Origin of the sequence: Pseudomonas putida (genome assembly GCF_028682395.1) — a bacterium.
Taxonomy (GTDB): domain Bacteria; phylum Pseudomonadota; class Gammaproteobacteria; order Pseudomonadales; family Pseudomonadaceae; genus Aquipseudomonas; species Aquipseudomonas putida_AB.
This window is the reverse complement of sequence record NZ_JANHLC010000001.1, coordinates 1,017,053-1,131,249: the sequence shown is the minus strand read 5'-3', so window position 1 is coordinate 1,131,249 and position 114,197 is coordinate 1,017,053. Positions and strand designations below refer to the sequence as shown.

General features: G+C 59.6%; 103 protein-coding genes, 1 tRNA gene, 2 pseudogenes and 1 riboswitch (2 of these 107 running past the window's edge). Of the genes and pseudogenes, 66 read left to right on the top strand and 40 right to left on the bottom strand.

Annotated elements, in window-relative coordinates; translation table 11 throughout:
* From rfbF to NPS46_RS05220, 19 genes are all read left to right on the top strand, one after another.
* Window positions 1-716: the 3' portion of a glucose-1-phosphate cytidylyltransferase gene (rfbF, locus tag NPS46_RS05310; protein ID WP_274105359.1), read on the top strand. It extends 55 nt beyond the left edge of the window; only the last 716 of its 771 coding nucleotides appear in the window; the start codon falls outside the window, past its left edge; it ends in the stop codon at window positions 714-716.
* On the top strand, window positions 713-1,792 hold the full coding sequence (gene rfbG, locus NPS46_RS05305) for a CDP-glucose 4,6-dehydratase (RefSeq protein ID WP_274105358.1): 1,080 nt from the start codon (window positions 713-715) through the stop codon (window positions 1,790-1,792). The genes rfbF and rfbG overlap by 4 nt, the downstream gene beginning before the upstream one ends.
* Window positions 1,789-2,340: a dTDP-4-dehydrorhamnose 3,5-epimerase gene (rfbC, locus tag NPS46_RS05300; RefSeq protein ID WP_425312683.1), complete on the top strand. Its 552-nt coding sequence runs from the start codon at window positions 1,789-1,791 to the stop codon at window positions 2,338-2,340. Before rfbG ends, rfbC begins: the two co-directional genes overlap by 4 nt.
* Window positions 2,337-3,566, top strand: a complete 1,230-nt coding sequence (locus NPS46_RS05295) for a class I SAM-dependent methyltransferase (RefSeq protein ID WP_274105357.1) — start codon at window positions 2,337-2,339, stop codon at window positions 3,564-3,566. The genes rfbC and NPS46_RS05295 overlap by 4 nt, the downstream gene beginning before the upstream one ends.
* On the top strand, window positions 3,563-4,411 hold the full coding sequence (locus tag NPS46_RS05290; RefSeq protein ID WP_274105356.1) for an NAD-dependent epimerase/dehydratase family protein: 849 nt from the start codon (window positions 3,563-3,565) through the stop codon (window positions 4,409-4,411). Before NPS46_RS05295 ends, NPS46_RS05290 begins: the two co-directional genes overlap by 4 nt.
* Window positions 4,404-5,069 (top strand): hypothetical protein, encoded by a 666-nt coding sequence (locus NPS46_RS05285; protein WP_274105355.1) that lies wholly within the window; start codon window positions 4,404-4,406, stop codon window positions 5,067-5,069. Before NPS46_RS05290 ends, NPS46_RS05285 begins: the two co-directional genes overlap by 8 nt.
* Window positions 5,070-5,084: 15 nt before the next feature.
* Entirely contained in the window at window positions 5,085-6,587 is a 1,503-nt protein-coding gene (locus tag NPS46_RS05280; RefSeq protein WP_337994232.1) for an oligosaccharide flippase family protein, read from the top strand.
* Window positions 6,588-7,718 (top strand): glycosyltransferase family 2 protein, encoded by a 1,131-nt coding sequence (locus NPS46_RS05275; protein WP_274105353.1) that lies wholly within the window; start codon window positions 6,588-6,590, stop codon window positions 7,716-7,718.
* Window positions 7,719-7,836: 118 nt separating this feature from the next.
* Window positions 7,837-8,781, top strand: coding sequence for an NAD-dependent epimerase/dehydratase family protein (locus tag NPS46_RS05270; protein ID WP_274105352.1), 945 nt, complete (start codon window positions 7,837-7,839; stop codon window positions 8,779-8,781).
* Window positions 8,778-9,935: a glycosyltransferase family 4 protein gene (locus NPS46_RS05265; RefSeq protein ID WP_274105351.1), complete on the top strand. Its 1,158-nt coding sequence runs from the start codon at window positions 8,778-8,780 to the stop codon at window positions 9,933-9,935. The genes NPS46_RS05270 and NPS46_RS05265 overlap by 4 nt, the downstream gene beginning before the upstream one ends.
* A gap of 5 nt (window positions 9,936-9,940) precedes the next feature.
* Window positions 9,941-11,152 carry a glycosyltransferase family 4 protein gene (locus NPS46_RS05260; protein ID WP_274105397.1) on the top strand — a complete coding sequence of 404 codons (1,212 nt, stop codon included), beginning with the start codon at window positions 9,941-9,943 and terminating at the stop codon, window positions 11,150-11,152.
* Between the two features lie 51 nt (window positions 11,153-11,203).
* Entirely contained in the window at window positions 11,204-13,642 is a 2,439-nt protein-coding gene (locus NPS46_RS05255) for a hypothetical protein (protein WP_274105350.1), read from the top strand.
* A 40-nt stretch (window positions 13,643-13,682) separates the two neighbouring features.
* A complete protein-coding gene (locus tag NPS46_RS05250; protein ID WP_274105349.1) occupies window positions 13,683-15,170 on the top strand; it encodes a hypothetical protein in 1,488 nt (495 codons plus the stop codon).
* Between the two features lie 41 nt (window positions 15,171-15,211).
* The gene (locus tag NPS46_RS05245) at window positions 15,212-16,069 is read left to right on the top strand and encodes a dTDP-4-dehydrorhamnose reductase family protein (RefSeq protein WP_274105348.1); all 858 of its coding nucleotides are present in this window, start codon (window positions 15,212-15,214) and stop codon (window positions 16,067-16,069) included.
* Window positions 16,070-16,086: 17 nt separating this feature from the next.
* Entirely contained in the window at window positions 16,087-17,097 is a 1,011-nt protein-coding gene (locus tag NPS46_RS05240; protein WP_274105347.1) for a polysaccharide biosynthesis protein, read from the top strand.
* Window positions 17,090-18,217: a non-hydrolyzing UDP-N-acetylglucosamine 2-epimerase gene (gene wecB / locus NPS46_RS05235; protein WP_274105346.1), complete on the top strand. Its 1,128-nt coding sequence runs from the start codon at window positions 17,090-17,092 to the stop codon at window positions 18,215-18,217. Before NPS46_RS05240 ends, wecB begins: the two co-directional genes overlap by 8 nt.
* 11 nt (window positions 18,218-18,228) lie before the next feature.
* A complete protein-coding gene (locus tag NPS46_RS05230; protein WP_274105396.1) occupies window positions 18,229-19,191 on the top strand; it encodes a UDP-glucose 4-epimerase family protein in 963 nt (320 codons plus the stop codon).
* Window positions 19,188-20,207: an MraY family glycosyltransferase gene (locus NPS46_RS05225; RefSeq protein ID WP_274105345.1), complete on the top strand. Its 1,020-nt coding sequence runs from the start codon at window positions 19,188-19,190 to the stop codon at window positions 20,205-20,207. Before NPS46_RS05230 ends, NPS46_RS05225 begins: the two co-directional genes overlap by 4 nt.
* A 69-nt stretch (window positions 20,208-20,276) precedes the next feature.
* Window positions 20,277-22,268: a polysaccharide biosynthesis protein gene (locus NPS46_RS05220; RefSeq protein WP_274105344.1), complete on the top strand. Its 1,992-nt coding sequence runs from the start codon at window positions 20,277-20,279 to the stop codon at window positions 22,266-22,268.
* 52 nt (window positions 22,269-22,320) lie between these two features.
* Here the strand turns inward: NPS46_RS05220 and NPS46_RS05215 are convergent, their stop codons facing one another.
* The 3 genes from NPS46_RS05215 to NPS46_RS05205 form a co-directional block, all read right to left on the bottom strand.
* The gene (locus NPS46_RS05215; protein ID WP_274105343.1) at window positions 22,321-23,619 is read right to left on the bottom strand and encodes an NAD(P)/FAD-dependent oxidoreductase; all 1,299 of its coding nucleotides are present in this window, start codon (window positions 23,617-23,619) and stop codon (window positions 22,321-22,323) included.
* Between the two features lie 63 nt (window positions 23,620-23,682).
* Window positions 23,683-23,856: a DUF3094 family protein gene (locus NPS46_RS05210; protein WP_274105342.1), complete on the bottom strand. Its 174-nt coding sequence runs from the start codon at window positions 23,854-23,856 to the stop codon at window positions 23,683-23,685.
* 107 nt (window positions 23,857-23,963) lie between these two features.
* Window positions 23,964-24,593: a DUF1780 domain-containing protein gene (locus NPS46_RS05205; RefSeq protein WP_274105341.1), complete on the bottom strand. Its 630-nt coding sequence runs from the start codon at window positions 24,591-24,593 to the stop codon at window positions 23,964-23,966.
* Between the two features lie 174 nt (window positions 24,594-24,767).
* On the opposite strand from NPS46_RS05205, the gene NPS46_RS05200 reads away from it, so the two are divergent.
* The 8 genes from NPS46_RS05200 (at window position 24,768) to NPS46_RS05165 (ending at window position 30,380) form a co-directional block, all read left to right on the top strand.
* Window positions 24,768-25,595, top strand: a complete 828-nt coding sequence (locus NPS46_RS05200; protein ID WP_274105340.1) for an ABC transporter substrate-binding protein — start codon at window positions 24,768-24,770, stop codon at window positions 25,593-25,595.
* 108 nt (window positions 25,596-25,703) lie between these two features.
* On the top strand, window positions 25,704-26,402 hold the full coding sequence (locus NPS46_RS05195) for an amino acid ABC transporter permease (protein WP_274105339.1): 699 nt from the start codon (window positions 25,704-25,706) through the stop codon (window positions 26,400-26,402).
* Window positions 26,399-27,115: an amino acid ABC transporter permease gene (locus NPS46_RS05190; RefSeq protein WP_274105338.1), complete on the top strand. Its 717-nt coding sequence runs from the start codon at window positions 26,399-26,401 to the stop codon at window positions 27,113-27,115. The genes NPS46_RS05195 and NPS46_RS05190 overlap by 4 nt, the downstream gene beginning before the upstream one ends.
* Window positions 27,112-27,855, top strand: coding sequence for an amino acid ABC transporter ATP-binding protein (locus tag NPS46_RS05185; protein WP_274105337.1), 744 nt, complete (start codon window positions 27,112-27,114; stop codon window positions 27,853-27,855). Before NPS46_RS05190 ends, NPS46_RS05185 begins: the two co-directional genes overlap by 4 nt.
* A 13-nt stretch (window positions 27,856-27,868) precedes the next feature.
* The gene (locus NPS46_RS05180; RefSeq protein ID WP_274105336.1) at window positions 27,869-28,888 is read left to right on the top strand and encodes an isopenicillin N synthase family dioxygenase; all 1,020 of its coding nucleotides are present in this window, start codon (window positions 27,869-27,871) and stop codon (window positions 28,886-28,888) included.
* A 64-nt stretch (window positions 28,889-28,952) separates the two neighbouring features.
* Window positions 28,953-29,420, top strand: coding sequence for an FAD/FMN-containing dehydrogenase (locus NPS46_RS05175; RefSeq protein ID WP_274105335.1), 468 nt, complete (start codon window positions 28,953-28,955; stop codon window positions 29,418-29,420).
* Window positions 29,417-30,103: an energy-coupling factor ABC transporter permease gene (locus tag NPS46_RS05170; protein WP_274105334.1), complete on the top strand. Its 687-nt coding sequence runs from the start codon at window positions 29,417-29,419 to the stop codon at window positions 30,101-30,103. Before NPS46_RS05175 ends, NPS46_RS05170 begins: the two co-directional genes overlap by 4 nt.
* A gap of 61 nt (window positions 30,104-30,164) precedes the next feature.
* Window positions 30,165-30,380 (top strand): hypothetical protein, encoded by a 216-nt coding sequence (locus NPS46_RS05165; RefSeq protein ID WP_274105333.1) that lies wholly within the window; start codon window positions 30,165-30,167, stop codon window positions 30,378-30,380.
* A 54-nt stretch (window positions 30,381-30,434) separates the two neighbouring features.
* Here NPS46_RS05165 and yacG read toward each other — a convergent pair whose 3' ends face one another.
* The 5 genes from yacG to pilB are packed head-to-tail and all read right to left on the bottom strand — an operon-like array spanning window position 30,435 to window position 35,062.
* Window positions 30,435-30,638, bottom strand: coding sequence for a DNA gyrase inhibitor YacG (gene yacG / locus NPS46_RS05160; protein WP_274105332.1), 204 nt, complete (start codon window positions 30,636-30,638; stop codon window positions 30,435-30,437).
* Window positions 30,635-31,258 (bottom strand): dephospho-CoA kinase, encoded by a 624-nt coding sequence (gene coaE / locus NPS46_RS05155; RefSeq protein ID WP_274105331.1) that lies wholly within the window; start codon window positions 31,256-31,258, stop codon window positions 30,635-30,637. Before coaE ends, yacG begins: the two co-directional genes overlap by 4 nt.
* Window positions 31,255-32,139 (bottom strand): prepilin peptidase, encoded by an 885-nt coding sequence (locus NPS46_RS05150; RefSeq protein ID WP_274105330.1) that lies wholly within the window; start codon window positions 32,137-32,139, stop codon window positions 31,255-31,257. Before NPS46_RS05150 ends, coaE begins: the two co-directional genes overlap by 4 nt.
* Before the next feature lie 2 nt (window positions 32,140-32,141).
* Window positions 32,142-33,359 (bottom strand): type II secretion system F family protein, encoded by a 1,218-nt coding sequence (locus tag NPS46_RS05145; protein WP_274105329.1) that lies wholly within the window; start codon window positions 33,357-33,359, stop codon window positions 32,142-32,144.
* A 2-nt stretch (window positions 33,360-33,361) separates the two neighbouring features.
* The gene (pilB, locus tag NPS46_RS05140; protein WP_274105328.1) at window positions 33,362-35,062 is read right to left on the bottom strand and encodes a type IV-A pilus assembly ATPase PilB; all 1,701 of its coding nucleotides are present in this window, start codon (window positions 35,060-35,062) and stop codon (window positions 33,362-33,364) included.
* Between the two features lie 224 nt (window positions 35,063-35,286).
* On the opposite strand from pilB, the gene NPS46_RS05135 reads away from it, so the two are divergent.
* The 5 genes from NPS46_RS05135 to NPS46_RS05115 all read left to right on the top strand — a co-directional run bounded on the left by NPS46_RS05135 (window position 35,287) and on the right by NPS46_RS05115 (window position 39,866).
* Window positions 35,287-35,712, top strand: a complete 426-nt coding sequence (locus tag NPS46_RS05135) for a pilin (RefSeq protein ID WP_274105327.1) — start codon at window positions 35,287-35,289, stop codon at window positions 35,710-35,712.
* A 78-nt stretch (window positions 35,713-35,790) separates the two neighbouring features.
* Window positions 35,791-37,209, top strand: coding sequence for an O-antigen ligase family protein (locus NPS46_RS05130; RefSeq protein ID WP_274105326.1), 1,419 nt, complete (start codon window positions 35,791-35,793; stop codon window positions 37,207-37,209).
* Between the two features lie 40 nt (window positions 37,210-37,249).
* Window positions 37,250-37,325 (top strand) — tRNA-Thr (locus NPS46_RS05125).
* 514 nt (window positions 37,326-37,839) lie between these two features.
* The gene (locus NPS46_RS05120) at window positions 37,840-39,339 is read left to right on the top strand and encodes a DNA-3-methyladenine glycosylase 2 (protein WP_274105325.1); all 1,500 of its coding nucleotides are present in this window, start codon (window positions 37,840-37,842) and stop codon (window positions 39,337-39,339) included.
* A complete protein-coding gene (locus NPS46_RS05115; protein WP_274105324.1) occupies window positions 39,336-39,866 on the top strand; it encodes a methylated-DNA--[protein]-cysteine S-methyltransferase in 531 nt (176 codons plus the stop codon). The genes NPS46_RS05120 and NPS46_RS05115 overlap by 4 nt, the downstream gene beginning before the upstream one ends.
* On the opposite strand, the gene nadC is transcribed toward NPS46_RS05115, so the two are convergent.
* Entirely contained in the window at window positions 39,863-40,711 is an 849-nt protein-coding gene (gene nadC, locus NPS46_RS05110; protein WP_274105323.1) for a carboxylating nicotinate-nucleotide diphosphorylase, read from the bottom strand. The genes NPS46_RS05115 and nadC overlap by 4 nt on opposite strands.
* 305 nt (window positions 40,712-41,016) lie before the next feature.
* Between nadC and NPS46_RS05105 the strand changes: the two genes are divergently transcribed.
* The 6 genes and pseudogenes from NPS46_RS05105 (at window position 41,017) to NPS46_RS05085 (ending at window position 47,499) form a co-directional block, all read left to right on the top strand.
* Window positions 41,017-43,212: a DUF1631 domain-containing protein gene (locus NPS46_RS05105; RefSeq protein WP_274105322.1), complete on the top strand. Its 2,196-nt coding sequence runs from the start codon at window positions 41,017-41,019 to the stop codon at window positions 43,210-43,212.
* Between the two features lie 104 nt (window positions 43,213-43,316).
* Window positions 43,317-43,880 carry a 1,6-anhydro-N-acetylmuramyl-L-alanine amidase AmpD gene (gene ampD, locus NPS46_RS05100; protein ID WP_274105321.1) on the top strand — a complete coding sequence of 188 codons (564 nt, stop codon included), beginning with the start codon at window positions 43,317-43,319 and terminating at the stop codon, window positions 43,878-43,880.
* Window positions 43,877-44,713, top strand: a complete 837-nt coding sequence (gene ampE, locus NPS46_RS05095; RefSeq protein ID WP_274105320.1) for a regulatory signaling modulator protein AmpE — start codon at window positions 43,877-43,879, stop codon at window positions 44,711-44,713. Before ampD ends, ampE begins: the two co-directional genes overlap by 4 nt.
* A gap of 217 nt (window positions 44,714-44,930) precedes the next feature.
* Window positions 44,931-46,022 (top strand): annotated as a pseudogene (locus tag NPS46_RS25265) (methyl-accepting chemotaxis protein); the annotation flags it as partial.
* A complete protein-coding gene (locus tag NPS46_RS25260; protein ID WP_425312699.1) occupies window positions 45,999-46,928 on the top strand; it encodes a methyl-accepting chemotaxis protein in 930 nt (309 codons plus the stop codon). The pseudogene NPS46_RS25265 and the gene NPS46_RS25260, both read left to right, overlap by 24 nt.
* 190 nt (window positions 46,929-47,118) lie before the next feature.
* The gene (locus NPS46_RS05085; RefSeq protein ID WP_274105318.1) at window positions 47,119-47,499 is read left to right on the top strand and encodes a hypothetical protein; all 381 of its coding nucleotides are present in this window, start codon (window positions 47,119-47,121) and stop codon (window positions 47,497-47,499) included.
* Here the strand turns inward: NPS46_RS05085 and NPS46_RS05080 are convergent.
* A complete protein-coding gene (locus NPS46_RS05080; RefSeq protein WP_274105395.1) occupies window positions 47,489-48,280 on the bottom strand; it encodes a TatD family hydrolase in 792 nt (263 codons plus the stop codon). The genes NPS46_RS05085 and NPS46_RS05080 overlap by 11 nt on opposite strands.
* Before the next feature lie 2 nt (window positions 48,281-48,282).
* Window positions 48,283-49,278 carry a catabolite repressor/activator gene (gene cra, locus NPS46_RS05075; RefSeq protein WP_274105317.1) on the bottom strand — a complete coding sequence of 332 codons (996 nt, stop codon included), beginning with the start codon at window positions 49,276-49,278 and terminating at the stop codon, window positions 48,283-48,285.
* Between cra and NPS46_RS05070 the strand changes: the two genes are divergently transcribed.
* From NPS46_RS05070 to NPS46_RS05055, 4 genes are read left to right on the top strand one after another with little or no spacing between them, the layout of a single operon-like run.
* Window positions 49,255-49,527 carry a hypothetical protein gene (locus NPS46_RS05070; protein WP_274105316.1) on the top strand — a complete coding sequence of 91 codons (273 nt, stop codon included), beginning with the start codon at window positions 49,255-49,257 and terminating at the stop codon, window positions 49,525-49,527. The genes cra and NPS46_RS05070 overlap by 24 nt on opposite strands.
* Before the next feature lie 56 nt (window positions 49,528-49,583).
* Window positions 49,584-52,445 carry a phosphoenolpyruvate--protein phosphotransferase gene (gene ptsP / locus NPS46_RS05065; protein ID WP_274105315.1) on the top strand — a complete coding sequence of 954 codons (2,862 nt, stop codon included), beginning with the start codon at window positions 49,584-49,586 and terminating at the stop codon, window positions 52,443-52,445.
* Window positions 52,446-53,396 (top strand): 1-phosphofructokinase, encoded by a 951-nt coding sequence (pfkB, locus tag NPS46_RS05060; RefSeq protein WP_274105314.1) that lies wholly within the window; start codon window positions 52,446-52,448, stop codon window positions 53,394-53,396.
* Window positions 53,397-53,398: 2 nt separating this feature from the next.
* Entirely contained in the window at window positions 53,399-55,144 is a 1,746-nt protein-coding gene (locus NPS46_RS05055) for a PTS fructose-like transporter subunit IIB (RefSeq protein WP_274105313.1), read from the top strand.
* A gap of 114 nt (window positions 55,145-55,258) precedes the next feature.
* Here the strand turns inward: NPS46_RS05055 and NPS46_RS05050 are convergent, their stop codons facing one another.
* Together NPS46_RS05050 and NPS46_RS05045 are read right to left on the bottom strand one after the other, a co-directional pair.
* Window positions 55,259-57,787, bottom strand: coding sequence for a sulfite reductase flavoprotein subunit alpha (locus tag NPS46_RS05050; RefSeq protein WP_274105312.1), 2,529 nt, complete (start codon window positions 57,785-57,787; stop codon window positions 55,259-55,261).
* A gap of 132 nt (window positions 57,788-57,919) precedes the next feature.
* A complete protein-coding gene (locus tag NPS46_RS05045; RefSeq protein WP_274105311.1) occupies window positions 57,920-60,244 on the bottom strand; it encodes a TonB-dependent receptor in 2,325 nt (774 codons plus the stop codon).
* Window positions 60,245-60,453: 209 nt separating this feature from the next.
* On the opposite strand from NPS46_RS05045, the gene NPS46_RS05040 reads away from it, so the two are divergent.
* A complete protein-coding gene (locus NPS46_RS05040) occupies window positions 60,454-61,134 on the top strand; it encodes a Fe2+-dependent dioxygenase (protein ID WP_274105310.1) in 681 nt (226 codons plus the stop codon).
* Window positions 61,135-61,136: 2 nt separating this feature from the next.
* On the top strand, window positions 61,137-61,925 hold the full coding sequence (locus tag NPS46_RS05035) for a tetratricopeptide repeat protein (protein WP_274105309.1): 789 nt from the start codon (window positions 61,137-61,139) through the stop codon (window positions 61,923-61,925).
* A 62-nt stretch (window positions 61,926-61,987) separates the two neighbouring features.
* On the opposite strand, the gene NPS46_RS05030 is transcribed toward NPS46_RS05035, so the two are convergent.
* The 5 genes from NPS46_RS05030 to NPS46_RS05010 all read right to left on the bottom strand — a co-directional run bounded on the left by NPS46_RS05030 (window position 61,988) and on the right by NPS46_RS05010 (window position 67,056).
* Window positions 61,988-63,151 (bottom strand): type III PLP-dependent enzyme, encoded by a 1,164-nt coding sequence (locus NPS46_RS05030; protein WP_274105308.1) that lies wholly within the window; start codon window positions 63,149-63,151, stop codon window positions 61,988-61,990.
* 449 nt (window positions 63,152-63,600) lie between these two features.
* Window positions 63,601-64,758 (bottom strand): betaine/proline/choline family ABC transporter ATP-binding protein, encoded by a 1,158-nt coding sequence (locus tag NPS46_RS05025; RefSeq protein WP_274105307.1) that lies wholly within the window; start codon window positions 64,756-64,758, stop codon window positions 63,601-63,603.
* Window positions 64,755-65,408: an ABC transporter permease gene (locus tag NPS46_RS05020; protein ID WP_274105306.1), complete on the bottom strand. Its 654-nt coding sequence runs from the start codon at window positions 65,406-65,408 to the stop codon at window positions 64,755-64,757. Before NPS46_RS05020 ends, NPS46_RS05025 begins: the two co-directional genes overlap by 4 nt.
* A gap of 13 nt (window positions 65,409-65,421) precedes the next feature.
* On the bottom strand, window positions 65,422-66,315 hold the full coding sequence (locus NPS46_RS05015; RefSeq protein ID WP_274105305.1) for a glycine betaine ABC transporter substrate-binding protein: 894 nt from the start codon (window positions 66,313-66,315) through the stop codon (window positions 65,422-65,424).
* Between the two features lie 24 nt (window positions 66,316-66,339).
* Entirely contained in the window at window positions 66,340-67,056 is a 717-nt protein-coding gene (locus NPS46_RS05010; RefSeq protein ID WP_274105304.1) for an ABC transporter permease, read from the bottom strand.
* Window positions 67,057-67,428: 372 nt separating this feature from the next.
* Between NPS46_RS05010 and NPS46_RS05005 the strand changes: the two genes are divergently transcribed.
* A complete protein-coding gene (locus NPS46_RS05005; protein WP_274105303.1) occupies window positions 67,429-69,012 on the top strand; it encodes a peptide chain release factor 3 in 1,584 nt (527 codons plus the stop codon).
* A 73-nt stretch (window positions 69,013-69,085) separates the two neighbouring features.
* Here NPS46_RS05005 and NPS46_RS05000 read toward each other — a convergent pair whose 3' ends face one another.
* The 7 genes from NPS46_RS05000 to NPS46_RS04970 form a co-directional block, all read right to left on the bottom strand.
* Window positions 69,086-70,051 (bottom strand): peptide ABC transporter ATP-binding protein, encoded by a 966-nt coding sequence (locus NPS46_RS05000; protein ID WP_274105302.1) that lies wholly within the window; start codon window positions 70,049-70,051, stop codon window positions 69,086-69,088.
* A complete protein-coding gene (locus NPS46_RS04995; protein WP_274105301.1) occupies window positions 70,048-71,019 on the bottom strand; it encodes an ABC transporter ATP-binding protein in 972 nt (323 codons plus the stop codon). The genes NPS46_RS05000 and NPS46_RS04995 overlap by 4 nt, the downstream gene beginning before the upstream one ends.
* An 11-nt stretch (window positions 71,020-71,030) precedes the next feature.
* Window positions 71,031-71,942, bottom strand: coding sequence for an ABC transporter permease subunit (locus tag NPS46_RS04990; protein WP_274105300.1), 912 nt, complete (start codon window positions 71,940-71,942; stop codon window positions 71,031-71,033).
* Window positions 71,943-71,952: 10 nt separating this feature from the next.
* On the bottom strand, window positions 71,953-72,963 hold the full coding sequence (locus tag NPS46_RS04985) for an ABC transporter permease subunit (RefSeq protein WP_274105299.1): 1,011 nt from the start codon (window positions 72,961-72,963) through the stop codon (window positions 71,953-71,955).
* 214 nt (window positions 72,964-73,177) lie between these two features.
* Complete coding sequence (locus tag NPS46_RS04980) at window positions 73,178-73,339, bottom strand: hypothetical protein (RefSeq protein WP_274105298.1); 162 nt, start codon at window positions 73,337-73,339, stop codon at window positions 73,178-73,180.
* A gap of 98 nt (window positions 73,340-73,437) precedes the next feature.
* Window positions 73,438-75,063 (bottom strand): ABC transporter substrate-binding protein, encoded by a 1,626-nt coding sequence (locus NPS46_RS04975; RefSeq protein WP_274105297.1) that lies wholly within the window; start codon window positions 75,061-75,063, stop codon window positions 73,438-73,440.
* A gap of 233 nt (window positions 75,064-75,296) precedes the next feature.
* Complete coding sequence (locus NPS46_RS04970) at window positions 75,297-76,007, bottom strand: SIMPL domain-containing protein (protein WP_274105296.1); 711 nt, start codon at window positions 76,005-76,007, stop codon at window positions 75,297-75,299.
* 263 nt (window positions 76,008-76,270) lie between these two features.
* On the opposite strand from NPS46_RS04970, the gene NPS46_RS04965 reads away from it, so the two are divergent.
* The 8 genes from NPS46_RS04965 to NPS46_RS04930 all read left to right on the top strand — a co-directional run bounded on the left by NPS46_RS04965 (window position 76,271) and on the right by NPS46_RS04930 (window position 84,364).
* Window positions 76,271-77,533 carry an ATP-binding protein gene (locus NPS46_RS04965; RefSeq protein ID WP_274105295.1) on the top strand — a complete coding sequence of 421 codons (1,263 nt, stop codon included), beginning with the start codon at window positions 76,271-76,273 and terminating at the stop codon, window positions 77,531-77,533.
* Complete coding sequence (locus NPS46_RS04960) at window positions 77,526-78,086, top strand: response regulator transcription factor (RefSeq protein ID WP_274105294.1); 561 nt, start codon at window positions 77,526-77,528, stop codon at window positions 78,084-78,086. Before NPS46_RS04965 ends, NPS46_RS04960 begins: the two co-directional genes overlap by 8 nt.
* A 96-nt stretch (window positions 78,087-78,182) precedes the next feature.
* Complete coding sequence (locus tag NPS46_RS04955; RefSeq protein ID WP_274105293.1) at window positions 78,183-79,907, top strand: ABC transporter ATP-binding protein/permease; 1,725 nt, start codon at window positions 78,183-78,185, stop codon at window positions 79,905-79,907.
* Between the two features lie 70 nt (window positions 79,908-79,977).
* Window positions 79,978-80,721, top strand: coding sequence for a FadR/GntR family transcriptional regulator (locus NPS46_RS04950; protein WP_274105292.1), 744 nt, complete (start codon window positions 79,978-79,980; stop codon window positions 80,719-80,721).
* Window positions 80,722-81,002: 281 nt separating this feature from the next.
* On the top strand, window positions 81,003-81,914 hold the full coding sequence (gene kdgD, locus NPS46_RS04945; protein ID WP_274105291.1) for a 5-dehydro-4-deoxyglucarate dehydratase: 912 nt from the start codon (window positions 81,003-81,005) through the stop codon (window positions 81,912-81,914).
* A 60-nt stretch (window positions 81,915-81,974) separates the two neighbouring features.
* Window positions 81,975-83,420, top strand: a complete 1,446-nt coding sequence (locus NPS46_RS04940; RefSeq protein ID WP_274105290.1) for an aldehyde dehydrogenase family protein — start codon at window positions 81,975-81,977, stop codon at window positions 83,418-83,420.
* A gap of 109 nt (window positions 83,421-83,529) precedes the next feature.
* Complete coding sequence (locus tag NPS46_RS04935; RefSeq protein ID WP_274105289.1) at window positions 83,530-84,024, top strand: hypothetical protein; 495 nt, start codon at window positions 83,530-83,532, stop codon at window positions 84,022-84,024.
* A gap of 52 nt (window positions 84,025-84,076) precedes the next feature.
* Window positions 84,077-84,364 carry a PA4642 family protein gene (locus NPS46_RS04930; protein ID WP_274105288.1) on the top strand — a complete coding sequence of 96 codons (288 nt, stop codon included), beginning with the start codon at window positions 84,077-84,079 and terminating at the stop codon, window positions 84,362-84,364.
* Window positions 84,365-84,463: 99 nt separating this feature from the next.
* Here NPS46_RS04930 and mqo read toward each other — a convergent pair whose 3' ends face one another.
* Window positions 84,464-85,972, bottom strand: coding sequence for a malate dehydrogenase (quinone) (gene mqo / locus NPS46_RS04925; protein ID WP_274105287.1), 1,509 nt, complete (start codon window positions 85,970-85,972; stop codon window positions 84,464-84,466).
* Window positions 85,973-86,844: 872 nt separating this feature from the next.
* Here mqo and NPS46_RS04920 point away from each other — a divergent pair.
* On the top strand, window positions 86,845-87,429 hold the full coding sequence (locus NPS46_RS04920; RefSeq protein ID WP_274105286.1) for a YajG family lipoprotein: 585 nt from the start codon (window positions 86,845-86,847) through the stop codon (window positions 87,427-87,429).
* A 73-nt stretch (window positions 87,430-87,502) separates the two neighbouring features.
* Here NPS46_RS04920 and NPS46_RS04915 read toward each other — a convergent pair whose 3' ends face one another.
* Window positions 87,503-87,709: a hypothetical protein gene (locus NPS46_RS04915; protein WP_274105285.1), complete on the bottom strand. Its 207-nt coding sequence runs from the start codon at window positions 87,707-87,709 to the stop codon at window positions 87,503-87,505.
* A gap of 200 nt (window positions 87,710-87,909) precedes the next feature.
* Between NPS46_RS04915 and NPS46_RS04910 the strand changes: the two genes are divergently transcribed.
* Window positions 87,910-88,197: a hypothetical protein gene (locus NPS46_RS04910; RefSeq protein WP_274105284.1), complete on the top strand. Its 288-nt coding sequence runs from the start codon at window positions 87,910-87,912 to the stop codon at window positions 88,195-88,197.
* Between the two features lie 106 nt (window positions 88,198-88,303).
* On the opposite strand, the gene NPS46_RS04905 is transcribed toward NPS46_RS04910, so the two are convergent.
* The gene (locus NPS46_RS04905; protein WP_274105283.1) at window positions 88,304-89,470 is read right to left on the bottom strand and encodes a 1-acyl-sn-glycerol-3-phosphate acyltransferase; all 1,167 of its coding nucleotides are present in this window, start codon (window positions 89,468-89,470) and stop codon (window positions 88,304-88,306) included.
* A gap of 194 nt (window positions 89,471-89,664) precedes the next feature.
* Here NPS46_RS04905 and NPS46_RS04900 point away from each other — a divergent pair, with 194 nt between their 5' ends.
* The 3 genes from NPS46_RS04900 to NPS46_RS04890 are packed head-to-tail and all read left to right on the top strand — an operon-like array spanning window position 89,665 to window position 90,766.
* Complete coding sequence (locus NPS46_RS04900) at window positions 89,665-89,847, top strand: CPXCG motif-containing cysteine-rich protein (RefSeq protein WP_274105282.1); 183 nt, start codon at window positions 89,665-89,667, stop codon at window positions 89,845-89,847.
* Between the two features lie 12 nt (window positions 89,848-89,859).
* A complete protein-coding gene (locus NPS46_RS04895; protein ID WP_274105281.1) occupies window positions 89,860-90,120 on the top strand; it encodes a putative signal transducing protein in 261 nt (86 codons plus the stop codon).
* 25 nt (window positions 90,121-90,145) lie between these two features.
* Window positions 90,146-90,766, top strand: coding sequence for an SOS response-associated peptidase (locus tag NPS46_RS04890; RefSeq protein WP_274105280.1), 621 nt, complete (start codon window positions 90,146-90,148; stop codon window positions 90,764-90,766).
* 6 nt (window positions 90,767-90,772) lie between these two features.
* Here NPS46_RS04890 and NPS46_RS25255 read toward each other — a convergent pair whose 3' ends face one another.
* Both NPS46_RS25255 and NPS46_RS25250 read right to left on the bottom strand, forming a co-directional pair.
* Entirely contained in the window at window positions 90,773-91,516 is a 744-nt protein-coding gene (locus NPS46_RS25255) for a methyl-accepting chemotaxis protein (protein WP_425312698.1), read from the bottom strand.
* A gap of 111 nt (window positions 91,517-91,627) precedes the next feature.
* Window positions 91,628-91,831: pseudogene (locus tag NPS46_RS25250) on the bottom strand (HAMP domain-containing protein); the annotation flags it as partial.
* A gap of 1,339 nt (window positions 91,832-93,170) precedes the next feature.
* Here NPS46_RS25250 and NPS46_RS04880 point away from each other — a divergent pair.
* The gene (locus NPS46_RS04880) at window positions 93,171-93,986 is read left to right on the top strand and encodes a M48 family metallopeptidase (protein ID WP_274105278.1); all 816 of its coding nucleotides are present in this window, start codon (window positions 93,171-93,173) and stop codon (window positions 93,984-93,986) included.
* Window positions 93,987-94,036: 50 nt separating this feature from the next.
* On the opposite strand, the gene NPS46_RS04875 is transcribed toward NPS46_RS04880, so the two are convergent.
* The 3 genes from NPS46_RS04875 to NPS46_RS04865 all read right to left on the bottom strand — a co-directional run bounded on the left by NPS46_RS04875 (window position 94,037) and on the right by NPS46_RS04865 (window position 96,879).
* The gene (locus NPS46_RS04875) at window positions 94,037-94,621 is read right to left on the bottom strand and encodes a TMEM165/GDT1 family protein (RefSeq protein WP_274105277.1); all 585 of its coding nucleotides are present in this window, start codon (window positions 94,619-94,621) and stop codon (window positions 94,037-94,039) included.
* 88 nt (window positions 94,622-94,709) lie between these two features.
* Window positions 94,710-94,831, bottom strand: a riboswitch (yybP-ykoY riboswitch).
* Between the two features lie 50 nt (window positions 94,832-94,881).
* A complete protein-coding gene (locus tag NPS46_RS04870) occupies window positions 94,882-95,880 on the bottom strand; it encodes a class I SAM-dependent methyltransferase (protein WP_274105276.1) in 999 nt (332 codons plus the stop codon).
* 33 nt (window positions 95,881-95,913) lie between these two features.
* Window positions 95,914-96,879 carry a 2-hydroxyacid dehydrogenase gene (locus NPS46_RS04865; protein ID WP_274105275.1) on the bottom strand — a complete coding sequence of 322 codons (966 nt, stop codon included), beginning with the start codon at window positions 96,877-96,879 and terminating at the stop codon, window positions 95,914-95,916.
* 92 nt (window positions 96,880-96,971) lie between these two features.
* Here NPS46_RS04865 and NPS46_RS04860 point away from each other — a divergent pair, with 92 nt between their 5' ends.
* A complete protein-coding gene (locus NPS46_RS04860) occupies window positions 96,972-97,601 on the top strand; it encodes a LysE family translocator (protein ID WP_274105274.1) in 630 nt (209 codons plus the stop codon).
* Here NPS46_RS04860 and NPS46_RS04855 read toward each other — a convergent pair.
* Complete coding sequence (locus NPS46_RS04855; protein WP_274105273.1) at window positions 97,585-98,358, bottom strand: AraC family transcriptional regulator; 774 nt, start codon at window positions 98,356-98,358, stop codon at window positions 97,585-97,587. The genes NPS46_RS04860 and NPS46_RS04855 overlap by 17 nt on opposite strands.
* An 87-nt stretch (window positions 98,359-98,445) precedes the next feature.
* On the opposite strand from NPS46_RS04855, the gene NPS46_RS04850 reads away from it, so the two are divergent.
* From NPS46_RS04850 to NPS46_RS04830, 5 genes are all read left to right on the top strand, one after another.
* Window positions 98,446-99,630 carry an MFS transporter gene (locus NPS46_RS04850; RefSeq protein ID WP_274105272.1) on the top strand — a complete coding sequence of 395 codons (1,185 nt, stop codon included), beginning with the start codon at window positions 98,446-98,448 and terminating at the stop codon, window positions 99,628-99,630.
* Between the two features lie 136 nt (window positions 99,631-99,766).
* A complete protein-coding gene (locus tag NPS46_RS04845) occupies window positions 99,767-101,449 on the top strand; it encodes a fatty acid--CoA ligase (protein WP_274105271.1) in 1,683 nt (560 codons plus the stop codon).
* A gap of 323 nt (window positions 101,450-101,772) precedes the next feature.
* The gene (locus NPS46_RS04840; RefSeq protein ID WP_274105270.1) at window positions 101,773-103,659 is read left to right on the top strand and encodes a DUF1302 domain-containing protein; all 1,887 of its coding nucleotides are present in this window, start codon (window positions 101,773-101,775) and stop codon (window positions 103,657-103,659) included.
* Between the two features lie 30 nt (window positions 103,660-103,689).
* Window positions 103,690-105,054, top strand: a complete 1,365-nt coding sequence (locus NPS46_RS04835) for a DUF1329 domain-containing protein (RefSeq protein WP_274105269.1) — start codon at window positions 103,690-103,692, stop codon at window positions 105,052-105,054.
* 206 nt (window positions 105,055-105,260) lie between these two features.
* Window positions 105,261-108,002, top strand: coding sequence for a LuxR C-terminal-related transcriptional regulator (locus NPS46_RS04830; protein WP_274105268.1), 2,742 nt, complete (start codon window positions 105,261-105,263; stop codon window positions 108,000-108,002).
* Window positions 108,003-108,040: 38 nt separating this feature from the next.
* Here the strand turns inward: NPS46_RS04830 and NPS46_RS04825 are convergent, their stop codons facing one another.
* From NPS46_RS04825 to NPS46_RS04805, 5 genes are read right to left on the bottom strand one after another with little or no spacing between them, the layout of a single operon-like run.
* Window positions 108,041-109,645, bottom strand: coding sequence for an MBL fold metallo-hydrolase (locus NPS46_RS04825; RefSeq protein ID WP_274105267.1), 1,605 nt, complete (start codon window positions 109,643-109,645; stop codon window positions 108,041-108,043).
* Window positions 109,646-109,689: 44 nt separating this feature from the next.
* Window positions 109,690-110,079, bottom strand: a complete 390-nt coding sequence (locus NPS46_RS04820; protein WP_274105266.1) for a hypothetical protein — start codon at window positions 110,077-110,079, stop codon at window positions 109,690-109,692.
* A gap of 58 nt (window positions 110,080-110,137) precedes the next feature.
* Window positions 110,138-110,830: a hypothetical protein gene (locus tag NPS46_RS04815; RefSeq protein WP_274105265.1), complete on the bottom strand. Its 693-nt coding sequence runs from the start codon at window positions 110,828-110,830 to the stop codon at window positions 110,138-110,140.
* A complete protein-coding gene (locus NPS46_RS04810) occupies window positions 110,820-111,179 on the bottom strand; it encodes a hypothetical protein (RefSeq protein ID WP_274105264.1) in 360 nt (119 codons plus the stop codon). Before NPS46_RS04810 ends, NPS46_RS04815 begins: the two co-directional genes overlap by 11 nt.
* Window positions 111,176-111,682: a hypothetical protein gene (locus NPS46_RS04805; protein WP_274105263.1), complete on the bottom strand. Its 507-nt coding sequence runs from the start codon at window positions 111,680-111,682 to the stop codon at window positions 111,176-111,178. The genes NPS46_RS04810 and NPS46_RS04805 overlap by 4 nt, the downstream gene beginning before the upstream one ends.
* A 198-nt stretch (window positions 111,683-111,880) precedes the next feature.
* Between NPS46_RS04805 and NPS46_RS04800 the strand changes: the two genes are divergently transcribed.
* Entirely contained in the window at window positions 111,881-113,362 is a 1,482-nt protein-coding gene (locus NPS46_RS04800; protein WP_274105262.1) for a DUF2235 domain-containing protein, read from the top strand.
* 19 nt (window positions 113,363-113,381) lie between these two features.
* Here the strand turns inward: NPS46_RS04800 and NPS46_RS04795 are convergent, their stop codons facing one another.
* Window positions 113,382-114,197 carry the 3' portion of an AraC family transcriptional regulator ligand-binding domain-containing protein gene (locus tag NPS46_RS04795; protein ID WP_425312697.1) on the bottom strand. The gene runs 207 nt beyond the window's last position, so only the last 816 of its 1,023 coding nucleotides appear in the window; the start codon falls outside the window, past its right edge; the stop codon is at window positions 113,382-113,384.

Here is a 114,197-nt window from a genome sequence, read left to right as displayed (position 1 = left end):
ACCTGCGGCCCAAGCCAATGATCGAGATCGGCGGTAAGCCAATTCTCTGGCATATCATGAAAATCTACTCCCATTACGGAATCAATGACTTTGTCATTTGCTGTGGCTACAAGGGCTATGTGATCAAGGAGTACTTTGCCAACTACTTCCTACATATGTCTGACGTCACTTTTGATATGTCCAATAACACGATGGAAGTGCATCAGCGCTACGTCGAGCCTTGGCGGGTCACGTTAGTCGACACCGGCGAGGAAACAATGACGGGGGGCCGCCTCAAGCGAGTTCGCGAGCATCTTGGAAACGAGCCATTCTGCTTTACTTACGGTGATGGTGTGGCGGATGTGAATATTCGTGAGTTGATCGAGTTTCACCGCTCTCATGGTAAACCCGCCTCCGTGACAGCCATTCAGCCGCCAGGGCGATACGGCGCGCTTAACATGGATGGCAGCCAGGTCAGCAGCTTTCAGGAGAAGCCTGCAGGTGATGGTGCATGGATCAATGGTGGTTATTTCGTCCTCGACCCTTCGGTGATTGATTACATCGACGATGATCAAACCAGTTGGGAAGCCGAGCCGCTGATGCGGTTGGCGCGCGAGGGGGATCTGATGTCTTACCAGCATCGCGGCTTCTGGCAGGCAATGGATACCTTGCGGGACAAAAATCTGCTTGAGGATCTCTGGGGCAAGGGAACCCCACCCTGGAAGTGCTGGGAATGAAGCCATTTGGTGGTACCTACCAGGGCCGTAGAGTTCTCCTGACTGGCCACACCGGATTCAAAGGCAGCTGGCTGGCGACCTGGCTGGCCGAAATGGGTGCACAAGTGACCGGGCTTGGCCTGGCGCCTAATAGCTCGCCTGCTCACTGGGATTTGCTTGATACCCCAGCAACCGATATTCGGGCTGATATCCGGGAAGCGGCCCTGGTCAGGGAGGTTTTTGAGCAGTCTCAGCCCGAGATTGTTTTTCACCTTGCCGCACAAGCACTGGTTCGTCGTTCTTATCGTGACCCGCTGGAAAGCTGGTCGACTAATGTCATGGGAACAGCCAATGTGCTTGAAGCTTGTCGCCTGACGCCAAGTGTCCGCGCAGTAGTTGTTATCACTACAGATAAGGTCTACGCCAATAACGAATGGCCCTGGGGCTATCGTGAGAATGACCGCCTTGGCGGTCACGACCCCTACAGCGCGTCGAAAGCGGCCAGTGAGTTGGTTGTCGACAGTTATCGTAAGGCATTTTGGGCGGTAGACGGTTCGCCTCTAATGGCCACGGCCCGAGCCGGAAATGTTATCGGTGGTGGTGATTGGTCTGAAGATCGCTTGATCCCCGATCTAGTGCGTGCAGTGCAGGCGGGAGAGCCACTCGAGATACGCTCTCCCCAGTCCACAAGGCCCTGGCAGCATGTGTTGGAATGCTTGTCGGGCTATCTGCTGCTCGGCCAACGTTTGCTTGAAGCCGACGAATCAAAGGCGACTGCCTGGAACTTTGGCCCCGCTCCCGAAGATAACCGCACGGTAGAACAGGTACTCACGGGGCTTAAAACGCATTGGCCCCAACTGTCCTGGCACACGACATCCGCTGAACGCCCTCATGAAGCTAATCTCCTGTACTTGGATTGTGCGCAGGCTAAAACTTCGTTGGGGTGGCGACCGGTCTGGACATTGGAGCAAAGTCTGGAAATGACTGCCGATTGGTATCGTGAGCAGCATGCGACAGGCAATGTGCTGACTCGCAAACAACTGGCACTCTACGTCGATGCCGCTACTCGGGCTGGTTGCGTCTGGATGTCTTTATGAATATTCGTCAAACCCCGATCGCCGGAGTTGTAGTGGTTGAGAATCAACCATTTCAGGATAACCGGGGGGCGTTCGCTCGCTTGTTTTGTGAGCAGTCTCTGGCACAGGTCTTGGGCCAACAGCATATTGTGCAAGTAAACCATTCGCGAACGGCATCTCTTGGTGCTGTTCGTGGCATGCATTTTCAGTACGCACCCCATGCAGAAATGAAAATGGTCCGCTGCCTGAAAGGGCGGGTTTGGGACGTGGTGGTCGATCTGCGGGCTGGCTCTGAAACGTTCCTGCATTGGCATGCAGAAGAGCTGACTCCTGAGTCTGGACGCATGTTTGTCATTCCCCAAGGCTGCGCCCATGGTTTTCAGGTTCTGGAAGCTCAGAGTGAGCTACTTTATCTGCATACCGCGTTCTATGAGCCAAAGGCCGAAGGTGCGTTACGCTACGACGATCCGCGGCTTGATATAGCCTGGCCACTGCCTGTTACAGACCTCTCCGAGCGCGATAAGCAGCACGCTTTGCTCTCCACCGACTTCGCCGGACTTTATGTATGAATTGTCGTCATTGCCTCACACCACTTGAGCACACATTTCTTGATTTAGGTTTCGCTCCGCCTTCTAACGCTTATCTCAGTGAAGCTGAACTGAGTGCGCCTGAAACCTATTTTCCGCTCAAGCTCAAGGTCTGTGACAAGTGTTGGCTGGTGCAGACCGAAGACTATGCGCAGGCAGATCTGTTCTTTTCCAAGGACTACGCCTACTTCTCATCGACCTCCACCAGTTGGTTGGAACATGCTGCTGCATATTCCAGGAAGATGACTGAGCGGCTTGGATTGGGAGCAGATAGTTTTGTGATCGAAGTCGCCTCCAACGATGGCTATCTTCTGAAGAACTTCGTGGCTGCGAATATCCCGTGTCTCGGCATCGAGCCGACAGCGAGCACTGCGGCGGCGGCTGAAGCTCTGGGCGTTCCCGTTTTGCGCGAGTTCTTTGGTGAGTCCCTAGGCCGGCAGCTGGCAGAACAGGGGCGTCAGGCTGACCTTATCGCGGGCAATAACGTCTTTGCCCACGTACCGGATATCAATGATTTCACGCGGGGTCTGAAAGCTGCGTTGAAACCGGGGGGTACCATCACTCTCGAGTTTCCGCATCTGATGCGTCTTATCGAACACACTCAGTTTGATACGGTTTACCACGAGCACTTTTCATATCTGTCTCTTCATACCGTCAAACGGATCTTTGCCTTGGCGGGTCTGCGCGTCGCAGATGTCGAAGAGCTTTCGACCCACGGCGGCAGTCTGCGAGTGTATGGTTGCCATCAAGAAGACCTGCGTAGTGAAAGCCCTAGTGTTGCCAATGTTTTGAACGCTGAGGCGCAGTTTGGACTTCAAAGCTTGGATATTTATAAGGGCTTTCAAGCGCGAGCGGATGAAGTTAAAAATGGGTTGCTTAGTTTTCTTCTCGAGCAAAAACGTACGGGGAAAAAGGTTGTGGCGTATGGCGCTGCCGCGAAAGGCAATACGTTATTAAATTACGCCGGTGTCAAAAGTGATTTGGTAGCTTATGTATGCGATGCCGCTCCTTCTAAGCAGGGTAAGCTTCTTCCAGGTAGTCATATTTCTGTTATGTCGCCAAAGGTACTTGAAGAAACTCAGCCTGATATTGTTGTTATCCTACCTTGGAATATTTCAAAGGAAGTAGCAGCTCAATACGGTGAACTTATCGTCTCGTGGGGAGGGCGGTTTGTTGTGGCTGTTCCTGAAGTGCGATACATAGCATGAAAGTATTAGTGACCGGTGCGACTGGCTTTATCGGGCGGCATGTTGTTTTGAGGTTGCTCGAGAGAGGGCACTCTGTAATAGCCGTTGCGCGGAGGGCCGAAGTCGCCAATTCTTTAGATTGGCCTGATACGGTTACATTCGTGCAGTGTGATCTACATGACCCGGATTTGAATATTGATTTGTTCGAAGGTGCTGATGCGATCGTACACCTGGCGTGGCCAGGGTTGCCCAACTATGATGCCCCTTATCATTTTGAGAAAACACTTCCTGCGGATTATCGATTTCTAAAAAAACTAATAGATGCGAACCACAAACACCTACTCATCTCGGGCACATGCTTTGAATATGGAATGCGAGACGGTTGTTTAACGGAAGCTATGTACCCTCGTCCGGAAAATGCTTATGCATTGGCGAAAGATAGTTTGCATAAATATCTTGATGAATTAAAGAAAACTTCACCGTTTGTGCTGCAATGGGCGCGTCTGTTTTATACCTATGGCGCGGGCCAGAACTCCAAAAGTCTACTAGCCCAGCTTGACGGTGCAATAAGATCGGGCGAAGAGATTTTTAATATGTCTCCGGGCGAGCAATTGCGAGACTACCTGCCTGTAGAAAAGGTGGCAGAACTACTTGTCATGCTCTTAGAGAACCCCGAGTGTGATGGCGCCGTCAATGTATGCAGCGGCGCACCGATATCGATTCGGAGTCTAGTTGAAGATTATATTTTTAATAAAAAGGCCAATATTAGACCTTGTTTTGGTTATTATCCTTATTCAAAATATGAGCCGATGGCGTTCTGGGGCGATAATCAGAAGTTAAAGATGCTGGCAGAAGAATATGAATAAACTTTTGATTGCGCACAACTTAGACAGAGTGTCGCTTGTAAGTTATGTGGTAACTCAGATTTCAAATTTATGCCCGGATGGCAGGGCAACAAGTACCTATGCGCTAATTGACCGATATTTGGATAGTGCTTTAGCGCGGCTTGCGGTATGCATAAATGCAGTAAAGACCTGGACTCCAGGGGTTTTTGATTATCTGCATTCGTCGCAGTACTGTACTTTTCTATATTTCTTGTCTAATACAATATGGCAAGAGTCGAAAGATATTGAAACAGCAACTAAGCTTTTCTTGCTAAATAAGCATTTAAATGGGATTGATTTGTTTTTTGAGATAGCTATGCCGGATATTTTTTTTATTGGGCATTCTACGGGGATCGTTCTTTCTAAAGCAAAGTATTCTAACTATTTCGTGATTTATCAAAATTCTACTGTTGGAAAAAATCATGGAGTAGCGCCTAGTTTGGGTGAAGGGGTCATCATGTACCCCAATTCGGCTATTATTGGCCGATGCGAAGTAGGAAAGGAGGTCGTAATTTCTCAAGGCGTAAGCGTCGTGAATAAATGTGTTCCGGAAAGCAATATCGTATTTTCTGGAGTTGGTAACTCGCTTTGTTTTAAACCTATGAAAAGAAAAATAATTACCGATTTTTTCAGATTTTGATAAGAGATTATTTTAATGAGGGGCGTTAAGCTAAATGTGTTAGCCAATTTGTCAGGCAGTGCTTGGTCTGCGCTGATGGCTATTGCTTTTATTCCCGCTTACATAAAGTTGATGGGCGTCGAAGCGTACGCGCTTGTCGGTGTGTTTATCTCTCTTCAAGCAACATTTGCCATCTTAGATCTGGGGTTGTCTCAAACGCTAAGTCGAGAACTGGCTCGGCTCGGAGGCTCTGTTGAAAGCCGGCAGCGTATGATAGATACTGCTAAAACGTTGGAGTGCTTATATTGGGTAGGCAGTATCGCGATTATTGTGGTCGTGCTTTCATTGTCCTATTACATTTCGCACCACTGGCTCAGTCCTAAATCAATCGATCAGGGAACTATTACACGCGCTCTTATGCTCATGGCGGTTGTAATAGGTCTTCGTTGGCCAGTGACATTATATACAGGTGGGCTTAATGGCCTGCAGCGACAGGTTCTCCTCAATAGTATTGTGATTTTTTTTGCTGCGTTTCAAAATGTTGGTGCATTAATTGCTTTATTATTTATAAAGCCTACTATTGAAGTTTATTTTTATTGGCAGTTGGTTGTAGCGATAACTCAAGTTTTTATTATGAAGCTTGCATTATGGTATTGCCTGCCAAGAGGGAAAGGTAGATTTTCAAACGATGTGCTAAGCGACGTTTGGCGATTTGCTCTCGGTATGACGGGCATTGCAGCGCTATCAACAATACTGACTCAACTGGATAAAATAATTTTAAGCCGAATTCTTGACCTTCAAGAGTTTGGCTACTATGTGTTTGCCTCTACTATCGCAGCTGCAATATTCAAGCTGGTAGGTCCTTTCTTCAACGCATATCTTCCACGTTTCTCACAAGTTATAAGCGCGGGCAAAAGTGAAGAGTTAAGCCGCACCTACAACCAGGGTTGTCAGCTTATTGCTCTTTTTATAATTCCTATCGCATTGATCCTCAGCGTATTTTCAACGCCTATACTTTTATTATGGACAGGCGACTCTAGTCTTGTTGAGAAGTCTGCGCTTGTCTTTAGTCTTTTAGTGATTGGTAATACGGTAAATGGCTTGATGACTATACCGTATGTTTTTCAGATAGCTCACGGCTGGACTAAATTTGCGCTCTACCAAAACCTAGGTGCAGTGCTATTTTTTGTACCTTTTCTTTGGTTTGTTACTAACAAATGGGGTGGCTTAGGGGCCGCGAGTTCGTGGGTTTTCCTAAATGTTATGCTTTTTTTGGTCAATATTCATATGATGTATAAGTGGCTATTGAAGGAGAGTAAAATCCATTGGTACCGTGACGCGGTGATTTTTCCAGTTATGGGCGGTCTTTTCGGTGTCAGTATCGCTTATGGTGTTATGACTTTTTCTGGAGCGTTATTTTTCGATCTTGCCAGGTTATTTGTTTCTTTGTTGATATGCATTTTTTTTGTTGCTTTTGCTCTGCCGTCAATCCGAAGATGGTCGCTTGATAAAATTTCAGAAAAAATCGAGGGGAAGTAGTTGGAGAAATTCACAGTAATTATTCCTACTAGGGATCGAGCTGAAACTCTTGATTTTGCAATTAAATCATGTGTTGAACAGTCATATAAAAATTTCAGAATTATCGTAAGCGACAACTGTAGCAGTGATAACACAGAGGAAGTTGTTGCTAAGTACCTTCATTATGGTGTCGAGTATATAAAACCCGATAAGCGGGTCAGCATGGCCGAAAATTTCGAGTTCTCGCTTTCACATGTTGATGCGGGATTTGTTATGTTTATTGGTGATGACGATGCTCTTATCCCTGGGTGTATCGAATATGTTGCTGAGATTCAAAGAAGATATAAAGTATTGGCAATCTCAGGGCAGAATGCAGAATATTGTTGGCCAAACTTTCCTGATCCAGCAAGGCAAAATTTCTTGAAGTGGGGCTCTTCCTATAAGCATGTGGAACTCAGGAGCTCAGCTCGCTGGATAGAGAGATGCTTGAACTTTAAAGATGTTTATACATTTGATATGCCAAAGCTCTATCATGGATTTGTACATAAGTCTGTTATCGATAAGGCCCGCTCTCACGGAACTTATTTCAACTCTATTACGCCCGATGCGTATTCTGCCTTTGCTACTGCTTTCTGTATTGATTATTACGCTTTTTCCTTGAGACCTTTCACCATCGGCGGTGCTTCTGGAAAGAGTAATGGGGTCTCGGGAATTGATCCTACTGGCAAGTCGGATGAGTCCGATAAGTTTCTTTTAGAAAACACGATTGAATTTCATCGGGATTATATTTGCTGTGGCTCTCTCGAGATTTACATGGCAGAAGCATTCTCTCAGTTTGCAGAGCGATTTCCTGACAAGGTAGTTGATTACTCCGTGAATTTTGAAAATATGCTGCGCTCAGCTCTTTCGAGTGCCAACTCACGTACGATGGAGGGCGTTTGCAAAGCAGTAAATGAGATGTCTAATATTCATGGGCTTAGCGTAGAAAAAAAATCATTCAAGTTCGAGGTTTTCAAGTTTTTTCGGTTAATTGAGCGTGTTCTCAATAGAGCTAAACTATATTTATATGGTGGGATAGTTCGTGATGCCAAAGTTTATGGTGTTCATGATGTATACGCAGCATCTCTGTTTATTAAGAGTCGTTTGAAATGATTAATATAATTCTGGATGAAGCCGTTGTGCGCCAGTTAACTTGATTGGTGTTAGTGCATATGTCATGCGTTATGATATTTAATGTAAGACTATTGAGTGCTACGCAGAGAGCCTGAGTATGAAACATTTACCAATCGTATGCGTAGCCGGTGCGCGAGGGTTTATTGGAAGTAATTTGATTCCTGCACTTTTTGGTCGGTGTAAGAGTGTTCGGGCTCTTAGTAGGAGCCAAGATTTTAATTGTGGTCTTGATATTGAGTTATATGAAGGTGATTTGTTTAATAGGATATCGCTTGATCCGTTTTTGAAAGATGCTGATATTCTTATAAATCTTGTGCATGTTAATGAAGCTGCATCTGACGGAGACTTCACTCTTGCGGTTCACAACCTAGCGCTAGCCGCTCGCGACGCAGGAGTTAAGAGGGTGCTGCATATAAGTACTGCTATGGTTGTAGGTATCACCCGGAGTAAGGTTGTTGACGAGCAATCCGCGCTACACCCTGCGACGCTCTATGAGCATAGAAAGTGCCAGGCAGAACGGATTTTTCAAGAAGTATTCGCGGGTGAGGTAGACTATGGTGTCATCCGCCCAACAGCTGTATTTGGTCATGGAAGTGAAAATTTACGCAAGCTTTGTAGCGTAATCCTTGATAAGCCAGGCTGGTATCGAACTGTACTCAGATTTTTGCATGGCAAACGGAACATGCACTTAGTCAGCATACATAAGGTCGTATCTGCGATCTGCTTTTTAGCGTTTTTAGATAGGAAGTTGGATTCTAACGTCTTCTTTGTTTCGGAGGATGAAGAACCGAGTAATAACTACCAGTCAGTTGAATTTATTCTCGGCAAGGCTATGGGTGTTAACATTCCTAAGGCTAATTTTCAACTGCCGAGCAGGATTTTATCTATTCTATTGTATTTAATTGGCCGGTCTCAGTCTAATCCTGAATTAATATTTGATGAAGCAAAACTTAATGAATGGGGATTCTTTTTTTCAGGAAATTTTGAGGGCGAACTGGAAAAATTTGGTGCAAATTATGTTGCCCGAAGGATAAAAAATTGAAAGTCCTACACGTATCTGACTGTATTGATCCCTCTGTCGGCGGCGGCACTGCAGAAAGAACTTTTCAGCTAGCTATGGCATTACAGCGAGCTGGCGAGGAATGTACAATTTTATGCACGGATTATGGACTTGGTGAGCGTCGTAGAGCCGAGCTGAAGAACATTAATCTGATTGCAGTTCCAACCCTGTTTAAGCGGTTTTTACTCCCGAAACTTTGTCTTAGAGAAATACAATCTTTGGTGAGGGATACGGATTTAGTTCATGTTACGGGCCATTGGAGTGTGTTAGGGGCCGTTGTATGTTTCTTTGCTTTGCGCTTGGGCAAGCCGTATGTCTATTGCTCTGCTGGATCGTTGATTATATTTGGTCGGTCAGCTCTCCTAAAAAAGCTATATAATTTTATTATTGGTGTCCGAATTGTAAAGGGTGCATCACGTTGCATTGCAGTGACGGAGCTTGAGTGTAAGCAATTTGTAGATTATGGCATTGATCGATCCAAAATAGTCCTACTGCCAAATGGAATTCACCCAGATCATAGTCTGGTACCAATGCCGGACAATTTTCGAGCGCGGTATGGATTGGAGTCAAATTGCATTCTGCTATTTTTGGGGCGATTGAGTCCAATTAAAGGGCCTGATTTACTTTTAAGTGCTTTTGCTAAAATTTCTATAATGTTCCCTACTTGCCAGCTTGTTTTCGCAGGCCCAGATTCAGAGCTTGGACCGTCATTGCGCTCAAACACAAAGGCGAACGGTTTGTCGCATCGAGTAATATTTACAGGGTATTTGTCAGGGCAGGATAAAGAGGACGCGTTAGCAGCCGCTGACTTGTTAGTAGTGCCTTCGCGTCAGGAGGCAATGTCTCTTGTTGCTCTTGAGGCAGGCCTACGAGGTACCCCTGTGCTGCTGACCGACCAATGTGGATTTGATGAAGTAGAGCGTGTTGGTGGAGGGCTAGTTGTTAGCGTTAATGATGATGCATTGGCTAGCGGGCTTCAGGCGTTACTTAGCGATCCAGAGTTGCTAGCTCGCAAGGGAAGTAACTTGCGCGAAGTGGTATTGAAAAGTTATACGTGGGATGGGCTTACGCAAAATATATTGCAGTTGTATAAAGAGCTGCAGAGTGATAATAGATCCTTAGATAATAGAATGTGACTCCTTTGAAAATACTTGTACTTTCTCAGTATTTTTTTCCTGAAAGCTTCATCATTAATGACTTAGTGAAGAACCTTGTCGCGCAAGGCCATGAAGTAGTCGTGGCTACAGGTAAGCCAAACTATCCAGATGGTAAGATTTTTCCTGGTTATCGAGTTGGAGGACTTCAGCGCGAGCGTTATCTAGATTGTGTCGACGTCGTGAGGGTCCCTCTATGGCCGCGTGGAAATGGAGGCGCCAAAAACCTTATCCTTAACTACATATCATTTGTCTTGGCTGGGTTGGTTTTTTTTCCGTGGCTTCTGAGAAAGCGAAAGATAGATGCAATACTCGTATTTGCTGTGTCGCCTATAACTCAAGCAATTCCGGCTATTTTGCTAAAATTGTTAAAGCGTGCTTATTTGGCTGTATGGATTCAGGACCTGTGGCCGCAAAGTTTGTTGGCAACAGGGTTTGTGAAGAACCGTTATGCTCTAAAGCTAGTGGGTGGCATGGTTCGAAGTATTTATGCTTGTTCCGATCGTTTACTCGTTCAGTCTAAAGCCTTTATTGATCCTGTTTCGAATTATGCATCGCTAGATAAGATCGTCTATTATCCAAATTCAGTGGACAGTAAGTCATTTCAAGTAAATGAGCCTATACCTGAGGAGCTTTCATCAGTCTTGCAGAGCGGTTTTTGCGTTGTGTTCGCAGGTAATCTTGGAACTGCGCAAGCATTGGATACGATTGTCCAGGCGGCTCTTCATCTTCGAAGTATGAGCGAGATCCGTCTTGTACTGATCGGCAGTGGTAGTCGCTTAAGCTGGTTGCAGGAGCAAAAAAATGCTTTTGGTCTTGAAAACCTTATCTTGCCTGGACGTTTTCCCGTAAATCAGATGGCTGAAATTTTTGCTCGTTCATCTGCGCTCTTGGTCTCACTCAATGATGACCCTATTTTTTCCCAAACCATACCAAGCAAAATTCAGGCATACCTGGCTGCAGGAAGACCTATTATTGCAAGCTTGAATGGTGAGGGCGCGCGTATTGTTCAGGAGTCCGGGGCTGGTCTAACCTGTGATGCAGAGCAGGTATTGCCGTTAGTCAGCGCGATTCTGCAGATGCACAGCCTTGATCAGGAGCAACGAGATGTGATGGGTCAATCTGCTCGGCGCTACTTTGATGAGCATTTTGAAATGAGTACTCAGGCTTACCGCTTGGTTGAATTGCTGAAAGGCTAATCCGCTGTGAGGTGTCTCCAAGAATGTTGGCGTTTTACAGCTAAGGATATTGTGAAGAGCATATTAATTTTCCCAACCGCGTTCATGGCGAATTCGTTTTCATTAACGTTGGTCATGATTGGTTTGAGCCTTTTTGGTAAGCCTGAGCTCGCAGCTGATTTTGGCGTCGTCCATGGTGCTACGGTTGCTCTTTTTTATGCGTTTTCTGGAAACGCTAGGAGCCTCATCCTTAGCGGAAGATCTGAAGGCGATATATTACATTTACTAAGACTCCGTTGTTTTTTGTTAATGCCCCTGTATCTGTTGTCTGTAGGATTAAGTGTTGGCTTGGTTACCTCCAGCATCTGGTTAGTTTTATTGCTAGTAGCTCGCCGTGCAGTAGAGTGGGTTGCAGAAATTTTTTTGAGTGAACAGGAATATAGCCACAGGCCTAGGCCCGCCATTTACTTTTTCCTAAGTCAGGCGGCTAGCAGCTTGCTGCTCTTGCTCTGCTTATGTGTTGAGGGCGAACTTCGTTATAGCTATACAGCGCTTATTATATGGGCCGTATCTCCATTTTTTTGGTGTGTCCGATACGAGAGTTTTTTGGAGGCTTTTAGACTTCCATCTTCGGGAGGGCTGTCCTTGAAATTACTGTTGCCGCATTTCGGCTCTACTGCCGTGATAGGCATTTCAGTCTATGTATCGCGAGTCTTTATTATCCTGCTGGCAGGACGAACTGTAGCAGGAGATTTTTTTTCCGCTTTCGCATTGGGCGGTGTACTGGGGTCAGTATTTGCTCAAGCGTTGGGCCCAACCTTCGTGCACAACGAGAGTAAGGGCGCTCGTGCTGGTAACATTCTTCGCGTGATTCATTGCATGGTACTAGGGGCGCTGTGTATTGGGGCCATAGTTGTCAGTTTCTCTCTATTTTGGCCCGATGTTTTTCTATGGACCGAAAAAAGTACTCTTTTTTGGTTGGCAGTTGGCTGTTCTCTTATTGGGAGTGCAGTTATGGTCGGAGCGCAAAATATCCGGTTGCGGTTGTTACAGAATATCCGGGGGCAGGACGCTTTTGGCTCTGATATGTTGGCTAACATAATTTTAGTCGGTTGTATTCCTTTTATTTATTACGGGCTCGGTGCGGAGGCGCTGTCGGGATTATACTTGTTGGGCTCACTTTTATCGTATGTATTTTACTCGACGGAAAATAATGGATTGATTTCAAAAATATCTGATACTCGTTATGAGTGTTGGGTTTTGTGGTTACTTGTAATTTTAATTTTTTTACCGATTTTTTTTCAGCTGCCCAGCGGTATATATCGCAGCGCCGAAGGCTCTTATTCTGCTGAAGGGCATTTGGCTCTTTTACCAATGCCACTATCAGTATTGGTGTGCTATCTAGGTATTGTTGTTTTGGGTCGTTTCTCTTGTGCTCGTTTATCTTTAACAATCATATTTTTTACATTCGTAATCATGTTGTTTACAAGCTTGGTTATGGCCGGTGATTATGGTTTTGACGCCCGCTCTAAGATGATGTTGATTCTGCAGTATATTCTTCCGATGTTTGCTTTTGTTCTCGGGCAGCAATTTGGTGTTAGGAACGATGCTACGTCGGTTTTAACTGGATCTTTATTTTGGGTTCTCATTACTGTGGTTTGTCTTCAGTTGACATCCACTATAATTAATGGGGCTGGTTTTCAATCCTCATGTTTGTATTTTTTTAGTATTTATCATAGTGGTAGCTATGTACCTGTTGTTTTTGTAGGCGCGTTTCTTATCGTCCTTTTTTCGTCTTCTGAGCTTCCGGCCTATAGGTGGTGGGTGCTATTTTTATCTTTCGCCATGGGGGGATACGCTGCACTATCTTCTTCTTCTATCGCGCTAATACTCTATGGAGTGGGGCTCCTCTGTTTCTTATTTAGAAGCATGGTTCTTCGATATAGGCATATTTTTGCACTAGGTGTTCTTTTGTCGGGGTGTGTTGGCCTCGTACTGGCCTACATGTTTTTGGTGGGCGGTGATTTTTCGAGTATTAATAGAGTTATATTGTCTTATAGTTGGTTTAAAGAACAGTTGCCAATTTTTTTTGAAAGTGACCTAGATTCGCGTTTGGGGTATTGGACGTTTTATTTATCTTCGATGATAGAGAGTGCAAGTTCTTTTTTTGGGGGGCATTCTCACGTACTTGAGCGCCGAGACTTTCCGAGCGCGTATAACTATTATCTCGACTTTTCATATGATTTTGGAGTGTTGGCTATGTTGCCTTTATTGCTGGGCATCGTATACACATTTTATGTCGCCCTTCGTAATTGGTCTAAGCTCTTTAAGTCTGGGGGGCTTTTCGGATTATTTGGAGTTGTAGTTTTTCTCCTGTTGGTGGAAAATTTTTTGCAGGTTGGTATGCGGCAGCCATATTCGGGCATTGTCGTATTTTTTCTTTGGGGGTTTCTGCTTTCTAAACTGATAGGTTTCAACGTAAAAAAACAGAATAAATTAATATCTCTGTAAGAGTGCTTTTGAGTGTTTCATATTTTTGATGGGTGGACATATGCGGTGGAGTGATTTCCCTGGTTGGTTAAAAGTTATAATCCTGTTGGGTGTTTTTTCTTTGTTTGCTTCTGCTCTCTTTAAGTATCCTGGCACTGGCTTGTACTATGTTTGGCTCAGCGTTGTCGCTAATGGGCTCCTGTACTTTGGTTTCAGAGATCAGGCCATTTTTTTTGATACATTCATAGGTGTATTTTTTTGGCTAGGTTTTTGGATGAAATTTTCCTATCGCTTGGTTTTCATGGATGGTGATTTTATCGATAGCGGTCATTTTGATTTTTCTCCTGCTGCATTCGACCAGGCGGTACTTGTCGCGGTATGTGGTTTATCCGGTCTACTTCTTGCCAGCTATTTGAGAGGGAAGTATATTTTTAATTACCCCAAAGAATGCATTGTAGATACGTTGCCAGGGTTGTTCAATTTTTATGTGTCTCATAGAAAGTTTATTCTTTTTATTTTTTTGGCGTTCGTTCTTGTAGTGGGTGTTGCAAATATTTATTTGGGAGTTTATCAGCGAGGTGAGATCACTCGCACGGTATTGCCCTTTGGCTTGAATCGTATAGTTGCATGGCTTCTTTTGTTTGGCTTGGCCTCTTTTGTTGCGGTTTTTTTGAATTTTGAATTTAGATTGAAGCGCAATAGTTATTTTCTGGTTGTTTTATATTCGTTCTTGGAGGGAGCTATATCGAGTATCTCTCTGTTGAGTCGAGGAATGGTGCTTAATACCGGGTCGATGTTATACGGTGTTATTTATCAGTTACGCATCGGGGGAATGAAGGTTCGAGCGGCGGTTGCCGTTTTTGTTCTGGTGGTATTTGCCGCGCTATTTTTCGGGTCCGCTGTAGGGGTAACATATGCGCGGACCTACTCCTATACGGTTAATTTGGAAAAAGTTGATGCTGTTGCTCAGCCGCGGGCTGAAAAGATAGTTAGCTCCCCCGGCGAGGGGCCGAAAGATGTGAAGGTTGAGCATACAACTCCTACCATGGCTCAACATGTGGTGGCGCTGTTTCTGGATCGTTGGGTGGGCATGGACGGGGTTATGGCCGTTTCAAGTTATCCTGGTCTTGGTTGGGAGTTGTGGACGAAAGCCTGGGCAGAAGCTTATAATGAAAATGTACTGAGCTTTTACGATTCTAATATAATAAACTCCGCATATAATAATGAACAATCAGCAAATTTTCATTTCGTTTCGTTGTCCGGAATAGTGGCTTTTTTCTTTTATCCTGGCTCTTATTGTTTCTTGTTTTTTGCCATGTTTTCTCTCGGCGTGGGAGCTGCGTTGGTAGAGATATTTGTTTATAAATTTGGTGGCCGTAACGTGGTGTTGTGTTCGTTATTCGGGCAGATCGTAGCTTATCGATTTATGAGTTTTGGCTATGTGCCGGCGCAAAGCTATTTGCTCTTCGGTTCCATTATGCTTAACGTGCTTCTGATATATTATGTTGACATGATTCTCAGTTTTGGTCGCGCTCGACTAGCTTCCTGAGTCGATGCATATCAAATTTTTTTGAAGTATTGAGAGGTACTATGCGGATTCTAGTCTTAGGTGTAACGGGGATGCTGGGTGGTGCTGTCTTCAGGGCTTTTAATGGTGATCCTACGTATAGTGTATGGGGTACTTTACGAAGCTCGGCAGGCCTCAAGTATTTCTCCGATGTAGAGCTAAGCTCGCTGTTACCAGGGGTAGATGTACTTGATCAGGACGCACTTGTTGCTGTTCTATCCAGCGTACGGCCTGATGTAGTAATCAACTGTGTCGGCTTGATCAAACAGTTGTCCGATGCCAAGGATCCCCTTTCGGCACTCCCGATCAATGCCATGCTGCCGCATCGTCTAGCACGATTATGTGATCTGGCTGGAGCACGCCTGATTCATGTCAGTACCGATTGTGTGTTTTCGGGACTCAAAGGCGGTTATGTGGAGGGCGATCAGTCTGACGCCGAAGATCTGTACGGCAAATCCAAGTACATTGGAGAGCTGCACGACTATCCCAACGCGATTACCCTGCGGACTTCGATTATTGGCCATGAGCTGAGTTCCAGCTATGCCTTGGTCGACTGGTTCCTGGCACAGGAAGGGGCTGTACGTGGCTTTTCAAAAGCAATTTTCTCCGGTTTGCCGACGGTTGAGCTGGCTCGCGTCATGAAAGATTTCGTCTTGCCGCACCCAGAGCTCAATGGTCTGTATCATGTTGCCGCAGAACCGATTGCCAAGCTCGATCTGCTAGAGCTGATTGCCAGTCAGTATGAAAAGACAATCGAAATTCGCCCGGACGCTTCACTGGTCATTGATCGATCGCTCAATAGCGAACGATTTACCCTGGCCACGGGTTACAAGGCACCATCCTGGCCACAGCTTATCGAGCTGATGCACGCCACCCGCTAACAAATCGGAAGGTTTACATGTTCGACGACAAGGTATTGATGATCACCGGTGGTACCGGATCTTTCGGCCATACGGTCCTCAAGCGTTTTCTCAATACCGCCGTGCGCGAGATTCGTATCTTCAGCCGCGACGAGAAGAAGCAGGAAGATATGCGTATCGCCCTGGCCAATGACAAGGTCAAGTTCTACATCGGCGATGTTCGCGACTACGACAGCCTGACCCAGGCGATGGTCGGCGTTGACTACATCTTCCATGCCGCCGCCCTCAAACAGGTGCCTTCCTGCGAGTTCTATCCAATGGAAGCGGTGCGCACCAACGTACTGGGCACCGAGAACGTGCTCAATGCCGCCATTGCCTCCGGTGTGCAGCGCGTCGTGGTGTTGAGCACCGACAAGGCGGTCTATCCGATCAATGCCATGGGCATCTCCAAGGCCATGGCGGAGAAGCTGATGGTCGCCAAGTCGCGGATGATTCCGGCCAAGGGCCCGGTGATTTGCGCGACCCGCTATGGCAACGTTATGGCCTCGCGTGGCTCGGTTATCCCGCTATTTGTCGAGCAATTGCGCACCGGTGAGCCGTTGACAGTCACCGATCCCGAGATGACCCGCTTCCTGATGTCCCTGGAAGACTCGGTCGATCTGGTTCTGCATGCATTCGAGCACGGTCAGCAGGGTGATCTGTTTATCCAGAAGGCCCCGGCCTCCACAGTGGGGGACTTGGCTGAGGCGCTCAAGCAATTGTTCGCCAAGACCAATGACGTCAAGGTGATTGGTACTCGCCACGGCGAGAAGCTTTACGAGTCCCTGGTTTCCCGCGAGGAAATGGCCAAGGCCGAGGATATGGGGCGCTACTACCGTATTCCGGCGGATAACCGCGACCTGAACTACAAGAAGTATTTTGTTGAAGGTGAGCAACGGATTTCCGAGCTGGACGACTACACTTCGCACAATACTGCCCGCCTGGATGTTGCCGGGATCAAGGAGCTGCTGCTCAAACTCGATTACATCAAGGAGCAGCTCAATGCTTAAGGTGATGACCCTGGTGGGCACTCGCCCTGAATTGATCAAGATGAGCCGGGTTATCGCCGAGCTTGATCGTCAGGTTGAGCATGTACTGGTGCACTCTGGGCAGAACTACGATTACGAGTTGAACCAGGTGTTCTTCGATGATCTGGAAATTCGCAAGCCTGATCATTTTCTGGGGGCTGCAGGTGATACCGCTGCTCAGACCATCGCTGAGGTCATTGCCAAGTCCGATGAGATTTTCGAGCTGGAAAAGCCCGATGCTTTGCTGCTCTACGGCGATACCAACACCTGTCTGGCGGTCATTGCGGCCAAGCGTCGCAAAATCCCGGTGTTCCATATGGAAGCGGGCAATCGCTGCTTCGATCAGCGGGTGCCGGAAGAGCTGAACCGTAAAGTGCTGGACCACCTCAGCGATATCAATATGGTGCTGACCGAGCATGCTCGCCGTTACCTGATTGCCGAGGGCATTCGTCCCGAGACCATCATCAAGACCGGCTCGCATATGCAGGAAGTCCTCGACTACTACATGCCGAAGATTGAAGCCTCCGATGTATTGGCGCGCAGTGGTCTGGAGCAGGACAAGTTCTTTATTGTCAGTGCCCACCGTGAAGAGAACGTCGACACCCCGGACAATCTGCGTGATTTGCTCGATACTCTGCGAGCGCTGGCGGACCAGTACGGGTTCCCGCTGATCGTCTCGACGCACCCGCGCACGCGCAAGCGCCTGGAGGCCCTGGGCGAGTCGCTGGATCATCCCCTGATTCGCTTCGTCAAACCGTTCGGTCTGCTGGACTATATCAAGCTGCAGATGTCGGCCTTTTGCGTACTGTCCGATAGCGGAACCATCACCGAAGAAGCTTCGCTGCTCAATCTTCCTGCCGTGACACTGCGCAATGCTCACGAGCGGCCGGAAGGTATGGATGAAGGCACCTTGATAATGAGTGGCCTGAAGCGTGGCTCGGTGATGGATGCGGTACGGGTGGTAACTAGCCAGCATTCGCGTGATGAGCGTCGGGTGCCGTTGGTGCCTGATTATCAGGGCGGCCCGGTATCGTTGCAGGTCGTGCGTGTGGTGTTGAGCTACACGGACTACATCAACCGAACGGTGTGGCATAAAGCCTGAGCGCGCTCATGATGCGAATTCTATTGACCGGGGCCAGCGGTTTCGTGGGCTCCGCCGTTCAGGCACGGCTGTTGGATACACCTGGCGTGGCCCTGCGCTCGGCTTATCGGCAAGTGCCCGCACAACCGCCGGTGAATGTGCAGGTATGCCAGGTCGCAACCCTGGCCCCCGACACGGACTGGCAGGCTGCGCTTGCCGAGATCCAGGTGGTGATTCACTGCGCGGCACGGGTCCATGTGATGGATGAAACAGACGCCGATCCATTGGCCGCCTTTCGGCGCGCCAATGTCCAGGGCACTTTGCAGTTGGCCAGGCAGGCCGCGGCGGCCGGCGTCAGGCGCTTCATTTATCTGAGTTCGATCAAGGTCAATGGCGAGGGTACGCAACCTGGCCAAGCCTACGCAGCAGACGATCAACCCGCGCCGCTGGATCCCTACGGTATTTCCAAGCAAGAAGCCGAACAGGGTTTGCTAGCCCTGGCCGAGCAGACGGGTATGGAGGTCGTGATTATTCGCCCGGTCCTGGTGTATGGCCCGGGCGTGCGTGCCAACTTTCTCAGCATGATGAACTGGCTGAGCAAGCGCGTGCCCTTGCCGCTGGGTTCGATCACGAACAAGCGCAGCCTGGTCGGGCTGGATAACCTGGTGGATCTGATCGTCACTTGCATCGATCACCCTGGGGCGGTCAATCAGGTGTTTTTGGTCAGTGATGACGAGGATCTTTCCAGCAGCGAGCTTTTGCGGCGGATGGGGCGCGCATTGAACCGGCCGGCGCGATTGCTGCCCATGCCCATGTGGCTGTTGGGTGTTGCCGCGACGCTACTTGGGCGCCAGTCTATCCACCAGCGCTTGTGTGGATCGTTGCAGGTGGATATCGAAAAAACCAAGAGGCTGCTCGATTGGACGCCGGTAACGGATGTCGATACGCAGTTGAGAAAGACTGCCGAATATTTTCTGGAGCAGCGCAAGCGATGAGTCTGTGGTGGATCTTGCCCGTGGTCGGGCTGTTGTCATTGGCGCTGACCGGGTTGCTGCGCCGTTATGCACTGTCGCGTAGCCTGATGGATATTCCCAATGCCCGTAGCTCCCACAGTGTGCCCACGCCTCGCGGAGGCGGCGTGGCTATTGTGCTGAGTTTTCTGTTGGCTCTGCCGCTGGCGGCCGCGCTGGGCGCAATTGAGTGGTCCAGTGCGTGGGCGCTTCTGGGCGCAGGGGCGTGGGTCGCGCTGATCGGCTTTCTCGATGATCATGGTCATATCGCTGCGCGTTGGCGCTTGCTTGCCCATTTTATCGGCGCGACTTGGGCGTTGGCATGGCTGGGCGGCTTGGCGCCATTGAGCGTTTTCGCAATGACGTTCGACCTTGGTTGGTTTGGTCATGTGTTGGCCGCTTTCTATCTGGTCTGGCTGCTCAATCTCTATAACTTTATGGATGGTATTGACGGTATCGCCAGTGTCGAAGCGATTTCGGTGTGTGTGGGGGCCGCTTTGCTTTACGCAATGCTGGGCAATATCCAGGCAGCGTTGGTGCCACTGATGCTGGGTGTGGCCTGTTGTGGCTTCCTGTACTGGAACTTTCCACCTGCGAAGATCTTTATGGGCGATGCCGGTAGTGGCTTTCTCGGTATCGCGCTGGGTGTCATGTCGCTGCAGGCCGCCTGGACGGCGCCGCATTTGCTCTGGTGCTGGTTGATTCTGCTTGGGGTATTTATTGTCGACGCCACTTGGACCTTGATCCGTCGCCTGTTGCGCGGGGATAAAGTCTATGAGGCCCATCGCAGCCACGGATACCAGTTTGCCTCGCGACAGGCGGGACGGCATTTGCCGGTCACCCTGGCGGTGGCGCTGATCAACCTGGCTTGGCTGCTGCCGATTGCATTGTGGGTTGCGGCGGGCGGCATCGATGGTGTTACCGGGCTGTTGCTCGCTTACCTACCGCTGGTGGGACTGGCGATTAAGTTCAATGCTGGTCAACTGGAAACACCGGCTTGATCGCGTCAGCAACTCAGAACCGGGATAAAGGAGGCGTTGTGAATCGGATGTTGGGTGAAGGGAAACGCTATGTTTCGTGAGCGTTTACTTAAGTTGCGCCGACGCTATAAACGCATTCTACAAGTGCTGGCGGATATTGTGCTGGTCTGGGTGGCGCTTTGGCTGGCTTTTGTCGTGCGCCTGGGAGTTGACCAGCCGATTGATCCGTTCGGTGACTATGCCTGGCTCTTCGCTATTGCTCCGGTGATCGCGATCCCGATCTTTATCAATCTGGGCATGTACCGCGCGGTGATGCGCTACTTCGGTAATGAAGCGTTGGTGAGCATCTTCAAGGCGGTGTCATTGTCCGCCCTTGGGCTGACGGTCTATGTCTATTTGTATCGTCCCGATGTGTTGGTGCCGCGCTCGTTGATCTTCAACTACTGGTGGCTGAGCCTGTTGATGATCGGTGGTCTGCGTCTGTTTATGCGCCAGTATTTTCTCGGCGACTGGTTTATGGCGGGCCAGCATGTACCTTTTTTACGCCAGGACGATAACCTGCCCAAGGTCGCAGTTTATGGCGGCGGAGCTGCCGGCAATCAGTTGGTTGCGGCGCTGCGCATGGGCAAGGTGATGCGCCCGGTGGCTTTTATCGACGACGACGATGGCATTGCCAACCGGGTGATTGCTGGGCTCAAGGTCTACAAGTCCAAGGATATCGACAAGCTGATCGAGGATACGGGGGCGACAGAGGTACTGCTGGCCATTCCGTCGGCTTCAAGGGCTCGGCGTCGCGAGATATTGAATGCACTGGAAGCCTATCCGGTTCATGTCCGCACCATTCCCGGGTTTATGGACTTGGCCAGTGGTCGCGTCAGCGTCAGCGATTTGCAGGAGGTCGACATTATCGACCTGCTGGGGCGCGATCCGGTCCCGGCCCAGCAAGCGCTGTTCGAGCGCTGCATCCGTGGCCAGGTCGTGATGGTCACAGGCGCAGGCGGCTCCATTGGTTCGGAGTTGTGCCGGCAGATCCTGACCAGTCAGCCGGCGGCGCTGGTGTTGTTCGAACACAGTGAGTTCAACCTCTACAGCATCCAGGGCGAACTGGAAAAGCAAATCCAGAAAGATGGGCGTGTGGTGACACTCATTCCTATCCTCGGCTCGGTTCGCAATAGTGAGCGCCTGCTCGATGTGATGCGCACCTGGAGCGTGCAGACGGTCTATCACGCGGCCGCCTACAAGCACGTACCGATTGTCGAACATAACGTCGCCGAGGGTGTACTCAACAATGTGCTCGGTACTTTGCAGACCGCCCAGGCGGCGGTGCAGGCGGGGGTTGAGCATTTTGTACTGATCTCGACCGACAAGGCCGTGCGCCCGACCAATGTGATGGGGTGCACCAAGCGGCTGGCGGAAATGACGCTGCAGGCATTGAGCCGCGAGTCGATGCCGCTGCTGTTTGGGTCGGACTCCCAGGTTGCGCAAGCCAACCGCACGCGTTTTACCATGGTGCGTTTCGGGAATGTGTTGGGCTCTTCGGGGTCGGTGATTCCGCTGTTTCGTGAGCAGATCAAGCGCGGAGGGCCGATTACCGTGACTCACCCGAACATGACCCGTTATTTCATGACCATCCCGGAGGCCGCTCAGTTGGTGATCCAGGCCGGCTCCATGGGGCAGGGCGGGGATGTCTTTGTGCTGGATATGGGCCAGCCGGTGAAAATCGCCGATATGGCGGAGAAGATGATTCAACTGTCCGGTCTTAGCCTGCGCTCGCCAGCCAATCCCAATGGGGATGTGGCGATCGTGTTTACCGGCCTTCGCCCTGGCGAGAAGCTCTATGAAGAGTTGCTTATCGGAGACAATGTCAGCCCTACCGAGCACCCGATGATCATGCGGGCGGACGAAGAGCACCTGCCATGGGAGTCGTTCAAAGGGGTGATTGGCTCGCTGCTGGACGCGGTGGCGCGCGATGACTATGTGCAGGTACGCGAGTTGTTGCGCGAGACGGTCAATGGCTATGTGCCGGAGTGCGAGATCGTCGACCTGATTCACCAGCAGCGCCTGACCCACCCGGGCCGCTGACGTCAAAAGGCCTGCCTGGCCAAGGGGCCAGGCAGGCCTTTTTCTATCTAGCTCAATGCAGCTTCAAGCGTGGCTCGGTGCCCCGGCCGATCCGGCTGCCCAGCATCAGCATCAAGGTGCGGAAGGTGCCGTACAGCGCCATCTGGTGCATGCGGTACAGGGAGATATAGAACATCCGCGCCAGCCAGCCTTCCAGCATCACACTACCCGTCAGATTGCCCATCAGGTTGCCAACGGCTGAGAAGCTCGACAGCGAGATTAGCGAGCCATAGTCCTTGTACTGATAGTCCGGCAGGTTTTTGCCTTCGATCCGCAATTTCAGCGATTTGGCCAGCAACGACGCCTGTTGGTGAGCGGCTTGGGCCCGTGGTGGCACATTGCGGTCGGTGCCGGGCTGCGGGCAGGCCGCGCAATCGCCAAAGGCGAAGATGTTGCCATCCCGGGTGGTTTGCAGGGTCGGGCGTACGACCAGTTGGTTGATCCGGTTGCTTTCCAGGCCGGCCAGATCCTTCAGGAAACCGGGGGCGCGGATACCTGCGGCCCAGACCTTCAGGCTGGCCGGGATCACCTGGCCGTCGGCGGTGATCAGGCTGTCGGCGGTGACCTCGCTGACGGCTGCGTTGGTCAGCACGGTGACGCCGAGTTTCTCCAGGGTCTTGTGCACGGGGCCACCGATACGCTCCGGCAGCGCGGGCAGCACGCGCGGGCCGGCCTCGATCAGCGTGATATGCATGTTTTCCGGTTTGATCCGGTCCAGGCCGTAGGCCGCCAGTTCGTGGGCGGCATTGTGCAGTTCGGCCGCCAGTTCGACGCCAGTGGCGCCCGCGCCGACAATGGCCACGCTGATCTGTTCGGTCACATCGCTTTGCCCGGCATGGGCACGCAGGTAGTGGTTGAGCAGTTGCTGGTGAAAGCGCTCGGCCTGCTTGCGGGTATCGAGGAACAGGCAGTGCTCGGCGGCGCCCGGCGTGCCGAAGTCGTTGGTGGTGCTGCCGACGGCGATCACCAGGCTGTCGTAGCCGAGCTCGCGGGCCGGCACCAGTTCCCGACCCTGTTCGTCGAGTGTCGCGGCCAGGGCGATTTTCTTCTGCTCGCGGTCAAGCCCGTTCATACGGCCCAGCTGGAACTCGAAATGGTTCCATTTGGCCTGGGCAACATAGTTGAGCTCATCTTCCGAAGAGTTCAGCGAGCCGGCGGCGACTTCATGCAGCAGGGGTTTCCAGATATGCGTGAGGTTGGCATCGACCAGCGTGACACTGGCTGTGCCGCGCTTACCCAGGGTCTTGCCCAGGCGGGTCGCCAACTCCAGGCCGCCGGCACCGCCGCCAACGATCAAAATACGATGGGTCATAGGGATATCTCGCAAGGCTTAAGGAATTCTGTGCCTGGGGTAGCCGGGCGAGCGCAAGGCAGCTCATAGCACCAGGTAACTCAGGAGGCGGCTCAGCAGGCCCATGCCAATGACGACCACCAGCACCACTGCCAGGAGCAGCCACGGCCGGAAAGGGCGGCGCTCGACTCGGTTCTGCGCCAGTTGCAGATAGTCTTCGACATGACGCTGGTCATCGGGGTTCAGGCGGCTGCTCATAAAGGCCTCGTCCGGTAGACGTAACGATAAGAGGGAAGGTTACAGGCGGCGTGTGGCTAACGCTATTGTCCGCAAGGATAGTCGGTGGCGGGCAGTGCTGCCGGGTGTCAGAGGCCGATCCCGACATCGAAGACGATGCTGCGGCCCAGATTGCTGCGCAGAAAGTCCGGCGCGTCCGAGTGGGCGAACAGCACGCGCGCAAAGGTCGGCCCCACCAGTGACAGCGAGCGCCAGCCCTGGCGCAGGTACTCGGTGGGTGGCGGGAAGTGGCTGTTCAGATCGAGCACTTCGCGCTTGAGGCTGGCGAAGGCGATGAGATCCAGCTCGCCAAGATCCAGGCCGCGCTCCGTGTAGTTGTGGGCTTTTTTACGCAGGGTCGGGGCCAGGCGCTTGAGCAGTTCGCTTGCCGGAATCCGCTTGGGGCGCGCTTCGCGACGGACCAGTTGGCTCAGGGAAAAGGCACTGCGCCGTCGTTGCAATTCTTCGCGCCATTCATCGTTGAGGCGCCGGCCTTCGTCGAGCACGAAGAACACTTCGAAACTGGCATCGCGAAACAGCACGTCCGGCGGCTCCTGGCCGGCGGGGTGGAAGTCTTCCGTGCGGTGGGCAATGTTCAGGCCTTGCAGCAGGCGCTGGCAGACCCAACGCTCGCGCTCCCATTTGCGCGCATTGGAGAGGAAGGTGTTGGCTTGTTCGGCCTGAATGGTGAGCAGGCGCAAATAATCGGAGTCATCCATGTCCCAAGCTTAGCGCCCTGTCAGGTGCTTCTGACAGGAAAACTTCTTATGTTATATGGTTATAAAAAAACGGTATTTTATCTTGAATTGTATTGTTACGTAGGCTTAATAGCACAAGGCCTGCAGCTGATGGGCCGGCCGGTTTTCCCTTTTCTCTGCCTACGAGATTCGCCCATGAAGATTCGCCTGCTTAGCGCGGCCGTTGCGGCTGCCATTACCCTGGTCAGTTTTGGCGCGGTCGCCGCCGATTTGGCGGCCATCAAACAAAAGGGTGAGATTGTGATCGGCACATTGGGGACCGATGAGCCCAACAGCTTTATCGATCCCAAGACCCGGCAGATCGTCGGTTATGAAATCGATCTGGGCAATGAAATCGCCAAGGACCTGGGCGTCAAGCCGGTCTTCAAGCAGATCTCCGTGGCCGCGCGGATTCCCGAATTGCAGCAGGGGCGTGTGGATATCCTCGCGGCTTCGCTGACCCACAACAAGGAGCGTGAAGCCCTTGTCGATTTCTCCTATTCGATCCTGATCACCGGGCAAAAAGCCCTGGTCAAGAAAAGCAGCGGGATCACCGCGCTCGATCAGTTGGCCGACAAGAAAGTGCTGACCGTCAAGGGCGGCACCCAGGAGCCGAATATCCGCAAGGCCATCCCGAGCGCTCAGGTGGTGACGTTTGAAACGTCCCAGCAAGCGCTGCTGGCCTTGCAGCAAGGCAAGGGCCAGGCGTTTGTCGACGACGAGTCGGCGCTGGTCAATGACTTCGCCAAGATCGGCTCGGCCGCGGCCGGCTACAGCATCCTTCCGGAAAACCTCAGCAACGAAGCCCTGGCCATTGCTCTGCCCAAGGATAGCGGTGAGCTGAAGGTTGCGGTCGACAAGACGCTGACCCGCCTGGAGAGCTCCGGCGAAGCCGAGAAGCTGTACCTCAAGTGGTACGGCCCGGGCACCAAATCGAACCTGCCGGCGCGTCACTTCAAGATCGATTCCGACCAGGTCGAGTAAGGCGCCGCGCTGTGCCCGGCCTGCCGGCCCCTACCGTTTGAAGGGCGATAAACCCCTGACCGAGCGGTGTGGGCTGGCAGTCTTTCCACCCTTGAGCGTCACTGCGCAATGTTCGAGTTTGATTATTCCCTGCTGCTGAGCGGTCAATACCACGACATGCTGCTCAGCGGTCTGCAGCTCTCCCTCAAACTGGCGAGCGTGACCCTGGTGTTTGCCCTGCCCCTGGCCTTGCTGGTGGCGTTGCTGCGTCTTTCGCCATTGCGCCCGTTGCAGTGGCTGGGGTTCGCCTTTGTCGAATCGATCCGCAATGTGCCCCTGCTGGCCCATATGTTGTTCTGGTACTTTGCCGCGCCGGAGCTCTTGCCCCAAGGCCTGCGTGACTGGCTCTATGCCGGCAATATCGAGGCGACCAGCGCGATTGTCGCCCTGACCCTGTACACCGCCGTCTACATGAGCGAAGACATTCGCAGCGGCATTCGCGCCATCCCTACCGTGCAACTGGAAGCGGCCCGCGCCCTGGGCTTCGGCTACCTGGCGAGCATGCGCCTGATTATCCTGCCCCAGGCCTTGCGAGTGACGATTGCGCCGCTGATTTCCCAGACCCTCAATCTGTGGAAAAACACCAGTATCGCCACCGTGATCGGCGTCGCCGAGCTGATGTACCAGGCTGGCCAGGTCGAGAGCGCGACCTTTCGCAGCGCCGAATCCTTTGCCTTTGCCACGGCGGCTTACCTGAGCGTCTCGCTGCTGATTACCGGCGCCGCAGCCTGGTACCAGCATCGTTATCCACAGGTGCGCACGCGATGACGACATGGGAATTGATCGACACCTATTGGCTGTACTTCCTGGTGGGCCAGTACCCCAACGGGCCCCTGGGCGGGCTGGCGCTGACCCTGGTGCTGGCGTCTCTTGGGCTGATCCTGGCCATGCCCCTGGGCGTGCTGCTGGGGCTGGCGCGCGTGAGCCCCTGGCGCTGGTTGCGCTGGCCGGTGACTGGGCTCGTCTTTGGTATTCGCGGTATTCCGTTGTTGATGGTGGTGTTCTGGGCCTATTTCTTTCTGCCCAGCGTCACCGGGCACAAGACCGACCAGTTCACCACCATGCTGATGGCCCTGGTGCTGTTCGATGCGGTGTACCTGGCGGAGATTGTCCGAGCCGGGATCCAAGGGGTCGACCGAGGCCAGGTCGAGGCCTCCCGCTCCCTCGGGTTCAGCTACCTGCGAACTATGCGCTGGGTGATCCTGCCCCAGGCGCTGCGAACCATGTTGCCGTCGCTGGTCAACCAGTTCGTCTCGACGGTCAAGGAAACGTCCCTGGGCTACATCATCGGCCTGGCGGAAATCTCCTTTATCGCTTCGCAGATCAACAGCCAGGTATTCACCATGCCGACTCAGGTCTATCTGATCCTCGGCCTGACCTACTTCCTGCTGTGCTTCGGCCTGTCGCGCTTCGCCTTCTGGCTGGAGCGCCGCCAGGCACGGCGGGTGTCCATTACCGATAACAGCCGGGTTGCCCCATGATTCGCCTTGAGAACGTCAACAAGTGGTATGGCACCTACCACGCCCTGGTCGATGTCAATGAACAGATCGCCAAGGGTGAAGTGGTGGTGGTCTGCGGGCCTTCCGGGTCCGGCAAGTCGACGCTGATCCGCACGCTGAACCGTCTGGAGCCGATCCAGTCGGGCACGATCACCATCGAGGGCCAGGACATCCATGCCAAGGACCTAGACCTCAACCACTTCCGCTCGAAGATCGGTTTTGTCTTCCAGCAATTCAATCTGTTTCCCCATCTCAACGTCCTGGATAACTGCACGTTGGCGCCGATCCGCCTGCGGGGCCTGAGCCCGGCCAAGGCGAAGGAACAGGCCATGGCGTTGCTGGAGCGCGTGGGCCTGGCGCACAAGGCCACGGCGTTTGCGCAGAACCTGTCCGGTGGCCAGCAGCAGCGCGTGGCGATTGCCCGGGCGCTGGCGATGGAGCCCCCCTTGATGCTGTTCGATGAGCCGACCAGTGCCCTGGACCCGGAGATGGTCGGCGAAGTGCTGCTGGTAATGCGTGATCTGGCGCGCGACGGCATGACCATGCTGGTGGTGACTCACGAGATGGGTTTTGCCCGTGATGTGGCCGACCGCGTGTTGTTCATGGACCAGGGCCAGGTGCTGGAGCGGGCCACGCCCGAAGCGTTCTTCGGCAACCCGCAGCATCCGCGTACGCAAAAATTCCTCGCCGATATCCGAACCCCGTTTTCACCGCCTGTTTAAGAGGCCACGTGCTATGACTGCAGCGAATGCTGGATTGCCGATTATTGATGTCTCCGCCCTGGCCAGCTCTGGTCCTGACCTTGGGCACGGGCGCGCCGAGGTGGCGGCGCAGATCAATCGTGCCTGCCGGGAGCAGGGCTTTTTCTATGTGGTCGGGCATGGCGTCGAGCCGGCACTGGTGCAACGGCTGGAGCAACTCAGCCAGCAATTCTTTGCCCTCGATGAAGCCACCAAGCTGCAATGGCGCATGGAGCTGGGTGGGCGGGCCTGGCGTGGCTATTTCCCCCTCGGTGGCGAGCTAACATCGAGCCGTCCGGACTGGAAGGAAGGCCTCTACCTGGGCACTGAACTGGCGGATGATGCGCCGGCAGTGCTGGCGCGCACGCCGATCCACGGGCGCAATCTGTTCCCTGCGGTCGCGGGGCTGCGTGAGGCGATCCTGGACTATATGGCCGCGGTGACCGCGCTGGGCCATCGCCTGATGGCCGGTATCGCCCTGAGCCTGGGCCTGGACGAGCAGTACTTCGCCGAACGCTACACCGCCGATCCGCTGATCCTGTTCCGGATCTTCAACTACCCCTCGCAACCGGTGCCCGAGGGGCTGGATGTGCAGTGGGGCGTGGGTGAGCACACCGATTATGGCTTGTTGACCCTGTTGCATCAGGATCACATCGGCGGCCTGCAGGTCCGTACGCCCCAGGGCTGGATCGAGGCGCCGCCGGTGGCCGGGGCCTTTGTCTGCAACATCGGCGATATGCTCGACCGGATGACAGGCGGGCTGTATCGCTCTACGCCGCACCGGGTGGTGCGCAACACCTCGGGGCAGGATCGACTGTCCTTCCCACTGTTTTTCGACCCGAACTTCCAGGCCCGCGTCCGGCCGATCGAGGGTTTGCCGGTGGTCGAGCAGCAGGATGACAGTGCCGCGCGCTGGGACCAGGCCAACGTACACGCGTTCCATGGTGAATACGGCGACTACCTGTTGAACAAGGTGTCCAAGGTCTTTCCACACTTACGCCGCGAGGTGCTCTAAGCCGGCGAGCGAGCGGTGTAGACTGGTGGGCCTGTGAACAATCCGGTCAATCGAGGAGCATCGCGTGAAGTTCTGGTCGCTGGTCATACTGAGTTTGATGCCCTTGTGGGCCCAGGCGCTGGAAACGGGTGAGCGCCTGGCGCCCTGGACCCTGCTCGATCAATACGACCAGGCCCTGAGCCTCGACGATCAGGTCGAGATCCTGCTGGTAGCGCGTGGCATGGACGCCGCCAAGCTGCTCGACAGGGCGCTGCTGGAGCGCCCCGAGGGGTATCTGCAGGCACGTCATGCAGTGTTTGTCGCCGATATCCAGCGCATGCCCCGGGTAATCGCCAGCCTGTTTGCGGTACCGGCGATGCGCGCCTACAGCTATCGCGTCATGCTCGATCGTGACGGACGCGTTGCCAGTCGTTATCCGGGCGCCGAAGACAAGGTGCTCTGGCTGCAACTGCGCGCGGGGCGACTGGTCGAGCAGCGTGAGTATGCCAGTGCCAAGGCGCTACGCGAGGCGCTGGAGCAGGCGCAGCCATGATCGGCGCCGAGTTGCTGTCGGACACCAGCCTGGTGCTGGGCTGGCTGCTGTATCTGCCCGTACTGCTCTGGGCGGCCTGGCGCGCGCCTTGGGTCGAGCTGTTTGCCGATAGCCATCGCCAGCATGTGCTGTGCGGTACGGTCTTGGTGCTGTTTCTGCTCTGGCTGGTGCGCCGCGATTTCGATACCGGTGTGTCCTATCACTTTATCGGCATGACAGCGGTCACTCTGTTGCTCGATTGGCCGCTGGCGATTGTCGGCGGGCTCGTCGCCCAATTGGGGCTGGTCCTGCTCGGCCGCCAGGACCTGGCCGCGATGGGGGTCAATGGCAGCCTGTTGATCCTGCTGCCGGTGCTGGTGACCGAGGTGTGTGCCCATTGGGTGGAGCGTGCGCAGCCGCGCAATCCGTTTGTCTATATCTTCTGCTCGGGTTTTTTTGCCGCGGCGCTGGCGGCCTTGCTGTGCCTACTGGCGACCCTGGGCCTGCTGTGGCTGGATGAGCGTTTTGCGATGCCGGAATGGCTGGAGGATTTTGCCGGCTATCTGTGGCTGATCATTTTCCCCGAGGCGTTTATCAACGGGATGCTGGTCAGCGCCTTGGTGGTGTTTTGCCCGCATTGGCTGGAAACCTTCAACCGTACGCGTTACCTGTCGGCGCCGTGGAAGGACGACGAGCCGCGTTGATCCATATCAAATGCTCGTTGCTGGCACGCAGCCATGCTCTGGAAAAAACGGGAGCAGGGTTATGAGTGTCTACGAATGGGCGCGGCAGGAAGTGCGTGCGAGTGTCGATGCGGCGCAGGCGGCGGGCTTCGAGCCGGGCCTGGGGTTACGTGCGCTGCTCAGTGCGGTGGTCCAGCAGAGCAAGGGGTTGCGCAGTGTCGAGGACCTGGCGGACGAGTTGCAGTTTCTCGCCGAGAACCTCGACGATGAACAGGATTACGGCTTTATGCGGCCCTGATCAATACCCGTAGACGCGCGCTCGCGCCTACGGGTTCAAGGCCAATCCTTCGAATCAGTGCGCGCGCGGCGGCAACTCTTCGGAGAACAGGTCGTCTTCGGCATCCGGGCTGACCGGGATCTTGTGTTCTTCCGCGGCCCAGGCACCCAGGTCGATCAGTTTGCAGCGGTCCGAGCAGAACGGGCGGGTGCTGTTCTCGCTCTTCCATTCAACGGGGGCGCCACAGGTCGGGCATTCAACGGTCAGGGTCTGGCTCATGATTGGCCTCCACGCAAAGTAAGATAAAAGTGATGCAGGCGTTCGACTTCGCTGTGTAGCCAGCTCAGGTCACGGTCGTTGACCACCACGTCCTGGGCATGGCGCAGGCGTTCTTCGCGGCTGGCCTGGGCCTTGAGAATGGCCTGGACCTGCGCCTCGCTCGTCTGGTCGCGTAGCAGTGTGCGCTGGACCTGCAATGGTTCGGGCGCGTCGATCACCAGGATCCGTTGGGTCAGGCGCGATTGCCCGGACTCAACCAATAAAGGCGATACCAAAATGGCGTAGGGCGAACGGGCCTGGGCCAGGTTGTTGACGATCTCTTCGCCAATCAGCGGGTGCAGCAGGGCTTCCAGCCAGCGACGTTGCTCGGGGTGCTCGAAAATCAGGGCGCGCAAGGCACTGCGGTCAAGTTGGCCATCGGCCTGGATCACGCCAGGCCCGAAGTGCTCGGCAATTTTGGCCAATGCCGGACGGCCAGGCTCGACCACCCAGCGGGCAGCGTGGTCGGCGTCCACCAGGTGCACGCCCAGGTCGATAAAGTGCTGCGCCGCAGCGCTCTTGCCACTGCCGATCCCGCCCGTCAGGCCAAGGATCCAGGGTTTGAAATCAGGGGTATTCATCGAAAACCGGCAAACTGCAAATAGGAGTCGGTTATTTGACCACCCCAGAGCAAGGCAATCCAGCCGGCCAGCGCCAGATAGGGGCCGAAAGGGATGGGGGTCGAGGTGCTGGCGTCGCGCAGGCGCAACAGAATCAGCCCCAGCACGGCGCCGACCAAGGATGACAGCAAGATCGTCAGTGGCAGAATCTGCCAGCCGCCCCAGGCACCGAGCAGGGCCAGCAACTTGAAGTCGCCATGGCCCATGCCGTCCTTGCCGGTGACCAGTTTGAACAGCCAGAACACCGACCACAGGCTCAAATAGCCGGCCACAGCGCCCCACAGCGCGTCGCTCAGGGAGGTGAACAGCCCGAAGCTGTTGACGATCAGGCCTAGCCAGAGCAACGGTAGCACCAGCACGTCGGGTAGCAGTTGGTGTTCCGCGTCGATCAGGCTCATGGCCAGGAGGCCCCAGCTCAGCAGCAGCATGGCTGCCAGCGGCCAGCCAAGACCGAAGTGCCAAGCCAGGAAGCCCGACAACGCGGCGCAGAGCACTTCGGTGACCGGGTAGCGCGCACTGATGGGGGCCTTGCAACTGGAACATTTGCCCCGCAATAGCAGATAGCTGAGCAGCGGCAGGTTTTCCCAGGGGCGGATTTCATGGGCGCAATGGGGGCACTGGGAGTTGGGCAGCAGCAGGTTGTAGGTGGGCGAAGCCGTCAGCGAGGCCGGTTCGGCGGCAAGCCCGAGGACTTCGCGAGCCTGTTCGCGCCAGTCGCGCTCGAGCATCTTGGGCAGACGCCAGACCACGACATTGAGAAAACTACCGACAATCAGGCCGAGCAGCGCAACGGATAAAACAAAGGCCAGCGCATGGCTGGCCAGAAAGTCGATCAGGGTCATGTCTAAACCACTTGGCCAAGCTTGAAGATGGGGAGGTACATGGCGATCACCAGGCCGCCGACGATGACGCCGAGTACGGCCATGATCAAGGGCTCCATCAGGGTCGTCAGGGTGCTGACCAGGTTGTCGACCTCTTCCTCGTAGTAGGTCGCGACCTTGTCGAGCATATCGTCCAGGGCGCCGGATTCTTCACCGATGGCCGTCATTTGGATTGCCATGGTCGGGAAGACACCGGTGGTGCGCATGGAGAAGTTCAGCTGCATGCCGGTGGAAACATCCTGCTTGACGCGGTTCACGGCATTTCTGAAGACCACGTTGCCCGTGGCACCGGCCACCGAGTCGAGTGCTTCCACCAGCGGTACGCCTGCGGCAAAAGTGGTCGATAGTGTGCGGGCATAGCGCGCCACGGCGGACTTGTACAGCAGGCTGCCAATGATTGGTAGCTTCAGTAAGGTGCGATCGAGCCAGTCACGAAAACGGGCGGATTTCCTGTGCGCCTGCTTGAGGGCGTAGCCCGCGCCCACCATGGCGGCGAGCACGACCCACCACCACTCCTGCAGGATCTGAGACACAGCAATGACCAACAGGGTAAAGCCCGGAAGTTCGGCGCCGAAGTTGGCGAAAATCGCTTCGAACTGCGGGACCACCTTGATCAGAAGGATGGCCGTTACAATGATCGCCACGATGACTACCGCGATGGGATAGGTCATGGCTTTCTTGATCTTGGCCTTGAGCGCTTCGGTTTTTTCCTTGTAGGTCGCGACCCGGGCCAGCAGGCTCTCCAGGGCGCCGGCCTGCTCACCGGCATCCACCAGGTTGCAATACAGTTCGTCGAAATATTGCGGTTTGTTGCGTAAGGCCGAAGCGAAGCTGTTGCCGGCCGCGACCTCCTGTTTTACCTCGTCGACCAGCTTGCGCATATTGGGGTTGTCGAAGCCCTCGGCAATGATGTCAAAGGACTGCAACAGCGGTACGCCGGCCTTCATCATGGTCGCCATCTGCCGGGTGAACAGGGCGATATCCAACGGTTTGATACGTTTGCCGGAGTTGAACAGCGAGAGGCCTTTCTTGCGGACCTTGCCGGGGTTGATCCCCTGCTTGCGCAACTGGGCCTTGACCAGCGCCGGATTGTGGCCGCTCAGTTCGCCGGAAATCTTGGTGCCCTTGCGGTCGGTGCCTTCCCACGTATATGTGCTGATCTTTACCGGTTTGCTCGCCATATTCAGTCCTTGGTTACCCGGTTGACTTCCTCGAGGCTGGTCACACCCTGCATGACCTTGCTTAGCCCGGAGGTGCGCAAGTCATCGAAGCCGTCCTTGCGCATCTGCGTGGCGATGTCGATGGAGTTACCCTCGGCCATGATCAGGCGCTGTAGCTCAGGCGTGTTCTTGACCACCTCGTAAATCCCGATCCGGCCTTTGTAACCGTGGTTGCACAGCTCGCAACCCTGTGGTTCGTAGACGGTGAAAGTGCCGATACGCTGGGCCGGGAAGCCTTCCTTGAGGAGCGCCTCTTCGGGAATGGCGATTGCCTTCTTGCAGTGGTTGCACAGTTTGCGGGCCAGGCGCTGGGCGATGATCAGGTTGATCGAGGTGGCGATATTGAAGCCGGCCACGCCCATGTTGTGCAGGCGCACCAAGGTTTCCGCGGCGCTGTTGGTGTGCAGGGTGGAGAGCACCATATGGCCGGTTTGCGCGGCCTTGATCGCGATCTCGGCGGTTTCCAGGTCACGAATTTCGCCGACCATGATCACATCCGGATCCTGACGCAGGAACGAGCGCAATGCCTGGGCGAAATCCAGCCCCTGCTTTGGGTTGACGTTGACCTGGTTGATGCCTTCCATATTGATTTCCACCGGATCTTCCGCGGTGGAAATATTGATATCGACGGTATTGAGGATATTGATCCCGGTGTAGAGCGAGACGGTTTTCCCCGAGCCGGTCGGACCCGTCACCAGGATCATGCCCTGGGGTTGTTTGAGGGCCGCCAGGTACAGGGCTTTCTGTTCAGGCTCGTAACCCAGTGCATCGATGCCCATCTGTGCGCTGGACGGATCGAGGATCCGCATCACGATCTTCTCGCCCCACAGGGTGGGCAGGGTGTTGACCCGAAAGTCGATGGACTTGGTTTTCGAGATCCGCATCTTGATCCGCCCATCCTGGGGCTTGCGCCGCTCGGAGATATCCAGGCTGGCCATGACCTTGAGGCGAGCGGCAATACGGGGGCCCAGATGGGGCGGCGGCTTGGCGACTTCGCGCAGGATGCCGTCGGTGCGCAGACGGACCCGATAGACTTTTTCGTAGGGCTCGAAGTGCAAGTCGGACGAGCCGCCCTTGATTGCATCGAGCAGCATCTTGTTGACGAAACGCACCACGGGGGCATCGTCGGCATCCTGGCCGGCGATAGGGTCGTTGCGGCGGTCTTCACCGGACTCGATTTCCACGCCATCGAGGTCGACATCGCCCATGTCTTCCAGGCCAGTGGTCGTACTGTCGAAAAACTTGTCGATGGCGTCGCTGAGTTTATCGTCCTCGACCAGGATTGCTTCGGTGGTCAGGCCGGTGCTGAACTGGATGTCCTTGATGGCCTGGTGATTGGATGGATCGCTGATCCCGACAAACAGCTTGTTGCCCCGGCGCCAGAGCGGCAGCACTTGATGCTGGCGCATCAGTTTTTCGCTGATTAGGCCCTTGGGTTGGCTCTCCCTGTCGAGGTTGCTCAGATCGAGAAACGCCACACCAAAGTGTTCGGAAGCGATCTCTGCGACCTGGCGGCTTTTGACCAGTTTGTTCTGAACCAGATAGCTAACCAGGGAGACTCGGTTGCGTTGGGCTTGTTGATACGCCTGCTGAGCGCTTTTTTCAGTGAGCAGTTCGGCGAGCACCAATTGCTTGGCGAGGCCGGAGAGGGCGATATCATTCATTTGAGCACCAGACACAATCAGTTCGAGTCTTATAGCCTAGTCGGGCAGTGGTGCCAAATCGGCAAAAAGCGAGTGACAAAAAATGTCATGTTTTGTTGTTCTAGAGCAGTTGACTGTTGCATCGGCGTTGCTTTCAGGCTTGTGGCATTGAAGGATGAGGGTTGGCACGACCTGTGCTGAGACGGTATCAGGTCATAGGGCCTTCCCCCGTTTGGAGACAATATATGAAAGTTCAAAAAGGTTTTACCTTGATTGAGCTGATGATCGTGGTTGCGATCGTCGGTATTCTGGCTGCAGTGGCATTGCCGGCTTATCAGGACTACACAATCCGTGCGCAGGTTTCTGAAATGATGGCGCTGACGGATGGTGCCAAGGTTGCCGTTACTGAGTACTATCAAACCAAGGGCGCCTTCCCAACCAGTAACACCGATGCGGGCTATGCCGGGGCTGCTGGCAAATACACTGCCAGTGTCGCTATCGGTGGCAGTGGTGTTATTACTGCGACGGCAGGCAACAGTGCCAACACGGCATTGGGCAGCACGACCATCACGCTGACTCCGGCAGCAGATGCAACGACGAAAGTACTAGTGTGGACGTGCGGTGGTACGGTAGATGCCAAGTATCGTCCGAGCAGCTGCCGCGGTAGCTAGTTAGAAGCAGATAGTTGAATACAGCCCCCGCTTTTAGCGGGGGTTTTTCTTTGACTCTTCAACTGGCCAAGGCCACTTATGAAAATACCCGCCATCGCTGAAAGTCGGAGCTATTTCATTGTAAGTTTTTGCCTGCTGATTTTGTCTGTTGTCTCGACGTTTAGTGGGCATGATGCGCAGCGTATCGTTCAGGTTGTTATCGGCGTAATGGCCGTTTTTTATCTGTTGAAACACAGCTTTTCAGGCGCGGCTGCAGCGTATTTTGATACCGGGACGCGCGTTGTTTTTTCTTTGGTTTTTGTGCTTGGACTGTTCTCTTGTCTAGCGGCCAGACAACCAGTGTGGGCAATGGTTGAGCTAGCTCTGGCCGTGACGAGCTGCGCCATTGGGTTGTTTTTTTTCCAGAGTCGAATCCGGGGCGGTGATTCGATGGATAGATTGTTGGTTGTTTTTGTTTGTCTGCTTTGCAGCATTAAAAGTGTGCAGTTTCTGGCCAGCGTTTTGAGTGCCTTTTCAAGCGGTGAGGCGATCGCCGATACGGACCTGTTGCTTGAAGGGTTTTCCAATAAGCGTTTTTATGGCCAGTTTCAGACGCTTACTCTCCCGTTATTAGTCTTTCCGTTACTTATTTTTCCTATAAGGAAGGCCATCAAGATCGGTGCTTTCACCCTGCTTGCTAGTTGGTGGTTTCTTGTCGTCTCTGGTGGTACCCGCGGCAGTTGGCTGGGAATGATGGTCGCGGCGAGCGTACTGTTTTTTCTGGGCGCTTCTGGACGGCGCTGGGTGCGTTGGCAACTGATGACGGCTTTGGTTGGAGTCTTGTCGTTCTGGCTGTTGTTCGGTGTCGTCGCGGATTATCTGGGGTTACGGATTCTGAACTTTGCCGGCGACCGTCTGAACAGTTCCCTATCGTTGCGCGAAATCATCTGGCAGCAGGCCTGGGACATGATCCGCGAGCGCCCCTGGCTGGGCTTCGGGCCGATGCATTTCGCCGATATCGCCAACCCTATTGCCGCCCACCCGCACCAGGCGGTACTGCAATGGGCCAGTGAGTGGGGGGGGCCGTCGGCGCTGTGCGTGGCCTGGCTGGTGCTGCGGGGGCTGTTCGCGACGATACGTCTGATCCGCGAAAAGGCCGACTCCCAAGAGCCGGCCGATTTGCTGCGCCTGTGTCTGTTTGCCAGTCTGGTCGGCGCCCTGACCCAATCCATGGTCGATGGCGTGATCGTGATGCCGTACTCGCAGCTATGGCTGGCGCTGGTGGTGGGCTGGCTGCTGGGGTTGCATCGTTGGAGCTCCGAGCCGGCGGCGGTGGGTTCGGCGTTGCGCTGGAGTGGCCGCTTTGTCAGCGTGGCGGCGGTGGCGCTACTGGTGTGGGTGGTACTCCGCGATGTGCCCCATCTGCAGGAGCGCAATGAACAATACGCCCGGGATTTTGGCGGGCACTTCCAGCCACGCTTCTGGGCCCAGGGCGTTATTGCCCAGAAACACCCCTGACTTGTGACCTCTGGGCACCGATGCTAGCGTTAACGTCGACGCCGGTGTAGCTCAGTCGGTAGAGCAGCGCACTCGTAACGCGAAGGTCGTAGGTTCGATTCCTATCTCCGGCACCAGTCGATCGATTTATGCAGTGCCAAGGTGTGTCATGGGGCCCGAAGAAACCCGCCGGGCACTGTTGTTTGATGCGTTGCCTCCCCGATCGCGGGCAACAAATGTGGCTTGGGGATACGAGCGAGCCGCGGCCTTTGTCGGGGCAAGCCAGAATGGCCTGACTCGAAGCCGCGCTGGCCAGTGTTAGTCTGATCCGGCAATCGTTGAGTCCCCATGCATCGGGAACATCACCCCATCGAGTTAACAGCCAGCGCCGCACAAAGGGCTTCGTCTGAAAGCCGTGGTTGATCGCAATCTCTCGTGGGATGAGTGCCAGAAGCTGTATCAAGCGATCACGGCAGAGTAATGCCATCGTTCTGATCACTCGCAAGCGAAGCGCTTAGGCTGGCCGCCCGGCGTTTCTCGACTTCGAGGGGGGGCGGCACAACTTAGGCCCCCGCTTTCGGGTGTTTAGCGGGCATATTGATGTCCGAAAATGGCGAGTAGTGGTGCCTTGGCCGATGCTAGTCTTGGCCCATGAACAGCCCTGAACCGATTCATTTTCCGGCCATCGATATTTGCGAGAAAGCGCGGCTCAGTCGTGATGCGCGCTTTGACGGGATCTTCTTTACTGCCGTGCTGAGCACCGGTATTTACTGCCGGCCGGTCTGTCCGGCCCGCCCGCCGAAAGCCGCGAATGTCGTGTACTACCCCAGTGCGGCGGCTGCCGAAGGCGCGGGGTTTCGCCCCTGCCTGCGTTGCCGTCCGGAGCTGGCACCGGGCAATCGCATCGGGTGTTCGGGGGGGGAGCAACGGGTCGCGCGCGGCTTGCGGCTGATTGACGAAGGTTTTCTGGCCGAGCATTCATTGCAGGACCTGGCGACACGCCTGGATATCGGTGCCCGGCAGTTGCGTCGTTTGTTTGTCGAGCACTTGGGTGCGCCGCCGATGGCCGTGCATGCCACGCGCCGGTTGCTGTTCGCCAAGCAACTGCTGACCGAGACGGCATTGCCGATTACCGAGGTGGCATTGGCGGCGGGTTTTCAAAGTCTGCGGCGGTTCAATGCGGCGTTTGCCCAGGCCAACCATGCCCCGCCCCGTGAACTTCGTCGTCGACCCCTGAACCATGGCGGCACCGCTTTGGTGCTGCGCCTGGGGTATCGACCGCCCTACGACTTCGAAGGCCTCCTAGGTTTTTTACGTGATCGGGCCTTGCCGGGGGTCGAGTTCGTGGAAAGCCATAGCTATCAGCGGGTCTTCAACCTGGAGGGGACACCGGGCTGGCTGCGGGTCAGCCGTTGGCCGGGCGCGACGGACAGCCTGCGGCTGGAGTTGCAGGGGGTGGCCGCGCAACATCTGTTGGGCCTGGTCGCGCGGGTTCGGCGGATGTTTGACCTCGATGCCCAGCCCCAGGCAATCGCTATTGCCTTGGGAGCTTCGCCGGTGCTTGCACCGCTGGTCGAGCGCTACCCGGGCCTGCGACTGCCGGGCGGCTGGGACGGGTTCGAAATCGCCGTGCGTGCGGTGCTGGGTCAGCAGGTCAGTGTGGCGGCAGCGCGAACCCTGGCCTCGCGGCTGGTGCAGCGCTACGGCCAGGCGCTGCCGGTGCCGTATGGCGACGGCTTGGCGCGACTGTTTCCCAGCCCCGAACACCTGCTGGAGGCCGATCTGATAGCCGTGGGCATCACCCGCGCGCGGGCCGCGACGATTCAGGGCATTGCCCGTGCCTTGCTCGATGGACGCCTCGAACTGGGGGGCGAGCAACGGCTGGAGGCGTTTGTCGAAAGCTGGGTGGCCTTGCCGGGGATCGGTGCCTGGACGGCGCATTACATGGCCATGCGAGTCTTGAACCACCCGGATGCCTTTCCCGCCGCCGATCTGGTGTTGCGGCGTGTGGCCGCGGGTGCGCACGAGCCCCTGACGCCCCGGGCCCTGGAACATTTGGCGGAGCATTGGCGACCCTGGCGCGCTTATGCGGTGATGTACCTTTGGCGCGCCGCCAGCGCGATGGTTACTCAACGGAAAACTCGCACATGAATACTGAGCCGATTTACTACGCACAAATGTCTTCGCCGGTCGGGTTGCTGGTGCTGACCGGTGACCACAATGGCCTGCGCGAGGTGCGCTTCGAGCAGGAACACCGCTCGCGGATGCTGCTGGAGCTGTGCTGTCACGGGCCGCAGCATCTGATTGAGCCCATGCGCCAGTTGGAGGAGTACTTCGCCGGCACGCGGCAGTCTTTTGACCTCAAGCTCAACCTGATCGGGACCGCCTTCCAGCTGGACGTTTGGCATGCCCTCGCCGAAATTCCCTACGGCGTTACCACCAGCTATGCGCGGGTGTCCCAGCGGATCGAGCGCCCACGGGCCAACCGGGCAGTCGGGGCGGCCAACGGGCTCAACCCCATCCCGATCATCCTGCCGTGTCATCGGGTGATTGGTAGCAATGGCAGTTTGACCGGTTTTGGTGGCGGCCTGCCCGCCAAGCAATGGTTGCTGGCCCACGAGGCGCGCCACCAGCGGGGCGGGGCGCGTACCGGGTCTGCGGCTGCGGGCTGGGTTTAGAGGCTCAGGCGCATGGACAGATCGACGGCCTTGACGTCCTTGGTCATGGCGCCGATGGAGATGTAGTCGACGCCGGTTTCGGCAATCGGCAGCAGGGTGTCGGCATTGATCCCGCCGCTGGCTTCGAGCTTGGCGCGTCCGGCGGTGAGGCGCACGGCCTCGCGCATGTCAGCGAGGCTCAGTTCGTCGAGCATGATGATATCGGCGCCGGCCTCCAGGGCTTGGGTCAGTTCGCCGAGGCTTTCCACTTCGACTTCCACCGGCTTGCCTGGGGCAATGCGATGGGCTGCCGCGACTGCCTGGGCGATACCGCCGCAGGCCGCGATATGGTTTTCCTTGATCAGGAAGGCGTCATAAAGGCCGATGCGGTGGTTATGACAGCCGCCGCAGGTGACCGCGTACTTCTGTGCCAGGCGCAGGCCGGGCAGGGTCTTTCGGGTGTCGAGCAGTTTGACCTGGGTGCTGGCCACGTGATCGGCGAAGGACTGGGCCCGGGTCGCGACGCCGGACAGCAATTGCAGGAAGTTCAAGGCGCTGCGTTCGCCGCTGAGCAGGGAGCGGGCTGGGCCTTCGAGATGAAAAAGGGGCTGGTTGGGGCTGACCCGCTCGCCATCGCGGACCTGCCAGTGCACCGCGACACGCGGATCGAGTTGGCGGAACACCGTATCGACCCAGGCGGTGCCGCAGACCACGGCTTGATCCCGGGTAATGATGGTGGCTTTGGCCAGGCGTTCGGCGGGGATCAATTGCGCGGTGATATCGCCATTGCCGAGGTCTTCGTGCAAGGCGCGACGCACATTGGCTTCGATTTCGGCGGTGAGGTCGGCGAGGCGTAGATTCGGCATAACGGGCTCCACAAACAAAGTGGCCTGATTATAGGGGGTGGCGGGGGGCGAACGCCAAACCGTCGGCAGCTCGGCGCCCGGGCTTTTCGACAGTTTTTTTCACGGAAATGCATTGTCTGCTGGCGCAGAGCCAGTACTTTGCCAGATAATCCGCCTAGTATTTGACGTCATGACTTTGACGTAGCCCTGCCTTTCCCCTGCGAACCGCCCATTCCAGAGCCTTCAAGGCCGGGAAAGGGTCGCGCGCGGTGGCTGATGCGCGGCGCTGACATGGACTGGAAACAACAGCCACGGCGGAGGCCTGGATGCAAAACGACGGGAAAGTGGTGCCCTTGCACGAAGGGATCGCCGAGCAGGCGATTCCTTCGCCGCTCGCCCGTTTTCCCGTGGTGCTGCTGCAGGTCCGCGACAAGGCCGCCTTGCAGCTCAAGCAGGCTCTGCAGGCGTTGTTCGACAATGCCGACGACACCCTGTTCGAGATGGCCGACCGGGCCCTGAACAATGTCGACCAGCACACCTTTTTCGAAGCCATGCGCGACCTGCGCCTTAAGCGCAAAAGCATCGAGCGCGGCTTTCTCGAAACCTTCTACGAAGCCTTTGCCAACCTGGGCCAGTCTCCGCGCGTTGAACCTGCCCTGGGCGGCGGTTTCAGCTTCGAGAAACTGGCCTTGGTGTCCAACGATGAGTTGGAGCGCACCGTGGCACTGGACGCCATGGTTGCCAAGGTGCTGAGCCGCGATGGCCTGGCGCTGAGCCAGTTGACGGCCCGTCTCGACGCGCTGGTCAGCCGCCACCTTGACGACGAGCACAATCCGCTGGGGCCGGCGATGCTCTGCGACTACTTTATGCAGGCCGGGCGCAACCTGGGGGTGGAGATCAAGGTCAAACTGATCATCCTCAAGCTGTTCGAGAAATATGTGCTCAGTGATGCCGACCAATTGTATGCCGAGGCCAATCAGCTACTGATCGCCACCGGCGTTCTGCCCGAACTCAAGGCGGCGCCAGCGGGGCCTGCCCGCTACCGCACCAGTCGCAGCGCGGATGCGGGCACAGCGCAAAGTCCGCCGAGCGCCGAGGCGCCCGCTGACGAGAACGTGCAGCAAGTGTTCGCGGCACTGCAAAGCCTGCTGCTGCATGTGCGCGGCAGCCTGGCGCCACGCCTGGAAGCGCGCGCTGAAACCCAGCCGATCTCGACCCGCGACCTGTTGCGCCTGCTCTCGCATTTGCAGCAGTACGTGCCCGAGCCGACGACCCAGGATGATTTCGATCTGCGCGGGCAGCTCGAACAACTGCTGACCCGGGTCAGCGTCAAAAGCGGCAAATCCCGGGTTGTCGGCGTGGCCGATGAGGATGTGATCAACCTGATTGCGATGCTGTTCGAGTTCATGCTCGACGACCGCAACCTGCCCGACTCGCTCAAGCTGCTGATTGGGCGCTTGCAGATTCCCATGCTCAAGGTCGCGGTGCTGGACAAGAGCTTCTTCAGCCGCGGCAACCACCCGGCGCGGCGTCTGCTCAATGAAATCGCCTCGGCGGCGCTCGGTTGGGGTTCGCGTGATGATAATCAGCGCGACAGCCTGTACATCCGTATCGAGCAGGTGGTGCAGCGCCTGCTCAATGATTTTGACGACGACCCGGCGATTTTTGGCGAGTTGCTGGCGGACTTCCTGGCGTTTACCACCAGTGAGCGTCGACGCAGCGAACTGCTGGAACAGCGCATTCGTGATGCCGAGGACGGCCGGGCCCGGACCGAGCTGGCGCGCCAGGCGGTGCAACGCCAATTGAACTTGCGCCTGCTGGGTAAAACCCTGCCCCAGGTGGTGGTGCGCCTGCTCGAGGAAGCGTGGAGCAAGGTCCTGTTGTTGATTTGCCTGAAGCATGGCGAGGACTCGCCGCAATGGCTGGCTGGCCTGCGGACCATGGATGAACTGATCTGGAGCGTCGAGCCGCACCTTGAGCAACAGGCTCGTGAGCGTTTGCTGGCATTGCTGCCCGAGTTGCTCAAGGCGTTGCGCGAGGGGTTACTCAGTTCGGCATTTGATCCCTTTGCCACCAGCGAGTTTTTCAGTCAGTTGGAGAGCCTGCATCTGCAGGTTTTCCAGCGTTTCAGTGCGTTGCCTGCCGCAGAGTCGCCGGTGATGGTCCAGCTGCACGAGGCCATTGTCCTGGCGGCGCCAGAGCCGCCGCCGGTCGTGCCGGCGCCGCTCGCCAAAGATGATGCCGGCTGGGTCCTGGCCAACCAGTTGCGCCTGGGGCAGTGGATCGAGATTGATGAGGACCCGGACAATCGGTTGCGCTGCAAACTGGCGGCAATTATCGAGCCGCAGGACCGCTGTGTATTCGTCAATCGCCGCGGCATGAAGGTGCTGGACCGCTCCAGGGCCGAGCTGGCGCTGGAGTTGGGCAGGGGAACGGCGCGGCTGATCGACGACACGCTGCTGTTTGATCGCGCCCTGGCCTCGGTGATCGGCAACCTGCGCCGCCTCGACGACGGCCAGTGATAGGCGCGAGTGGCTAGGGGCGGGATTTCTTTGCCGTGCGGATCGCTTCCTGGCGCTCTATCACGGCATACTGGCGGCTAATGTCACGCGCTGGAGGAGCCTTTATGCAGTTGGATCGTCTCACGGGCTGGTGCCAGGGGATTCGTCATTGTCCCTCGCCCAACTGCAATGAGCGTCCCGCGGGTGAGATTTCGCTGCTGGTGATCCACAACATCAGCCTGCCTCCGGCCCAGTTCGCGACCGGCAAGGTGCAAGAGTTCTTCCAGAATCGCCTGGATGTCACGCAACACCCCTACTTTGAAACCATCGCAGACTTACGAGTATCCGCGCATTTTCTGATCGAGCGCGACGGTGTCCTGACCCAGTTTGTCTCCTGCCTGGCGCGGGCCTGGCATGCCGGAGTCTCGTGCTTCGAGGGGCGCGAGGGTTGCAATGATTTTTCACTGGGGATCGAGCTGGAGGGCACTGACGAACTGCCGTTCACCGATGCCCAATACGCCACGCTGATTGCGTTGACTCACCAACTACAGGCCGCTTATCCGGCCATTACGGCACAGCGGATTTGCGGACACAGTGATATTGCCCCGGGGCGCAAGACCGATCCCGGGCCGTGCTTTGACTGGCCGCGTTACCGCGCAGCACTTGAGGGTAGGGAGGTAGGGCAATGAGTTTTCTGGTGTTGTTACTAGCCGTCTGGATCGAAAAATTCTCGGCCCTGCGCCAGCGCCTGCAACGCGACGGCGCCTGGTTGGGCGAACTCGCGCGATTGGAGTCCAGCTCGCGGCTGGCCTCTCGTCCCTGGTTGCTGCTGAGCATGTTGGTGGTACTGCCGGTGGCCGTGCTGGGCTTGCTGCTCTGGGCGATCGAGCCTCTGGCTTATGGCTTGTTGGCTTTTCCCCTCCATCTGCTGGTGCTGATCTACAGCCTTGGCCGAGGTGACCTGCTGGCGGCCCTCGGGCCATTTCGCGATGCCTGGCGGCGGGATGACCAGCAGGCAGCAGTGCATGTGGCCGAACGCGACCTGGGGCTCAGCGCCGATGAGCCCGGGCAGTTGCTGGAGCGGGTCCAGGGTTATCTACTGTGGCAGGCCTACCAAAGCTTCTTTGCGGTGATTTTCTGGTATTTCCTGCTGGGGCCGGTGGCGGCCCTGGCGTATCGCCTGCTGGCACTGTGCGTCGAGCATGGGCGCAATCCGGCCCTGGTGGAGCGCGCAGCGCAGATGCGGCATGCCTTCGACTGGTTGCCGGTGCGTTTGCTGGCAGCCAGCTTTGCCCTGGTCGGTAACTTTGTTGCGGTCAGTCGGGTGATGCTGCACGAGTTGCTCAGTTGGGACATCAGTGCCGCGCAACTGGTGGAAAAGGTCGGCCGGGTCGCCGGCGAACTGCCTGCTCCGGCGCCGGGCGCCGAAGGGGTTGCCAGCCTGGACAGCCTCTGGGAACTGCTGCTGCGCGCCGCGTTGCTGTGGTACGCCGGCTTCGCCCTGTGGACCCTGCTGCTCTGACCGATCGGTCGGAATTCCACCCGGAGGGTCGCCCTGGCCCTCCGCCTTTCGTCACCGTATTTACGGTTAACCTTTAGTTACAAACCATCCTGCCGATTTGAGTTATACACATAGCAGCACGCAATAATGGCTTTGTGCCTTGTTCGCGATCGCCCATAAAAATAATAGGAAAGGGAGTGTTCTTGTGAAGAGCTTGCTCTATCCCGCCGTCGCGCTAATGAATCGTCTGAGCTTCGGGATGAAGTTCAGTCTGATCAGTTTTCTGTTCTTCGTGCCCATGCTGGTGACCAATTTCTACCTGGTACGCGATGCCTATCGCGAGTTCCAGGGGACCCAGGTCGAGCTGCAGAGCCTTGAGCTGCTTGGCGCCAGCCTGAAGCTGCGGCGGGACCTGGAAACCCTGAACAACCAGGTGCAGATCAACGCCACGCTTGGCCAGTCAGGCAAGGCCGGGGATATCGAAAGCCGGATCAGGACTCTGGAAGACAGCGTGCTTGAGCGCTTGCAGGCGCTGCAGGCGATGACCAGCGATCCCGAGCAGGTGGCGGTGTTCGAGGCCAAGCGCGATGAAATGATTGCCGCGTTCAAGGCCCAGCAAGCCGAGAAGTCCCTGCAAAGCAAAAGCGGGCAGATCGAAAAGCTGCTGAACAATGCGCAGATTTTCAGCAAGATCATTGCCAGTCAGTCGGGCCTGAGCCGCGACAGCCAGAGCGACCTGCGCCAACTGAGCGAGCTGATCACCAGCGTCACGCCGCAAGTCACCCAGACCCTGGGCGAAGGTCGGGCGATGGGTGCCTATTCACTGGGCATGGGGTTTCTCAACTCGTCGGCGAGCACGCGCTTCGATGAGTTGTTGCAGCAGATCGAGCGGCTCCAGGCCGAGTACGGACTGAAGTTGCAGGATGCCCTGAGCGCCAGCAAGGCCGCCCGGGCCACGCTCGATGGCAGCGCCGCCGCCAGCCTGGCCAGCCTCAAGCAGGCCAGCGAGCTGTTCGAAGAACAGGTGGTGATGGCCGATACGCTGGAAGCGCCCTGGTTGACGTTTTATGACCAGGTCAGCGCGCTGATGGCCAAGACCTACGAACTCAATGACGCGACCCTGAGTTTTTTCGATCAGGAATTGCAGCAGCGCCTCAAGCAAAACCGCCTGCACATGGTGTTGCTGGTGGTGGCGCTGGCCGTGGTGTTCCTGTCCATCGTCTATCTCTATGGCGGTTTCTACGCTTCGACCCGCACCACCCTCAAGCGCCTGGGCGCGATGATGGACAAGGTGGCGGCGGGGGACATGACCGTCACCTTCAAGGCCCACAGCCGTGATGAGCTGGGTGAACTGGGTGATGTATTCAACGGCACCGTGGCGAAGATCCATGATCTGATCGAGCTGGTCGGCAAGACCGTGATCGAAGTCGAGCGCCAGGCCAGCCAGGTCGAGTCGGTTTCAGCCAGCAGCAACCTTGCGGTGGCCGGCCAGCGCAATCAGATCGAGCTGGTGGCCACGGCCATGAACCAGATGTCGGCGACCGCCCAGGAAGTGGCACGCAGCGCAGCGGCGGCGGTTAGCAGCGCCCATAGCGTCAATGATGAAACGGTCAGTGGCCGCAGCCTGGTGGAGTCCCAGCAAGGCAGCATCGCGCGCCTGGCCAGTGAGATCGACCAGTCGGTGGTGGTGATCAATCAACTGGCCATTGATAGCCAGTCTATCAGCCGGGTGCTGGAGGTGATCAAGAGCATCGCCGAGCAGACCAATCTACTGGCGCTCAACGCCGCGATCGAAGCGGCACGTGCTGGTGAGCAAGGGCGCGGGTTTGCAGTGGTGGCCGACGAGGTCCGTACCCTGGCCAAGCGCACCCAGCAGTCGACCGAAGAAATCGAGCAAATGATCAGCAAGTTGCATGGCGGTGTGGGTGCGGCGGTCAAGGCCATGGGCAGCAGTCATGAAATGGCGAGTGGCACGGTGGGGCAGTCGGAAAAGGTCCAGCAAGCGCTGGAAAATATCCTCGGCGCAGTGGGCATGATTGTCGATCAGAACCAGCAGATTGCGGCGGCGGTCGAGCAGCAGACCGCGGTGGCCCACGACATCGACCAGAACATCGTCGAGATCAATCGTGCCGGTGAACGCACCGCCGAAGGTGCGCACCAGACCGAAGATGCCAGCCGGCAATTGTCGCTGCAGGTGGTGCAGCTCAAGCAGTTGATCAGTGCATTTCGCGTCTAGGCGTTGGTCACTGCGAGCGCGCTGGTACGGCACGCTCGCAATGGTCTGCGTTAAAATAATATGAATTACTTTACCTCTGGGCTTCCTCCCTGGTTTCCTGTTCCCTTTTGTGTCAGATTTTTCTTCCGCTCTTGAAGAAGTCTTGAGCCCGTCGGCCGTCCTCGACACCGCGTTAAGAGAAAACCAGGTTATGAACGCTTCTCCCCCGGGCATTCGCAGTGAGTGTCCGAACTGCCGTGTCCCTCTGCAATTACAGCCCTGGCAGCTCAATGCCCTGGTCATCGACGAGCCCTTTGCCTGCCAGCAGTGCCAGGCCGCGCTACGCCTTGAGGGCCTGGGGCAACTCAGGCGTCTGCGCCGTCTGGGGACTTTAAGCCTGATACACGCGGCGGCACTGGTATTGGCGGTCGCGACGCTGCTGATTGGGGGGGTCGTGGAGAAAATGGGACTGATCAGCCAGGGCGGGCAATGGGCGATATCCCTGGGGGCACTGCTGGGGTATGGCGGGGTATGGATGTATGCCTGGCGTGAACGACGTCAGGTCGTGAGGTTGCAGGCGGTCAGGCGCTAGCCAGGGGCCAGTTGAATAGCGCGCAGGCATTGGCCGTGCTTGCCTGGGCCAAGGCTTCGGGGCTGATTGCCAGCAGCTCGGCCAGGGCTGCGCAGATGGCCGGTAGATGCTCGGGGCTATTGCGTTGTTGGGCGAACATGGCGGGCGCCATGTCTGGTGAGTCGGTTTCCAGGACGATGCTGTCCAGTGGCAGGCGGGCGATGACCTGGCGCAGGCGCAAGGCCTGGGGCCAGGTACCGGCACCGCCAAGACCGAGCTTGAAGCCCAGCTTGAGGTATTCACGCGCCTCCTCCCAACTGCCCGCGAATGCATGGACGATACCGCCACGGGGCAGGCGGTGGCGTTTCAGGCTGGCGATCACGGCGGCATGGCTGCGGCGCACATGGAGCAGGGCGGGCAGCTGGAAGTCCTTGGCCAGTTGCAACTGGGCCTCGAACAGATCCTGCTGGCGCTGGCGATCGAGGCCGGGCAAAAAGTAATCCAGGCCGATCTCGCCCACCGCACATAACTGGCGGTGGCCGGCCAGGCGACTGAGCCAGTCGCCCAGTTCCGTCAGATCGCCAGCAGAGTGCTGATCCAGATACACCGGATGCAGGCCAAAGGCGGCGTACAGCTGTGGATCGCTCTGGACCAGCGCCCACAAACGCTGCCAATGGCGCTGATAGACCCCCAATACCACCATTCGCCCGACGCCCTGTTGTCGACTGCGCGCGAGTACTTGCGCGCGGTCGGCCTCGAAGTCGGGAAAATCCAGGTGGGTATGGCTGTCGATCAGTTCCACGCTCATGCCTCGCGAATGCGCTGCTTGAACGTGCGCGCAACCGCATGCACGCCCGGGCTGTAGAGCTGCTGCTCGACGGCGGCGAGAGCCAGTTGCAGGGCCTGTTCGGCGATCAACCCATGTTGCTGGGCCATGGCATTGACGGGCAGCGGCAGGAAGTCCAGCAGTTGGGTGTCGCCGAAGGTGCCCAGGCGCAGCGCCGGTTGCCGGTCCGGCTGCTCGATCAACGCATCGAACACCCCTTGCAGCAGTACGTAGGACGTTGTGACCAGGGCATCGGGCAGATGGCCCAGGCGTGCCAGCAGGCGCTCCATGGACTGACGCCCGCCATCACGGCTGAAGGCCTCGCTGGTTTCGATCAGGACCTGGCCGTCGAAGCCTTCGAGTGCCTGCTGGAAACCGGCGGCGCGTTCCTGGCTGATGCTCAGTTCCGCCCGGGCGCCAATCAGGGCGATATGCCGGGGTTTGAGGTGGAGCACGCTGCGGGTCAGTTGCAGGCTGGCCTCGCGGTCGTCGCTGACCACCGAGCAGAACTGCTCGCTGTCCATGACCCGGTCGATAGCAATGATCGGCACGCCGAGCTCCTGCAACTGCCGGTAGCTGTCATCCGAGCCGGGTAAGCAACTGGCGACGAACAGGGCGTCGCAGCGCCGCGCGCGGAACAATTGCAGCAGTTGCCGCTCGCTGTCCGGCGCATCGTCGGAACTGGCGACCAGCAATTGATAGCCGCGGGCACGGGCGCCTTGTTCCAGCAGTTTGGCGATGCGGGCGTAGCTGGGGTTTTCCAGGTCCGGGAGAATAAACCCCAGGGTCCGTGTGCGCCGGCTGCGCAGTCCGGCGGCCTGAGGGTTGGGCGTAAAGCCATATTCCTCGACCACGCTGCGCACGCGTTCCACCGTCGCGCGGCTGATGCGCTGTTGTTCGGCCTTGCCATTGATGACGTAGCTGGCGGTGGTGACGGACACTCCAGCCAATTGGGCGATATCACTGAGTTTCAAGCCGGGAATTCCTTCTTTATTGTCGCTATTGTCGGCATTGTGACCAATCGTACCCGATATCGGCAGGCGACCATCGTCTGTCTGGAGGACAGGCGCCTGGTACTTTCGGCGACAGCGAGTGCTTCAACCACGAGCAATTATCGAGTAACGTGCTGCGCACTCAAGATTAAACGTTTCAGCTTGCTTGTTTTAGGGGAATATCCGCTGATCGAAGCAGGCCTGGAAGTGGCGTGCAACGATCCGGCCTAAGCTGATTCATTCAAAACAATACCTGGCGCCCCGGCGGGGCCGAAAAGGAGAAAGGCATGCTCGAGCTCACCGTAGAGCAGATATCCATGGGCCAGGTGGCTGTGGATAAGTCTGCGGCCCTGCAACTGCTGGCCGACCGGCTGGTGGCTGACGGCCTGGTAGCTGAAGGCTATCTGGCCGGCCTGCAAGCTCGCGAGGCCCAGGGCTCGACCTTTCTTGGCCAGGGCATCGCCATTCCCCATGGCACGCCGCAGACCCGCGACCAGGTGTTCACGACCGGCGTCCATCTGCTGCAGTTTCCCGAGGGGGTCGACTGGGGCGATGGCCAGATTGTCTACCTGGCCATCGGCATCGCCGCCAAGTCCGATGAACATCTGCATCTGCTGCAACTGCTGACCCGGGCCCTGGGGGAAACCGACCTGGGCCAGGCGCTGCGTCGCGCCGGTTCGCCCGAAGCCTTGCTGAAACTGTTGCAGGGCGCGCCCCAGGAACTGGCACTGGATGCACAGATGATCGGCTTGGGCGTGCCCGCCGAGGATTTCGAGGAACTGGTCTGGCGCGGCGCGCGCCTGTTGCGCCAGGCCGATTGCGTCAGCAATGGTTTTGCCGCGGTGTTGCAACAGGTTGAGGCGCTGCCTCTGGGGGATGGGCTCTGGTGGCTGCACAGCGAGCAGACGGTCAAGCGCCCGGGCCTGGCTTTTGTCACCCCGGACCGGCCGATTCGCTACCTCGGCCAGCCGCTTAGTGGGCTGTTTTGCCTAGCCAGCCTGGGCGAGGCGCACCAGGCGCTGTTGGAGCGGCTGTGCGCACTGTTGATCGAGGGCCGTGGCCATGAACTGGGGCGCGCCACCAGTAGCCGCGCGGTGCTTGAAGTGCTGGGGGGCGACGTTCCGGCCGACTGGCCCAGCGCCCGTATCACCCTGGCCAATGCCCATGGCCTGCATGCACGCCCGGCCAAGATACTGGCCCAACTGGCCAAGGGTTTTGACGGCGATATCCGTGTGCGTTTGCTCGATTCGCCCACCAGCGCCGTCTCGGCCAAGAGCTTGAGCAAGCTGCTGAGCCTGGGCGTACGGCGTGGCCAGGTGCTGGAGTTCCTGGCCGAGCCGAGCATTGCGGACCAGGCCTTGCCGGCACTGGTCACGGCCGTGGAACAGGGCCTGGGCGAAGAGGTCGAGCCGGTGCCCGAAGCGTCGGTAGCCGTGGCCGATACCGAAAGCGATGAAGCCCCCCTGAGTGCGCCGGCGGCGGGCAGCCAGTTGCAGGCGATTGCCGCTGCGCCGGGGATCGCCATCGGCCCTGCACATCTGCAGGTACTCCAGGTTTTCGACTATCCGCTGCGCGGGGTGTCGGCGGCTATCGAACGCCAGCGCCTGCACCAGGCGCTGGCCGAGGTCCGCGCGGCGCTCGAAGGGTTGGTCCAGCGCAGCCAGGCCAAGGCGATTCGCGAGATTTTCATCACCCATCAGGAAATGCTCGACGACCCCGAGCTGAGCGACGAGGTGGAGACGCGCCTCAAGCAGGGCGAAAGCGCCGAGGCCGCGTGGACCAGCGTGATCGACCATGCCGCCCGGCAGCAGGAGTCGCTGCACGATGCGCTGTTGGCCGAGCGGGCTGCTGACCTACGCGATATCGGGCGGCGGGTGCTGGCCCATCTGTGTGGTCACCAGACCCCGGACGAGCCGGACGAACCCTATGTGCTGGTGATGGACGAAGTCGGCCCCTCCGATGTGGCGCGGCTCGATCCGGCACGGGTCGCCGGGATCCTGACCGCCCGGGGTGGCGCGACCGCTCACAGCGCGATTATCGCCCGGGCCCTGGGGATTCCGGCGCTGGTCGGGGCCGGGGCTTCGGTATTGTTGCTGGCCCCGGGTACGCCATTGCTGCTCGACAGCCAGCGAGGTCGGCTGCATGTGCACCCCGATGCCCAGACCCTCGAACGGGCACGGGCCGAGCGTGACAGCCGGGCGCAGCGCCTGAGTGAGGCGGCCGCCCGCCGCCATGAGCCGGCGGTGACTCGCGACGGCCATGGTGTCGAGGTTTTTGCCAACCTGGGCGAAAGCGCCGGGGTCGGCGCCGCCGTCGAACAGGGCGCCGAAGGTATCGGTCTGCTGCGCACCGAACTGATTTTCATGGCCCATCCGCAGGTCCCCGACGAAGCCACTCAGGAAGCTGAGTACCGCCGTGTGCTCACCGGCCTGGCCGGGCGGCCGCTGGTGGTACGTACCCTGGATGTGGGCGGTGATAAACCTCTGCCTTATTGGCCGATTGCCAAAGAGGAAAACCCCTTTCTCGGCGTGCGCGGTATCCGCCTGACTCTGCAGCGACCGAAGGTGATGGAGAGCCAGTTGCGTGCGCTATTGCGGGCCGCTGACAACCGACCGCTGCGGATCATGTTCCCCATGGTCGGCAGCGTTGCCGAGTGGCGCCAGGCCCGGGCAATGACCGAACGCTTGCGCGAGGAAATCCCGGTGGCCGATCTGCAATTGGGGATCATGGTCGAGGTGCCTTCGGCGGCGCTGCTGGCGCCGGTGTTGGCCAAGGAAGTCGATTTTTTCAGTGTCGGCACCAATGATCTGACGCAGTACACCCTGGCCATCGACCGTGGCCATCCGACGTTGTCGGCGCAGGCGGATGGCCTGCATCCGGCGGTGCTGCAACTGATTGATATCACCGTGCGTGCCGCCCATGCCGAGGGTAAATGGGTGGGCGTATGCGGCGAGTTGGCGGCTGACCCGCTGGCGGTGCCGGTACTGGTGGGCCTGGGGGTCGATGAATTGAGTGTGGCGGCGCGCAGCATCGGTGAGGTCAAGGCGCGGGTCCGCGAATTAACGCTTGAGCAGGCCCGAGACGTGGCGCAGCAAGCCCTGGCGGTGGGCAGCGCCGATGAAGTGCGGGCATTGGTGGAGGCTCTTTAAATGGCGCGGATTCTAACGATCACCCTTAACCCGGCCCTGGACCTGACGGTGCAGATGGCGCGCCTGGAACCGGGCCAGGTCAATCGCAGCGAAGGGCTGCTCAGTCATGCCGCAGGCAAGGGCCTGAATGTGGCACAAGTGCTGGCGGACCTGGGGCATCAGTTGGTTGTCGCGGGCTTTCTCGGCCAGGACAACCCCCAGCCCTTCGAGGCGTTGATCCGCCAGCGCGGTTTTGTCGACGGCTTTATCCGGGTCCCGGGTGAAACCCGCAGCAACATCAAACTGGCTGAAGCCGATGGGCGGATCACCGATATCAACGGCCCGGGCCCCTGGGTTGACGACGCGGCCCAGCAGGCCTTGCTGGACAGTCTTGAACAACTGGCCGGTGGTTGCGCGGTGGCGGTGGTGGCAGGGAGCCTGCCGCAGGGTATTCGCCCCGAGTGGTTGCAAACCTTGCTGCTAAGGCTCAAGGGCCTGGGCCTCAAGGTTGCCCTCGATACCAGTGGTGCGGCGTTGCGTGCCGGGCTGGTGGCAGGACCCTGGCTGGTCAAGCCCAACGATGAGGAGCTGGCAGATGTCTATGGCCAGCCGGTCGAATCTCTGGCGGCGCGGCGAGCAGCGGCCAACTGGCTGCAGGGCCAGGGGGTCGAGCATGTGGTGATTTCCCGGGGGGCGGCCGGGGTCAACTGGTTCGGCCCGAACGCGGCCTGGCAGGCGGTGCCGCCCAAGGTGGCGGTGCTCAGTACGGTGGGGGCGGGCGACTCGCTGCTGGCCGGCATGCTCCATGGGCTGCTGAGCGGGCACACGCCGGAACTGACCCTGGGCCGTGCGACGGCCATTGCGGCCATGGCGGTGACCCAGATTGGCTTCGGCGTGGCCGATCCGCTGCAGTTGGCTGAGCTTGCGCGCGGTGTTCAGGTCCGCGCCCTGACCGAAGAACAAGAGGGATAAACATGAATGTAGCCATTGTTACCGCCTGTCCGAATGGCAAGGTCACCAGCGTGCTCTGTGCCCGGCTGCTGGAGGCGGCGGCCCAGCGCCAGGGCTGGAGCACCAGCGTTGAAGTCCAGGATGTGCAGCACCCCGAACGCCAGCTGTCCGCGGCGACCCTGGCCGCTGCCGAATGGGTGCTGCTGGTCAGCAGCGTGCCGGTGGACATGGCGCGCTTTGTCGGCAAACGGGTCTTTCGCAGTACCCCGGCCGAGGCATTGCAGGATGTCGAGGCGATATTGCAGCGCGGTGCGCTGGAGGCCGAGTTGTACTGCGCCGTGGATGTCCCCGAGGCGCCCGCAGCACCGGCCGCCGAGGCCCGGGCTCCGCGCCTGGTGGCCGTAACGGCGTGTCCGACCGGCGTGGCCCATACCTTTATGGCCGCCGAGGCGTTGCAACAGGCGGCCAAGCGCCTGGGCTACGGGTTGCAGGTGGAAACCCAGGGCTCGGTGGGCGCGCGCAATCCACTCAGTGCGCAGGCCATTGCCGAAGCCGATGTGGTGCTGTTGGCGGCGGATATCGAGGTGCCCAGCGAGCGGTTTGCCGGCAAGAAAATCTACCGTTGTGGCACTGGTATCGCCCTCAAGCAGGCCGAAGCGACCCTGAACAAGGCACTGGCCGAAGCTCAACTGGAAACCCCGGCCAGTGGTTCGACGGTGGCGCCGAAGACGGAAAAGACCGGGGTCTACAAACATCTGCTGACCGGCGTGTCGTTTATGTTGCCGATGGTGGTGGCGGGCGGTCTGATGATCGCGCTGTCGTTTGTCTTCGGCATTACTGCTTATGAAGAGAAGGGCACGTTGGCGGCGGCGCTGATGCAGATCGGCGGCGACACGGCATTCAAACTGATGGTGCCCTTGCTTGCCGGCTATATCGCCTACTCCATCGCCGACCGGCCGGGCCTGGCGCCGGGGATGATTGGTGGGCTGCTGGCAAGCACGCTGGGCGCGGGCTTTATCGGTGGGATTATCGCCGGTTTTATTGCGGGCTACAGTGCCCGCTTGATCAGCCGCTATGCGCGGCTGCCAAGCAGCCTGGAAGCACTCAAGCCGATCCTGATCATCCCGTTGGTCGCCAGTCTGTTTACCGGGTTGTTGATGATTTATGTGGTCGGCCCACCGGTGGCGACGCTGCTGATCGGCCTGTCGCAGTTCCTCGACAGCATGGGCACCACCAACGCGATTTTGCTGGGCATTTTGTTGGGTGCGATGATGTGCGTCGACCTCGGTGGACCGATCAACAAGGCGGCCTATGCGTTTTCGGTGGGGATGGTCGCGACCCACAGCCTGGGCCCGATGGCCGCGACCATGGCGGCGGGGATGGTGCCGCCCATCGGTTTGGCTATCGCAACCTTTATTGCCCGGCGCAAATTTGCCCAGAGCGAGCGTGAGGCGGGAAAGGCGGCTTTTGTGCTGGGGTTGTGTTTTATCTCCGAAGGGGCGATTCCCTTTGCTGCCAAGGATCCGTTGCGGGTCATCCCGGCCTGTGTGGCCGGTGGTGCACTGACGGGAGCGCTGTCGATGTACTTCGGCTGCAAACTGATGGCGCCCCATGGCGGGTTGTTTGTGCTGCTGATCCCCAACGCAATGAACCACGCGCTGCTGTATCTGCTGGCGATTGTGGCGGGGAGCCTGGTGACGGCGGTGACCTATGCGCTGCTCAAACGCCCGGAGGCGGCGGAGCTGCTCTTGGAGCCGGCCAAGGCTTGAAGACAAGGGCTTGAGCTTGCGCGCTGAGCCTTGCAGGCTTGCGCGCAAGCTCGCCCTACAGGCGATCATTCAATCCGTAGGTGCGAGCCGACTCGCGATCTGTACCTCAACCGCTCAATACACATCCCGTCGGTAACGGCCCTGCTCGATCAGGGCTTCAACCGCCTTGGCGCCCAGCAGCTCGTGCAGGACTTGATCAACCCCGCTGGCCATGCCTTGCAGGCTGCCGCAGATATAGATCGCGGCGCCATTGTCGAGCCATTGGCGCAGCTCGTCCGCTGCTTCGCGCAGGCGGTCCTGCACATAGATCTTCTCGCTCTGGTCGCGGGAGAACGCCAGGTCCAGGCGCGCCAGTTCACCCTGGGCGAGCCAGCCTTGCAGTTCGTCCTGGCACAGGAAGTCATGGGCGGCATTGCGCTCGCCAAAGAACAACCAGTTACGCTGTTCGCCATCGGCGATCCGCGCCCTGAGCAGGCTGCGCAGCCCGGCCAGGCCGGTGCCATTGCCCAGCAGGATCATCGGGCAGGGCTCACTGGGCAGATGGAAGCCGCTGTTACGGCGGATCCGCAGGCTGATGGCCGCGCCCACAGGCGCGTACTCGGTCAGCCAGCCGGAACCCAGGCCCAGGCTACCATCGGCATGGCGTTCCTGACGCACGATCAGTTCCAGCACGCCGTCGCTGGCAATCGAAGCAATCGAATACTCACGAATGGCCAGGGGGATCAAGGCATCGACCAGGGCCTGGGCCTGTAGCCCAACCAAATGGCCGCGATTGTCCGGCAATTGCCGGGTTGCCAAAGCCTGGGCCAGGGTTTCGGTCAGGCCGTCCAGTTGCACCAGGTCATCGGCATCCAGGCCCATGCCTTCGAGAAAGTGCGCAACCTTGGCGTCGCTGTGGCGCGGCATGACCTCGACCAGATCGCCAGCCTGCCAGGTCAGCGCTGCCGGCGCGCTCAGGCCCAGCAGATACACGCCGTTGCCACTGCTGCCCGGATTGAGTAACTGGCGAGAAGCCAGGGTCCAGTTGTCGAAGGTCGCGCCTTTCCAGGGAGTGGTCGGAGCGCTGCCAGTGAGGGCGCCGAGCTGCTGCTGCCATTGGCTCAGTGCCTCGGGGTCGCCGCTGTCGACTTCGACCGGGGCAAACAGCGTCCGTGCACCACGTTCGCCCAGCCAGCCCTGCAGGCGGCGGGCAAAGCCGCAGAAGTGCGGGTACTGCCGATCCCCCAGCGCCAGCACCGAGTAGCTCAACCCTTCGAGGGCCCAGGGCTGGCCGAGGACCTTGCGTTCGAAACCGCGGGCGCTGTCCGGCGCTTCGCCGTCGCCAAAGGTGCTGACGACAAACAAGGCCTTGTCCGTCTCCCGCAGTGCCTGTTCATCCAGTTCGGCCAGGGGTTGCACGCGCACGGACAGACCGCCAGCCTGCAATTGGCTTGCAGTCTGCCAGGCCAGCTGTTCGGCGAAACCGCTCTGGCTGGCAAACCCTACCAGCCAGGACGGGCCTTTGCCGGTCGGCGCAGCGAGGCCCTGGCGTGCGCTGCGTACCTGGCGCTTCTTGCGTCGACGGTCCAGGTACAGCAGCCAGCCGGTGATGAAGAACAGCGGCATCAGCAGGCTGGAGACCATCAGCACGATCCGCCCGACCACGCCGAAGTAGCTGCCGACATGCAGGGCGTAGATGCTGGTGAGCAACTGCGCCTTGAAGCTTTTCTCGTCATAGCGGTCGTGGCGGCGGATCACGCCGGTGGCCGGGTCGAGGGTGATCTGGTTCAGCGCCCGTTCGTGGGGCGAATCCTTGAGCAGATAGAACACAGTGGCTGGTTGCCCGGCCACTGGCGGCATACGCACGTTGTAGGTGGCCAGTTCGGGGCCAGCGGCACTCTGGATGCTGTTCCAGATGGCCGTGTAGTCGGCGACCGGGGCCGGGCCCTTAGGCGCCGGGCCGCGTCCGCCCTTCATGCGTTGCTGGGCCGGGGAGTCGGCCAGCAAGGCGTTGAGGCCCTTGTTGTACCACTCATAGGACCAGGACAACCCGGTCAGTGCCGACAACAGATAAAGCACCAGGCACCAGGTGCCGGCAACCGAGTGCAGGTCCCAGTTGAAGGCGCGGCCTTTCTTGGCCCAGTCCAGCGTCAGCCAGGCCCGCCAGTTCAGGGCCTGGCGCGGCCAGCGCAGGTACAGCCCCGAGAGGCAGAAAAACACCAGCAGCAAGGTACAGGCGCCGGTGATCTGCCGGCCGGTATCGCCCATGGCCAGGAAGCGGTGCAGTTGCAGCATCAGGTTGAAGAAGCCCTGGCCGGACGCCTCGCCCTGGTACTCGCTGGTGTAAGGGTCGAAGTAGCGCATCTGGCCACGACGCTCGCCCGGTGGCGGGGTGAAGAACACACGGGCGGCCAGGTCGTCCTGGACATCGACCCAGAGCATCGACACGGCCTTGCCTTCACGGGCCTCCAGTTGGCTGACCAACTCGGCGGGCGGCAGCACACCGGTTTCGCGCTTTTCGACGTGCAGCACCGAGGGGTTGAGCGCGCGCAGGATCTCGTCCTGGAACGATACCGCCGCGCCGGTAACACCCATCAGGGCCAGGACCAGACCTGCGGTGATTCCGAAGAACCAGTGCAGCTGGAACAGGGTTTTCTTGAGCACGTCGACCGCCTTGTTCGTCCAGAGGTATGAATCGCGGCGGGTATTATGCCGCGAGTTGTCGAGAAACATTCTTTTTTACACGCAAAAGCCCCAAGCACTGGAGTGCATGGGGCCTTGGCGTCGCCACTTGGGTTAGAAGTGGAAGTTGGTGCTCAACAGCGCGGTCCGGCCGGCGGCCTGGTTGGCGAAGTGAGCTGAGTAGGCCTTGTCGTAGTAGGTCTTGTCGGTCAGGTTTTGTACGTTGAGTTGCAGTTCGACGTTCTTGCTCAGCTTATAGCTGGCCATGGCGTCGTAGCGGGTATAGGACGGCACATAAACCGTGTTGTTGTTATCACCCCAGACATCGTCGACATAGAACGCACCGCCACCAATGGTCAGTTTCTGGGTCACGTTGTAGGTGGTCCACAGGGTGAAGGTGTTGTTCGGGGTGTTGGGCAACTGATTACCCTTGGCTGGATTGTTGAGGTTGGTCACCTTGCCGTTGCGGTCACCCGCCGCGCCCGGATCGACCAACTCGCTGTCCATGTAGCTGTAGCCGGCAAAGACCTGCCATTTATCGGTGAGTTTACCGCTGGCCGACAGTTCCAGGCCGTCGATCCGGGTCGTACCGGCGTTCTCATAGGTGTAGTTGCTGCCCAGAACCCGCGTGTTTTCCTTCTCGGTACGGAAGATGGCACCGGTCAGGGAGAGGCGGTCATTAAGCAGGTTCCACTTGGTACCGATCTCGTAGTTGGTGGTTTCCTCGGGCTCCATGTCGCTGATGATGCTGGTCGCGAGGCCCACGGAACCTGGCAGCGGGTTGGTTTCCACGCCGTTGTCCAGTGAGGTGCCAACCGGTGTCGCCGATGTTGCGTAGGAAATGTAGATGCTGCCGTTTTCCTGCGGCTTCCACACCAGGCCGAGTTGGCCGGTCACGAATTCGCTGGTATCCCGGGCCTTGAAGGTGGTGGCACGGTTCGCATCCTTGGTTTTGGCTTCGACTTCATAGTGGTCATAGCGCAAGCCCATATTGACCAGCCACTGGGGCGTCAGCTCCAGGGTATCGGTGAAATAGAGGGCCCGTGTCTTGCCTTCGGTGTTCGTCCCCGCATAGTTACGCGAGATGGCGCCGCCCCATGGATCGTTCGGGTTCGGGTTGCCCAGCGAGGTGCAGTTGTTGCCGGTCGCTGCCCCTGGCGGGCAGACCGTGGTGTTGCCGTTCTTGAAGCCGGTATCGGTATTGACGGTGTAGCCGCTCTTGCGCGAGTTTTCGTCGGACAACTCGATGCCGGTGGAGAAGTTGTTCTTGAACCCCGCCAGTTGGAACTCGCCGTACAGGTCGGTCTGGTTGGTGGTGGTGTCGGTGTTCGAGACGCGGGTGTTGGCCCGGCGCCAGACGGTGCCATTGATGACGTTGCCCTGGCTGTCGTCAGGCTGGGTCAGGATGTAGTCCTGCAGGCTGGAACCGTGACGCAGGGTGTTTTTCAGGGTCAGCGAGTCGCTTAGGTCGTGTTCGATGGCGAAGGTGGCGATATCCACGCGCGACTTGCGGAAATCACGGTCTTTCAGACCATAGAAGTTGTTGCTGTCGCCGCCGTCGGTTGGCTTGTCCGGGCTGGCGGAGGTGTGGGATTTGACGCCCAGCGAGTAGCCATACGGAATGCCGGAGTCCGGCAGGTCATCGCTTTCCAGGTGGTAGTAATCGAGAAACACCCGTGTTCCGGTGCCCAGGCCGAAGGCCAGGGACGGTGCGATACCCCAGCGGTCGTAGTTGACGGCATCGCGCCCGGCGACATTGCTTTCATGGCTCATCAGATTGAGCCGGCCGGCGGCGGTATCGGTGAATTGATAGTTGCCGTCGAAGGTGTAGCGCTGGGTCTGGTCCGAGCCCCAGGTAAAGCCGCCGTCCAGCGAGTTGCCCAGGTGGGCTTTCTTGCTGACCAGGTTGATCGAACCGCCGGCGGCGCCACGCCCGCCAATGGACGAGTTCGGGCCCTTGGCGACTTCGATCGATTCCAGGGCGAAGATTTCCCGGCTCTGAGCACCCGTGTCGCGCACGCCGTCCAGGTAGGTATCGCCCTGGGCATCGAAGCCGCGGATAAACGGCCGGTCACCCTGGGGGTTGCCGCCTTCGCCCGCGCCGAAGGTAATGCCCGGTACGGTGCGCAGGGCGTCCTGCATGGTCAGGGCGCCGGTGTCCTTGATGACCTGTTGCGGGATCACGGTGACCGAGCGCGGGATATCGACCAGCGGAGCGGTGTACTTCTGGGAAGAGGCCTTCTCGACCTGGTAGGAGGTCGCGTCCTGGGCTTCACCGGTGACGCTGGTGGCATCGAGCGCGATGGTCTTTGGCTGCGCCTTGCTTTCGGTGTTCTCGGCCGCATGGGCCATTTGTACGGCCGATGTGGCCGTCAAAGCCATGCCGATGGCGGATGCGAGCAAGCGTGGCGAACTAACCGGTAATTGTTGGTGCGACATGTGAAGTCCCCTCCCCAAGGTTTCGAGGGGGCGGAATATAGGGGAAGCAATAACTTGTATCAATTGCGATAAATTACTATTCGCACTGAATTTACATTCTTTACAGTTTGTCCTTACGGTTTTTGCCGGTTCATTCGTCCTGCCGGTTGTACAGGGACAATAAGAATCAATACCATTGCGCCCACTTAAGGTTTTCGAGGTGGCGCACCATGTTGCTGCATATACCTGGCCTGTTCTCCCGTGAGGAAGTGCAGCGTATTCGCGAAGCCCTGGAACAGGCGGATTGGGCTGATGGCAAGATCACGGCGGGCTATCAGTCGGCCAAGGCCAAGCACAATCTGCAATTGCCGGAAGGGCATCCGCTGGCGCTGGAAATCGGCGCCGCGATGATCGAGCGGCTATGGCGCAACCCGCTGTTCATGTCGGCGGCCCTGCCGCATAAGGTCTTCCCGCCGTTGTTCAACTGCTACACCGAGGGCGGCAATTTCGATTTTCATATCGACAATGCGGTGCGCCAGCCCAAGGGCAATCCCGAGCGGATTCGTACCGACCTGTCGTCGACGCTGTTTTTCAGTGATCCGGATGACTACGACGGGGGTGAGCTGGTGATCCAGGACACCTATGGCAGCCGTGAGGTCAAACTGCCAGCGGGGGATCTGGTCCTGTACCCGGGGACCAGCCTGCACAAGGTTAATCCAGTGACCCGTGGCGCCCGGCTGGCTTCGTTTTTCTGGACCCAGAGCCTGGTACGCGAAGACAGCCAGCGCACCCTGCTGTTTGAAATGGACGGCGCCATCCAGAGCCTGACCCGCGATGTGCCGGACCACCCGGCACTGATCCAACTGACCGGTAATTATCACAACCTGCTGCGTCGCTGGGTCGAGGTCTGACGATGGACTTTCGTTTACGCCGCGAGGAGATCCTCGATGGCGAGCGGCTCAAGGCCATGCTCCAGGCCGACCCGGCCCAGGCTGCCCGGGCCATTCTTGCCGGCGCACGCGCCGGCGTGATCGATGCCCAGGCCCTGCTTGGGCAGATTCTGCTCGATGGCCAGGGTATTGCGCGCGACCCGGCGCTGGCGCTGCGTTGGTTCGAGATTGCCGCCCAGGGCGGGCATGTGATGGCGCGCAATATGCTCGGGCGCTGCCTTGAGCACGGCTGGGGCTGCGAGGCCAATGCCGTGGCTGCCGCGCGGCAGTACCGACAGGCTGCCGAGGCCGGCCTGGATTGGGCGCTCTATAACTACGCCAATCTACTGGCGACCGGCCGTGGCGTGGTTCAGGACCATGCGCAGGCGCTGGCGTGCTATCAGCGCGCAGCCGAACTGGGCCATGCCAAGTCGATGAACCTGCTGGGGCGTTATCTGGAGGAGGGGCGTTGCTGTACGGTGGATCGTGACGCTGCCGCCCTGTGGTATCGGCGCTCGGCCGAAGGTGGCGATTTTCGCGGGCAGTTCAGCCATGCGGCGCTGTTGGCCGAGCAGGGCCAGATCGATGCGGCGCTGGTCTGGCTGGAACGGGCACTGGCGGGTGGCAACCTGAATTTCCTGCGGGTCAGCCGCCAGGCGCTGCTGCAGGCGCGCGAACCGCGCATTCGGGCGCTGGCCCTGGCCTATCACCAGCGTGCCGCCGAGCTGGGTGAGGAGAGCGACCGTCAGGCGCTGCACGACCTGGTGGCCTAGGCCTGGCGGACATAAAAAAGCCCATGACCGGTCATGGGCTTTTGCGTTACGGCGCGACGGGTTTACAGGTAGAAGGACTTCAGGGGCGGGAAGCCGTTGAATTCCACAGCGCTGTAGCTGGTGGTGTAGGCGCCGGTCGACAGCCAGTACAGGCGGTCACCGATGGCCAGGTTCAGCGGCAGGCCGTATTTGTAGTTTTCGTACATGATGTCGGCGCTGTCGCAGGTCGGACCGGCGATCACGACTTCTTCCATCTCGCCTTTCTTCTCGGTCCAGATCGGGAACTTGATGGCTTCGTCCATGGTTTCGATCAGGCCGGAGAACTTACCCACATCGGTGTAGACCCAGCGCTCGACGGCGGTACGCGACTTACGCGCGACCAGCACCACTTCGCTCACCAGGATGCCGGCGTTGGCGATCAACGAACGGCCCGGTTCCAGGATGATTTCCGGCAGGTCGTCACCGAAGTCTTCCTTGAGGAAACGGATGATTTCCTCGGCGTAGGTCTCCAGGCTGTTGGTCCGGGTGATGTAGTTGGCCGGGAAGCCGCCACCCATGTTGATCAGCTTGAGCACGATGCCGTCTTCTTCCTTCAGGCGCTCGAAGATCACCTTGACCTTGGCGATGGCTGCGTCCCAGACGCTGATATCGCGCTGTTGCGAGCCAACGTGGAAGGACACGCCATAAGGCACCAGGCCCAGGTCGCGGGCGAGGATCAGCAGGTCCATGGCCATGTCGGTCTGGCAGCCGAACTTGCGCGACAGGGGCCAGTCGGCCGTGGTCGAGCCTTCGGTGAGGATCCGCACGTAGACCTTTGAGCCCGGCGCAGCCTTGGCGATGTTGCGCAGGTCGGCTTCGGAGTCGGTGGAGTACAGGCGCACGCCCTTCTCGTAGAAGTAGCGGATGTCCTTGGATTTCTTGATGGTGTTGCCGTAGCTGATGCGATCCGCGCTCACGCCCTGGGCCAGGACCTTGTCCAGCTCGTAGATGGAGGCGATATCGAAGTTTGAACCCTTGTCGCGCAGCAGGTCGATGATCTCGACCGCCGGGTTGGCCTTGACGGCGTAGTAGACCTTGGCGAACTCAAAACCGGCACGCAGGTCATCGTAGGCCTGGGAGATCATCGCGGTGTCGATCACCACGAACGGGGTTTCTTGCTTGTCGGCGAAGGCCTTCATTTTCTGAAAGGTTTCGCGCGCGAAATAGTCTTCGACCTGAATCGACATGCTGAGGAAGCTCCTACTGGCAAACGGAAAAAAATAAATGGGTGAGAGGATGGGCCATGGATGGCACCTCCTGCTGAACGTCCTCCGTATCCCCACTTTGGTTCGCCTACTTCCCAAGGCATGTCGCCGAAAGCAAAAAGGCCACTGGAATCGAGATTTCCCTTGGCCTTGCTGTCTCGTCGTCAGTACTTGAGCCGGATGGATCGTTTCCAGCATGGACGTTCGGCGCGAACTTTAGGACTTGAAGGGCTTGAGATCAACAAAAAATGTCGCGTTTTTGCACGCGTCCGTCGCGTGCCCTCGATCAGCCATTTATGTAACTGATCCGGATGACAGAATGAGGTTCCCCTGGATGGGTGAATCCGCTGAATGGTCCTGTAGGCACGAACCGGCCCGCGTACGGTTGCGCAGGCCGCAGGAACGCCCCTACAGGACGGTTGAAGACCCGGTCAGGCGGCGGTTTCGGCCGGTGAGACGATGCTGGTCTTGGCCCCGCGCGAACGCCCGGAGCTCAGGTAGGCAGCAATCGACTCCTGGGTCACTTCCCCGAGGAAGACCCGGTCGGCGTCCAGTACCGGCAGCCAGGCGCGATTGAACTCGTACATGCGCGACAGCAGGATGCGCAGGTGCTCGTCATAGGCCGCCGTGGCATTGAACTCGCGCAGGTACTGGGCGCAGGTGCCGGTCTGGCGATGCAGGTCGCGGCGGCGCACATAACCCAGGGCCTGGTTGTCGGCGCAGGTTACGACCACATAGCGGCGATCGTGCTCGTCCATCAGTTCCAGGGCTTCGGCCACCGGGGTGTCGGGGCTGACCGAGGGCGCGTTGTCCGCCGCATCCTCGGCCTTGACCAGCAACAGGCGCTTGAGGGTGCTGTCCTGGCCGACGAAATTGCTGACGAAGTCGTCGGCCGGATGCGCCAGCAGGGTGTCCGGATGGTCGACCTGGATCAGCTGCCCGCCACGGAAAATCGCGATCTTGTCGCCCAGCTTGATGGCTTCGTCGATATCGTGGCTGACCATGATCACGGTCTTCTTCAGCGCGCGCTGCATCTCGAAGAACTCGTTCTGGATCATCTCGCGGTTGATCGGGTCGACCGCGCCAAAGGGTTCGTCCATCAACAGCAGCGGCGCATCGGCGGCCAGGGCACGGATCACCCCGATACGTTGCTGCTGGCCACCGGACAGTTCGCGCGGGTAGCGGCTCAGGTATTGCTTGGGTTCGAGCTTGATCATGCTCATCAACTCGCGGGCCCGTTCATGGCATTTTTGCGGGTCCCAGCCGAGCAGTCGCGGCACCACGGTGATGTTTTCCTCGATGGTCATGTTCGGGAACAGGCCGATCTGCTGGATCACGTAGCCGATACCGCGGCGCAGGGTCACCGCATCGAGATTGCTGGTGTCTTCGCCGTTGATCAGGATCTTGCCGCTGGTGGGCATGATCAAGCGGTTGATCATTTTCAGCGTGGTGCTTTTGCCGCAGCCCGAGGGCCCGAGAAAGACGCAGATTTCCCCTTCATTGACGGTCAGGCTCACCGAATCGACGGCGCGCACTTCCTTGCCGTTGCTCTGTTTGAATACTTTGGTCAGGTCTTGAAGTTCGATCATTTCAGCAGTCCTTTTGGAGTCAGGGTGCGTTGCAGCCATTGCAAGAGCAGGTCGGCGAAGATGGCCAGGAGGCTGACCAGCAAGGCGCCGACAATCAGCATCGACATATCGCTGCGGCTGATTGAGGCGAGGATCAGGACCCCGAGGCCACCGGCCCCGATGGTCGCGGCAATGGTCATCACGCCGATGTTCATTACGACGGCGGTGCGGACCCCGGCGAGGATCACGGGGACCGCAATGGGCAGTTCGACCATGCGCAGGCGCTGGCCAAAGGTCATGCCGATGCCCCGGGCCGCCTCGCGGATGCCCGGCTCGACACCGGTCAGGGCCAGGTAGGTGTTACGCATGATGGGCAGCAGGGAATAGAGAAACACCGCCGTGATTGCCGGCAGCGGGCCGAGGCCCTGGCCGAAGGTCGAGTAGAACGGCAGCAGCAGGCCGAACAGCGCGATGGACGGGATGGTCAGCAGCACCGTGGCGCTGGCCTGTAGCGGGCCGGCCAGGCTCGGGAAGCGGGTCATCAGGATGCCCAGGGGCACGCCGATGGCAATGGCCAGGGTGACGGCAATGCCCACCAGGGTGATGTGCTGCCCGGTCAGTTGCAGGACCTGTGCCCAGTCGAGGTGGGAAAACGTGTCGAGAAATACCATGTTTTTCCCTCTTTCAGTTCAGTGGGTGCTGGCGCAGGAAGTCCGCGGCCACCGCCGCCGGGCTTTCATGGTCAACGTCGACCCGGGCATTGAGCTGGCGCATGGTTTCATCGTCGAACAGGGCGGCCAGCGGCTTGAGCTCGGCGGCCAGTTGCGGGTGGGCGTCGAGATAGGCCTGACGCACCACCGGCGCGGCGGTGTAGTCCGGGAAGTAGTGGCGGTCGTCTTCAAGCAGCTTCAGATTGAAGGCACTCAGGCGCCCGTCCGTGGTGTACACCAGGCCGGCGAAGACCTGGCCATTGCGCAGGGCCGTGTAGACCAGCCCGGCGTCCATCTGCCGGAGCGTGCGGCGGGTCAGGTTCATGCCGTACAACTCGACCATGCCTTGCAGGCCGTCGGAGCGGTTGGCGAACTCGGTATCCAGGGCCACCAGATGATCCTCGGCGGATTCGGCCTTGAGCACGCGGTCCAGTTCGCTGATGCTGTTGATCTGCGGGTAGGCCTCGGCCACTTTCTGCGGTAGCGCCAGGGCATAGGTATTGCTGAATTTCGAGGGGGCGAGCCAGATCAGGCCCTTCTTGGCGTCCAGTTCCTTGACCCGGGCATAGGATTGTTCGCTGTCGAGCTTTTCATCGACATGGTTGTAGGCCACCAGCGAGACCCCGGTGTATTCCCAGATCAGGTCCAGTTGCCCGGATTCCTGGGCGCTGCGGGCCAGGTTGCTGCCCAGGCCACCGGTGACGCGCGGGTTGTAGCCTTTGGTGCGCAGGTATTGCGCGGTGATTTCCGCGAGCAGGGTCTGCTCGGTAAAGACCCGCGCGCCGATGCGGATCAGTGGTTTTTCGGCGGCCTGGGCGATTCCCGCGAACAGCAGGACGCAGCCCAGAAACAAGCTTGTCGTTTTCATCAGAATTCCTTTACTCGGTCGACCTCAGGCAGGTCGCAGGCCGCGTTCCAGCCACAAGCGGCTGGCCAATGTCACCAGGCCGTCCAGGAGCAGTGCGAGCAGGGCGGTGCTCGCAGCCCCCAGGAGCAGTTGCGGCTGATTGTTCAGGGCAATGCCGGGGAAAATCAGGCTGCCCAGACTGTTGGCGCCGATCAGGAAGGCCAGTGGCGCGGTCCCGACATTGATGGCCAGGGCCACGCGCACGCCGCCGACCATGATCGGCACCGCATTGGGCAGCTCGACCCGCCACAGCACCTGGCGTGGGGTCATGCCGATGCCGATGGCAGCTTCCTTGAGCGAGCCTTGTACGTTTTTCAGGCCTTCGTAGGTGTTGCGCACGATGGGCAGGAGGGAGGCGAGGAAGAGGGCGAAGATGGCCGGACCGCTGCCGATGCCGAGGATGCCCAGGGCGATGGCCAGGACGGCCAGGGGCGGGACGGTGTTGCCGATATTGAAGACCTGCATGAAGCGTTCGGCGCGTCCGACCCACTGCGGACGGCTGAGGAGGATGCCCGCCGGGATCCCGACCAGCAGGGCCGCGAACATTGAAACCAGTACCAGATACAGATGGGCTTGCAGATAAAACCCTAGATCGTCGCGATAGCGTTCGATCGTGCTGATGCCGATCCAGTGGATCAGCAGGGCCAGGAGCGCGAGCACGGTCGCGCCTCCTATCAGCCCTTTGCCATAGCGAATAGCCACAGGCGGACTCCTTTATTTCAGTCGGCGAGCCTGCTTTCGTGTGGCACGGCCATTCCTGGCTGCCGAAAACAGGGACGCGAGAAGCAGCGGGTCAAGCCGGCCAGCAGCTCGGTAAACCCGCCATAAGCGCAGTCCAGACGGGTCGGAAGCTGAATTTCGGCCCCGGACAAAAAGGCGTAACAGGGGAGTGGACGCCCCGTGGTTGCAAAAAGTTCAATGAAATACGGCAATTAGCCATCGTCCAAAGCTCTTACCGGTAAGGGGCGGTTTGTTACGAACGGCGGCATCTCAGTCCATTGCGGCGGTGGCCGGTCAATCGCGGTTTGGGCTATACTCGCCGCCCTTTTTTGAATCACCGCCAGGCGATTTCCCATGACCAAACAGGCCGCCGAAGTCGCGAAACGCCGCACCTTCGCCATTATTTCCCACCCGGATGCGGGTAAAACCACCATCACCGAGAAACTCTTGCTGATGGGCAAGGCGATTGCGGTAGCCGGTACGGTGAAATCACGTAAGTCCGACCGCCATGCCACCTCCGACTGGATGGAGATGGAGAAGCAGCGCGGTATCTCCATTACCACCTCGGTCATGCAGTTCCCTTACCGGGATCACATGATCAACTTGCTCGATACCCCGGGCCACGAAGACTTCTCCGAAGATACCTACCGGACCCTGACCGCCGTCGACTCGGCGTTGATGGTGCTCGATGGCGGTAAGGGTGTTGAGCCACGGACCATTGCGCTGATGGATGTCTGCCGGCTGCGCGATACGCCGATTGTCAGCTTCATTAACAAACTGGACCGCGATATCCGTGATCCGATCGAGTTGCTCGACGAGATCGAGGCCGTCCTGAAGATCAAGGCGGCGCCCATCACCTGGCCGATTGGTTGCTACCGCGACTTCAAGGGCGTTTACCACCTGGCCGATGACTACATCATTGTCTACACCGCCGGTCATGGTCATGAACGCACTGACGTGAAGATCATCGAGAAGCTTGATTCCGATGAAGCCCGGGCCCACCTGGGCGACGAGTACGATCGCTTTGTCGACCAACTGGAACTGGTGCAGGGCGCCTGCCACACGTTCAACCAACAGGAATTCCTCGACGGTCAGCTGACGCCGGTCTTCTTTGGTACGGCCCTGGGCAACTTCGGGGTCGACCATGTGCTCGACGCGGTCGTCAATTGGGCGCCACAGCCTCTGGCCCGGGTTGCCAACGAGCGTACCGTGGAGCCGGTGGAGGAGAAGTTCAGCGGCTTCGTGTTCAAGATCCAGGCGAACATGGACCCCAAGCACCGCGACCGTATCGCCTTTATGCGCATTTGCTCGGGCAAGTACGAAAAGGGCATGAAAATGCGCCACGTGCGCACCGGCAAGGATGTGCGGATCGGCGACGCCCTGACCTTTTTCTCCTCCGAGCGTGAGCAACTGGAGGAGGCGTTTGCGGGCGATATCATCGGCTTGCATAACCACGGCACGATCCAGATCGGCGATACCTTTACCGAGGGCGAAGTCCTCGGTTTTACCGGGATCCCGCACTTCGCCCCGGAGCTGTTCCGTCGTGTGCGCCTGCGCGACCCGCTCAAGTCCAAGCAATTGCGCCAGGGCCTGCAGCAGTTGGCGGAAGAGGGGGCAACCCAGGTGTTCTTCCCGGAGCGCAGCAACGACATTATTCTGGGCGCCGTCGGTGTGCTGCAGTTCGATGTGGTCGCCAGCCGTCTGAAAGAGGAATACAAGGTCGAGTGTTCCTACGAGCCGATCACCGTGTGGTCGGCCCGCTGGATCGATTGTGCCGATAAGAAGAAACTTGAGGAGTTCCGGGTCAAGGCTGTGGAAAACCTGGCGGTCGATGGCGGTGGTCACCTGACTTACCTGGCGCCGACCCGGGTCAACCTGGCGCTGATGGAAGAGCGCTGGCCGGATGTGAAATTCCGCGGGACGCGCGAGCACCATTGATATCACGCTGTTGAAAAAAACCGCTGCCGGGTGCAGCGGTTTTTTTTTGCCTGATCAGCCGGGCCCCTAGAGCCTAGAGAGTGCCTGCGTAATGGCAGGCGACCTGGCGTGAGTCGAGCAGGCGCAGGGCCGGTTCTTCCTGGCGACAGCGCTCGTTGGCGTAGGGGCAGCGCTGGTGAAAGGCACAGCCGCTGGGAGGGTCCAGCGGGTTGGGCAACTCGCCGACAATCTTGATCTTGGGTTTGAGCGGGTCTGGATGCAGGGTCGGTGTAGCCGACAGCAGGGCCCGGGTATAGGGATGCAGCGGGCGTTCGTAGAGTGCCGCCTTCGGGCCCATTTCCACCGGTTTGCCCAGGTACATGACCAGAACCTGGTCGGCGACATGGCGGACCACCGCCAGGTTGTGGGAGATAAACACGTACGCGGTGTTGAACTCCTGCTGCAGGTCCATGAACAGGTTGAGGACCTGGGCCTGGATCGACACGTCCAGCGCCGACGTTGGTTCGTCCGCCACAAGCACCTTGGGTTGCAGCATCATGGCGCGGGCCAGGGCGATACGTTGGCGCTGGCCGCCGGAAAACATATGGGGATAGCGCTGGTAGTGTTCGGGACGCAGGCCGACCTGTTGCATCATCGCCTGGACCTTCTCCCGGCGTTCGCTGGCGCTCAGTTGTGTGTTGATCAGCAAGGGTTCGGCCAACTGGTCGCCGATCTTCTGCCGTGGATTCAGCGAGGCATAGGGGCTCTGGAACACCATCTGCACATCTTTGCGCAGCTGTTTGCGCTGGGCCTTGTCGGCGCCGGCGACCTCCTGGCCGGCGATCTGCAGCGAGCCCGATGTGGGCGCCTCGATCAGGGTCAACGCCCGGGCCAGCGTGGACTTGCCGCAACCAGATTCGCCGACCACCGCGAGGGTCTTGCCGGCCTCCAACTCGAAGGACACCCCATTGAGCGCGCGCACCAGGGCGTTGCCCTTGAACAGGCCGCGGGAGACTTCATAGTGACGGGTCAGGTTGCGTGCGCTGAGGACAACAGTCATGACGCGATCTCCTGATTCAGCGGATGGAAGCAGCGGACCAGGCTTCGGGCTCTGGCCTCCAGGGCCGGTAGTTGTCGACGACAGTCCTCCTGTACGTAAGGGCAGCGCGGTGATAGCAGACAGCCTTGCGGCCGGTCATAGCGCCCCGGGACGATCCCGGGCAGGGTGGTCAGCCGCGCAGCGCCGAGGCTGTGCTCCGGAATCGCCGCCAGCAACGCTTCGCTGTACGGATGGGCAGGCGCATCGAACAGCCCCGGCACCTGGCCGACCTCGACCGCTTGCCCGGCATACATCACGCAGACCCGCTGGGCGGTTTCGGCCACCACGGCCAGGTCGTGGGTAATCAGCACCAGGCCCATGTCCTGCTCTTTCTGCAGGTTGAGCAGCAGATCCATGATTTGTGCCTGGATGGTGACATCCAGGGCTGTGGTCGGTTCGTCGGCGATCAGCAGCTTGGGTTCGCCGGCAATGGCCATAGCGATTGCCACGCGCTGGCTCATCCCGCCCGAGAGTTGATGGGGGTAGGCATGGATGCGGCTGGCGGCGCCGGGAATTTCGACCTTTTCCAGCAGTTCGATGGCCCGCTGGCGCGCTGCCCGGGATGACATCTTCAGGTGCAGGCGCAGGACCTCCTCAATCTGGAAACCCACGGTGTAGCTGGGGTTGAGTGCGGTCATCGGGTCCTGGAAGACCATGGCCAGGTCCTTGCCGACAATCTTGCGGCGCTGGCGGCCGCTGAGCTTGAGCATGTCCTGGCCATCGAAGCGCAGGGCGTCGGCACTAACCTTGCCGGGTGGATCAATCAAGCCCATCAGCGCCATCATGGTCACCGACTTGCCGGAACCCGATTCGCCGACAATCGCCAGGACTTCACCGCGCTCGACGCTCAGGCTCAGGCCGTCGACCACGGGAACGGCGCTGGCGTCGCCAAACCGGACGCTGAGGTTGTTGATTTCAAGCAAAGGCATGGGGCACTCCCTCAGGCGGCGTTCTTGAGTTTGGGGTCCAGCGCATCGCGCAGCCCGTCGCCCATCAGGTTGATTGCCAGCACGCTGAGCAGGATGGTCAGGCCCGGCAGGCTCACGACCCACCAGGCCCGCTCGATGTAGTCGCGGGCCGAGGCCAGCATGGTGCCCCATTCCGGTGTCGGCGGTTGTACGCCCAGGCCGAGGAAGCCCAGGGCGGCAGCGTCGAGAATGGCCGAGGAAAAGCTCAGGGTCGCCTGCACGATCAGCGGTGCCATACAGTTGGGCAGTACGGTAATGAACATCAGCCGCGGCAGGCTGGCCCCGGCCAGGCGGGCGGCGGTGACATAGTCGCGATGCAGTTCGCCCATGACCGCGGCCCGGGTGAGGCGTACATAGGCGGGCAGCGAGACGATCGCAATGGCGATCACCGTATTGATCAGGCCCGGGCCGAGGATGGCGACAATCGCCACGGCCAGCAGCAGGGAAGGCAGCGCGAGCATGATATCCATCAGGCGCATCACGGCGGGCCCCAGCAGGCGGGGAAAGAAGCCGGCGAGCAGGCCGAGCAGGATGCCCGGCAGCATTGACATCACCACCGAGGCCAGGCCGATCAACATTGACAGGCGTGAGCCCTGGATCAGCCGCGATAGCAGGTCGCGGCCCAGTTCATCGGTGCCCAGCACAAAGCGCCACTGGCCACCTTCGAGCCAGGCGGGCGGGGTCAGCAGGAAGTCGCGATACTGTTCGCTCGGGTCATGGGGAGCGATCCAGGGGGCAAACAGCGCGCAGAACACAATCAGGCTCATGAACAGCAGGCCCGCGACGGCCCCCTTGTTGCGGGCAAAGGCCTGCCAGAACTCCTTGTAGGGCGAGGGATACAGCAGGCTTTGATCGACCACGGTCGGGGAGGTTGGCGTACTCATGGGCAGGCTCTCAACGCTGGTGGCGGATACGTGGGTTGGCGAGCCCGTAGAGGATATCCACCATGAAATTGACCAGTATCACCAGGCAGGCGATCAGCAGGATACCGTTCTGCACCACGGGGTAATCGCGCGCGCCAATGGCTTCGATCAGCCACTTGCCAATGCCCGGCCAGGAAAAGATGGTCTCGGTCAGTACCGCGCCGCCAAGCAGTGTGCCGACCTGCAGGCCGACCACGGTCAGGACCGGAATCAGGGCATTGCGCAGGCCGTGGACAAACACCACCCGCGCCGGCGATAAACCTTTGGCCCGGGCGGTGCGCACATAGTCCTCGCGCAGCACTTCGAGCATGGAGGAGCGGGTCATTCGTGCGATCACTGCCAGCGGTATGGTGCCCAGCACAATCGCCGGCAGGATCAGGTGATGCAGGTAGTCGAGCAGGGCGCCGGGCTCGTCGCTGAGCCAGGTGTCGATCAGCATGAAGCCGGTCGTGCGCTCGACATCGTAGAGCAGGTCGTTTTGCCCCGAGACCGGGGTCCAGCCCAGCGTCACCGAGAAGAACATGATCAGGATCAGGCCCCACCAGAAGATCGGCATCGAGTAGCCCGCCAGGGAGATCCCCATCACCCCGTGGTCGAACAGCGAGCCGCGCTTGAGGGCGGCGATGACCCCGGCGAGGATGCCCAGCGTCGCGGCGAGGAACAAGGCCGCCAGGGCCAGTTCCAAGGTTGCGGGGAACAACGTGGTGAATTCGTGCCAGACACTTTCTCGGGTCCGCAGCGATTCTCCCAAATCGCCATGGGCCAGCTGGCCGATGTAGACGAAATACTGGGCGTAGAGCGGCTTGTTCAGCCCCAGGCGCTCCATGGCCTGGGCATGCATTTCGGGGTCGAGCCGGCGCTCGCCCATCATGACTTCGACCGGATCGCCGGGAATCATGCGGATCAGGGCGAACGTCAGCAAGGTGATGCCGAAAAAGGTCGGGATCAGCAGCCCCAGTCGGCGGGCAATGAAACTCAGCATGTACGGGGGTTCCTCATCGGCCGGCTAGGCGTCCCGTCCTGGCAACTGGCCAGGGCGGGCGTTTCTGTTCGACTTCACTCGTGTCGTGGTGAAGTTGGGTGTGGCTGGGGGCTGATTCGCGAGCCCTCCATGGTGTTGCGTATCGCGGTGAACAGCTTGGTAAGGGGCCAGGCTGTCCAGGGCTGCTTCCGGTGGACAAGCACCTGGGCCTGTTTTAGAGCCCGGTCCGTTCCTGCGGTTCAGTCGCTTCGCGGCCGGTAATGCGCTTGGCCTGTTTGATCAGGCGGTCGTCGTCGTGGCCGCCCAATGGCGTCATGGTTGCTGCCAATGGCAGCGCCACTGTAGAGCGTGCCTGGCCGGTTGCCTGGGGTGCCATTGTCGCCGGTTCAGCCAAAGAGTTCTGCAGGAATACACAAGGCGTCGTTGCGAGATCCGCCGAAAATGGGCGGCACCCAGGGGCGCCGCCCACCGGGATCACTGACTGACGCCCACGCCGTAGAACGCGTTCAGGGCAAAGGGACTGATCTTGAAGTCCTGCACGCTGTTGCGCATGGGTTGGTAGACCGTGGAGTGAGCAATCGGCGTGACGACCACCTGGTCTTTGACGATATGTTGGGCCTGCTTGTACAGCTCGGTGCGCTTGGCCTGATCGGTGGTGGCCTTGGCGGCCGTGATCAGCTTGTCGAAAGCCGGGTCGCACCACTTGGAGTAGTTGTTGCCGTTGACCGCTTCGCAGCTGAACAGGGTGCCCAGCCAGTTGTCCGGGTCGCCATTGTCACCATTCCAGCCAATGATCATGGCCTGGTTCTCACCGGCCTTGGCGCGCTTCATGTACTCGCCCCATTCGTAGCTGACGATATTGGCCTTGATGCCGATCCTGGCCCAGTCCGCCTGGAGCATTTCGGCCATCAATCGAGCGTTGGGGTTGTAGGGGCGCTGTACCGGCATGGCCCACAGGGCGATTTCGGTACCGGGCTTGAGGCCGGCGTCCTGCAGCAGTGCCTTGGCTTTGTCCGGGTCGTAGGCGGGGTCCTTGATGGTGGTGTCATAGGACCATTGGGTCGGTGGCATGACGTTGACGGCCAGTTGTCCGGCCCCCTGGTAGACCGAGTCGATGATCTGCTGTTTGTTGATCGACATATCCAGGGCCTGGCGCACCTTGAGCGCCACCAGCGGGTTGGGCTGGTCGCTGCCCTTGATCTTGTCCATCACGTTATAGGCGATGTAACCCAGGTTGAACCCGGCCTGGCTCGGGATTTTCAGGTTGGGGTCCTCGCTCAGCGCCTTGAGGTCGGCGGGGCGCGGAAACACGGTGATCTGGCACTCGTTTCGCTTGAGTTTCTGGATCCGTACCGAGGGATCGGTGGTGATGGCGAAGATCAGGTTGTCGATCCTGACATCCTCGGGTTTCCAGTACTGTTTGTTGCCGGTGTAGCGGATATTCGAGTCTTTCTGGTAGCTCTTGAAGATGAACGGGCCAGTGCCGATCGGCTTCCGGTTGAGGTCTGCGGGCTTGCCGGCCTTGAGCAACTGGTCGGCGTATTCGGCGGACTGGATCGAGGCGAAGCTCATGGCCATGTTCTGGATAAAGGCGGCATCGATGTTGTTGAGCACGAACCTGACGGTGTGCTCGTCGAGTTTCTCGACCTTGGCGATATTGGTGTCCATGCCCATGTCGGTGAAATACGGGAACTCAGTGGGCGCGGCTTTGCGAAATGGCATCTCGCGGTCGAGCATGCGATTGAAGGTGAACAGCACGTCATCGGCGTTGAAATCACGGGTGGGCTTGAAGTACGCCGTGGTGTGGAACTTCACGCCCTCGCGCAGGTGAAAGGTGTAGCTCAGGCCATCCGCGGACGTTTCCCATTGGGTTGCCAGGCCCGGGACAACCGCCGTGCCGCCCCGTTCGAACTGGCTAAGGCGGTTGAAAACGGTTTCCGCCGAGGCATCGAAATCGGTTCCGGTGGTGTATTGGCTGGGGTCGAAGCCGGCCGGACTCCCTTCGGAGCAGAACACCAGGTTGGTCGCCGCGTGAGCGAGTGGTGCGCTGCTCAGCAGGCTGGCGCCAACGAGAAGCGGAATGACGGCGTGTTTAAACATGATGGCCTCATGATCTTTATGTCATTTGGAAGGTGTGCACGACTGTGCAAGCCCGCTCGCCAATCCCGGGGACGGGATATCGGTACTGGCATTGTGCCGAGGTAAGATTAGCGTATGCCATCTGCCCCGAGATAATCATTGTTTGTTGCAAGGGGCGGCAAAGGGGTTGAGAGGCGAGGCGGCATGCAGGTCTGGGGCTGGCCCGGCACAGGATGCCGCTTGCGACACGGGGGTTACGGCATCAGGACTTCAATCACCCCGTCGGCACTCAGGCTGACTTCGCTGGTGCCGGCTTCGACCTCAGGCGCAGGCGCTGAATCCATGGCGGCGGCCTTCATCATCATGGCGCCACGGGCGTAGGGCTGTGGATAACCATTGCTGTTGAGGTTCAGGTTGACGATCTTGTAGCCCTTGCCGCCAAGGGCTTCGGTGGCCAGTTGCGCGCGGGCCTTGAAGGCGGCGACGGCATCCTTGAGCAGGGCATCTTCACTGGCCTTGCGGGTGGGCGTGGCGATCGCGAAATCCATGCCGGCCATCTTCAGGTCAGTCATCAACTCGCCGGTCAGCTTGGACAGCACGGCGAAGTCGGCGCTTTCCAGGCGCAGTTCGGCGCGCTCGCGCCAGCCGGTGATCTTCTGGTTCTTGTCATCATAGATCGGGTAGCTGTTGCGGCTCCCCTGGCGCAGGGTCACGGCCTTGACCTGGCGTGCCTGGCCCAGGGCCTTGTTCATGGTGGTGGTGATTTCGGCCGCGAGCTTGCCCGGGTCGGTGTTCTGGGATTCGGTGTAGAGGGTGACGATCATCAGGTCGCGGGCGACTTCCTGGCTGGCTTCGGCCCGCAGGGAGATCTGGTTGTAATGGAGGTCCTCGGCCAGGGCCGGCAGGCTGGCCAGGGTCGAACTGCCCAGGACGAGAAGGGCGGCGCTGCGGGTAAACATGTGCATGTAAGCTCCTTGAAGACGATACGCAGGCAACCCTGCGTGAACCCATCAGACTTTAGCGCCTGTTGTCGGGTTCACCCAATTACAACTTCAATACATCTGTGTGCCGTGGTCGCCCCGCCTGGCGGACAGCCCTCGAGATGGGCAATCGCGCAAGTGGGCGAATGCGGAAAATACCTGTGGCTGTTTGCCGCAGTTTTGCCTGTGCCGGGCATCGCTTGGTTATACTCCCGGCGATCCGCCTGCAGCGCTCATCAGGAGAGCTCATGCTCGCCCCCGTTCAACTGCTTTCCGCCACGCGTCAGAACCTCTGGCGCCTGACTTTTATCCGCACCCTGGTGCTGGCTGCCCAGGCCGGTTCGGTGGGGATCGCCTACCTGTTCGACCTGTTGCCGCTGCCCTGGCTGCAACTGGCCGTGACCCTGGGGTTCTCCGGCCTGCTTTGTGCGTTCACTGCGGTACGCCTGCGGACTTCCTGGCCGGTCACCGAGCTTGAGTACGCCGTCCAGCTGGCGTGCGACCTGTTTATCCACAGCGCGCTGCTGTATTTCTCCGGTGGTTCGACCAACCCCTTCGTGTCCTATTACCTGGTGCCGCTGACCATTGCGGCGGTCACGCTGCCGTGGCGTTATTCGGTGATTCTGTCCGGGATCGCCCTGACCCTCTATACCTTGCTGCTGGCGCAGTTCTACCCGCTGGATACCTATCCCATCGCTCGGGAGAAGATGCAGATCTACGGGATGTGGCTGAGCTTTGCCCTGGCGGCGGCGGTGATCACTTTTTTTGCCGCGCGCATGGCCGAGGAGCTAAGGCGCCAGGAAGAGTTGCGGGCGATTCGGCGCGAGGAAGGCCTGCGCGATGAACAACTGCTGGCCGTGGCGACCCAGGCCGCCGGCGCCGCCCATGAGTTGGGCACGCCGCTGGCGACCATGAGCGTGCTGCTCAAGGAAATGCGCCAGGACCACCCTGACCCTGCGTTGCAGGACGACCTGAGCGTGCTGCAGGACCAGGTCAAGCTGTGCAAGGAGTCCTTGCAGCAACTGGTGCGCGCCGCCGAGGCCAACCGTCGGTTGGCGGTGGAGATGCAGGATGTCACTGCCTGGCTCGACGAGGCGCTGAACCGCTGGCACCTGATGCGCCCGGAGGTCAGTTATCGCTTTCAGCGCCTGGGCCAGGGCCCGGTGCCGCGGCTGGCGCCACCACCGGACCTGACCCAGGCCTTGCTCAATCTGCTCAACAATGCCGCCGATGCCTGTCCTCTGGGGCTGGAAGTGCGGCTGGACTGGGATGAGGAATACCTCACCATCAGCATTCGCGACCACGGCCCCGGTGTACCGTTGGCGATTGCCGAGCAGATCGGCAAACCGTTTTTTACCACCAAGGGCAAAGGCTTCGGCCTGGGCCTGTTTTTGAGCAAGGCCAGCGTGACCCGCGCCGGCGGCTCAGTGAAACTCTATAGTCATGAGGAAGGTGGCACGCTGACCGAGCTGCGCCTGCCCCGTGTCGCCCGAGGAAACGAAGATGAGTGACGAGATCCAAGTCGAAGGCGAAGAGCTGCCGCATTTACTGCTGGTGGACGATGACGCGACCTTTACCCGGGTCATGGCCCGGGCCATGAGCCGCCGCGGTTTTCGCGTCAGCACGGCCAGCTCCGCCGAAGAGGGCCTGACCCTGGCCCAGCAGGACTTGCCCGACTACGCCGCGCTGGACCTGAAAATGGACGGCGACTCGGGTTTGGTGCTGCTGCCCAAGCTGCTCGAACTCGATCCGGAAATGCGCGTGGTGATCCTCACCGGGTATTCGAGCATCGCCACGGCGGTCGAGGCGATCAAGCGCGGCGCCTGCAATTACCTGTGCAAGCCGGCGGATGCCGACGATGTGCTGGCGGCGCTGCTTTCCGAACATGCCGACCTGGACACCCTGGTGCCTGAAAACCCGATGTCGGTCGACCGTTTGCAGTGGGAACATATCCAGCGCGTCCTGACCGAGCACGAAGGCAATATCTCCGCCACGGCCCGGGCCCTGGGCATGCATCGGCGGACCCTGCAGCGCAAATTGCAGAAGCGTCCGGTGCGCCGCTGAACCGAGCCTGAACAAGCGGGCGGCAGGGGCTGGCCGGCCTGGGACGATCGACTATGATCGACTCAGTACTGTCCTCCCCCTTGCCGAGCCCGAACCATGCCGACGAATGCCGAATACTCCGCGGTCAACGACACGGTGCCCGGGCACTTCTGGACGCGCGTCCGGCAACTGGTCATGCCCTATTGGCGCAGCGAAGAGAAGACCAGGGCCTGGGTCCTGCTGATCGCCGTGATCGCGCTATCGCTGTTCAATGTCGGCATCTCGGTCTGGTTCAACAGTTGGTACCGAGACTTCTATAACGCCCTGCAAAACAAGGATCTGGGCGCCTTCACCCACTTGATGCTGTATTTCTGCCTGATTGCGGCAGTGGGGATCCTGGCGGCGGTCTACCGTCTCTATCTGACCCAGATGCTGACCATCGGCTGGCGGCGCTGGCTGACCGAAGTGCACTTTGCCCGCTGGCTGGGGCACAAGAATTACTACCAGTTGGAGCAGGGCGGCTATACCGACAACCCGGACCAGCGCCTGAGTGAAGACCTGAACAGCTTCACCAGCGATACCTTGTCCCTGGGACTGGGCCTGATCAGTACACTGGTCAGCCTGGTGTCGTTCTCGATCATTCTGTGGAGCGTGTCCGGCAGCCTGGAGCTATGGGGTATTACCCTCCCCGGGTATATGTTCTGGTGTGCCCTGGTGTATGCCGGGATCGGTAGCGGGCTGACCCACTTGATCGGTCGCCGGTTGATCGGCTTGAGCAACCAGCAGCAACGCTTCGAGGCCGATCTGCGGTTCGCCATGATCCGCGTGCGCGAGAATGCCGAGAGCATTGCCCTGTACAACGGCGAGCCCAATGAGCAGCAGCGCCTGAGTGCGCGTTTCGCCAAGGTCTGGAGCAATTTCTGGCAGATCATGCAGGTGCAGAAGCGCCTGAAATTCTTCACCACGGGCTATGCCCAGATCGCGATTATCTTTCCCTTTGTCGTGGCCGCGCCGCGCTATTTTTCCGGGCAGATCCAACTGGGCGAGCTGATGCAGATCAATTCGGCCTTCGGCAATGTGCAGGAGAACTTCAGCTGGTTTATCGATGCGTATGTCACGCTCGCCGGCTGGCGCGCCACCTGTGACCGGCTGTTGAGTTTCCGCCAGGCCATGAGCGACAACGAGGCGCGGCCGGCTGCCATTGCGGTCCAGGCCCAGGGCACAGACCTGCAGGTGCAGGATTTGGGCCTGGACCTGGCCGATGGTCGCCACCTGCTCAATGCGGCCTCCTTGCAGGTGGGCGCGGGTGAACGGGTGATGCTCAGCGGTCGCTCCGGCAGCGGCAAGAGTACCTTGCTGCGGGCCATGGGCGGTCTCTGGCCAAGGGGGCATGGCACCATTCGCCTGCCAAGCGAGCGGGCGCTGTTCCTGCCGCAGAAACCCTATCTGCCGATAGGCAGCCTGCGCGAGGCGTTGAGTTATCCCCAGGCCGGCGACACTTACCCGCCGGAACGTTATGCACAGGTGCTGCAAACCTGCCGCCTGGGGCATCTGGTGGCGCGCCTGGACGAAAGCGATCACTGGCAGCGCCTCTTGTCGCCGGGCGAGCAGCAACGCCTGGCCTTTGCCCGCGCGCTGCTTTACGCGCCGCTCTGGATCTATCTGGACGAAGCGACCTCGGCCATGGACGAAGAGGACGAGGCGACGCTCTATCAGGCGCTGATCGACCAGTTGCCGGGGGTGAGCGTGCTCAGTGTCGGGCACCGCAGCAGCCTGCGGCGTTTCCATCCACGGCAGGTGCGGATAGAGGACGGGCGGCTGGTCGAACAGATGACTTATTAGTCAACAGTGATCGTACAACCAGCTTGAGCTATGATGTGCGCTCAACCGTTTGTCGAGATCGATCTTCAGTATGGAAACGCCCATCGCCGCCCCCCGCGCTCCGCGCAAGCGCCGCAGTCTTGCCGAGGAACTGGTTACGGTTCTGACCGAACAGATTCGCGATGGCCAGCTCAAGCGGGGCGATAAACTGCCCACCGAGTCGGCCATCATGCAGGCCCATGGCGTCAGCCGTACGGTGGTGCGCGAAGCCATTTCGCGCTTGCAGGCGGCCGGGCAGGTCGAGACCCGCCATGGCATTGGCACCTTTGTGCTGGATACGCCAAGCCCCAGCGGCTTTCGGATCGATCCTGCGACCGTCGTCACCCTGCGCGATGTGCTGGCGGTGCTGGAGCTGCGCATCAGCCTGGAAGTCGAATCCGCCGGCCTGGCTGCCCAGCGGCGCAGTGCCGAGCAGTTGGCGGCGATGCGCGCGGCCCTCGATGCGCTCAATGACAGCGTGGCCCATGACAGCGATGCGGTCGCGTCCGATTTCCAGTTCCACCTGCAGATCGCCATGTCCACCGGCAATCGCTACTTCACCGATATCATGACGCACCTGGGCACCAGCATTATTCCGCGGACCCGGCTCAACTCCGCGCGGTTGGCTCGCGATGACCAGGCGCACTACATGAATCGCCTGGGGCGCGAGCATGAGGAAATCTATGAAGCCATTGCCCGCCAGGATTCCGATGCGGCCCGGGCGGCCATGCGCCTGCACCTGACCAATAGCCGTGAGCGCCTGCGCCAGGCCCACGAAGAAGCACAGCGCACCTGATCCCCGCCCTAAGCGTGGTCATCTGATGACTGCGCTGCGTTCCTTCCCTCCGCCCATTGTGCAGCCTCTCAGCCAGGCTGCGCCTGCGTGCCGCTGTTCCCCGTAGCGGCTGAGCTAGACACCCGTATATCGTAGTCTTTTGAACCCCGTCGGCCGTTTTCGATGGAATTGCTGTTGACCTTTATTTTTTTGGTTGTACGATGACGTACGACATCAGCCAAGGCTGGCGTGCTGATCCATCCTTTCCCCATCAAAAAACGTGTCTGCAGGGTGTTCGAATAATGAATCCACAAGAACTGAAGTCCATCCTCTCTTCCGGGATGTTGTCGTTTCCGGTCACTGATTTCGACGCACAGGGCAACTTCAACCGTGCCGGCTATATCAAGCGCCTGGAGTGGCTGGGCCCTTACGGTGCCTCGGCACTGTTCGCCGCCGGTGGTACCGGTGAATTCTTTTCCCTGGCTGCCAGCGAATACGCCGACGTGGTGAAAACCGCGGTCGATACCTGCGAGGGTGGCGTGCCGATCCTGGCCGGTGTGGGCGGTTCGACCCGCCAGGCCATCGAGTACGCCCAGGAAGCCGAGCGCCTGGGCGCCAAGGGCCTGCTGCTGTTGCCGCATTACCTGACCGAAGCCAGCCAGGATGGCGTGGCTGCCCATGTCGAGGCCGTCTGCAAATCGGTCAAGATCGGCGTCGTGGTCTACAACCGCAACGTCTGCCGCCTGACCGCCCCCTTGCTGGAGCAACTGGCCGAGCGCTGCCCGAACCTGATCGGCTACAAGGATGGCCTGGGCGATATCGAGTTGATGGTGTCGATCCGTCGTCGCCTCGGTGACCGTTTCAGCTACCTCGGCGGCCTGCCGACTGCAGAAGTCTATGCAGCGGCCTACAAGGCTTTGGGTGTGCCGGTGTATTCGTCGGCGGTGTTCAACTTCATCCCGAAAACCGCGATGGAGTTCTACGCGGCGATTTCCCGCGAAGATCATGTCCACGTGGCCAAGGTTATCGACGAGTTCTTCCTGCCGTACCTGGACATCCGCAATCGCAAACCGGGCTACGCTGTCAGCATCGTCAAGGCCGGCGCGAAGATCGTCGGCTATGACGCCGGTCCTGTGCGCACACCGCTGACCGACCTGCTGCCGGAGGAATATGAAGCACTGGCAGCCCTGATCGCCAAGCAGGGCGCCCAGTAACCCGGGTTCAGACCAGAGCCGCTGAGTGATCAGCGGCTTTTTGCGCAAAGGAGAGAGCAAGTGGCAGACGTAAAACGCTTCGATAACTACATCGACGGGCAATGGGTGGCCGGTGCCGAGTACTCGGTGAATATCAACCCATCCGATTTGTCGGACGTTGTAGGGGAGTACGCCAAGGCTGATCTCGCCCAGGTCCAGGCCGCTATCGAGGCCGCCCGTGGCGCGTTCCCGGCCTGGTCCAACTCGGGTATCCAGGCCCGCAGCGACGCGCTGGACAAGGTCGGCACGGAAATCCTCGCCCGCCGTGAAGAACTCGGCCAATTGTTGGCGCGCGAAGAGGGCAAGACCCTGCCCGAGGCGATTGGCGAAGTGTCCCGCGCCGGCAATATCTTCAAGTTTTTCGCCGGTGAGTGCCTGCGCTTGTCGGGTGACTATCTGCCCTCGGTACGCCCGGGCGTCAACGTTGAAGTCACCCGCGAAGCCCTGGGGGTGGTGGGGTTGATCACCCCGTGGAATTTCCCGATTGCGATTCCGGCCTGGAAAATCGCCCCCGCCCTGGCCTACGGCAATTGCGTGGTGCTCAAGCCGGCCGACCTGGTTCCAGGTTGCGCCTGGGCCCTGGCCGAGATCATTTCCCGCGCTGGTTTCCCGGCTGGGGTGTTCAACCTGGTGATGGGTAGTGGCCGTGTGGTCGGTGAGGCCCTGGTCAACAGTCCCAAGGTCGACGGTATCAGTTTTACCGGCTCGGTCGGTGTGGGACGGCAGATCGCGGTCAGCTGCGTATCGCGCCAGGCCAAGGTGCAGTTGGAGATGGGCGGCAAGAACCCGCAGATCATTCTGGACGATGCCGACCTCAAGTCCGCGGTCGAGCTGGCTGTACAGAGCGCGTTCTATTCCACCGGCCAGCGCTGCACGGCGTCCAGTCGCCTGATCGTGACTGCCGCAATCCATGATCGCTTCGTCGAGGCCATGGCTGAACGCATGCGCTCGATCCGGGTCGGGCACGCCTTGCACGCGGGCACCGATATCGGTCCGGTTGTGTCCCAGGCGCAGTTGGAGCAGGACCTGAGCTATATCGGGATCGGCCAGAACGAAGGCGCGCGCCTGGTTTCGGGTGGCGGCCTGGTGACCTGCGATACCGAAGGCTATTTCCTGGCGCCGACCTTGTTTGCCGACAGCACCGGCGATATGCGCATCAGCCGTGAAGAGATCTTCGGGCCGGTGGCCAATATCGTGCGGGTGGCGGACTACGAGGCAGCCCTGGCGATGGCCAATGACACTGAGTTCGGTCTGTCGGCGGGTATCGCGACCACTTCGCTGAAGTATGCCAACCACTTCAAGCGTCACTCCCAGGCCGGCATGGTCATGGTCAACCTGCCGACTGCCGGGGTTGATTACCATGTGCCGTTTGGTGGTCGCAAAGGCTCTTCCTACGGCTCCCGTGAGCAGGGGCGTTATGCCCAGGAGTTCTACACTGTGGTCAAGACGGCGTATATCGGTTCATAAACCAGCGTTCGTGCGAGGCTGCGTGCAGCCTCGCACGTTGCCCGGGTCACGGCGCTCGATGGCGCATGCTGGCGTGCTAGAGTGGTCGGCCCGTAGTTCGGAGCCCGTCATGAACGTCTCGATTGGTCGTTTCGCCCGCCGCCTGCTGTTTGTCTGTCTGCCCCTGGTCGCTGTGCCAGCCCTGGCGGCGCCCATGTACGGGCAGTTCCTGCCGCCGGACGAGTTGTCCCTGCGCCGCGAACAGCCCGAGCAACAGCAGTTGCTGCAGATCACCGAGTATTCGGTGGTGGTGGGCAACCAGCGCCAATCCAATCAGCAACCGATCCCGGTGACCTCGCCGCTGCTGGTGCGCCTCAAGGGCAAGCCACTGAGCAAGGGGGCGACGGTGCGCCAGGTGCTGATCAGCTTCGACGGTGAAAGCAAAAGCCTGAAAAAGCCGGTCTTCGACAGCGCGAGCAAGACCCTCAGCCTGTATTACCCGCTGGCCCAGTACCGGGTCATCATGGACCTGCTGCGCAATGACACGGTGTATTGCCAGTTCCTCACCTACGCCAATGGCCATATCTGGGCCGACTTGCACACCGGGGCGGTTCGCGCGCGTTGAGGCTTGAGGTAAACTGCCGGCCCCGTGAAATATCTGCAGGCTGGAGTCGGCAATGCGTAAAGACAAGAAGCAGTTGATTGGTGACGAGATCGGCGATGAGCAGATCAAGTTGTTCCTCGATTTCGAACCGCTAGACGCCACTTCGCCGTCCCTGCACAAACTGATCAAGGCTTACCGTGGCCTGCGTATCGACGACTTCGAGCGTTTCCTGGTGTTCTTCAAGGAAGCCGGCTATGACCTCGATGGCCAGGATGAGCACGGGCAGAATTTTGTCGCGTTGATCGCCGACCAGCGTAATGGTGCCGAGTACATCGAACTGATCGAAAAAGCCCGCGGTTAATCCCCGATCGGTAGGCGCGAGTTTGCTCGCGATCTGCTGGGCATAAAAAAACGCCCCGTTGCTTAGCGCAGCGGGGCGTTTTTCAGGGTGCCTCAGCGATCAGGCGAAGCTGGGCGTCTCGCTGCTCGGCTCGACCAGTTCCAGATGCTCGTCGTTCTGGCGGCTGATCTGGCGATACAGGTCGGCGTCGGTCTCAAGGACCTTTTCCCGGGCCGGGAAGATCTCATGCAGCTTGTTCGCCCACTCGCCGTTGGCCTTCTCGGGGAAGCAGCGCTCGATCAGTTCCAGCATGATCGAAACGGTGACCGAGGCACCTGGCGAAGCGCCGAGCAGGGCGGCAAGGCTGCCGTCCTTGGCCGCGACCAGTTCGGTGCCGAACTGCAGCACGCCGCCTTTCTTCGCGTCCTTCTTGATGATCTGGACCCGTTGGCCTGCCACTTCCAGGCGCCAGTCTTCGGCCTTGGCCTCTGGGTAGAAGCGACGCAGGGACTCCAGACGCTGCTCCATGGACTGCATCACTTCGCTGACCAGGTACTTGGTCAGGTCCATGTTGTCGCGCGCCACGGCGAGCATCGGCCCGATATTGCTGGCACGGACCGACAATGGCAGGTCGAGGAACGAACCGTGCTTGAGGAACTTGGTGGTGAAGCCGGCATACGGCCCGAACAGCAGAGACTTCTTGCCTTCGACCACACGGGTGTCCAAGTGCGGCACGGACATCGGTGGTGAGCCCACGGCGGCCTGGCTGTAGACCTTGGCCTGGTGCTGCTTGACCACTTCGGGGTTGTCGCAGCGCAGCCATTGGCCGCTGACCGGGAAGCCACCGAAACCCTTGCCTTCTTCGATGCCCGACGCTTGCAGCAGCGGCAGGGCCGCGCCACCGGCGCCGAGGAAGACGAACTTGGCGTCGACATCACGGCTGTTGCCGCTGTTGACGTCCTTGATGGTCACGGTCCAGCCGGCGCCATTGCGCTTGAGGCCGGTCACGCGCTTGCAGTACTTGACCTGGGCATCCGGTGCGCTGGTCAGGTGCTTGAGCAACTGGTTGGTCAGCGCGCCAAAGTTGACATCGGTGCCGTTCATGACGCGGGTCGCAGCGACCTGTTCGTCGGCCGGACGGCCGGGCATCATCAAGGGCATCCATTCGGCCATCTTGGCCTTGTCTTCGGTGTATTCCATGTCCGCGAAGGCGTGGTGCTGGTGCAGCACCTCGAAGCGCTTCTTGAGGAAGGCGATGCCTTTCTCGCCCTGGACAAAGCTCAGGTGCGGCACGGGGCTGATAAAGGATTTGCACGAACCGAACGTGCCTTTCTGGGCCAGGTAGGCCCAAAACTGCCTCGACACCTCGAACTGGGTGTTGATGTGCACGGCTTTTTTGATATCGATGGAGCCATCGGCGGCCTGCGGCGTGTAGTTCAGCTCGCAAAGCCCGGCGTGGCCGGTACCGGCGTTGTTCCACGGGTTGGAACTCTCCGCGGCTCCCGAATCCATCAACTCGACGACTTCCAGCTTGATTGCGGGGTCGAGCTCTTTGAGCAGGACGGCCAGGGTGGCACTCATGATGCCGGCCCCTACCAGTACTACGTCGACTGCTTCGTTATGCGCCATTAACGCGTCTCCAAAATCTGCAGCACCAAATTGATGGCATGGCTGTCAGGCGTGGCGGGCATGCATCAGGTTGTGCCTCACGCCACGTGTGACCAGGATTGCCATGTCCGATTCTTCGCAATTTTTTGCAACTTCAGCGGACGCCACCAACCGGGCCTTAAGGTGCGTATGAACGCATTTCAGGAAGCGGTGGGCAATTCGACTTATGGTCAAGAACGTCCGTTGGTGCAACCAAATCCGTAGTGGACAGGCATCAAGCTTCTGTTAAGGAGCGCTCGTTCCTGTGTAGTTGGGCCGCAAGGGACGCTAATGGTGCCTGTTCAGACGCAAAACTATTCATTTGCTCGCCACACTCTTGTGAAGTAGTGAAAACCCGTTTTTTTCACGCTCTTTTGAAGACGTGAACCTCAAAAAAGGGCTGCCAGCCAGGCACCGGGTCCGCGCCTCGGAACAGGCAAGACGGACAAAAAACTCAGTGGCCGAGCGCATGGCAGCTCTGGCAGGTCGTCGGGAGATGGGGCGAAGCCCTTCACGCGACCTGTGTGGGCGGCTCTCTGTGGGCAATGCGGGGGCCAATGCGAGGGCATTGGCGGTAATGCGAGGCCCGATCAGGAGACGTCCTTATAATCGGGGGGAGATTGTAGCGAAGAAATGCGCAGAAATGATCCTGTTAAATGACTTTTATTACCCGTGCGCTCCAGCAGCATGGCCGCGGGCTGTGACAAACCGATGAAAAGCCGGTGCGCCAGCTATGGGGGGAACCTCTGGCACAGTGCCATGGTCGATAGAACGCCGCGTGGCATGGCTGGTGAGCGGCGCCCGCGGCCCGTTATACTGCCGGCCTGTCTGTGCCTAGCCCTGGAGATATGAGCATGTTGCAACGCCTGTTGTTCGGTTTGATCACTGTGACCAGTTTGACCCTGGTCGGCTGCGCCCACAGCCCGCAACAACTCAGCCCGCAACCCAAACTCACCACCCAGCTCGCACCTGTGGGCCATGGTCAGCCGGTGGTGGTCAAGGTGGTGGATGGCCGTCCGTCGCCGACCCTGGGCACTCGCGGTGGCCTGTACCCGGAGACCAGCTCGATCACCGTGTCCGGTGCCGACCTGCTGCCCAAGCTGCAAGCCCAGGCCGAAGCGGCCGTGCGCCTGCTGGGCTTTACCCCGACGGCCAACGCCTATAATGCGCCGCAATTGACCGTGACTCTGGCGGAACTCAAGTACCAGTCGCCCAAGGAAGGCTTGTATGTGACCGAGGCGACCATCGCCGCGACCTTCCGCTCCGATGTGTCGAACGCCAACCGTCGCTACAGCGGCCGTTATGGCGCTTCCCTGGACCAGCGTTTCGGCATGGCGCCGAACCAGGAAACCAACACCAAGCTGGTCAGCGATGTACTGAGCGACGCCCTGACCCGCCTGTTCAAGGATCCCACTATCGGCCAGGTGCTGAGCCAGTAAGCGATACGCCTACCGCTCAATACTGCACCCAGGAAAAAGCCCGGCGCCCATCGAGAGGCCGGGCTTTTTTATCTCAGGCCGCTTCCTGGTAGAAGTCGAGCACGCTCACGCCGGTGAGCAGGTCCGTTTCGGGCAGGTCGGCATGTTGATGGCCGCCCAGGGCGCAGTAGACCAGCCAGTGGTGGTCCTGCACGTTGAAGGATGAGGCGTCGACCAGCGCCTGTTGTTCATCGCTGGGGGCGATCAGGTACAGGCGGTCCTGGTTCTGTGCGTGCAGCATGACAAGCTCCGTGTCGTGGTCGAGGGGCAACAGAGTGACTGGTTAAGGTGACGTTCAGGTGACAGGCCAATTTAATCGCTAGATTGCCCACAATCGGTCGGAAACCGCTGCCCGGCGTTCTTGGGTTTGAGTAGAATCCGCGCCGTTAATGGCGTTCTGCCATTTTCCTGTCTTGCCCCCTGTACCTCCCGAGGCTCGCAATGTCGCTGCAACTGCTGTGGTCCGCTTTTGTTCACTATCCGGCCAACCTGATCAATGGGCTGGCGTTGCTGTTCGCCTGTCCGGGGGCTTGGTTGCTGCATGCCACACGTCGCCGCGAACAGCGGGCGCAAGCCAATCTGGCGATGCAAAGCGAAAGTCGCTCGATCGACCAGCCGTTGCTGGCGCTCGACAGTGCGACCCAGCGCATCAACCGGTTTTTCTATCGATTTGGCTTTGCCTGCCTGGGGCTGGCCTTGCTGATTTCGTGGCTCAGTACGCGGCTGTAGTAAAGGCCGGGAGCTAATCCTGGGGCGCCCGGACGCAACGCTAAGAACTCGTATGTCGCCTGGCGGCAACGGCTATGAGGTGATCCGCATAGCCGTTGCGGGGCGGTTAGAGGGCCAGGCCGGCTTTGACGCGGTACTGGTTGCGTACCGGGGTGGCGTATTGCAGCACGAGGTAGGGGCGGTGCTCGGCCGGGCACGCGTCGAGGCGGCTTTGCCATTCCTGTTCGGCCTTGGCCAGTTCTGCCGCACCGAAGACTTCGCTGGCCGCTGGCACCTGCAGTTGCGGGTCGGCGTCATTCCACTGGGCGTACGCCAGGTAATGCACCGGGAAGAGGCGGTAGCCGCCGAGAATCTGCCGGTCCATCTCGGCCGCCAGCAGCTTGGTGTCCTCGAATAGACCGTCGACCGGCGCGGCAAAGTTCACGTGGACCCGACCCTTGTAGCCGGTAATGCCCTTGGCGATGCTGATGTCGTCCTCGCCCGGGGCCTTGGTGTAGCTGCCGGTGGTGGCGCGGATATACAACTCGCGGGCCTTGGCCTGGTCGCAGGGGTCGTATTCGTAGCTGATCGACACCGGGGTCAGGTTCAGCGAGCGAATCACTTCGCCAAACGGCTCGTCCTTGCGGCTCATATGGAACATTTTCAGGATTGCCGACTCGGTACGGTCATCGCCGTCCTTGGCCCGGCCTTCGGCCTGGGCAATCCAGATCGATTCGCAGTCGTTGCGGATCGAGTGGTTGATATAGGCCGAAAGCAGTTGGTAAGCGGCCATTTTTTCCCGGCGACCACTGATGGAGCGGTGCACGATAAAGCTCTTGTTCAGGCGCATCAGGTCGCTGACAAAGGGCTTTTGCAGCAGGTTGTCGCCAATGGCGATGCGTGGCGTCGGCAGGCCGGCGTGGTAGACGGCGTAGTTGACGAAGGCCGGGTCCATCACGATATCGCGGTGGTTGGCCAGAAACAGATAGGCGGTGCCGGAGCGCAGTTGCTCGACCCCGGTATAGGTCACGCCATCGGTCGCGCGCTCGATGGTGTGGTCGACATAGAATTCGACCTTGTCCTGCAGCGTCGCTACCGAGGTCACGCCGGCGAATTCACGGCGCAGGCGCTGGGCGATCAGCGGCTTGAGCAGCCAGCCGAAGGCACCGGCCAGACGCGGAAAGCGAAAGTGTGTGAGGATATCTAGAAATGCCTTGTCGCCGAGCAGCCGGGCCAGCACGGCTGGGACTTCGGCGTCGTTGTAAGGTCGGATGGCATCGAATTCGCCCATCATGCTCTCTTGTTGGAAACGGCTAGGGTAAATAGCAGGTCCTTTCGCGTTCGTCTGTCAATAATCGACGCAATGACGCGGATGAACCCTGCTCTCGGGTGATGCATAACAAAGCCTGGCCCGGAAAATAGCCCGAACAAAAAATAGCCCTGCAAATAGACCGGCGATTATACGCACAAGTCACTCTGGAGGCCGCGATGCTGGAAACCGAGTACTACGATTGTCCTTATTGTGGCGAACCGGCCGAAGCGGTGCTCGATCTGTCCGGCGGCGACCAGCAGTACATCGAGGACTGTCCGGTCTGTTGTCGTCCGATTGTCTTCACGCTACAGACCGACGGTCAGCACTGGCAGCTTGATGTACGCAGCGAGAATGACTAAGGGGAGGGCGCGATGCAGCGAATCTACGAACCGCAGGACCTGATGGAGGGCGAACTGCTGTTGGGCATGCTCGCCAGCGAGGGGATTGCCGCCCATCTGGTCGGAAGAGACCTGCTGGGGGCGGCCGGTGAGCTGCCAGCGTTCGGCTTGCTGGCACTGGCGGTGGAGAATGACCAGGCACAATACGCACGGGAGCTGATCGCTGCGTACAATGGCGCCTCGCCGTTGTCGGGGGACGAGCCGCAGAGCTTTCCCGGCGTCCTGCTCTGTTGATCCGCTAGAAGAGTCGTATTGCCCTATGTGTGGACGTTATGCCCTGTTTCGTTGGAACCCTGCCTTTGCGGCGTTGCCCGGATTCCCGAGCGACCAGCAGGCGCAGTGGAATATATCGCCCAACGATTCGGTGCTGATCCAGCGCAGGGTCGCCGACCGGCTTGAGTTGGCTCGGGCCCGCTGGGGGCTGACCCCGGCCTGGTTGACCGACCTGTCGCGCACCCCGGCCCACGCGCGGGCCGAAACCCTGGCCGAGCAGCCGATGTTTCGCCAGGCGTTTCGTGAGCGCCGTTGCCTGCTGCCCGCCAATGGTTTCTACGAATGGCGCGGCACCCAGCGCAAGCGACCCTTTTGGCTGACCCCGGCCGAGGGTTCGAACCTGTTTTTTGCCGGGATCTGGGAGGCCTATCCGGTGGCTGGGCAGGTCTGGCTTAGCACGGCCGTGGTCACCCAGGCCGCGGCCAGCCAGCGCCGGCCGCTGATTCTCGATGCCGCCGGCCAGCAAGCCTGGCTCGCCGCGGACACCCCGCTGTCCGATCTGCAAGCCTTGCTGGCCAGCCCGCCTGTCGCCCTGCGCGAGCGGCCGCTGGCCAATCTGGTCAACGATCCAAAGCTCAATGCGCCGGAGTGCCTGACACCGGCCTGAGTCGCCTCAGACCTTGAACTGGTTGATCAGCCGCCGCTGCTGCTCGGCCAGCTTGGTCAGTTGCGCACTGGCCGCACTGGATTCATCGGCTCCGCCTGCCACTTCGTTGGCGACCTGCCCAATACTGATCACATTGCGGTTGATGTCCTCGGCCACTGCGCTTTGCTCCTCGGCGGCGCTGGCGATCTGGGTGTTCATGTCGTTGATCACCGACACCGCCTGGGTAATGCTCTGCAGCGCTGCGGCGGCCTGGGTCGCGTGCTCCACGCTGGCGTCGGTCTTGTGCTGGCTGTCTTCCATGACCCTGACCACGTCGCGGGTGCCTTGCTGCAGTTGCTGGATCATGGTCTGGATTTCTTCGGTGGCTTGCTGGGTCTTCTGCGCCAGGTTGCGCACCTCGTCGGCGACCACGGCAAAGCCGCGGCCCTGTTCGCCCGCACGGGCCGCTTCGATGGCGGCGTTCAGGGCCAGTAGGTTGGTCTGCTCGGCAATGCCACGGATGGTGGTGAGGATCGCGTGAATGTTTTCACTGTCCTTGGCCAGGGTCTGCACCACGGCGACGGCGCGGCCGATTTCCTCGGCCAGGGCGCCAATCGATCCGGACGTTTCGTGGACGATGCGCATGCCCTGGCTGGCGGCTTCATCGGCATGGCTGGCGGCCTGCGCCGCCTGGGTGGCGTTGCGCGCGACATCCTGGGCGGTAGCGGTCATCTCATGCACGGCCGTGGCGACCTGGTCGATCTCGACCATCTGGCGGTGCACGCCCTGGTGGGTGCGGATCGCGATATCGGCCGTGTGCTCGGAGGAGTCGCTGACACTCTGCACCGACGTCACCACCTGGCCGATCATGGCCTGCAGTTTGCTCAGGAAAGTGTTGAAGCCTTTGGCAATCGACCCCAGTTCGTCGGCGCGGTCGCTGTGCAGGCGACGGGTCAGATCGCCTTCACCCTGGGCGATATCGTCGAGCATGACGACCATCTGTTTCAGCGGCCGGGCGATACCCCTTGCCACCAGCCAGATCACCAGCAAGCCCAGGCCGGCAATCAGCAAGCCGATCAGGGTCATGCCCGTGATATCCGTGGTGCGCTGGTGTTCGAGATCAGCCTGGAGCTGGTGCAGGTCGGCCATGACCGCGTCCAGCGGCAGTTGCAGCATCAGCGTCCAGCGGGCTGCCGTTTCGCCGATGGTGAAGGGCAGGAACAGCTCGATATGCCCATGTTCCTGGTCGATGTCGTAGCGCACCGAACCCACGCTGAGCCCGGCCAGATTGGCGGCTTCATTGGCGTCGAGAATCTCGTTGGCTTTTTCGCCCAGTTTGCTCGGATCCCGGGTGTAGGCGACCAGCCGGCCGTTGCTGGAGATCAACGCCATTTCGCCGGCCCCGTCATACAACTGGCGGTCGGCGGCGTTGAGCATGTCCTGGATAAAGTTCACCGACAGATCGGCGCCGACGATGCCCTGGAAGGTGCCGTCGATTGTGATCGGTTCGATAAAGGAGGCGAGCATGGTCATTTTGTCGCCGACCCGATAGGGCGCCGGGTCGATCACGCAGGGTTTGCCGCTGTCCTTGGAGCACAGGTAGTACTCACTGGCGCGAACGCCGGTGGCGAGCATCTTCTGGTCGCCGACATCCGCCAGTTTTTCCAGGCCCAGGCTGGCGTCGCTATTGCGAAACCACCAGGGCAGGAAACGGCCATCGGTTTCCATCCCGAGCACCGTGCCGTTGGTGTAGGCCGCGTCGTTATGGTCAATGGCATTGGGTTCCCAGGCGATATAGGCGCCAAGGATCTTCGGGTTGCGGCTGACATTCTCGCGCAGCAGGTTGATCAGTTGCTCGCGGGCAATCTGTAGCTGTGGCGCGCCTTTGGCATCGTGGCTGCCCAGCAGTGCGTTGGTGGTGGCCAGGCTCTTGGCCATTTGCAGAGGCGCTTCCAGTTCACGCTGGATCAGGCTGACCTGGGTGCGGGCCAGGGCATCGAGGCGTTGCTCGATCACCTGCTCGAATTGGGCCTGGGTCCGCTGCTGGACCATCTCCTGGGTCCTGGCGCCGGCAAACAGGGCGTACAGCACCAGGGCCGCAACCACGCTTAGGACAATCGCCCCGGCCAAGGCCGCGACAGAAAACTGAATCGACTTGAATTTCATGGGTGGGCTCCGAGCGCCGGAATGGCAGTGGCATCGCTATATCGGCCAGAGGAGAGGCGGGCATAAGGGTTGGTTAGAAAATGTTTCTTGGACCTGGGTCTCGTTGCCGAAGCCCCGGTGAGCTGATTCGAAGGGGCTGGGTGAAAGTGCTGCCTTTGCTGGGCGCGTATCCGAAACCGTGGTGTTCGGCAGGCATTGTGTCTGGTGTCGATACGATTAGCCGCCTAGGATAGCCGACAGGTTTTGCGGAGTGACGGATATGGGTAAATATTGGATCGCGGGTGTGTTGGGTACAAGTCTGTTGGTAGGAGGGTGCCAGGTGGTCAATACCACCAGCGGCGGGGCCGTGGGTGTCGAGCGTTCGCAGTACATGTTTTCGTTGCTGTCCAGTGATGACCTCAACAAGTCCTATGCCCAGAGTTATCAACAAGCAGTGGCCGAAGCCAGTGGCAAGCAGGTGCTGGACAAGACCAGCAACAATGCCAAGCGCCTGCAGTTGATCGCCGATCGGCTGATATACCAGGCGCCAGTGTTTCGCCCGGATGCGGCGCAGTGGAACTGGGAAGTCAATCTGATCAAGAGCGATGAACTCAACGCCAACTGCGGCCCGGGCGGTAAAATCATTTTCTACTCGGGGCTGATCGACAAGCTGAAGCTGACCGACGATGAAATCGCTGCGGTCATGGGCCATGAAATCGCCCATGCCTTGCGTGAGCATAGTCGCGAGGCAATGTCCAAGGCCTATGCGGTGGACGTTGCCAAGCAGATCGCCCTGGCCGTCGGCGCACCACAGGAAGCGGTTGCCATGGGCAGCAAGGGCGTGGACCTGGCAATGACCCTGCCCAACAGCCGTGGCAGCGAAAACGAAGCGGATCTGATCGGCCTGGAGCTGGCGGCCCGCGCCGGTTATGACCCGAACGCGGCGATCAGCCTGTGGCAGAAAATGAGTGCGGCGGGAGGCAGCGCACCGCCGGAGTTTCTCAGCACTCACCCCAACTCTTCCAGCCGGATCAGTGCCCTGCAGGCGGCCATCCCCAAGGTCATGCCGCTGTATCAGCAGGCCCGTAAATCCTGACCCCGGGTCATGGCAGCGCCCCCGGCCGATAGCCAGGGGCGCGGTGCGGGCTAGACCCAACCGCTGCTTTGCATGGCCTTGTAGACCGCGACGATTGCCAGGATAAAGAACGCCGAGGCGGCAAGGCGGCGAATCAGCGTCAGCGGCAGTTTCTCCGCGGCAAAATTCCCCGCCAGTACCACCGGCACGTTGGCAATCAGCATGCCCAGGGTCGTACCAATAATGACCAGCCACAGTTCCGGGTATTGCGCCGCCAACATGACGGTGGCGATCTGCGTCTTGTCGCCGATTTCGGCGAGGAAGAAGGCAATCAGGGTGGTCAGGAACGGGCCGAACTTGCGCGAAGTGCTGGCTTCGTCATCGTCCATCTTGTCCGGCACCAGGGTCCACAGCGCGGTGGCGGCAAAACTCGCGGCGAGGATCCAGTGCAGCACGGCGTCGGAGAAGAAGCTGCCAAACCAGGCCCCGACGGCGCCCGCGGCGGCGTGGTTGGCCAGTGTGGCGGCGACGATACCGGCGATGATCGGCCAGGGTTTGCGAAAGCGAGCGGCCAGGATCAGGGCCAGCAATTGGGTCTTGTCGCCGATTTCGGCCAAGGCCACGATGGCGGTGGGAACGAGCAGGGAGTCCAGCATCAGGGTTTTCCTAAGGGGCGGGTCGACACGGCTATGACACGTACAGCCTTCCCGCCCCGGGTAAGGTGTGCGTGTCATAGGTCTTGTCAAACCCTGGGTCCGTCTGTGCGGACTCCGGGTCGCATACGCCATGGTCTGAGGACCAAGTATGTTGACGCATGCCGGACGAGCGTGGCGCTCGTGGGAGACTACTCCCCTAGGACGGAGCGGATTCTGCCTAGCCAAATGCCATAGGGCAAGTGTTCTTTTTCAGGCGCCGATCAACTGCGCTTGGCCCGGTAAATACGAAAACCCTGGCCTTCTGCCTTGATCGAACACGTGCCCAGATGCTCCTCGATCAGCGGTTGATAACGCAGGAAGCTATTGGCAACCAGCCGAAGTTCGCCACCGTTTTTCAGATGTTTAGCCGCTTTTCTCAGCAGGTTTTCCGTGGCCTGGTAGTCGGTGTGCACACCGACATGGAACGGTGGATTGCTCAAAATGGCATTCAAACCCATGGGCGCCGCATCGATGCCATCACCGGTAATGACCTCGGCTTCCAGGCCATTGGCGGCCAGGGTCAGGCGGCTGCTGGCGGTGGCGAAGGCATCGACATCGAGCATGATCACCTGGTTGTGCGGGTAGCGCCGCTTGACCGTGGCGCCGAGCACGCCAGCGCCGCAGCCAAAGTCCAGCAGGTTGCCGCTGGGCAGTTTGTCCAGGTGTTCCAGCAGCAGGGCGCTGCCGCGATCGAGTCGACCGTGGCTGAACACGCCGGGCAGGCTGACCACCTTGAGCGGGCCTTCCGCCAGGTCCAGTTCGTAGTGCCGGGCCAGGCTTTCCAGGGGGACGGCAGTCGGCGCAGTGGTCACGGTCACCTGCCAGAGTTGACAGTGGCGCGCGCTGTCGAGCTTGCGCGGCTTGCCCAGCGGGTTCAGTTGCTTGGCCGCACCTTCGATGCCGCTGCGTTTCTCGCCGACCAGAAACAACTCACGCCCGGCCAGGCGCGAGCCCAGGGCGTTGAGCAGATAGTCGGTCAGTTCCTTGGACTTGGGCAGAAACACCACCGCCGCTTCGAACGGCTGCTGCGGTGCCTCTACGCCAAAATGGCTACGCCCGGCGAAGCGGGCGTCCAGCGCGGCCTGGTCGCCGGCGTGCCAGCACCAGCCCAGGGCATTGGGCAACCGGCCGAGCAGGTCGTCGGCGGGCAAGCCGGCCAGCAACAGCGAGCCTTGAAAAAGTTCGGCCTGACGAAGCAGTACTTCACTGCGCGGATCCATGGTCTGCTCCCTGAAAAAATGGCGCGCAGTCTATCAATTGACGACCCGCAGCGCTGCACCGCTGAAGAATCCCCGGGCGTTTTGCGCCACTTGCTCGACGATCCGCTGGCGGGCTTCGCGGCTGCCCCAGGCGTTGTGCGGGGTGATGATCAGGCGTGGGATATCGCTGGCCAGCAGGGGATTGCCGGCGGTCGGCGGTTCAACGCTCAAGACATCGCTGGCGGCGCCGCCCAGATGACCACTGCGCAGGGCGTCAGCCAGGGCCTGTTCGTCGATCAGGCCGCCGCGGGCCGTGTTGACCACCAACGCGCCGGGTTTGAGCAAGGCCAGCTCGCGAGCGCCGATAAAGTGTCGAGTCTGCTCGTTCAACGGGCAATGCAACGTCAGCGCGTCGACCTGGGGCAGCAGTTCGTCCAGCGCCAGGCGGTCGGCACGGGGCGGCCGACCGGGGATCTGGCCGAGGAGGACGCGCATGCCAAAGGCCTCGGCCAGGCGCCCGACCGCGCTGCCCAGTTCACCGTGGCCGAGCAGGCCGAGGGTCTTGCCTTCCAGCTCCATGATCGGGAAGTCCAGCAGACAGAATTGCTTGGCCTGTTGCCAGCGGCCCTCGGCTACAGCTTTCTGGTAGTCGCTCAAGCGCGTGGCCAGGGCGAGCAGCAGCATCAGTGTGTGCTGCGCCACCGATGGCGTGCCGTAGCCCTGGCAATTGCAGACCGTAATCCCCTGGGCGCGAGCCGCCGCCAGATCGACATTGTTGGTGCCGGTGGCCGTAATCAGGATCAGCTTCAACTCGGGGCAGGCGGCCAGGGTTCTGGCGTCGATCAGGATCTTGTTGCTGATGGCCACTTGTGCGCCCTGCAAGCGCTCGATGACTTGCTCGGGCGTGGTCTGGGCATACAGTTGCAAATCGCTGAAACACTCGCGCAAGGGCCCTAGGTCAAGGTCGCCAAGGTCCAGGGAAGGATGGTCGAGAAAGACGGCGCGTTGCGGGTTGGTCATCAACTGTACCTTTTGTGTCAGAGATCGAAGGCGTAATCTGCCGAGCCTAACAGATGAAATAATTAGTTACTTACCTGCTGACAGGAGCGCCGATGTACTGGACCGAATTCTTGACCGTAGCTTTGATCCATCTGCTGGCGGTGGCCAGCCCGGGACCGGATTTCGCTGTCGTGGTGCGTGAAAGCGTGACCCACGGCCGCCGCGCCGGCACCTGGACAGCCCTGGGCGTGGGCTGTGCGATTTTCCTGCACGTGGGCTATTCGCTGCTGGGCATCGGTCTGATCGTGTCCCAGTCCATCGTGTTGTTCAATGCTCTGAAGTGGGCCGCGGCGGCGTATCTGTTGTACATCGGCTTCAAGGCTCTGCAAGCCAAGCCGGCGGTGCCCAGCACGGATGAACTGACGGTTCAGGTCGGCGAGCGCACCGCCCGCGGGGCCTTTACCGCAGGCTTCGTGACCAATGGCCTGAACCCCAAGGCCACGCTGTTTTTCCTTTCGCTGTTTACCGTGGTGATCAATCCGCATACGCCGCTGCCGGTCCAGGCCGGCTATGGCCTGTACTTGGCGTTCGCCACGGCCGTGTGGTTCTGCCTGGTGGCCAGGTTGTTCAGTCATCAGCGCGTCCGGGCCGGTTTCGCCCGCATGGGGCACTGGTTCGATCGGACCATGGGCGCCGTGCTGATTGCCATCGGTGTGAAGCTGGCCTTTACCGAGATGCATTGATCGCGCTGAACTGGTTCAGGGCATTCAGATATTCGCGCGGATTCTCGCCCAGCAGGCGGCGAAACATCGCACTGAATGCCCGGCCACTGCCGTAGCCCAGCGCCTCGGCCACACTCTGCACGCTGGCCCCGGCCAGCAGCCGTGGCAACGCTTCCATCAGTCGCAACTGCTGGCGCCAGGCGTTGAAACTCATCTGCAATTCCAACTGAAACAGCCGGGCCAGGGTCCGCGAGCTGGCGCCGACCTGCTGCGCCCAGTCCTCCAGGGTGTAGGGGTGGTCCGGGGTTTGCAGCAGGGCCAGGCAGATGCTTTGCAGGCGTCGGTCGACGGGCATGGGAATATGCAGGGGCAGGTTTTCCAGCGCGCTGATTTCCTCGAGCATCAGTTGCTGGATCAGCGGGTTCCTGGCCTGCCGCGGGCCCTGTACCGCGCGCAGGATCAGCTCGCGCAACAACGGGGTGACCGCCAGCACGCAGCAGCCGCCGAGGCTGGCGGGTGAGTACTCGGAGGCGATAAACAACGAGCGCATGCGCACTTCGCCACTCATATAGATTTCATGTTCGACCAGTGGCGGGATCCACACGGCCCGCGAGGGCGGAATGATCCAGGCGCCCTGGGCCGTGACCACGCGCATCAGGCCACTGACCGCGCAGAGAAACTGTGCTTCGCGATGGCGATGGAGGGCCTGGTGTTCGCCATCGCTATAGTCGCGGGGATGGGCGCTGACAGGGCCGTGGTCAAAGTGGCTGATTAACATGTCTGGTTCGATGCGTTATTTGTCAGAAATGCGTTTTAGCGCCAACCTAGCATAGGCACGCCTATCAATAATTAGAAGCGTGTCGCCATGAACCAATCCCGCAACGTGATTCGTTACGTCAACGCAGCGCATGTGATCGATCACATGTTCATGTTGATCTATCCCGCCGCCGTGCTCGGTATGACCCATTACTTCCAGCTGGATTTCGCCGCGCTGATCGGCCTGTCCCTGGGCGGTTTCATTGCCTTTGGTGCTTGTTCGCTACCGGCCGGCTGGCTGGGCGACCGCTGGAGCCGACGCAGCATGATGCTGCTGTTCTTCTTCGGGATCGGCGCGGCGGCGATCTTTACCGGGTTGAGTACCTCGGCGCCCATGCTCGCCCTAGGGTTGACGCTGATCGGGGTCTTTGCCGCCATCTACCACCCCGTGGGGACGGCGATGCTGGTGACGTATGCCCAGAACCGCGGGCGTGAAATCGGGATCAACGGCATGTGGGGCAACCTGGGCGTAGCGTTTTCGGCGCTGGTGACGGGCCTGTTGGTGGCGCAATTCGGCTGGCGTTCGGCATTTCTACTGCCGGGCGCCGTGGCCATGGTGCTGGGCGTGCTGTTTGCCTGGCAGGTGCGTGAAGAGCCGATTCCCCATCGCCCCCACGTGAAGCTGAAGGGCGCATCCGGGCAGCGGATTTCGATGTTTATGGTGTTTTCAGTGCTGGCCGTCGCCACGGCCACCAGTGGCGTGGTGTTCAATGCCACGACCATGACCTACCCGAAACTGTTCCAGGAGCGCCTGCATGAACTGCTCATGTCGCCCCAGTCCCTCGGGGTGATTGTCAGCCTGGCCTATGCCTTCGGGGCGCTGGCGCAGTTGAGCATTGGCCGGGTTCTGCATCGCTTCAGCCTGAAATGGCCTTTTGTCCTGTTGACCCTGTGCCAGGCGCCGCTGTTGTTCGGTCTGGCCTATGCCGATGGCTGGCCGCTGATACTGCTGGGAGCGGGCTTTATGTTCGTGGTGTTTGGCCAGGTCACGGTCAACGATGCGATGGTCGCCAACTTTGTCGCGCCGCAATGGCAGTCCCGGGTGTTCGCCCTGCGTTACTGCCTGTCGTTCGGCGCCAGCGCCACGGCGATTCCGTTGATTGCCTATGTCGAACCGCGCCAGGGCTTTATCGGCCTGTACCTGATCCTGGCCGCTTTTGCTGCCTTGAGCTTTGTCGCCGCGCTGGTGTTCCCACGCACACCGTCGGAAGTGGCGTTGGCACAAACGGCCTGATCGCCCGTCGATACTGGCTCTGAGCCAGTATCGAGCTTTGTCTGCAAATCATTCCTTTGGCTGATTTGGCGGCTTGTCGAGGGTTTTAGAGTGCACCTCTTCCAGCCAAGACCGTGCAGTCAGAAAAGGGACTCTTATGTTGCAGACTCGCGTTATCCCGCCAGCCGACGGCGCCTATCGATACCCGCTCCTGATCAAGCGGCTGTTGATGTCCGGCACCCGTTACGAGAAAACCCGCGAGATCGTTTACCGTGACCAGTTGCGCTACACCTACCCGACCTTGCTCGAACGTGTAGCGCGCCTGGCCAATGTGCTGTCCGAGGCCGGCGTCAAGGCGGGTGATACCGTGGCGGTGATGGACTGGGACAGCCATCGCTACCTGGAGTGCATGTTCGCCATTCCCATGATTGGCGCCGTGATCCACACCATCAATGTCCGGCTTTCGCCGGAGCAGATTCTCTACACGATGAACCACGCCGAGGACCGCTTTGTCTTGGTCAACAGTGAGTTTGTCGGGCTCTACCAGGCGATTGCCGGGCAATTGACCACGGTCGAGAAGACCCTGTTGTTGACCGATGGCGCCGAGAAAACCGCCGAGCTGCCCAATCTGGTGGGTGAATACGAACAGCTGCTGGGCGCCGCGAGCCCGCAGTACGAGTTCGAAGACTTTGACGAACACTCGATTGCCACCACGTTCTACACCACGGGTACCACCGGTAACCCCAAGGGGGTGTATTTCACCCATCGCCAGCTGGTGCTACACACCATGGGCGTGGCGACGATCATGGGCAGTATCGACAGCGTGCGCCTGCTCGGTACCGACGATGTCTATATGCCCATCACGCCGATGTTCCACGTGCATGCCTGGGGCCTGCCGTATGTGGCCACCATGCTCGGGCTCAAGCAGGTCTACCCCGGGCGTTACGACCCGGAATACCTGGTCGAGCTATGGCGCAAGGAGCGGGTCACCTTCTCCCATTGCGTGCCGACCATCCTGCAGATGGTGCTCAATGCCAAGGGCGCCCAGAACGTGGATTTTGCCGGTTGGAAGATCGTGATCGGTGGCAGTGCGCTGAACCGTGCGCTATACGAGGCCGCCAAGGCCCGGGGCATCCAGCTGACAGCCGCCTATGGCATGTCCGAAACCGGCCCGCTGGTGTCCTGTGCGCACTTGAATGCCGAGTTGCTGGCCGGCAGCGAAGACGAGCGCACGACTTATCGGATCAAGGCCGGTGTGCCGGGCCCGCTGGTAGAGGCGGCCATTGTCGATGGCGAAGGCAACTTCCTGCCGGCCGATGGAGAATCCCAGGGCGAGTTGGTGCTGCGCGCCCCCTGGCTGAGCGAGGGCTATTTCAAGGAACCGCAGAAGGGCGCCGAGCTCTGGGCCGGCGGCTGGCTGCACACTGGCGATGTGGCGACCCTGGATGGCATGGGGGTGATCGATATCCGCGACCGGATCAAGGATGTGATCAAGACGGGGGGGGAGTGGATCTCGTCCCTGGACCTGGAAGACCTGGTCAGCCGGCATCCGGCCGTGCGCGAAGTGGCCGTGGTGGGTATTGCCGACCCGCAGTGGGGCGAGCGCCCGTTTGCCCTGCTGGTGGTACGCGAAGGCCATGTGATCGGGGCTCGGGAGCTTAAGGAGCACCTCAAGCCGTTTGTCGAACTGGGCCACCTGAGCAAATGGGCGATCCCCAGCCAGATCGCCCTTGTTACGGAAATTCCCAAGACCAGCGTTGGCAAGCTCGACAAGAAACGTATCCGCCTCGACATCACCCAATGGCAGGCCAATAACAGCACCTTCCTCTCCACCCTCTGATGCTGTTTACCGCGCCCGAGAGGGCGCGGCACCTACCCCAAGCAAGCGCTTGGCTTGTGAAATCCGAATAATCAGCCATTCTTTGCCGCGCCAGCCATCGCTGGCAGGCAGTGGATTGTCGCAGGCTGTAAATCACACTTTAGAGGGATCAAGCAGTACTTCCTGCTGGATATAGTCCACTTAAGGATTTTCAGAAGCGTGACAGATCGGGGGAAGCCACAGGCTGACACGGCAAAAAAAGTACGGGTGCGTACCCAGTAACTTTTTCGAAATATTTCTGAAAATACTCACCGCCATAACAATAAGCACATGGAGTAGCGTCGATGACCTCAGTAAACCAGTTCTGGCGCCGGGCAAAATTGCCTTTGGCCGTCAGTCTCGCCTCTACGCTCGCCGGACCCGCATTCGGCGTCAGTTTCAATATCGGTGAAATCGAAGGTCAGTTCGACTCGTCCCTGTCGGTGGGTGCCAGTTGGTCGACTGCCGATGCGAACAAGGACCTGATCGGCGTCAACAACGGTGGTCGCGGCCTGTCGCAAACCTCCGATGACGGCCATCTGAACTTCAAGAAGAACGAGACCTTCTCGAAGATCTTCAAGGGTATTCACGACCTGGAGCTGAAATACGGCGATACCGGCGTATTTGTCCGTGGCAAGTACTGGTATGACTTCGAGCTGAAAGACGAAAGCCGTCCGTTCAAGGACATCAGCGACCACAACCGCAAGGAAGGCGCCAAGTCCTCCGGCGGGCAGATCCTCGATGCGTTCGTTTATCACAACTACTCCATTGCCGATCAGCCTGGTTCCGTGCGTTTTGGTAAGCAGGTGGTCAGCTGGGGCGAGAGCACCTTTATCGGTGGCGGTATCAACTCGGTCAACCCGATCGACGTGTCCGCGTTCCGCCGTCCAGGCGCCGAGATCAAGGAAGGCCTGATCCCGGTCAACATGTTCTATGTGTCCCAGAGCCTGACCGAGAATCTCTCGGCCGAGGCGTTCTATCAGTTGGAATGGGACCAGACCGTGGTGGATAACTGCGGCACATTCTTCTCCTCTGCCGACGTGATCGCTGACGGTTGCAACGACAATCTGCGGTTATTGAGCAAGCGCTCCTATGTAGGGGGGTTGAGCCCGTTTGCACTTCCCACTCTGGCTAATTTTGGCGTCGATATCAATGAAGAAGGCACCCGTGTTCCACGTGGCGCGGACCGTGACGCGCGTGACAGCGGGCAGTTCGGTGTGGCGATGCACTATGTATTCGAGCCGCTCGACACTGAGTTTGGCGCTTACTTCATGAACTACCACAGCCGTGCACCGATTTTCAGTGGGCAGGCTGCACCAGGGTCGCTGTATCAGTTTATCGGAGGCGGTGGTCTGGGCGGGCTTTCTGGCTTGGCACCTATCGTCATTGCAGCTAACTCTAAGTACTTTATCGAGTACCCAGAGGATATTCGCCTGTATGGCTTGAGTTTCTCTACCACCTTGCCTACGGGTACGGCGTGGAGCGGTGAAGTTAGTTACCGGCCAAATGCACCGGTACAGCTCAATACCACCGATATTCTGTATTCCGCCGTAAGGCCGCTGGGCGGGGCACTCAGCAACGCATCTTTGCTGACCGGAGTCCCCGGTCAAGACCTTAACGGCTATCGCCGCAAGGAAATCACCCAGTTCCAAACGACCTTGACCCACTTTTTCGACCAGATTATGGGAGCAAGCCGTTTGACTTTGGTGGGTGAGGTGGGTGTTACCCATGTGGGTGGCCTTGAAAGCACATCTGATGTTCGATACGGCCGTGACCCAGTGTTCGGGCCTGGCGCCTTGCCAAATGGCACTTGCGCAGGTCTAAACGCTACAACAATTACCGGTGCCGGCGCCGGCGCATCAACCAAGAACCGTTCACGCAACTGCAATAACGACGGCTTCACCACCGCCACTTCCTGGGGCTACCGTGGCCGGGCTATCTGGGAGTACCCGGATGTCTTCGCCGGTGTAAACCTCAAGCCGAGTGTGGCTTGGTCCCATGACGTTGATGGCTACTCGCCTGGTCCTGGCGGAAACTTCGAGGAAGGTCGCAAGGCGGTCAGCCTGGGTCTGGATGCCGAGTACCAGAACACCTACACCGCGAGCCTGTCGTACACCAACTTCTTCGGTGGCCGTTACAGCACCGTGGATGACCGTGACTTCCTCGCTTTCAGCGTTGGCGCGAACTTCTAAGCACACTGACTTTTCAGGAAGAACCAGAATATGAAAATAACCAAGAGTCTGCTGCAAGTCGGAGTGCTTGGCCTGTCCCTGCTGGCGACCAGCGTAATGGCCGCCGTTTCGGCCGACGAAGCCGCCAAGCTGGGTACGACCCTGACGCCGATGGGCGCGGAAAAGGCCGGTAACGCCGATGGCTCGATCCCGGCCTGGACGCCGCTGCCGAAAAACGCCGGTACCGTCGACGCCAAGGGGTTCCTGTCCAATCCATACGCCAGTGAAAAACCGCTGTTCACCATCACGGCGCAGAACGTCGAGCAGTACAAGGACAAGCTGGCACCGGGGCAGTACGCGATGTTCAAGCGCTACCCGGAAACCTTCAAAATGCCGGTCTACACTTCCCATCGCGGTTCAACCGTGCCGGATGAGGTGTTCGCCGCCATCAAGGAAAACGCCACCAAGACCACCCTGGTCAGCGGCGGCAACGGCCTGGAAAACTTCAAGACCGCTATTCCGTTCCCGATTCCGAAAACCGGCGTGGAAGTGATCTGGAACCACATCACCCGTTATCGCGGTGGTAGCGTGACCCGCCTGGTGACCCAGGCAACGCCACAGGCGAACGGCTCCTACAGCCTCGTCTACTTCCAGGATCAGTTCGTCTTCCGCGACAAGATGAAGGACTACGATCCGGCGAACCCGGGCAATATCCTGTTCTACTTCAAGCAGAAAGTGACCGCGCCGGCGCGTCTGGCTGGTGGCGTGCTGCTGGTCCACGAGACCCTCGATCAGGTCAAGGAGCCGCGTTCGGCGTGGGTCTACAACGCCGGTCAGCGTCGTGTACGTCGTGCCCCACAAGTGTCCTATGACGGTCCAGGTACTGCAGCCGATGGCCTGCGGACCTCCGACAACCTGGATATGTTCAACGGTGCACCGGATCGTTACGACTGGAAACTTGAAGGCAAGAAGGAGCTGTACATCGCTTCCGACAGCTACAAGCTCGATTCGCCGACGCTTAAGTACTCCGACATTATCAAGGCCGGTCATATCAACCAGGACCTGGCTCGCTACGAGCTGCGTCGTGTCTGGCATGTGGTCGCGACCCTGAAGGAAGGCCAGCGCCATATCTATGCCAAGCGTGACTTCTTTATCGACGAAGACACTTGGCAAGCAGCGGTCATCGACCACTACGACGGTCGCGGCCAACTGTGGCGCGTCGCCGAAGCCCATGCGCAGGATTACTACGACAAGCAAGTGCCGTGGTACACCCTCGAAGCCCTCTACGACCTGCAGTCCGGCCGCTACCTGGCCCTGGGCATGAAGAACGAAGAGAAGCAGGCGTATGACTTTGGCTTCACCGCCAGCACCAGCGACTTCACGCCGGCTGCGCTGCGCCAGGAAGGGGTGCGTTAAGACCCTGCTGTAACCAGAGGCCGCATCCTCTGAAAAACGCCCCGACTGGTTCGGGGCGTTTTTTTTGCGCGGTGCATAGGCCCAATGAATACTGGCTATGTGGCCATTATCGGAAAAATTGTCGCAATTACCTTCAAACCGGGGGCTTTTAACGCTAGTCTGCGGACATCTGCAATGCCGACAATAGCCTTTAACAAGAGCCGGCTATGACTGATCTGTCCCGTATTCCAGGGCTGCAAGGCCCTGTTATTCCTACGTTGGATGGTCGTTTTTTCCGACCGCCACTGCCTGATGGCCATGTATTGCGACCGCGCCTGTGCGAGCGGTTGAGTGCGGGCCTGAGTGGGCGTCTTTTGCTGGTCTGCGCGCCCGCCGGCTTTGGCAAGAGTTCGCTGGCGGTGGAGTTCTGCCAGAGCCTGCCGCCGGCCTGGCAAAGCCTGTGGCTGGGGCTCAGTGCGCGGGACAGTGATCCGGGGCGGTTTCTCGAACGCCTGCTCGATGGCTTGCAGCAATATTTCCCCCAATTGGGTGGGCAGGCCATGGGCCTGTTGAAGATGCGTCAGCGTCATCAACCCTTTGCTTTCGAAGAGTGGCTGGACGAGTTGCTCGACGAGCTGGGCGCCTGCCTGTCGCACAGCTCGCCGTTGCTGCTGGTGCTCGACGACTATCACCTGGCCCAGGGCGCGGTGCTCGACCGTTGCCTGCAATTCTTCCTGAATCACCTGCCGGGCGGCCTGCTGGTGCTGGTGACCAGCCGCCAACGGCCGGACTGGCATCTGGCGCGCCTGCGCCTGTCCCAACAGCTGGTGGAACTCCACGAACAGGACCTGCGCCTGACGCCTGGCGAATCCATGGCCCTGTTGGATCGCCACAGCAGTTCGTTGCAGGGTGAAGCGCTGGAGCGCTTGATCGAGCGCAGCGAAGGCTGGGTGGCCGGGTTGCGCTTCTGGTTGCTGGCGGCTTCCGAGGCCGGTGGGCAGGATGCCTTCCCCCTGGCGCTGAATGGCGGCGAAGGGTTGATCCGCGACTACTTGCTCGAAGAGGTCATCGACTGCCTGCCCGCCGAGGTCCAGGCCTTTCTGTTCGACACCGCGCCCCAGGATCGTTTTTGCAGCGAGTTGTGCGATGCGCTGCGCGAGTCCCATGACAGCGCGCAGATTCTGAGTTACCTGCAGTCCCACCAGGTCTTTCTGGTGCCCCTGGATGAAAGCGGCAACTGGTTTCGCTATCACCATCTGTTTTCCGATTTGCTGCGCAGCCGGCCGGCGGTCAGTGCCGTGGTGCCGCTGTCGAGCCTGCACCTGCGGGCCTGCCGCTGGTTCAGCAGCCAGGGCCTGCTGGACGAGGCCGTGGAGCAGGCGCTGCGCGCCGGCCATCTGGATGTGGCGGCCAACCTGGTGCAAAACCTTTCCGAAGAGCAACTGCTGGCCGAACAGAACGTCGGCATGTTGCTGCGCTGGAAGATGGACTTGCCCGACAGCCTGTTGATCAGCACACCGCGGCTGATCGTGCTCTACAGCTGGGCGTTGGGCATGGCCTGCCAGCTCGATGCCGCCGAGGAGTTGGCCAGCCATTTGAGCCGGTTTTTACCGGCGCCGTCGGCCACTGCGCAGAAATCCATGCTGGCCCAGTGGCTGGCGCTTAGCGGCGTAGTCGCCCGCGGGCGCGGGGACAGCGCGCGGACCCAGGCGTACTGTGGCGAAGCCCTCGACAGCCTGCCGCACAAACGTTACGGGCAGCGTCTGGTCTGCCTGTCGACCTTGTCCAACCTGGCGATTGTCGACGGTGACCTGTGGCGCGCCCGGGGCCTCAATCGCGAGTCCCTGGAGTTGGCCCAGCGTGTCGGCAACCCGTTGTTTGAAGCCTTGGCCCATTACGACCGGGCCCGGGTGCTGCAAGCGCGTGGTGAGATTCTGCGGGCCCAGGAAGAAGTGCAAGTGGGTCTGCAACGCTTGCAGGGGTTGTCCGGGCAGCGGCTGTATGCCGCGCGTGCGCGCCTGAGCCTGTATGAAGGGTTTTTGCTGAGCTTGCGCCTGCAACCGGAAGCCGCGCGTGCTCGTATGCTCGTCGGGTTGGCCGAGGCCCGGGCCTGTCGGGATATCAGTGTGCTGATCGGGCATTGCGTGATTGCCACCCTGGACGGTCGCTTGGGCGATTTCCCCCGGGCCTTTGCCGAACTGGCCGAGGCTGAGCGGCTGATGCATATCTGGGACGTGCCACCGATCTACTACCTGGCGATGATTACCCTGATCAAGTGCGAACTCTGGCTGGCCCAGGGCCGGGTTGATCTGGCCGAGGCCTGGCTGACCCGTCTGGGCCAGACCTACAGCGGCGAACAGCCCGCCGCCGCGCCGGAATTCCACCCACGACTGCCGCAGCATATCGAACTGCAAAAAGCCCAGCTTGAAGCGATTCAGGGGCAGACCGCCGCTGCCGAACAGCGTCTGCGCGCCCTGTTGGAGTACAGCCGTGCCAGTGGCGTACAACTGCTGGCAGCGATGGCCTTGACCCACCTGGCGCGTCTGTTGCTGGCGCAAAACCGTGAGAGCGAAGCGCGCCAGTGCCTGGCCCAGGCCCTGAATGCCTCGATTGGCGGAGGGCTGTTGCCGTTCTGGGAATTGCTGCGTGACCACCCGCAGTGGTTGCGCGAACAGCTCAACAGCAGCCCCGATGGGCACTTGCGCCGCAGCCTGCAAGCGCTGTTGCCGGCGGCTGCCCCCGTGCGCGAGGCCGTCGAGCCGTTGGCGCCCATTGAAAACCTGAGCAGCCGTGAATTGGCGGTGTTGCAGTTGATCGCCCAGGGCTGTTCCAACCAGGAAATCAGCGAGCAATTGTTTATTTCCCTGCACACCGTAAAAACCCACGCCAGTCATATCAACAGCAAGCTGGGCGTCGAGCGGCGTACCCAGGCGGTGGCCCGTGCCAAGGAGCTGGGCGTGCTGGCCTGAGCCGCGGCGCGCTGGCTACGGCCAGCTTGCCGGGTTGATCACGTCTGGCTGAGCAGTGCACGCAGGCGCTCCACCTCTTCACGCAAGTCGCGTTCGGTGGCGCTTTCTTCCATCACCAGGCCGCTGTCGAGATTGATCCAGCGGGCGTCGCCAATCTGCACGTTCGCGACCCTGCGCTCGCCCGGCCGCTGGGCGTGCGCCCGTTGTTCGATGGCTTCACGCAAGGCCTGCTTGCCCTGGACGTTGCCATGGTTGAGCAGGACCGTGGTCGGTCGACCCGTGCCGTAGCCATCCGTGCGAAAGAGAAAATCGAGCAGCATGCCCTGGTCGGCATGCGCCGAGTAGAACGCCGACATATCCACCACCTCCGCCAGCCCGGCTGTGCGCGTGGCGTCATCCGCACACTGCGGCGTGGCCCGGGCCATCAGTTCCGCACCCCTTGAACCAGGCGACTGGTAGCCCGTAAGGATCACGGTATTGCGCGGGTCGTTGCCCCAGCGCTCCAGGTAGCCGGTCACCGGGCCGTGATCGCACATGCCGGCGCTGGCGATGACCACGTCGCTCTTGTAGTTGGCTGGCATTGCGGGCTTGAGCAGGGTCACTTTTCCCCGGGTACCGACGTCATGGTCCTGGCCTTCGACCAGCTTTTTCAGCAGGGCTTCGATGGCCTCGCCCTCCATGCCCAGCGCCGTGCACAGGCGCTGGTTGAGGTACTTGAATTTACCATTGGGTGAGCGGCTGCACAGGTTCTGGGCGTAGACCCGGGTCACGGCCCAACCTAGCGGCGCATGCACACGGGCCGTGACGGGGCGGTTGGGCAGGTGGGAGCCCGGCGCGCCAGTCTGCATCCACTGCAGCACATCCATCAGCAGTTCCTGGGTGCGGTGCAGGGAAAAAGCCGGCAACAGGACCTTGCCGCCCTTGTGCAGCAGCGTGTGGGCGATCACCTCGCCCAGCCGCTGCAGACGGGTCGCGGCGCATTGATGTTCCGGCGCGCGAGCCCGGGCGCCATACGTGGACTCGACCACGATGTAGTCGAGATCGGCGTAGGGATGCTGGCCTTCTTTCATCAACGGCAGGTAAGGGTTGTCCTCGGACTGGCAGCCGATATCGCCACTGAAGCAGATGCCTTTGTCACGCTCGCCATCGGGACCTGGCACGCGCCAGGACAGGCTGATCAGGCAAGCCCCAAGAATATGGCTGCTGCGCAGATAAGCCATACGCAACCCCTGTGCCAGGCGAATGCCCCGGCCCCATTTGAAGCCGAGGTCGTCATCCAGCACGCTCCAGCGGATGGCAAGGACTTGCTGTTCGGTAAAACCGCCCGAGACTCTGGCCGCGTCCAGCAGCATGACTTCGCTCAGTTCTCGGGTGGCACGCGTGGCATAGACCAGCCCGCGGAAACCTTCGCGGACCAGGCGTGGTAGCAAGCCGCAATGGTCGATATGGGCGTGGGTCAGTAGCACGTACTTGAGCTTTGCGGGCTTGAACGGGAACGCCTGAGTGTTGTGCCAGAGCTCGCGCTCGTCACCCTGGTGCAGGCCGCAGTCGACCAGCAGCTGCGTGTCCGAATCGGTGTGGTGCAGCCAGGTACACGAGCCGCTTATGCCTTCGATGGCGCCGACGAATTTCATTTTCAACATGGGATGTTCCTTGAGGGTTGGGTGTGCTGGGCAGACGCTCGCGTTCAGCAGGATGTGTCGGGCGGGTCGGGGAGGGCAGCGAAATGCCGGGCATAGAGTTGCCGGTAACGCTGCTGGGCGGCGACTCGCTCGCGCAGGTCTGCGGCGCTGGCGACACCCAGCCAGGGGAAGTGATCGAGAAAGCGCCCGAACAGCGTTTCGCAGTCGGCACGGTAGGCGCGGGTATCGAGGATATGGGCCTGCCAGAGGCGCCAGGCGGCGCCGGTCGGCATCAGCAGGTCGTGGGCGTGCCACTGGCAGAGGCTGAGAAAACGCTGATATTCGAGCAAGGCCTCGGGTTCGACCCAAGGCAGGGCGAGGGATCTGCGCCAACGCAGGGGCAGATCAAGTTGCCTTACGGCGGGGGCGAGTGTTGAGAGTGGTTGGGTTGGCATGCTGGGCTCCTGTGTGAACAAGGAGCCAGTCTGCGGATGTGGAATTCACAGAAAAGCGTTATTGGCGCCAATCGTCGAGCAGTTGCGCGACGGCTCTGGCCTCTTCGTATTCACCCACGATCAGTGCCTTCCACTGTTTCAGGATTGGGCTGTCACTGGTCATTTCAAGCGCGGCGACGTGGGCTTTCTCCAGATCACCGTCCAGGTAGTGGGCCATCATACTATCGCCCTGGGACAATATGGCGGTCTGGCTGGCCAGCAGGCGCAGCAGGCTGGTGCTGTTGCTCGGCCCCAGGCCCATCTGCGGCAGGGTAGTGGCAAACGGATTGGGCAGTCGTACCGCTTTAAGGTCGATATCGGCCGCCAACAGGTCGAGAAATTGCAGCAAGGTGGAGGGAATAAAACCCTGGCCGGCGATGCTCTGGCGGTCGATCAGCAGGGTTCTGGCCCACTCGGCATGGCGGCTGCGCTCGGCCGGATCCTGGAACAGCTTGATCACCACTTTGGGCTCGGCGAACACGCCCTGGATCAGCACGGCATTGATCAGGCAGGTCCGATCGTTTGGGCGGACCAGGCGCCTCTTCTTGTCGCTGGCGCTGCCATAGGGAGGATTGACCCAGGTGATCAGCCCGGCACTGTCAAAGGCGTTGCTCAGGGTATTGACGGCATTGCGCAGCGCCGGATGCCGAGTCAGGGTGACCCCCAGCGCATCGCCGACGGCTTGTTGGAGCGTCAGTAGGTCAGGCGCCACAGGATTGATCCAACAACTCACCGACCGTATGGGTCTGTGAAAAAACCTGGGCAAAAATTGAAATCGCTTGCGCCTGTTCGAACCAGTCCTGGGTTTTGCACGCCGCAACGTTGCCAGGCGCCTCGGCGCGGGCGCGTCGGTACTCAATCACCACGCCTCGGCAGTAGCCGGCCTGGAGGGCTTCGGAGACGGAGGTGCGCCAGCCGGCCAGGGTCTTCTGCTCGTCGTGTTTTTCATAGATCGTCACCAGTTCCTGGCAGGCCTCGACCAACTGCATGCCTGAACCCGACGCGGGTTTAGCCAGGGCCAGGGGGCTGACCAGCAGCAACGCGAACATCAACGATTTCATGGCTGGGCTTCCGTGTGGGTAGCAGGGGATGGTGGCTCGGTTGGTTCGGTGGGGGTGGTTGGCGCAGAGCCGAGCAGGGCCGCCGGAGTGGCCAGATAGAGGGTTACCAGGAAGGTGCCCAGCCAGAGCATCTGTTGCAACCAGGCCGGAATCAGCGCGGGATAGCTGCGCACCAGCAATACGCCGACAAGAACCAGCACGGTGGCAACGCCCAGGACCGCAAACAATCGCCAGATTTTTTTCCAAGCGCCATAGCCGAACAGCTCGCAGTAAAAACTGTGGCGACGTTCGAGCAGCATAAACAGGACGATGGCAAGGATCTCGACCTTGGACAGTTCCATCAGGCCCATGCCGTATTCAAAGAGGCTCTTGTAGGTCGCATACAGGCCTACCGCACCCAGGATGGGCAGTAGCAGTGCCAGCAGACCGAGCAAGGCGCGTTGCAGCAAATAGGTGAAACTGCAGTCGAGTACGACCCGCAGGCGGTGCGCGGTTTTTTTCATTCGGTGTCCTTACCGTCGGAGCGCGGAGGCGGTGCGAGGGGGCAATAGTGTGGCGATTTTGCGCTCGAAACGACAGTGGGATAAATGGCTATGGGCCATAGAACCGCGGCTGACTCTCGATCGGCGCACTGGGTTTTGCCGATGGGGCAGGTATTATCGCCGGCGCCATTGACCCGCAATCACGAAGGATCCTGATAAGTGACCGCCTGGAAGCTGCCTGTTAAAACCATCCTTGGGCTTAGCCTGGCCCTCGCGCTGCTCGGCAGCAGTGCTTGCACGACCCTGGTGTCGGGAGGGCGGCAGATCCCTGTGGAGCCGGGCGACTCGGTGAGTATCGAGGAGGCCCACGAAAAGGTCTTCGCCCCCAATATGCTGTTTCAGGACGACCCCCAGCGGGTGCCGGTCCTGCTCAGCTTTGCCTTCGATGGCACCCTTAATGATGAACGCCGGGTACCGGCGGGTGAACGCCCGACCGTGGTTTCCTATATCGCCGGGCGCGTGGCGGGCACGCAATACTACCCGGGTGTGGGGATGCAAAAAGCCCGGGTCGATCCGCTGGATGCGGCGTTGGGTTACACCATGGTCGCCACGGCGCAAACCGCCAGCGAGCGTTTTTTCAGCCAGGCTGAAGTCATTGTGGGCGAACACCCGCAGGCGCAACTGCGGGTGTTTGTAACCGGTTTTAGTCGTGGCGCCGCGAGCGCCCGGCACTTCATGAATATTGTCGACGAGCAATGGCGTCGGCGATTCGCTGCGGCGCAGCCAGGGGACGGGCCGACGCTGCGTTTTTATGCCCTGCTCTATGACAGCGTCTCCACCGGCTATGGCACCGGCATTCAGCTGGCTTTGCCACGCACCCTCAACTATTCACTGCACCTGGTGGCCAGGGATGAGCCGCGCGGCTTGTTCCCCGTGGACATCGATACGCCAACCCGCGCTGACAGCCTCGTCGAGACCTTTTACCCCCGCATCAACACCCTGATTCTGCCCGGTGCCCATTCCGATGTCGGCATGTCGTACTCCCAGGGGCTGGGCGATGAGTACCGGGCCCTGACGGACAGGGTTCTGGCGCAATTGGGGCTGATCCCCGAGACCTGCTTCGAGGTGCTCAATGAGCCGGCGCTCGACGGCAAGCACGATTCGCGCGGCGATGTTGATCGATGGTTGCGAAGACCCGTGGCGGGCGGTGCGACTCCTATTGTCAGGACGATCAGGCAGGTGCCGCCGATAGCGCTGACCCCAGCGGATTCGCGGGATATTCAGCAGAGCCTCGAACGCTTGTCCGCGCCCAATCTGGGCCGGGTGTTCGAGCTGAATCGGGTTGATACGCCGACCTTCAGTTTCACGGCCTTGCGCCAGGGATCGAACCTTGAGTTATTGAGCGTCTCGAAGTCGCTGGCGCCTTCGACCGTCAGCCTGCAGAGCAATGGCGCGGGCGGCGCGGACTTCAAGTTTGCCTTTGGCGTAATGCCCTCGGCCACAAGCCACCTGGTCGTGCCCGCCGGGGTTATTCGCCAACTCAAGCCGCAGGGCTCGGTGGTGGACGTGGTCTACCTGAGAATTGCCCAAGGCAAGCGTTTCTACTTCTACGTTGATGGTGTGGTGACGGACTATGTGGACCACCCCATTATCCAGACCACGTCCGTCAACGAGCGCCTGCGTTGTCGCGACTGGCGCTAGCCTGGCGGAGCGGCCCGGCCTAGCGCCCGAACCATTGTGCCAGTGCGCTGGGGGTCAGCCCGGTCCAGCGTTTGAACGAGCGGCGAAAGTTGGTGGTGTCGCTAAAGCCCAGGTAACTGCAGACCTCGTCGTTGGTGTAGCCCTTGACCTGATACAGATACAGGGCGACATGCCGCCGGACCAGGTCGAGCTGCTGCTGGAAGTGCGTGCCGTGGCGATGCAGCTTGCGCTTGAGCGACGCCGGGCTCATGGCGAACGCCGCCGCCACGCGTTCCAGGTTGAGGGGCTGGCGGATATGCTCGTGCAGATGGTCGTAGAGACGGTCGAGAAAGCTCGACTGCCAGCCCAACTGGCGTAACTGTTCGCTGCAGGCTTCGCGGGCCACGTGGCCGGCGGTGGTCGCGGCGGTCGGCCAGGGGCGGTGGGCATATTCGCGCGGCAGCGAGAGCAGGGTGACCTGGGCCTCGAAGCGAATGTCATCGCCCAGGTGGACCCAGTACTGTTCGATATGGCGCGGTTGTGGATAGGCGCACTGAATCTTCCAGGGCAGGCGTTCACCGCCCATTTTTCGGGCCATGGCAACCACGGCCGTCAGGCAGGTTTCACTGAGAAATGGCAGGGCGCTGCCGGCGCCGCAGCTGTCCAGCCAGTACAGGTGAATCTGCTGGGCGTCGACCAGCAGGCGCGGGGCCAGGAGCGGGCTCAGCAAGGCCTGGAATTCGCATAGCTGCTCCAGGGCCTGGAACAGGTCGCGGGCATGCAGCAGGGTCTGGCTGGCATCGCCAAAGTGGCCCGGTAACAGGCTCTGGCCAAATAGAAAGCTGCTGTCGTCGGC

Bases quoted from the DNA above. Each gene is read 5' to 3' on its own strand.
- rfbG (WP_274105358.1), top strand. From the start codon at position 713: ATGAAGCCATTTGGTGGTACCTACCAGGGCCGTAGAGTTCTCCTGACT.
- rfbC (WP_425312683.1), top strand. From the start codon at position 1,789: ATGAATATTCGTCAAACCCCGATCGCCGGAGTTGTAGTGGTTGAGAAT.
- NPS46_RS05295 (WP_274105357.1), top strand. From the start codon at position 2,337: ATGAATTGTCGTCATTGCCTCACACCACTTGAGCACACATTTCTTGAT.
- NPS46_RS05290 (WP_274105356.1), top strand. From the start codon at position 3,563: ATGAAAGTATTAGTGACCGGTGCGACTGGCTTTATCGGGCGGCATGTT.
- NPS46_RS05285 (WP_274105355.1), top strand. From the start codon at position 4,404: ATGAATAAACTTTTGATTGCGCACAACTTAGACAGAGTGTCGCTTGTA.
- NPS46_RS05280 (WP_337994232.1), top strand. From the start codon at position 5,085: ATGAGGGGCGTTAAGCTAAATGTGTTAGCCAATTTGTCAGGCAGTGCT.
- NPS46_RS05270 (WP_274105352.1), top strand. From the start codon at position 7,837: ATGAAACATTTACCAATCGTATGCGTAGCCGGTGCGCGAGGGTTTATT.
- NPS46_RS05250 (WP_274105349.1), top strand. From the start codon at position 13,683: ATGCGGTGGAGTGATTTCCCTGGTTGGTTAAAAGTTATAATCCTGTTG.
- NPS46_RS05245 (WP_274105348.1), top strand. From the start codon at position 15,212: ATGCGGATTCTAGTCTTAGGTGTAACGGGGATGCTGGGTGGTGCTGTC.
- NPS46_RS05240 (WP_274105347.1), top strand. From the start codon at position 16,087: ATGTTCGACGACAAGGTATTGATGATCACCGGTGGTACCGGATCTTTC.
- wecB (WP_274105346.1), top strand. From the start codon at position 17,090: ATGCTTAAGGTGATGACCCTGGTGGGCACTCGCCCTGAATTGATCAAG.
- NPS46_RS05230 (WP_274105396.1), top strand. From the start codon at position 18,229: ATGCGAATTCTATTGACCGGGGCCAGCGGTTTCGTGGGCTCCGCCGTT.
- NPS46_RS05225 (WP_274105345.1), top strand. From the start codon at position 19,188: ATGAGTCTGTGGTGGATCTTGCCCGTGGTCGGGCTGTTGTCATTGGCG.
- NPS46_RS05220 (WP_274105344.1), top strand. From the start codon at position 20,277: ATGTTTCGTGAGCGTTTACTTAAGTTGCGCCGACGCTATAAACGCATT.
- NPS46_RS05215 (WP_274105343.1), bottom strand. From the start codon at position 23,619: ATGACCCATCGTATTTTGATCGTTGGCGGCGGTGCCGGCGGCCTGGAG.
- NPS46_RS05210 (WP_274105342.1), bottom strand. From the start codon at position 23,856: ATGAGCAGCCGCCTGAACCCCGATGACCAGCGTCATGTCGAAGACTAT.
- NPS46_RS05205 (WP_274105341.1), bottom strand. From the start codon at position 24,593: ATGGATGACTCCGATTATTTGCGCCTGCTCACCATTCAGGCCGAACAA.
- NPS46_RS05200 (WP_274105340.1), top strand. From the start codon at position 24,768: ATGAAGATTCGCCTGCTTAGCGCGGCCGTTGCGGCTGCCATTACCCTG.
- NPS46_RS05195 (WP_274105339.1), top strand. From the start codon at position 25,704: ATGTTCGAGTTTGATTATTCCCTGCTGCTGAGCGGTCAATACCACGAC.
- NPS46_RS05190 (WP_274105338.1), top strand. From the start codon at position 26,399: ATGACGACATGGGAATTGATCGACACCTATTGGCTGTACTTCCTGGTG.
- NPS46_RS05185 (WP_274105337.1), top strand. From the start codon at position 27,112: ATGATTCGCCTTGAGAACGTCAACAAGTGGTATGGCACCTACCACGCC.
- NPS46_RS05180 (WP_274105336.1), top strand. From the start codon at position 27,869: ATGACTGCAGCGAATGCTGGATTGCCGATTATTGATGTCTCCGCCCTG.
- NPS46_RS05170 (WP_274105334.1), top strand. From the start codon at position 29,417: ATGATCGGCGCCGAGTTGCTGTCGGACACCAGCCTGGTGCTGGGCTGG.
- NPS46_RS05165 (WP_274105333.1), top strand. From the start codon at position 30,165: ATGAGTGTCTACGAATGGGCGCGGCAGGAAGTGCGTGCGAGTGTCGAT.
- yacG (WP_274105332.1), bottom strand. From the start codon at position 30,638: ATGAGCCAGACCCTGACCGTTGAATGCCCGACCTGTGGCGCCCCCGTT.
- coaE (WP_274105331.1), bottom strand. From the start codon at position 31,258: ATGAATACCCCTGATTTCAAACCCTGGATCCTTGGCCTGACGGGCGGG.
- NPS46_RS05150 (WP_274105330.1), bottom strand. From the start codon at position 32,139: ATGACCCTGATCGACTTTCTGGCCAGCCATGCGCTGGCCTTTGTTTTA.
- NPS46_RS05145 (WP_274105329.1), bottom strand. From the start codon at position 33,359: ATGGCGAGCAAACCGGTAAAGATCAGCACATATACGTGGGAAGGCACC.
- pilB (WP_274105328.1), bottom strand. From the start codon at position 35,062: ATGAATGATATCGCCCTCTCCGGCCTCGCCAAGCAATTGGTGCTCGCC.
- NPS46_RS05135 (WP_274105327.1), top strand. From the start codon at position 35,287: ATGAAAGTTCAAAAAGGTTTTACCTTGATTGAGCTGATGATCGTGGTT.
- NPS46_RS05130 (WP_274105326.1), top strand. From the start codon at position 35,791: ATGAAAATACCCGCCATCGCTGAAAGTCGGAGCTATTTCATTGTAAGT.
- NPS46_RS05120 (WP_274105325.1), top strand. From the start codon at position 37,840: ATGAACAGCCCTGAACCGATTCATTTTCCGGCCATCGATATTTGCGAG.
- NPS46_RS05115 (WP_274105324.1), top strand. From the start codon at position 39,336: ATGAATACTGAGCCGATTTACTACGCACAAATGTCTTCGCCGGTCGGG.
- nadC (WP_274105323.1), bottom strand. From the start codon at position 40,711: ATGCCGAATCTACGCCTCGCCGACCTCACCGCCGAAATCGAAGCCAAT.
- NPS46_RS05105 (WP_274105322.1), top strand. From the start codon at position 41,017: ATGCAAAACGACGGGAAAGTGGTGCCCTTGCACGAAGGGATCGCCGAG.
- ampD (WP_274105321.1), top strand. From the start codon at position 43,317: ATGCAGTTGGATCGTCTCACGGGCTGGTGCCAGGGGATTCGTCATTGT.
- ampE (WP_274105320.1), top strand. From the start codon at position 43,877: ATGAGTTTTCTGGTGTTGTTACTAGCCGTCTGGATCGAAAAATTCTCG.
- NPS46_RS25260 (WP_425312699.1), top strand. From the start codon at position 45,999: ATGACCGTCACCTTCAAGGCCCACAGCCGTGATGAGCTGGGTGAACTG.
- NPS46_RS05085 (WP_274105318.1), top strand. From the start codon at position 47,119: ATGAACGCTTCTCCCCCGGGCATTCGCAGTGAGTGTCCGAACTGCCGT.
- ptsP (WP_274105315.1), top strand. From the start codon at position 49,584: ATGCTCGAGCTCACCGTAGAGCAGATATCCATGGGCCAGGTGGCTGTG.
- pfkB (WP_274105314.1), top strand. From the start codon at position 52,446: ATGGCGCGGATTCTAACGATCACCCTTAACCCGGCCCTGGACCTGACG.
- NPS46_RS05055 (WP_274105313.1), top strand. From the start codon at position 53,399: ATGAATGTAGCCATTGTTACCGCCTGTCCGAATGGCAAGGTCACCAGC.
- NPS46_RS05045 (WP_274105311.1), bottom strand. From the start codon at position 60,244: ATGTCGCACCAACAATTACCGGTTAGTTCGCCACGCTTGCTCGCATCC.
- NPS46_RS05040 (WP_274105310.1), top strand. From the start codon at position 60,454: ATGTTGCTGCATATACCTGGCCTGTTCTCCCGTGAGGAAGTGCAGCGT.
- NPS46_RS05035 (WP_274105309.1), top strand. From the start codon at position 61,137: ATGGACTTTCGTTTACGCCGCGAGGAGATCCTCGATGGCGAGCGGCTC.
- NPS46_RS05030 (WP_274105308.1), bottom strand. From the start codon at position 63,151: ATGTCGATTCAGGTCGAAGACTATTTCGCGCGCGAAACCTTTCAGAAA.
- NPS46_RS05025 (WP_274105307.1), bottom strand. From the start codon at position 64,758: ATGATCGAACTTCAAGACCTGACCAAAGTATTCAAACAGAGCAACGGC.
- NPS46_RS05020 (WP_274105306.1), bottom strand. From the start codon at position 65,408: ATGGTATTTCTCGACACGTTTTCCCACCTCGACTGGGCACAGGTCCTG.
- NPS46_RS05015 (WP_274105305.1), bottom strand. From the start codon at position 66,315: ATGAAAACGACAAGCTTGTTTCTGGGCTGCGTCCTGCTGTTCGCGGGA.
- NPS46_RS05005 (WP_274105303.1), top strand. From the start codon at position 67,429: ATGACCAAACAGGCCGCCGAAGTCGCGAAACGCCGCACCTTCGCCATT.
- NPS46_RS05000 (WP_274105302.1), bottom strand. From the start codon at position 70,051: ATGACTGTTGTCCTCAGCGCACGCAACCTGACCCGTCACTATGAAGTC.
- NPS46_RS04995 (WP_274105301.1), bottom strand. From the start codon at position 71,019: ATGCCTTTGCTTGAAATCAACAACCTCAGCGTCCGGTTTGGCGACGCC.
- NPS46_RS04990 (WP_274105300.1), bottom strand. From the start codon at position 71,942: ATGAGTACGCCAACCTCCCCGACCGTGGTCGATCAAAGCCTGCTGTAT.
- NPS46_RS04985 (WP_274105299.1), bottom strand. From the start codon at position 72,963: ATGCTGAGTTTCATTGCCCGCCGACTGGGGCTGCTGATCCCGACCTTT.
- NPS46_RS04980 (WP_274105298.1), bottom strand. From the start codon at position 73,339: ATGGCACCCCAGGCAACCGGCCAGGCACGCTCTACAGTGGCGCTGCCA.
- NPS46_RS04975 (WP_274105297.1), bottom strand. From the start codon at position 75,063: ATGTTTAAACACGCCGTCATTCCGCTTCTCGTTGGCGCCAGCCTGCTG.
- NPS46_RS04970 (WP_274105296.1), bottom strand. From the start codon at position 76,007: ATGCACATGTTTACCCGCAGCGCCGCCCTTCTCGTCCTGGGCAGTTCG.
- NPS46_RS04965 (WP_274105295.1), top strand. From the start codon at position 76,271: ATGCTCGCCCCCGTTCAACTGCTTTCCGCCACGCGTCAGAACCTCTGG.
- NPS46_RS04960 (WP_274105294.1), top strand. From the start codon at position 77,526: ATGAGTGACGAGATCCAAGTCGAAGGCGAAGAGCTGCCGCATTTACTG.
- NPS46_RS04955 (WP_274105293.1), top strand. From the start codon at position 78,183: ATGCCGACGAATGCCGAATACTCCGCGGTCAACGACACGGTGCCCGGG.
- NPS46_RS04950 (WP_274105292.1), top strand. From the start codon at position 79,978: ATGGAAACGCCCATCGCCGCCCCCCGCGCTCCGCGCAAGCGCCGCAGT.
- kdgD (WP_274105291.1), top strand. From the start codon at position 81,003: ATGAATCCACAAGAACTGAAGTCCATCCTCTCTTCCGGGATGTTGTCG.
- NPS46_RS04935 (WP_274105289.1), top strand. From the start codon at position 83,530: ATGAACGTCTCGATTGGTCGTTTCGCCCGCCGCCTGCTGTTTGTCTGT.
- NPS46_RS04930 (WP_274105288.1), top strand. From the start codon at position 84,077: ATGCGTAAAGACAAGAAGCAGTTGATTGGTGACGAGATCGGCGATGAG.
- mqo (WP_274105287.1), bottom strand. From the start codon at position 85,972: ATGGCGCATAACGAAGCAGTCGACGTAGTACTGGTAGGGGCCGGCATC.
- NPS46_RS04920 (WP_274105286.1), top strand. From the start codon at position 86,845: ATGTTGCAACGCCTGTTGTTCGGTTTGATCACTGTGACCAGTTTGACC.
- NPS46_RS04915 (WP_274105285.1), bottom strand. From the start codon at position 87,709: ATGCTGCACGCACAGAACCAGGACCGCCTGTACCTGATCGCCCCCAGC.
- NPS46_RS04910 (WP_274105284.1), top strand. From the start codon at position 87,910: ATGTCGCTGCAACTGCTGTGGTCCGCTTTTGTTCACTATCCGGCCAAC.
- NPS46_RS04905 (WP_274105283.1), bottom strand. From the start codon at position 89,470: ATGATGGGCGAATTCGATGCCATCCGACCTTACAACGACGCCGAAGTC.
- NPS46_RS04900 (WP_274105282.1), top strand. From the start codon at position 89,665: ATGCTGGAAACCGAGTACTACGATTGTCCTTATTGTGGCGAACCGGCC.
- NPS46_RS04895 (WP_274105281.1), top strand. From the start codon at position 89,860: ATGCAGCGAATCTACGAACCGCAGGACCTGATGGAGGGCGAACTGCTG.
- NPS46_RS04890 (WP_274105280.1), top strand. From the start codon at position 90,146: ATGTGTGGACGTTATGCCCTGTTTCGTTGGAACCCTGCCTTTGCGGCG.
- NPS46_RS25255 (WP_425312698.1), bottom strand. From the start codon at position 91,516: ATGGTCGAGATCGACCAGGTCGCCACGGCCGTGCATGAGATGACCGCT.
- NPS46_RS04880 (WP_274105278.1), top strand. From the start codon at position 93,171: ATGGGTAAATATTGGATCGCGGGTGTGTTGGGTACAAGTCTGTTGGTA.
- NPS46_RS04875 (WP_274105277.1), bottom strand. From the start codon at position 94,621: ATGCTGGACTCCCTGCTCGTTCCCACCGCCATCGTGGCCTTGGCCGAA.
- NPS46_RS04870 (WP_274105276.1), bottom strand. From the start codon at position 95,880: ATGGATCCGCGCAGTGAAGTACTGCTTCGTCAGGCCGAACTTTTTCAA.
- NPS46_RS04865 (WP_274105275.1), bottom strand. From the start codon at position 96,879: ATGACCAACCCGCAACGCGCCGTCTTTCTCGACCATCCTTCCCTGGAC.
- NPS46_RS04860 (WP_274105274.1), top strand. From the start codon at position 96,972: ATGTACTGGACCGAATTCTTGACCGTAGCTTTGATCCATCTGCTGGCG.
- NPS46_RS04855 (WP_274105273.1), bottom strand. From the start codon at position 98,358: ATGTTAATCAGCCACTTTGACCACGGCCCTGTCAGCGCCCATCCCCGC.
- NPS46_RS04850 (WP_274105272.1), top strand. From the start codon at position 98,446: ATGAACCAATCCCGCAACGTGATTCGTTACGTCAACGCAGCGCATGTG.
- NPS46_RS04845 (WP_274105271.1), top strand. From the start codon at position 99,767: ATGTTGCAGACTCGCGTTATCCCGCCAGCCGACGGCGCCTATCGATAC.
- NPS46_RS04840 (WP_274105270.1), top strand. From the start codon at position 101,773: ATGACCTCAGTAAACCAGTTCTGGCGCCGGGCAAAATTGCCTTTGGCC.
- NPS46_RS04835 (WP_274105269.1), top strand. From the start codon at position 103,690: ATGAAAATAACCAAGAGTCTGCTGCAAGTCGGAGTGCTTGGCCTGTCC.
- NPS46_RS04830 (WP_274105268.1), top strand. From the start codon at position 105,261: ATGACTGATCTGTCCCGTATTCCAGGGCTGCAAGGCCCTGTTATTCCT.
- NPS46_RS04825 (WP_274105267.1), bottom strand. From the start codon at position 109,645: ATGTTGAAAATGAAATTCGTCGGCGCCATCGAAGGCATAAGCGGCTCG.
- NPS46_RS04820 (WP_274105266.1), bottom strand. From the start codon at position 110,079: ATGCCAACCCAACCACTCTCAACACTCGCCCCCGCCGTAAGGCAACTT.
- NPS46_RS04810 (WP_274105264.1), bottom strand. From the start codon at position 111,179: ATGAAATCGTTGATGTTCGCGTTGCTGCTGGTCAGCCCCCTGGCCCTG.
- NPS46_RS04805 (WP_274105263.1), bottom strand. From the start codon at position 111,682: ATGAAAAAAACCGCGCACCGCCTGCGGGTCGTACTCGACTGCAGTTTC.